The sequence below is a fragment of the Kitasatospora sp. GP30 genome, from assembly GCF_029892145.1.
In the GTDB taxonomy this organism is placed as follows: Bacteria; Actinomycetota; Actinomycetes; order Streptomycetales; family Streptomycetaceae; genus Kitasatospora; species Kitasatospora acidiphila.
Window position 1 is genome coordinate 1 of the sequence record NZ_JARZAH010000022.1, and the last position, 112826, is coordinate 112826.

Genomic DNA, 112826 nt, shown 5'->3' on the forward strand with positions numbered 1-112826 from the left:
TGTGCGCGAGGGGGGAGTTGAACCCCCACGCCCTTTCGGGCACTGGAACCTGAATCCAGCGCGTCTGCCTATTCCGCCACCCGCGCATCTGGGTGTTATCGAAGATGCTAGCCGATCGCCCGGGTGAGGTCGAATCGGTTTGGACCCGCTTCTTTCCCACTCGGCCGGTTTCGGCTCCCTCTCGGGCGCCCCTTCCGACGTGGAAAACATTAGCACGGCCCCGGCCGAACCTACGAATCCATCCCCCGGCCCCCTCTGCACAGCTCCGCGGACCCCGCCACCGGAGCGGCCGCGGAGCGCCGGAGAGGAGCGGGTGAGCCACGGATGACCACCCCCGGCCAGGGGTACCTGTCCCTGCGCGCCCCATGGCCGATGTGGGTCATCCCACGCCCCGCCACCACATGGCCGGGGAACCGTACAGATGGCCGCGGCGTGGATACGATCAGTACGGAAGTACCGCAATCGGGCCCCGGGCCCGACCGGAAGCCCGAGAGCCCTTGGAAGGGGGTGCCCCGTGGGAGTGATGAAGAAGTTCGAGCAGCGACTTGAGGGTCTCGTGAACGGCACCTTCGCCAAGGTGTTCAAATCCGAGGTCCAGCCCGTGGAGATCGCCGGTGCGCTGCAGCGCGAGTGCGACAACAACGCCACCATCTGGAACCGGGAACGCACGGTCGTCCCCAACGACTTCATCGTCGAGCTCAGCCCGCACGACCACGAGCGGCTCAGCCCGTACGCGGGGCAGCTCGGCCAGGAGCTCGCCGGGATGGTGCTGGAGTACGCCGAGGCGCAGCGCTACAGCTTCCTCGGCCCGCTGCAGGTGAACCTGGAGCGCGCCGATGACCTGGACACCGGTCTCTACCGGGTGCGCAGCCGCACCCTCGCCAGCGACGCCCCGGAGTCCCCGGCCCCCGCCTACCAGCCCCCCGCCCCGCAGCCCGGCTACGGCTCGCCGGAGCCGGCCGGCGCGGGCTGGGCGCAGAGCAGCCAGCCGACGTACGCGGGCTCGGCGCCGCTGACCCCGAGCGCTCCCCCCGCCGCGCCGTCCGCGCCCGCGGGTGGCAACGTCCGCCCCTTCCCCGGCTCGGGCACCGGCGTCGGCACCCGGCGCTGGATCGAGATCAACGGCACCCGGCACCAGATCACCGGCAACGCCTGCGTGCTCGGCCGCTCCACCGAGGCGGACGTGCGGATCGACGACCCCGGAGTCTCCCGCAAGCACGCCGAGATCCGCCCCGGAAACCCGCCCATGGTCCTCGACCTCGGGTCGACCAACGGCATCGTGGTGGACGGGCAGCACACCCAGCGCGCTACGCTCCGCGACGGCTCGCGGATCGTCGTGGGCTCCACGACGATCATCTACCGACAGGTCGAAGGGTAGGGCGAGCAGCGGTGTCCGAACTCACTCTGACAGTCATGCGGCTGGGTTTCCTGGCTGTGCTGTGGCTGTTCGTGATCGTCGCGGTGCAGGTGATCCGCAGCGATCTGTTCGGCGCCAAGGGCACCAGCCGGATCGGCCGGCGCACCGCCGGCGCGGCCGCACCCGCGGTCGCCGCGAGCAGCGCACCGGCCCGCCCGCAGCCCGGCCCCCGCGAGAGCGCCGGCCCGGCCGCCGGGCCGCAGTCCGGCGGCCGCCGGGCCGCCCGGGTCGCCCCCACCCAGCTGGTGGTGGTCGAGGGCGGGCTGACCGGAACCACCGTCGCGCTCCAGGGCCAGGTCATCACGCTCGGTCGCGCCCACGACTCCACCATCGTGCTCGATGACGACTACGCCTCCTCGCGTCATGCCAGGATCTACCCGGACCAGACTGGGCAGTGGACCGTGGAGGATCTAGGCTCCACCAACGGCACGTATCTGGACCGTCAGCGGCTGACACAGCCGATGCCGCTGCAGATCGGCGTGCCGATCCGTATCGGCAGGACCGTCATCGAACTGCGGAAGTAGTAGCGCATGAGGGACAGCACCCCGTCCATGAGCAGCCGGGAAGGCAGCGCGGCCGCTGCCGCTGCCCTGCGCGAGGAACAGAGGGGAGCGGGCGCCGCATGAGCGAGCGTAGCGAGCTCATCGTTGGAGGGCGCGCGTGGGCGAATGCCCCCACCGAGCTTTGCGAGGTGGGCGCATGAGCCTGGTGCTGCGGTTCGCCGCCGGGTCCCACAAGGGACTGATCCGGGAGGGGAACGAGGACTCCGGCTACGCCGGACCCCGACTGCTGGCAGTGGCGGACGGGATGGGCGGTGCGGCGGCCGGCGAAGTCGCCTCCTCCGAGGTGCTGAGCTCGATCATCACGCTGGACGAGGCCGACCCCCAGGCCGATCTGCTGACCCTGCTGAACGACGCGGTGCAGACCGCCAACGACCGGCTGCGCCTGATGGTCGAGCAGGATCCGCAGCTCGAAGGCATGGGCTGCACCCTGACCGCGCTGCTGTGGACCGGCGAGCGGATGGGCCTGGTGCACGTCGGCGACTCCCGCGCCTACCTGCTGCGGGACGGCTCACTGACCCAGATCACCCAGGACCACACCTGGGTGCAGCGGCTGGTGGACGAGGGCCGGATCACTGCCGAGGAGGCCGAGACGCATCCGCAGCGCTCGCTGCTGATGCGCGCGCTGGACGGCCGCGGCCAGGTCGAGCCCGACCTGGCGATCCGCGAGGTCCGGGCCGGCGACCGCTACCTGATCTGCTCCGACGGCCTGTCCGGCCCGGTCAGCCACCAGACCCTGGAAGAGACGCTGGGGAGCTTCTATGCCCCCGAGCCGACCATCCAGGAGCTGATCCAGCTGGCGCTGCGCGGCGGCGGCCCCGACAACATCACCTGCATCGTGGCCGACGTCCTCGACGTGGGCCCGAACGACACCCACAGCGGCCAGTTCACCACCACCCCCGTGGTGGTCGGCGCGGTCGCCGAGGGCCCGCACGGCACCGCCGTGGACAACCAGATCATCGACACCCCGGCCGGCCGCGCCGCCGGGCTGGGCCGCCAGCAGGCGCCGCAGGGCACCTTCGGCCCGGCCGACGGCTACGAGCAGGCGCAGGGCGGCTTCGGCCCCGCCGAGGGCTACGACGGCGAGGGCTACGGCCTGGCCGACCCCTCGGGTGCGCAGGGCGGCTACCCGGGCACCCCCGACGGCGGCTACGGCCAGGGCTACCCCCAGGAGCCGCAGCCCGCCGACGCCGAGCAGCCGCCGCGCAAGCGCCGCTGGTTCCGCCGCTCGGCGGTCACCGTGGTGGCGCTCGCCCTGATCGGCGGTGCCGCCTACGGCGGCTACTCCTGGAGCCAGGACAAGTACTACCTGGGCATCAGCGACGGCCACGTCACGGTCTACCAGGGCATCAACGAGAACATCGCCGGCATCAGCCTGTCCAAGGTCCACAACACCACGGACGTCCAGACCCGGCTGCTCCCGGTTCCGACGCAGGACGCGCTCAAGAAGACCGTCACGGCCAGCAGCCTCGACGACGCCAACGCCAGGGTGAGCGCCTACGCCCACCAGGCCGACGTCTGCTCCAAGGCGGCCCAGCACCCGCAGCAGCCCACCGGCAGCCAGGGCCAGCCGGTCACCGCGGCCTCCTACGGGACGGCGCCCAGGGTCGGTGCCTCCCCGGCCGCGCCCGACCCGAGCGCCGCGGCCGGCCAAGGGGGCAGCGGCGTCGGCCAGCCGTCCACCTCGCCGAGCACGACGGCCGCCCCGAGCAGCCCGGCACCCAGCGCCCCGGCCGGCGCCTCGAGCAGCCCGGGCGGCCAGCAGTCGCCGAGCACGGACGACGCGCAGTTGGCCGGCCAGTGCCCGCAGCCGTCCTGACCCACCGCTGACCGGCAGGCCCGGGCCTGCCGGTCAGCACCCGTGCGTCTGTGCGGTTGAATGGCATGCGCCGCCTGCCCAGGTGTCGTCGAAGGAGGGGACCCGTCTCATGAACAAGCCCATCCGACGGGTTGCCGTCTTCTGCATGGTGCTGGTCTTCGCGCTGCTGCTGCGCGCCAACTGGATCCAGGCCGTGGTCGCCGACAGCTACGCCACCAACCCCCACAACGAGCGCAACCTGTACGACCAGTACGCCCACCCGCGCGGCAACATCATCGTGGGCGGCCCCAACGGCCAGCCGATCACCACGTCCAACTTCGTCAACGGCTACCGGTACAAGTACCAGACCGGTTTCACCGACGGCCCGCTCTACGCGCCGATCACCGGCTACTCCGTGATCGGCGACTCCAGCGGCCTGGAGAACCTGGAGAACGGGATCCTCGGCGGCACCGACGACCGGCTGGCCCTCGGCAACGCGATGGACACGCTCACCGGCAAGCAGCAGCAGGGCGGCAACGTGATCACCACGATCAACCCGACCGTGCAGAAGGCCGCCTTCCAGGCGATGGGCGACAAGAAGGGCGCCGCCGTCGCGGTCGACCCGCGCACCGGCGCCATCCTGGCCATGGTCAGCACGCCGTCCTACGACCCCAACAGCCTCATCAGCGACACCACCAGCAACACCTGGAACTCGCTCAACAGCGACCCCAATCAGCCGATGCTCAACCGGGCGCTGAAGGAGACCTATCCGCCCGGCTCCACCTTCAAGCTGGTGACCGCCGCCACCGCCTTCGAGACCGGCAAGTACAACAGCCCGGATGACCAGACCGACACCCCGGACGTCTACACCCTGCCGGGCACCAACACGGTGCTGCGCAACGACAGCGACAGCGAAGCCTGCGGCCAGGCCACCCTCAAGTACGCCCTCGAGATCTCCTGCAACACCGTCTACGGCAAGCTCGGCGCCGACCTCGGTGAGGAGAAGCTGCTCGCCCAGGCGCAGAAGTTCGGCTTCAACGGCACCGTGGACACCCCGATCCGGTCCGTGGCCAGCAACTTCCCGACCGACTCCACCCCGGACGGCACCGCCCAGGACGCGATCGGCCAGCACAACACCACCGCCACCCCGCTGCAGATGGCCATGGTCGCCTCCGCGATCGCCGACAACGGCAAGCTGATGCAGCCCTACCTGGTCGACGAGGAGCGCTCGGCGAGCGGCACCACCATCTCCAAGCACACCGAGAAGGAGATGGACCAGGCGGTCAGCCCGGCCACCGCCCAGAAGCTGCAGCAGATGATGGTCGACGTGGTGCAGAACGGCACCGGCAAGAACGCCCAGATCCCCGGCGTCGAGGTCGGCGGCAAGACCGGCACCGCCCAGCACGGCGTGGACAACAAGGGCAAGCCCTTCGCCTGGTTCGTCTCCTACGCCAAGGTCGGCAACGACATCCCGGTCGCGGTCGCGGTGGTGGTCGAGGACGGCGCCGCGCAGAGCGACGAGATCAGCGGCGGCAGCCTGGCCGCCCCGATCGCCAAGCAGATCATGCAGGCGGCCATCGGCAAGCAGTGAGGGATCGGCCTCACCTCGGGGCGTTTCGTCTCCGACACCAGTAGGCTCCGATACCGGTCTGGTCTCAGCTGGCGGGCGTGTCGAGTTGTCACCACGGTGACCGGTAGCGTATCCGCCAGCAGCGGGTCTGCCCGCTGCTCGATCGCGGCCTCGCCGCGGCGGTTGGGACCGGCGTCACAGAACCACGTGTGACGAGGGCAGCGTCACTACAGAAACACGTGCGGGGACACCTACGTCATATCCTCACCGGACGGTGAGGGAGAGGGTCGGAACTATGGAAGAGCCTCGTCGCCTCGGCGGCAGGTACGAGCTCGGCGGCGTCCTCGGACGCGGCGGCATGGCCGAGGTCTACCTCGCCCATGACACCCGGCTCGGCCGCTCCGTCGCAGTGAAGACGCTCCGGGCCGACATGGCGCGGGACCCCTCGTTCCAGGCCCGCTTCCGCCGCGAGGCCCAGTCCGCCGCTTCCCTCAACCACCCCGCCATCGTCGCCGTCTACGACACCGGCGAGGACTACATCGACGGCATCTCCATCCCGTACATCGTGATGGAGTACGTCGAGGGCTCCACGCTGCGCGAACTGCTGCACTCCGGGCGCCGGTTGCTGCCGGAACGCGCGCTGGAGATGACCATCGGCATCCTGCAGGCGCTGGAGTACTCGCACCGCGCCGGCATCGTGCACCGGGACATCAAACCGGCCAACGTGATGCTCACCCGCCAGGGCAACGTCAAGGTGATGGACTTCGGTATCGCCCGTGCGATGGGTGACGCCGGCATGACCATGACCCAGACCTCGGCCGTGATCGGCACCGCCCAGTACCTCTCGCCCGAGCAGGCCAAGGGCGAGACCGTGGACGCCCGCTCCGACCTCTACTCCACCGGCTGCCTGCTCTACGAGCTGCTCACGCTGCGCCCGCCGTTCGTCGGCGACTCCCCGGTGGCGGTCGCCTACCAGCACGTCCGGGAGGAGGCCGCGCCGCCGTCCAGCTACGACCCCGAGGTCCGGCCGGAGATCGACGCGATCGTGCTCAAGGCGCTCGCCAAGGAACGCGACTACCGGTACCAGAGTGCCGACGAGATGCGCGACGACATCGAGCGCTTCCTCGACGGCCTCCCGGTCGCGGCCGCCCAGCAGGCCGCCGCGTACGGCATGGGCGGCTACGGCTACGACCAGAACGGCTACCCGGCGCAGCACGACCCCTACGGCCAGACCAGCATGATGCCGCAGGCCGGCGGCGGCGCCGCGCCCACCACCATGCTCCCGCCGGTCGGCCAGGGCGGCTACGACCAGAACGGCTACCCCGAAGAGGGCTACGGCGACGGCGGCGACGACGCTCCGCGCAGCCGGCGCCGCGACGACCAGCCGAAGAAGAGCAACACCTCGTGGATCATCCTGGCGGTCGCCGCCGTGCTGGTCCTGGTCGGCTCGTTCTTCGTCGCCTCGGCCATGTTCAAGGGCAACGGCGGCAACAAGCAGGTCAACGCGCCGACCCTGACCGGCAAGAGCTTCGATGCCGCCGTCACCGCCGCGCACAACGTCAGCGACAAGATCACCGTCACCAAGGGCGACCCGATGGCCTGCCCCGGCGGTGTGCCCAAGGACCAGATCTGCCAGCAGAACCCGGCGGCCGGCACCCAGATGCCCGAGAACGGGACCATCACCGTCCAGCTCTCCACCGGCCCCACTCAGACCGCGGTCCCCAACGAGGTGAACCAGCCCTCGACCGCCGCCACCCAGGCGCTGCAGGCCGCCGGCTTCCAGGTCGGCACGCCGGTCTACCAGAACAGCGACACCGTCCAGCAGGACACGGTGATCTCGCAGGACCCGCCGGCCGGCACCCAGGCGGCCCCGGGCGCCACGGTCACCCTGACCATCTCGCAGGGCACGGGTAAGGCCGCCGTGCCCAACGTGGTCGGCCAGCCGGTCGACCAGGCGACCGCCGCACTGGTGGCCGCGGGCTTCCAGGTGGACTCCAGCAAGACCACCCCGAGCACCAACGCCAGCCAGGTGGTCGGCACAGTGGCCTCGCAGAGCCCCGCCAAGGCGGCCAAGGGCGCGACCATCACGCTGACCCTCTACGGGGCTCCGGCCAAGGTCCAGGTGCCCGACATCAGCAACAAGACGGTCAAGGACGCCACGGCCCAACTCAAGGCGTCCGGTTTCGTCAACTGGACCTTCAACGGCCCGGGTGACGACAAGGCCGTGGTGGTCACCACCAGCCCCGGCCCCAACCTCCCGGTGGACCCGAGCACCAGCATCGTGATCACCACCCGTCCTCCGGACCCGACGCCGCCCGGCAAAGGGGGCGCCACCACCGGGATCCCCGGGCTCCCCGGCATCGGGGGCAACTAAGCGCCCGAGGTAGTGCGCCTGGCAACGTAAGTGGGGCTGTGGACAACTCGTCAGTTGTCCACAGCCCCACGGCTTTTCCCCAGCGACCCGCCCCTGTCGTGCTATCCACAGACGGACCGTCAGAACCGGCGCCGGCGACCGTGCCCCCGCGCACCGGACAGGGTGCAGAGCAGCTCCACCCGCCCGCCCAGCGTCCACATCGCCCCCGACACCTCGGACAGCCGCACACTCATCGCCGCCAGCAGCTCCGCATCCCGGCGCACCCGCAGGGAGAGCTCGGCATGGCGCTGCTCGAGAGCGGTGACCTGGTCGAGGAGGGTCTCCCGCACGGCCAGGAGCTCCTGGAGGCGCTGCTCAACCACCTTCGTGGTCCGCTCGGCGATGTCGGCGACCAGGGCCTCGACCCACTGCGGCTGAGGGGCCCTCTCTGAGTCGTAGCGGCCGGTGCGGCGGATCGCGGGGATAACCTCATGGGTGAGCCAGCGCTTGAATGCGCGGGCCTGCGGCTTGCGGGAGCGCAGGACCAACGAGTAGAGGCCGGGCTCGTTGATGATGGACACGCGCCTCATACCGACGCTGGTGTAGATAGTTTCTACACCAGTCTCGTCGTCATCGAGGTTCTTCCTCAGGGCGTCGCGCGAGTTCCGGATCTCCAGCACCGCACAGACATCGGCCGCGACCCACCAGGGCTCGCCCTCAATAGTCACCACCCGGACTTCCTGGCCCTCGAAGTCGAACGGGATCACCGGGTTTTCCATGTTCGTCATACCAAGCCAAACGATTCGCCCAAACGGCTGGTACCGCGCCGCCCAGGCGCACCACCCCGGCGCACGGACGCACGGGAGAGGGCGTCATTTCGACTGACACCCTCTGCGACTGGCCTGCCTCACCTGTGGATAACCCAACTGCCAAGGGTGTAACCAATAGTTACACCTTTGACCGCCCCTCACCGCAGCTCCCCCGGCAGCGTTCGCTTCGCGTCCACCGCATCCACCCGAACCAAGCTCCCCCACACCGCCATCCGGTACTCCGAGGTGTACACCGGGGTGCAGGTGGTCAGGGTGATGTACCGCCCGGGCGTGGTGTAGCCCGCCTTCGCCGGTACCGGGGCGACGATGTCGACGTCGTCCTTGGTGGTCCGGGCGAGCACCGCGTCCACCCGGTAGACGTACCAGTGGTCGCGGGTCTCCACCACGATCGGGTCGCCCTTGGAGACCGCGTCCAGGTCGTGGAACTCGGCGCCGTGGCCGTCGCGGTGGGCGGCCAGCGCGAAGTTGCCGGACGGGGCCCAGGGCATCGCTGCGGCGAAGGGCTGGGTGTAGACACCGGCGACGCCCCGGTTGAGCACCGAGGGGTCGGTGCCGAGCCTGATCAGCACCGAGTAGCCGTGGCCCATCGCGGGCACGTGCAGGAACCCGATGCCCCGGGGGTCAAGGGCGGGTGGCACCGCGTCACCCGGTGCCGCCCAGGACTTCCGCAACGTCTGGCCGGCCTGCTCGGCCTGACGGTCGGCCAGTACGTCGGTCCACCAGAGCGAGTAGGCGACGAACAGCGCCAGCACCAGCCCGAAGGTGGCCAGCAGCTCGCCGGCGGCTCCGAGGACCCGGGCGGGCTGGGGGGAGCGGCGGCGCGGCAGCCTCGTGCTTCCGTTCGGCTGCTGCGCCATGCGGCCTCCGCTCCCAGCGGGTGGGAAAGCCTCGGGTCAGGGGGTGGTGAGGGCCGGCGGCTCTCCCTGACTCCTCGGTCGGTCATCGACCATCTTGCCAAAGACGATCAGCCGACCCCTGGCACTGAACTCGGGTGTACAGGTGGTCATCGTGATGTACCGCCCCGATTGGGTGAACGGCGAGCCCTTGGGGATCGGCTGCAGCACCGAGACGTTGGTCGGCGAGGTCTCCGGGATGCCGCCCTGGACCTCGTAGGTGTAGTAGTCGGTGCCGGTCTCCACCACGATCTTGTCGCCGGGGGAGAGCTCGGCGAGCTTGCGGAACGGCTGGCCGTGCGTGGTGCGGTGGCCGGCCACGGCGAAGTTGCCGCTCTGGTCCCAGGGCATCGAGGTGCCGGTGTAGTGGCCGACCAGGCCGTGGTCGAGCACCTTGGTGGTGTCGGTGCCCTCGGCGATCGGATCGGTGAGGCCGATCTTGGGCACGTGGATGATCGCGAAACCCTTGCCGGGGGCGAAGGCCGGGGCCGGCGCGGCGGACTGGCCGGGGCTGGGCGGCGCGGTGGGGTGGTTGAACTGCTGTTCCAGCTGGTTGCGGGTGCCGTCGGCGATCGCGTTGGCCTGCACATTGGTCCACCACAGCTGGTAGGCGACGAAGAGCAGCATCACCAGCCCCGCGGTGATGAACAGCTCGCCGACCAGCCGGGCCGCGATCACCCGTTTGCGCTCCTTGGGCCGGGCCACCGGACCGCTCCGCCCGGTGGCCCGCCGGCGTCCGGTGCCCGAGCTCATCCCCACCCGGCCCTGGCCGCGCCGCCCCTCGTTCCGGGTGCCCTGCTGCGCCGCCCGGTCGGCCGGCCGGCCGGGCACGGTGATGGCCCGCAGTTGCAGCGTCTGGTCGGCCAGCCACGGGTACTCCGGCGCCGGGTAGTCCGGCTGCTCGACCGCCGGGTCGGCCGCCGGGTCGGCGGGCTGGTAGACCCCCCAGCCGTCGGACTCGCCCTGGTACGCCTCGGTCGGCGGGTCCTGCTGCCGACCGCCGTGCCACTCGTCTTGACGCCCCCCCGGACGCACGGCCGTCATCGCCTCAGCCCCGGCCGATCACCGGGGCGAGTCCGACCGAGCGGCCGACCGCGTCCGGGTCGCCGCATTCGGCCAGCCAGTTGGCCAGCATTCGATGTCCCCCCTCGGTGAGCACCGACTCGGGGTGGAACTGCACCCCCTCCACGAGCAGTTCCCGGTGCCTCAGCCCCATGATGACACCGCTCTCGGTCCGCGCGGTGACCACCAGCTCGGCCGGCACCGTGGCCGGCTCGACGGCCAGCGAGTGGTAGCGGGTGGCGGTCATCGGCGAGGGCAGGCCGGCGAAGACGCCGCCGTCCTCGTGCTCGACCAGCGAGGTCTTGCCGTGCAGCAGCTCGGGTGCCCGGTCGACCACCGCGCCGTAGGCCACCGCGATCGACTGCAGGCCCAGGCAGACGCCGAACAGCGGCAGCCCGATGGCCGCGCAGTGCCGCACCATCTCGATGCAGACCCCGGCCTCCTCGGGCGCGCCGGGGCCGGGGGAGAGCAGCACCCCGTCGTAGCCCTGCTCGCCGTCGCGGCGCACCGCCCGAGCCACCGTCAGTTCGTCGTTGCGCACCACCTCGCAGGTCGCGCCCAGCTGGTAGAGGTACTGGACCAGGTTGAAGACGAAGCTGTCGTAGTTGTCCACGACGAGGATGCGCGGGGCGGTGCCGGTCGAGGCCATGGCTGCTGACTCCGATGAGGTGCGGGCGGGAACTGCTGGCGGGGGGGCGGGGTACCCGGCCCGGGAGGCCGGGGGACGGTCAGCCTTGGCCACCGCCGTTGTTCACCGTGACGTCGTTGAAGGGGAGCAGCGGTTCCGCCCACGGGAAGACGTACTGGAAGAGCAGGTAGACCACGCCGAGGACGAGCAGCAGCGAGATGACCGCGCGGACCAGGGTGTTCCCCGGCAGGTGCCGCCAGATCCAGCCGTACATGGTGCTCCCTACAGTCGGGCCGTGGGGACCAGAGTAGACCGCGGGCCACGGCCGCCGGCCGGACACGGAGCTTTTCCCACGGCCTGCCCCGGCGCGTGCTACTGCCCGCTGGCGGCGTGCAGGTCGGTGCTGCCGGTGTAGCCGGGCAGGGTGAGGTCGCCGCCCTCCTGCACCTTCCAGCCCAGGCCGTAGGCCGCGACGTACTGCAGGTAGTTGCGGATCGAGGGGTCGGCGTCGACCGCGGCGCGCAGGTCGGCGGTCTTGCCGACGGCCCGGATGACGTACGGCGGCGAGTAGACCCGGCCCTGCAGCAGCAGGGTGTTGCCGACGCAGCGGACCGCGCTGGTGGCGATCAACCGCTGGTCCATCACCTGCACTCCTTCGGCGCCGCCCCGCCACAGCGCGTTGACCACGGCCTGGATGTCCTGCTGATGGATCACCAGGTCGTTGACGCCGGGCTCGGGGACGCCGGGGATCCGGGCGGTGGCGTTCGGCGGGGCGTCGTTCAGGGTGACGGTGAGGCCGGGGCCCTGCAACTGGTCGAGGCCGGCCAGCCGGCGCTGCTGGGCGAGCTGGTCGGCGTCGGCCGGGTTGGTGACCTGCTGCCTGGTCAGCGTGTCGGCGCGCTGCTGGAGCTCGGACAGGTCGGCCTGGGTCTGCCGGTTCTGGTCGCTGCGCTGCTGTATCAGATCGCCCAGGCGCAGCAGCGAGTTGTCCGAGCGCAGGTCGATGCCGTGGGCGGCGTGCGCGCTCACGTAGAACAGGACACCCGCGAGGGCGAAGACGCCGCAGGTCAGGGCACGACCGACAATTCGGGTGGAGTTTCGGCGGCCGAGGCCCTCCGTCGGGTCCTGCTCCCCGGAATTCTCGGAATTCGGCACCGTACCCTTATCTCCTTCTGACCCGGCGAGCCACTACGCTAACGGACGCCGGTGGCATCTGCGGAGTACCTCCCGGGCTCCTCTCGTACCGACCCGGCCCCCGCATTCGCCGCCCCGCCCCCCCGCTGCACCCTGCGCGGTCTCACAGCGCATCGACAGGAGAGCCCCTCGTGCCGAAGTCTCGACTCCGCAAGAAGTCCGACTACACCCCGCCGACCACGGCGACCGCCGTCAAGATCAGCTCGGGTCGCACCTGGGTGGCGCCGGTGATGCTGGCGCTGTTCCTCATCGGGCTGGCCTGGATCGTCACTTACTACGTGACCAGTGCGAGCTACCCGGTGCGGGCTTGGGGCAACTGGAACATCCTGGTGGGCTTCGGCTTCATCGCCGGGGGCTTCGGCGTCTCCACCCAGTGGAAGTAACGCCCGCGTTCTGAGCCCGCCCGCCCGCTGGTCATGGGGCCGTGGACCGCTTCGCCGCCGTCTGGTGGAGCGGTCCCTCGTGCTGTCCGCGTCCGGCGGCCCGTCGGTCATACCGTCCGCTTGTCCACACGGTTATCCACAGTGGGGAAAAGTCGACCGGTCCTGTGGATAACTCTGTGCGATTCCCGGGGCTCCCGACAATGCCGCAGCGGGACGCGCGTAGATCTGGTCGGCACACACCGTGTGCGAATCGCTGCGCACTGTGGACAACTGTGCGGGTCAGCCGTTCAGCCGGGCCGTCTCCACCAGGACCGCGGCGACGATCGCGGCCAGCATCAGCACCACGGTGGCGGCCTGCACCAGGTTGCGGTTGGCCCGCGGCGCGTGCATCAGGCCGATCCCGGTGATCAGGCCGGCGACCAGCCCGCCGATGTGCGCCCGCCAGTCGATGCCGGGCACCGAGAAGGTGATCACCAGGTTGAAGACGATCAGCGCCACCACCGGGCCGATCGGCTGGCGAGCCGCCCGGAACAGCACCGCGGTGGCGCCGAACAGCCCGAAGATCGCTCCGGAGGCGCCCAGCGAGGCGGCGTTGCCCCCGGCCACCAGGTAGACCAGGGCGCTGCCGGCCAGCCCGCTGACCAGGTAGAGCGCCAGGAACCGCAGCCGGCCCAGCACCCGCTCCAGATTGGGTCCGACCCACCACAGCGCCAGCATGTTGGAGCCCACGTGCAGCGGCTGCTGGTGCAGGAAGGTGGCGGTCAGCAGCCGGTACCACTCATGGGGCCCGGCGGCCACGCCGTACTTGGCACCGCCCGGCGCCACGAAGCTGACCAGGTCCCACTGGTTGACCAGCGACTTGTCGAGGTAGGCGGCGACCACGAAGACCGCCAGGTTGATCCCGATCAGGATCTTGGTGACCAGCCTGCCGTCCCCGGTGAGCTTGCCGCCGAACCGGGTGGTGGGCACCCCCTGGGGACGCTGCGCCTGCGCGTGGGACGAGGTGCCGTTCACGCACTCCGGACAGTGGAAGCCGACCGCGGCGTCGATCATGCACTGCGGGCAGATCGGCCGACCGCAGCGCGAGCAGCTGACCCCGGTCTCCTGCTCGGGGTGCCGGTAGCAGCGCGGCAGCTGGTGCCCGCCGGCTCCGGTGGGTGCGGCCGGACCGGTCGGGTCGCCCTGGGTCATCGCGTCTCTCTCTGCCTGGCATGACGAGTCCCGGCGCCCACCACCGCGTGGTGGACCACCGGGACCGTCAAGGCTACTGCCGCACCGGCGACGCCGACAGGCGTCAGCGGCGGGTGATCTCCACCGAGTTGATCACCACGTCCTGGGCCGGACGGTCGTTGCGGCCGGTCTTCACACCGGCGATCGCGGCGACGACCTTCTGGCTGGCCTCGTCCTCGACCTCGCCGAAGATGGTGTGCTTGCCGGTCAGCCAGGTGGTGGGGGCCACCGTGATGAAGAACTGCGAGCCGTTGGTGCCCGGGCCGGCGTTGGCCATGGCGAGCAGGAACGGCTTGGTGAAGGCCAGGTCGGGGTGGAACTCGTCACCGAACTTGTAGCCCGGGCCACCGATGCCCTGACCCAGCGGGTCGCCACCCTGGATCATGAAGCCTTCGATGATCCGGTGGAACACGGTGCCGTCGTAGAGCTTGGCGTTGGTCTTCTGGCCGGTGCGCGGGTCGGTCCACTCGCGCGTGCCCTCGGCCAGCTCGACGAAGTTCGCCACGGTCTTGGGTGCGTGGTTCGGGAAGAGCTTGACCACGATGTCGCCGTGGTTCGTCTTGAGGGTCGCGAACAGTTCCTCGGCCACGAGGATGCCTTCCTTCTCTTGGTCACTGACCTCTGCATCATGGCAGACGGCCCAGCCCACCATGCAAAGGGGCAAAAGGGGATGCATGATCTCGAATCAGGTGGATAAGTGCCTGGTACGACGCCCTAGGAGGTGGATCTTCCGTGACCCGAATGCCCGCCCTGCCCTACTTCGAAGGTGCACGTGAGACGGCTGGCCGGACCCTGGAGACGCTGGCGCCCTATGCGGCGACCGCCCGGGATACCGCGGCCCACTACACGGACGGAGCGCGGCAGCGGCTGGGCCCGGCCCTGGAGGCGCTGGGGCCACGACTGGAGGCGGCCGTCGGCCAGGCCAAGGCGGGTGGGCTGCAGGCGGCCCAGTCGGCCCGGGCCGGCCTGGCCCCGCGAGTCGAGCAGGCCTTCGCCGCGCTGCCCCCCAAGACCCAGGAGAACGCCGTCAAGGCCGTCCACCGGGCCCAGGAGGCCGCGCTGCACGCCCGGCACTCGGCCGAGCACGCCCGGGCCGCCGCGCTGCCGGTGGTGCAGGAGGCCCAGGCCCGCGGCGCGGCCGCGCTGACCGCCCTGCAGGGCAACGCCGTGCCGGCGCGGCGCTGCGGCCCGGGCGGCCGTCGAGCGGCCGCCAAGGCCCGCCAGGCCGCCGACCGGGCCGACCGCGGCCGCGGGGCGCTGGCCGCGATGGGGCTCCTGGCGATCGGCAGCGGCGTGCTGCTCTGGGTCTGGTACCGCCGGCGCAGCGAGCCGGAGTGGCTGATCGAGCCGCCCGAGGTGCAGCACCCGCTGAACCCGGTGCACCCGGCCTCGGGCGCCACCGCCAGCGGCCGGGGCGGCTCGGAGAGCCGCGACCGGCCCGACGAGGAGAACGAGGAGAACGAGGAGAACGACCAGCAGGACGGCAACGGACCGGTCTGACGGGCCGTCGGACGGCACCCGGCCCATGAACGCCGATGGCCGACCTGGTGGAACCAGGTCGGCCATCGGCGTGACTGTGGAGCTTAGGAGACTCGAACTCCTGACATCTGCCTTGCAAAGGCAGCGCTCTACCAACTGAGCTAAAGCCCCAGGACGGCGCCTGTGGCGCCATCGGAGAACAGCGTACCGGGTCAGCCGGACTGGAGGCACCTCCCAGCGCCGGGGCTGGAGCAGTGCACGGGTGTCCGGTGCCCGGTGGGCAGGGCAGCGGCGGGGAGGTCCTTGGCGGACCTCCCGCGTTCCGCCGCGGCGGCCTGAGGTCAGCGACCGGCCGGGATCGGGTCGGTGGCCTCGGTCCACAGGTCCTGCTCGGCACGGTCGGCCTGAACCTGACGGTAGACAAAGAAGCCGCCGAGGGCGACCAGGGCGACCAGGAGGAGCTTCTTCACCGCGGGACCTCGTCCTTCTCAGCAGTTGGGGGCTCGCCCGCCAAGGCCCCAGCCGAACGACTGGGGCGGCAAGCCTCTGATGTGCGGGTGTGGTTGGCGACCGAAATCGACCGAACCGCCCTGCGGCCGATGATACACACCCGTGTCCTGTTCGAGACCGGCTATCGGTCGCCCAACCTGGGGGCGGTGCGCATGGTTTGACGTCGCGGTGCTCAGGACGGCCGGTCGCCCGGTCCGGGCCGGCCGAAGACCACGGTGGCGTCGTCGTGCCGCTTGCCCGGGAACCGGCCCGGTGGGTCGGCCTGCTCGGCGGCCCGCACGGCCGCCAGCACCGCCTTCGGGCCCTGCTTGTCCAGGGTCTCCAGCAGCGTGTCCCAGCCCCAGCCGTACCGCTCCACCAGCCGCGACACGCCGTCGGTGAGCACCGCGAAGCGCCGCAGCCCGGCCAGCGGGCGGGAGCCGGTGAGCGCCTGGTCGGCGGCCTCGGGGCGAGTGCTCGCCACCCAGAAGCCGCCGGCCGCGTTGCGCAGCCGGGAGACGCAGGCCCGGTCGTAGGCGGGCAGCCGCTCCACCCGGTCGTCCAGCACCACCTGCGGCTCGCCGTCGATCGGCTGCAGCACGACCGGGGAGTCGGCCAGCACCAGATGGTCGAACCGCCCGCTCCCCCAGCGCACCATCGCCACGGTGGCCGACGGGCTGTCCGGGTTGCCCAGATCACAGGTGCCGGCGTGCAGGGCACAGACGGCCTCGATCCCGGCCCGCAGCACCTCGCGCAGCTCCGCACCCGGCTGCTCCACCAGGAGCCGGGCCAACTGGGCCCCCAGCCGCCCGGTCACCCACGCCACGTCATGCCGGCACCCGGTGGGCGCCCCGCTCGCGGTGGCCCCGTCCAGCACCACCACGAAATCGGATCCGACGAGTACGAAGTCTTCATTGGCCCGATCATCACCCGGCGCCGCCTCGCACAGGCTGCTGAGCTGCATTGCCACTCCCGTTCGCCGGGTAGCTGCGCCAAAAACGAAACGCCCGCTTACCGAGATCGGTAAGCGGGCGTTTCCGCAGGTGGGCCTAACAGGACTTGAACCTGTGGCCTCTTCCTTATCAGGGAAGCGCTCTAACCGTCTGAGCTATAGGCCCTTGCCGCACTGAAAGATTAGCGGACCGATGGCCGATCTCCCAAATCGATGCCCTGACCCTCCTTCGGCCCCCCGATCGCAGGCCCCGGCTCGCGGATGCCGGCCTCGGTCGGCCGCCGGCGCAGCCACTGCTCGCGGGTGGCCGGGAGGCCGCTGGCACCACTGACGGCGGTGCGCACGGCCAGGACCTGGTTGATCCCGATCCGGTTCTCCTCGAAGGCCAGCGCGGACGCCGCCATGTAGAGCCGCCAGACCCGGGCCCGGCCGCGGCCGGCCAGCCGGACCGCCTGCGCCCAGTCGGCCTCCAGGTTGGCCACCCACTCGCGCAGCGTCAGGGCGTAGTGCTCGCGCAGCGATTCGACGTCGCGCACCTCGAAGCCGGCCTCCTCCAGCGCGGAGACGGTGCTGCCGACCGGGGAGAGCTCGCCGTCCGGGAAGACGTAGCGGTTGATGAAGGGGCTGGTGCTGTGCGGCACCCCGGGGCGGTCGGGGCGGCGGCCGATCTGGTGGTTGAGCAGCCGGCCGCCGGGGACCAGCAGGTCGTACAGGCCCTCCGCGTAGACCCGGTACTGGGCGCTGCCGACGTGCTCGGCCATGCCGACCGAGGAGATCGCGTCATAGGGGCCGTCGGGGATCTCGCGGTAGTCCTGCAGCCGGATCTCCACCCGGTCCTCCAGCCCGGCCGCGGCCACCCGCTCCCGGGCCAGCGCCACCTGCTCGGCGGAGATGGAGACGCCGACCGCGCTGACCCCGTAGTGCTCGGCCGCGTGCAGCACCAGGGAGCCCCAGCCGCAGCCGACGTCGAGCAGCCGCATGCCGGGCCGCAGGCCGAGCTTGCGGCAGATCAGGTCGAGCTTGGCGAACTGGGCGTCCTCCAGGCTCTTGCCCTCCGGGGTCCAGTAGGCGCACGAGTAAACCATCGACGGGCCGAGCACCAGGCGGTAGAACTCGTTGCCCACGTCGTAGTGGTGGCTGATCGCGGCCCGGTCCCGGGTGCGGCTGTGCAGCCGGCCCTGCTGGCGGGCCTCCTCCGGGGGCAGCGCGGGATTCGGGCCGAGCGCGCCGGCCTTGGCCAGTACGGCCAGCGCCCGGCGCCCGGCCGGGCCGGTCAGGTCGCCCGCGCCCAGGTGCAGATCGCGCACCTCGGGCCGCTCGGTGAAGTGCGCCGCCTCGGCCAGCACCGCGTAGATGTCCTCGCCGGGGCCGAGCTCCAGGTCGCCGGAGACGTAGGCCCGGGCCAGGCCGAGCTCGCCGGGGGACCAGAGCAGCCGGCGCAGTGCCCGCCGGTTGCGCAGCACCAGCAGCGGGGCGTCGGCCGCCCCCGCGGTGCTGCCGTCCCAGGCCTGCAGTCGGAACGGCAGCCGGGACCCGAGCAGGCCCTCCACTGCCTCGACGAGCTGCGATGCGATCTGAGCCATCGTGTGGAACCTCCGCGCAACCGTGGGGACAGCTGAACGCCGAGCAGCCGCCCCCGAACCCGTACCGGTAGCCGTGCAGGCAGCCGCACCAGCCAATCCGGAACGACACCGAGGAGTCCCGGCGGCACGCCGGGACCCGGACGGCTGTCACCCGAATGGCGAAGCGGGCCCCCTCGATCAAACCGCCGAAGGGGCCCGCCTATGCCGGATTTCGCGAAACTGGTTCGTGAACCGGTGGGTACTGAGTGAGGTTGTGACGATATGTCAGGCTGACGTCAGGTCAGCCCGGTGCTGCCGGGGTCGGGTCACTCCTCCTCGGCCAGCGTCAGCTCGACGCCGCCGGTGAAGCCCGCCGCCGAGTTGTAGATGAACGCGGCGAGGGTGGAGAGCGCGGTCAGCAGCACCACGTCGATCACGGCGATCAGCACGGTCCAGGTGAGCACCTGGCCGAAGCCGACGTAGTCCATGATGTTGACGCCGCCGGTGCCGGTGCTGCCCGAGCCGGTGACCTCCTTGAGGGTCTTGCCGATCGAGTCGAAGACGCCCAGGGTGTCCAGCGTGGTCCAGAGCACGATGGCGGCCACGATCATGATGATGCCGAGCGCCAGCGACAGCAGGAAGCTGACCTTCATCACCGACCAGGGGTCGGCCTTGAGCACCCGCAGCCGCGCCTTGCGGACCCGGCCGGAGCCGGTCGACGACGGTGCCGCAGCGGCCGGACGGCGGGCCGCCTGGCCCGACTGGCCACCGCCTGAGCCGCCCGAGCCACCCGAGCCACCCGGGGCGCGGTTGCCGCGCGCCGAGGCCGGCTCCCCCTTGGTGTAGGTGGTCGGCTGGGAGTACCCGCCGGTGCCGGGAGCCGGCTGGGCCGGCGGTGCGGGCACCGTCGGCTTGCCGGAGGCACCACCGCTGTAGCCGCCGGTGGAGCCCACCGCGGACATCACAGAGGTGGACGGCGTCGGTTGCTCGGCCGACGGCTGCGGAACACCTCCGTACGGCGCACCGCCCGGCACGGCACCTCCCGCAGCACCCGTGGTCCCACTCACTCTGGTTCCTCCCGCAGTTCCTGCCCGGGACGCGGCCACGTCCCGGTCGACACTCCACTGTGCGGCATCAAGCTGAGAAGCCCGAAACCGGGGCAGCCGGTACCCCCGTCGAACGGCGGGGGTACCGGCTGCCCCACCACCGTCAGGCCTGGTCAGCCGCCTCGGACGAGCCGGCTGCGGCGTCCGCCACACTGTCGGTGTCCGCGCCGTCGACCGGCTCGGCCGTACCGTCGGCGACCTCGTCGTCCTCGGCCTCCGCGTTGCGGGCCATGCCCACCACCGCGTCGCGCTTTCCGAGGTTGATCAGTTGGACGCCCATGGTGTCACGTCCGGTTTCACGAACTCCCGAAACCCTGGTCCGGATCACACCGCCGGAGAGGGTGATCGCCATGATCTCGTCGGTCTCCTCAACCACCAGCGCGCCGACCAGCGAGCCGCGGCCCTCGACGATCTTCGCCGCCTTGGTGCCGAAGCCGCCGCGGCCCTGGATCCGGTACTCGTCCACCGAGGTCCGCTTGGCGTAGCCGCCGTCGGTCGCGGTGAACACGAAGGTGCCGGGGCGGACCACGTTCATCGACAGCAGCTCGTCGTCCTCGCGGAACGCCATGCCCTTGACGCCGGAGGTGGCCCGGCTCATCGGGCGCAGCGCCTCGTCGGTGGCGGTGAACCGGATCGACTGGGCCTTCTTGGAGACCAGCAGCAGGTCGTCCTCGGCGGAGACCAGCTCGGCGCCGATCAGCTCGTCGTCCCGGCCGTTCTCGTCGGTGCGCAGGTTGATCGCGATCAGACCGCCGGAGCGCGGCGAGTCGTAGTCCTTCAGCGGGGACTTCTTGACCAGGCCCTGTCGGGTGGCCAGCACCAGGTAGGGCTTGTCCTCGTAGGTGCGGATCGCCATCACCTGGGTGATGTGCTCCTCCGGCTGGAAGGCCAGCAGGTTGGCCACGTGCTGGCCGCGGGCGTCCCGGCCGGCGTCCGGCAGCTCGTAGCCCTTGGCCCGGTAGACCCGGCCCTTGTTGGTGAAGAAGAGGATCCAGTTGTGGGTCGTGGTCACGAAGAAGTGGTCCACGATGTCGTCCTGCTTGAGCTGGGCACCGCGCACGCCCTTGCCGCCGCGCTTCTGCGAGCGGTACAGGTCGGAGCGGGTCCGCTTGACGTAGCCGCCACGGGTGATCGTGACGACGATGTCCTCCTCCGCGATCAGGTCCTCGATCGACAGGTCGCCGTCCGAGGGGATCAGGGTGGAGCGCCGCTCGTCGCCGTACTTCTCGACGATCGCGGTGAGCTCATCGGAGATGATCTCCCGCTGCCGGGCCGGGGAGGCCAGGATCGCGTTGTACTCGTCGATCTTGCGCTGCAGCTCGTCGTGCTCGTCGGTGATCCGCTGCCGCTCCAGGGCGGCCAGGCGGCGCAGCTGCATCTCCAGGATCGCGTTGGCCTGCAGCTCGTCGATGGTGAGCAGGTTCATCAGGCCGCTGCGGGCCGCGTCCGCCGACTCCGAGGCGCGGATCAGCGCGATGACCTCGTCGATCATGTCCAGCGCCTTGAGCAGCGCGCGCAGGATGTGCGCCCGCTCCTCGGCCTTGCGCAGCCGGAACCGGGTGCGCCGGACGATCACGTCGACCTGGTGGTTGACCCAGTGCCGGATGAAGGCGTCCAGCGAGAGGGTGCGCGGCACCCCGTCGACCAGGGCCAGCATGTTGGCGCCGAAGTTGGTCTGCAGGTCGGTGTGCTTGTAGAGGTTGTTCAGCACGACCTTGGCGACGGCATCGCGCTTGAGCACGATCACCAGGCGCTGACCGGTCCGCGAGGAGGACTCGTCGCGGACGTCCGCGATGCCGGCGATCCGGCCGTCCTTCACCAGGTCGGCGATCTTCAGCGCCAGGTTGTCCGGGTTCACCTGGAACGGCAGCTCGGTGATCACCAGGCACTGCCGGCCCTGGATCTCCTCGACCTCGACCACCGCGCGCATGGTGATCGAGCCGCGACCGGTCCGGTACGCCTCCTCGATCCCGCGGCGGCCGACGATCAGCGCACCGGTCGGGAAGTCCGGCGCCTTGATCCGCTCGATCAGCGCCTCCAGCAGCTCCTCGTTGGAGGCCTCGGGGTGCTCCAGCGCCCAGAGCGCACCGGAGGCGACCTCGCGAAGGTTGTGCGGCGGGATGTTGGTGGCCATGCCGACCGCGATGCCGGTGGCACCGTTGACCAGCAGGTTGGGGAAGCGCGAGGGCAGGACGGTCGGCTCCTGCGAGCGGCCGTCGTAGTTGGCGGCGAAGTCGACGGTCTCCTCGTCGATGTCGCGCATCATCTCCATCGACAGCGGCGCCATCTTGCACTCGGTGTAGCGCATCGCCGCCGCCGGGTCGTTGCCCGGCGAGCCGAAGTTGCCGTTGCCGTCCACCAGCGGCATCCGCAGCGACCACGGCTGTGCCAGGCGCACCACGGTGTCGTAGATGGAGGTGTCGCCGTGCGGGTGGTAGTTGCCCATCACGTCGCCGACCACGCGGGCGCACTTGTAGTAGCCCTTCTCGGGCCGGTAGCCGCCGTCGTACATCGCGTACAGCACCCGGCGGTGCACCGGCTTGAGGCCGTCGCGGACCTCGGGCAGCGCGCGGGAGACGATCACGCTCATCGCGTAGTCGAGGTAGGAGCGCTGCATCTCGGTCTCGAGCTCGATCGGCTCGATCCGGCTGACGAAGGTGTCGGTGGAGCCGGTCTCCGGCTGCTCGCCGTCGGGACGGTTGTCGTCGACCACTGGTGGTCAGTTTCCTTTCACGCGTGACTGGGGTGTGCGGAGCAGACTGCTCGTCACACGTCCAGGAAGCGGACGTCCTTGGCGTTGCGCTGGATGAACGAGCGGCGGGCCTCGACGTCCTCGCCCATCAGGACCGAGAAGAGGTCGTCGGCGCGGGCCGCGTCCTCCAGAGTGACCTGCATCAGCAGCCGGTGCGCGGCGTCCATGGTGGTGACCCGCAGCTCCTCGGCGTTCATCTCGCCCAGACCCTTGAAGCGCTGGATCGCGTCGTCCTTGGGGAGCCGGCGCCCGGCCGCCACGCCCGCCTCGATCACGGCATCGCGCTCACGGTCGGAGTAGACGTACTCGAAGTCGTCCTTGCCCCACTTGATCTTGTACAGCGGCGGCATCGCCAGGTAGACGTAGCCGGCCTCGACCAGCGGCCGCATGAAGCGGAACAGCAGGGTGAGCAGCAGGGTCCGGATGTGCTGCCCGTCGACGTCGGCGTCGGCCATCAGGACGATCTTGTGATAGCGCAGCTTGGACTCGTCGTAGTCCTCCTGGATGCCGCAGCCGAAGGCCGAGATCAGCGCCTGGACCTCGGTGTTCTGCAGCACCTTGTCGATCCGGGCCTTCTCGACGTTCAGGATCTTGCCGCGGATCGGCAGGATGGCCTGCACCCGCGGGTCGCGGCCCTGCTTGGCCGAGCCGCCGGCCGAGTCACCCTCGACGATGAAGATCTCGCACTCGGCCGGGTCCTTGGACTGGCAGTCGCTCAGCTTGCCGGGCAGCGAGGCGCTCTCCAGCAGGCCCTTGCGGCGGGTCAGGTCGCGCGCCTTGCGGGCCGCCATCCGGGCCGTGGCCGCGGTGATCGACTTGCGGATGATGTCCGCGGCCTCGTTCGGGTTGCGGTCCAGCCAGTCGTTGAGCTGCTCGTGCACCACGCGCTGGACGAAGGTCTTCGCCTCGGTGTTGCCCAGCTTGTCCTTGGTCTGGCCCTCGAACTGCGGCTCGCCGAGCTTGACCGAGATGACCGCGGTCAGGCCCTCGCGGATGTCCTCGCCGGAGAGGTTCTCGTCCTTCTCGCGGAGCAGCTTCTTCTCCCGCGCGTAGCGGTTGACGAGGCCGGTCAGCGCCGCCCGGAAGCCCTCCTCGTGGGTACCGCCGCCGTGCGTGTGGATGGTGTTGACGAAGGAGTAGACGCCCTCGGTGTAGGAGGCGTTCCACTGCATGGCGACCTCGACCGAGATCGTCTTGTCCTTGTCCTCCGCCTCGAAGTCGATCACCGAGGGGTGCACGACGTCGCCCTTGCGGGAGTTGAGGTCCTTCACGAAGTCGGCGATGCCGCCCTCGTAGTGGTAGGTCACCGCGACCGGGTTGCCCTCGTCGTCGGTGTGCTCCGGGCGCTCGTCGGTCAGCCGGATGGTCAGGCCCTTGTTGAGGAAGGCCATCTCCTTGAACCGGCGCGACAGCGTCTCGAAGGAGTAGACGGTGGTCTCGAAGATGTCGCCGTCGGCCCAGAAGGTGACGCTGGTGCCGGTCCGGTCGGTGGCCTCGTGCTTGACCAGCGCCGCGGTCGGGGCGCCCATCTTGTACTCCTGGGTCCACCGGTGGCCGTCGGTGTGGATCTCCACCGCGAGGCGGGTGGAGAGCGCGTTGACCACCGAGACGCCGACGCCGTGCAGACCGCCGGAGACGGCGTAGCCGCCGCCGCCGAACTTGCCGCCGGCGTGCAGCACGGTGAGCACCACCTCGACGGCCGGCTTGTCCTGGCCGGGCACGATGCCGACCGGGATACCGCGGCCGTTGTCGATGACCCGGATGCCGCCGTCGGCCAGGATGGTCACGTCGATGGTGTCGGCGTGGCCGGCCATGGCCTCGTCGACGGCGTTGTCCACGACCTCCTGGACCAGGTGGTGGAGACCGCGCTCACCGGTCGAACCGATGTACATACCGGGCCGCTTGCGAACCGCGTCGAGGCCCTCCAGCACCTGGATCGCGCTGGCGTCGTACGACGACCCCTTTTCGGCAGGGGTGGTCGCCGGGTCGGTGGGGACGGGGGACTGGCTGGACTCGCCGGAATCGGCCACGAAGCGCCCTCTCTGGCACAGCGCGGGCCGCATCCCCGACCGGTTCGGGCGGGCGTGCGACCACGGCGTTTCGACTCAGTTACCGCAAGTTGCAGTGTTTGGGCTTCAGTCTACCGGTACGACTGACATAGATGGGCGTTTGGCAGGCCTTGAAGGCGGATTTGGCGCCCCGAATCCCCTCCGCACATGTCCCGATACTCGCCCGGGGGGCTGAGCGGCTTCACGCGGGCCGCCAGCGGTTCCGGAAGTGTGCGCTCCGTCAAGAGCCGCCCCCTCGGCACCGCGCCGAACGACTCAGCCCCAGGTGTCGCGCGGACCGGTGCTGCCCGGCGCGCGCAGCCGGCCGTACCGCCGCTGCGGCACCGACGGACCCAGCACCCGGATCACCCGGACCGTGCCGTGCCCCAGCTCGTGGTTCAGCCGCGCCACCAACTGCCGTGCCAGCAAACGCAACTGAGTGGCCCACGCGGTGGAGTCACAACGCACCGTCAGCACCGCGTCGGCCTCGTCGAAGTGTTCGGGGGCGCAGTGCGCGGCGATGTCCGGGCCGACGATCTGCGGCCAGCGGCCCATCACTCCGGCCACCGCGGCCGGCGCCTCCCAGCCACGCTCCGTGATCAAACGATTGAGCGCGGCCCCCAGCGGCACGGGGTCGCGGCCGTCCGCCCGGGCCCCGCTGCGCAGCCCGTGCCGCTTCGCCTCGCGCTTCTCGCGCACCTGCTCGCCACGCTGCCTGGCCTGCTCCTTGGCCGCCCGCAACGCGACCCGGGCCAGGTCGACACCGGAGAGCTCTGGTTCGTCGCTCATCGGCGGTGCGCTCCTTCTTCCCCAGGCTGTGGACAGACCAGGGTACGGCTTCGCGCCCCTCGTCGGTGGATCCGTCAGGGGTGGATCCGGCTGACCTCGCCGCCCGACACCGCGTACCGCGCGCCGGCCAGCGCCTTGGGCACGTCCTCCGGCACCGCCGCGGTGACCAGCACCTGCTCGCCGCCGGCCACCAGCTCGGCCAGCTGGTCGCGCCGTCTGGCGTCCAGCTCGGCGAAGACGTCGTCCAGGATCAGCACCGGCTCGCCGCCGTCGGCCCGCAGCAGCTCGTAGGAGGCCAGCCGCAGCGCCAGCGCGAACGACCAGGACTCGCCGTGGCTGGCGTAGCCCTTGGCCGGCAGGGTGCCGAGCAGCAGGCCCAGCTCGTCCCGGTGCGGCCCCACCAGGGTCAGTCCGCGCTCGGTCTCCTGCTTGCGCGCCGCCCGCAGCGCCTCCAGCAGCCGCTGCTCCGCCTCCTCGCGGCTGCCCGGCAGGGCGCCCTCGAAGGCCGAGGCCCGGTACTCCAGCGCGGTCGGCCCGCCGCCCGGCGCCAGCCGCTCGTAGGCCTGCGCCACCAGCGGTTGCAGGGCCGCCACCAGCTGCAGCCGAAAGGCCGTCAGCTCAGCTCCGGCGCGGGCCAGATGGCCGTCCCAGACCTCCAGGGTGGACAGGTCGGCGCCCTTGCCGCCGCCGGCCCGGCGGGCCATCGCGGCGGTCTTCAGCAGCGCGTTGCGCTGCTTGAGCACCCGCTCGTAGTCGGACCGCACGCCGGCCAGCCGGGGCGCCCGGGCGGTCAGCAGCTCGTCCAGGAACCGCCGCCGCTCCCCCGGGTCGCCCTTGACCAGGGTCAGGTCCTCGGGGGCGAACAGCACGGTGCGCAGCAGGCCCAGCACATCGCGCGGGCGCACGTTGTCGGAGCGGTTGATCCGGGCCCGGTTGGCCTTGCCCGGGGTGATCTCCAGTTCGATCAGGGTGGTCCGGCCGCGGTCCTCGACCGAGCCGCGCACCACCGCCCGCTCGGCGCCCTGGCGGACCAGCGGGGCGTCGGTGGCCACCCGGTGGCTGCCCAGCGTCGCCAGGTAGCCGATCGCCTCCACCAGGTTGGTCTTGCCCTGGCCGTTGGGCCCCACGAACGCGGTCACGCCCGGGTCGAGGGGCACCTCGACCCGGGCGTAGGAGCGGAAATCGGCGAGCGACAGATGCGCGACATGCATGGGGAGGTACTGCGCCCGCCTTCTGTCTACAGCCTGTGGATTACTTGCTCTCGACCGCGTGGCCGCCGAACTCGTTGCGCAGCGCGGCGATCATCTTCATCTGCGGGGAGTCGTCCTGGCGGGAGGCGAACCGGGCGAACAGCGAGGCGGTGATCGCCGGCAGCGGCACGGCGTGGTCGATCGCGGCCTCCACCGTCCAGCGGCCCTCGCCGGAGTCGGCCGCGTAGCCACGCAGCTTGCCCAGGTGCTCGTCCTTGTCCAGGGCGTCGACCGCCAGGTCCAGCAGCCAGGAGCGGATCACCGTGCCCTCCTTCCAGGAGCGGAAGATCTCCCGGACATCGGTCACGCTGTCCACGGCCTCCAGCAGCTCCCAGCCCTCGGCGTAGGCCTGCATCATGGCGTACTCGATGCCGTTGTGGACCATCTTGGCGAAGTGGCCGGCGCCCGCCTTGCCGGCGTGCACCGCGCCGTACTCGCCCTCGGGCTTGAGCGCGTCGAAGATCGGCTGCACCCGGGCGATGTCCTCGGCCTCGCCGCCGTACATCAGCGCGTAGCCGTTCTGCAGGCCCCAGACGCCGCCGGAAACGCCGCAGTCGACGAAGCCGATGCCCTTCTCGGCCAGCAGCGCGGCGTGCTTCTCGTCATCGGTCCAGCGCGAGTTGCCGCCGTCCACCACGATGTCGCCCGGCGAGAGCAGCTCCGAAAGCTCCTCGATGGTCTGCTGGGTCGGCACACCGGCCGGCACCATCACCCAGACCACACGCGGGCCCTGGAGCTTGGTGACCAGCTCCGGGAGGCTGGCGACATCGGCGAGGTCGGGGTTGCGGTCGTAGCCGATGACGGTGTGGCCGGCGCGGCGGATGCGCTCGCGCATGTTGCCGCCCATCTTGCCGAGACCGATGAGGCCGAGCTCCATGACTTGTCCTTACCTGAAGTTCGTGCAATCCGGCGGCGCCGTTGCCGCGTCTCAGAGCCTACGCCGCGCCGATGTCCACAGGAGTTCGGGCCGATTGTGGACATCGGCGCTTCGTCACATCGGACGGACGGATCAGCCCGACAGCCGGACCGGCATGATCAGGTACTGGTAGGCCTCATCGGCCTCCGCGTCCACCGCGGGCTTGCCGGAGAGCAGGGCCGGCTTGGTGGAGGTGGTGAAGGAGAGCTGGGCGTAGGCCGCATCGACCGCCTTGAGGCCCTCTTCCAGGTAGCCCGGGTTGAAGGCGATCGAGATGTCGTCGCCCTCCAGGTCCGCCTCGATCCGCTCGGTGGCCTGGGCGTCGTCACCGGAGCCGGCCTCCAGGGTCAGCACGCCCTGCTCGAAGTTGAGGCGCACCGGCGTGTTGCGCTCGGCGACCAGCGAGACACGCTTGAGCGCCTCCAGGAACGGCTGGGTCTGCACCGCGGCGATCGCGTTGAACTCGGTCGGGAAGAGGCTGCGGAACTTGGGGAACTCACCCTCCAGCAGCCGGGTGGTGGTCCGGCGCCCGGCGCCCTCGAAGCCGATCAGGCCCTCGCCGGCGCCGCCCGAGGAGAGCGCGATCGAGACACTGTCGCCGCTGCCCAGCGACTTGGCGATGTCCTGCAGGGTGCGGGCCGGCACCAGGGCCACCGCGGAGATGTCCGGCTGCTCGGGCTTCCACAGCAGCTCGCGGACGGCGAACCGGTAGCGGTCGGTGGCGGCCAAGGTGATCTTGTCGCCCTCGATCTCGACCCGGACACCGGTGAGCACCGGCAGGGTGTCGTCCCGGCCGGCGGCGACGGCGGCCTGGCTGACGGCGGTGGCGAACACGTCGCCGGAGACCGTGCCGGTCGCGGTGGGCATCTGGGGCAGCGCCGGGTACTCGTCGACCGGCAGGGTCGGCAGGGTGAAGCGCGAGCTGCCGCAGACCACGCTGACCCGCATGCCGTCGGTGGAGATCTCCACCGGCCGGTTGGGCAGGTTGCGGGAGATGTCGTTGAGCAGCCGGCCGGAGACCAGCACGGTGCCGGACTCCTCGACGTCGGCCTCCAGCTCGACCCGGGCCGAGACCTCGTAGTCGAAGCCCGACAGTGCCAGGGTGCCGTCCTGCGCGGTCAGCAGCAGGCCGGCCAGCACCGGCACCGGCGGCCGTGCCGGGAGGCTGCGGGCCGCCCAGGCCACTGCCTCCGCGAGGACGTCACGCTCCACCCGGAACTTCACCGGTAACCGCCTCCTGGATCCTGCTGTCGCTTGCTGATCTTGGTCCTGCTCTGTTGTTGCCGAAGACAGTCTGACGTACTCGGCGGACAGTCGATGCCGACCGGCGCAAGTCGGGCGAACACCCGTCCGGGCGGCTTGTCCACAGATTTCGGCCCACCCCGCTGTTTCGCGATTCTGGGGCTCTCTAGGTGTAGCCGTAGTAGTAGGGCCTGTGGATACCGTGGATAACCCCGTTTCCGCAGGTCAGCACCACTTTTTTGTCCACAGTGGCTGTGGAGGGCGCCGGTGGATAACCAGGCGCCGCTGTGGACGGCGGAGCGTTACCCACAGGGCACGCTGAGTATCCACAGCTTTTCCCCAGCTCCTTCCCCAGGTTTGGCCGGGGTTATCCACGGCCACCGGGTCAACATCGCGTGACGGCTTTCACACCGGCCGATGAACCGGGCCCAACAGCTGTCGAACAGTGGACATTGCTGTGGAGAAGCTGGGGATAACCGCCCTGGGCCTGTGGATTGACGGTGGACAACTTTCCGGCGCTCTGATGGGCCGCCAAGTGTCCACAGGCTGTGGATAACTGTTGTGCACAAGTCCACAGGCAGTTGACCTGCGGCGACGAGCGTAGCGGCGGGCGCCCTGTGGAGGAATTCTGGATAACTCCGGGTTCCCCACCCTGTGGACCGGGGAAAACCCCGGCTCCTGTGGAGAACGGCTCGACGGGCTGGCACTGTTCGAATTGGTGCTCAGTTGTGCGAAGCGGCCCGGAGCTTGGTGGAGCGTCAGCTCGATCCCTTCCCCAGGATGGGGGCGGATACACCCGGGTCTTCGGCGGACACCGAAAAGGGCCGGTGGACGGCCGAAAACGGCTGTCCACCGGCCCTGGAGACCGGCTGGCGGGGTCGCTAACTCTTGATGCGGTTGGTGAGTTCGGTGACCTGGTTGTAGAGCGAGCGGCGCTCGGCCATCAGCGAGCGGATCTTGCGGTCCGCGTGCATCACGGTGGTGTGGTCGCGGCCGCCGAACTGCGCGCCGATCTTCGGCAGCGACAGGTCGGTGAGCTCCCGACAGAGGTACATGGCGATCTGACGGGCCGTCGCCAGCACCCGGCTGCGCGAGGAGCCGCACAGGTCCTCCACGGTGAGCCCGAAGTAGGCCGCCGTCTGCTGCATGATCACCTGGGCGGTGATCTCCGGCCCGGCGTCCTCGTCGCCGCCCGGGATCAGGTCCTTGAGGACGATCCCGGCCAACTCCAGGTCGACCGGCGAGCGGTTCAGGTTGGCGAACGCGGTCACCCGGATCAGCGCGCCCTCCAACTCGCGGATGTTGCGGGTGATCCGGGAGGCGATGAACTCCAGCACGTCCGCAGGGGCGTTGAGCCGCTCCTGGATCGCCTTCTTGCGAAGGATCGCGATCCGGGTCTCCAGCTCCGGCGGGGTCACATCGGTGATCAGACCCCACTCGAAGCGGTTGCGCAGCCGGTCCTCCAGGGTGGTCAGCAGCTTGGGCGGCCGGTCCGAGGAGAGCACGATCTGCTTGTTGGCGTTGTGGAGCGTGTTGAAGGTGTGGAAGAACTCCTCCTGGGTCGACTCCTTCTGCGCGAGGAACTGGATGTCGTCGACCAGCAGGATGTCCATGTCCCGGTAGCGCTTGCGGAACGCGTCCGCCTTGCCGTCCCGGATGGAGTTGATGAACTCGTTGGTGAACTCCTCCGAGCTCACGTACCGCACCCGGGTGCCGGGGAAGAGGCTGCGTGAGTAGTGCCCGATCGCGTGCAGCAGATGGGTCTTGCCGAGGCCGGACTCGCCGTAGATGAACAGCGGGTTGTAGGCCTTGGCCGGAGCCTCGGCGACCGCCACCGCGGCCGCGTGCGCGAACCGGTTGCTGGCGCCGATCACGAAGGTGTCGAAGAGGTACTTGGGGTTCAGCCGGGCCGCCGGCTCGTCCTTGCGCCCGAGCTCGCCGGAGGAACCGCCGGGCGGCGCGGGGACGCCGCGGTCGCCGACCCGCTCGGGCAGGCCGGCGGGACCCGGTCGGTCGGCGGGCTCCGCCCGCTCCGGCTCTGGGCGCTCGGTGCCGCCGGCCGCGGTCGGCTCCTCGCCGGGCCGGCCAAGCGGCTGGCGCAGCGAGGCCGGCGGCAGGTCGCGGCGGATCGGCGGCAGCCCGCGGCCAGGGCCGCGGCCGCCGCGGCCCTGGTGCTCGGTGGAGTCGTAGGCACCGCCGAACAGGTCGCCCTGGGCCGGCCCTCCGGGCTGGGCGCCGGGAGCGCCATGGGGGTTCTCGGCCTCCCAGTCGCGGTACTGGTACGGCTGCTGCTCCTGGTAGCCGGGGGGCTGCTGGTAGGCCGGCCCGCCGTAGGGCTGCTCCTGGTACGGCGGGTAGTCGCCGTAGGGCTGCTGCTGGGGGTAGCCGGGAGTGCGGCGCTCCTCGTAGGAGTAGTCCTGGTACGGCTGCGGCTCGCGGTAGCCCGGCTCGGGCTCGGCCGGGCGCGGCGGCGCGGGGGCCGGCGTGGGCGGGGCGGCGTTGGCGTCGACCATCACGGCGATCCGCACCGGGCGCCCGAACAGCCGGCTGAGCTCCTCGGTCAGCTGCGGCAGCAGCCGGCCCTCGAGCACCTGCTTCGCCCACTCGTTGGGGGCGGCCAGCAGGGCGGTGTCGTGCATCATCCACATCGGCTGGGTGCGCTGCACCCAGACCTTGTCCTTGTCGCCCACCGAGGTGTCGTTGACCAGCCGCTCGACGACCTCCGCCCAGGCGGGGACGAGGTCGCTGTTGACATCAGCCACTGGTGCACGCTTTCTCGTTCCCCCATCGGGGGGATGAACAAAACCAGACAAGTCCTGCAACGGTAGTCAGCGGACAGAGCTGATTCAAGTTGTTGTCCACAGGCTGTGGGTGAGTGCGGGACGAGTGGCCGGTTTGACCCTCGGGCGTCCCGCCGCGTACCGTAACGAGGTCGAGTTGTCGATGGCCGCTGCCGCATGCCCGCGGGTCCACCCCGCTTCCAGAAGGCGCGCAGCACGGGCGCCGTGGATTGTCCGAAACCCAGCGGACCTGGGGATTAGGGCCGGATTTCCCAGAAGTGAGGGGAGATCGCGCGGACGCACGGTGACGGCCATACCGCAGTTCGTCACCCTACGATTCACCCCAGGAGCCCCCGAGTGAGCAAGCGCACCTTCCAGCCGAACAACCGTCGTCGCGCCAAGACCCACGGCTTCCGGCTGCGGATGCGTACCCGCGCCGGCCGCGCCATCCTGGCGTCCCGCCGTTCCAAGGGCCGCGCCAGCCTCTCCGCCTGATCCGCGCCCAGAGTCTTCAGTGCTGCCCTCCGAGAATCGGCTGCGGCGGCGCCAGGACTTCTCGACCGCGGTGAAACGCGGCCGCCGGGCCGGTCGGCCCCTGCTGGTGGTCCATCTCAGACGAGAGGACGGACCGGCGGGGGACGGGTACAGCGACTCCCACCCGCACGCCGCCGAGGGACATCCCTCGGTGCGTGCGGGTTTCGTCGTGAGCAAGGCGGTCGGTCCCGCGGTCGTGCGGAACCTGGTGAAGCGTCGTCTACGTCACCTGGTACGGGAACGTCTGGGTGCTCTGCCCGCAGGTAGCCTGATAGTGGTACGGGCGTTGCCTCCGGCGGGGTCAGCGTCCTACACGGATCTAGCACACGACCTGGATGCCGCTCTCAAGCGGTTGCTCCGGACGGATCCGGCCACAGCGACCGGATCAGGGCCGACAGGATCAGGGCGATGAAGTACCTGCTGATGGGGCTGATCAGGGTCTATCAGTGGACGATCAGTCCGCTGCTCGGTCAGGTCTGCCGCTACTACCCCTCGTGCTCGCACTACGGCTATGAGGCCGTGCGGGTGCACGGGGCGGTGAAGGGCAGTGTGCTCACCGCATGGCGCATTCTGCGCTGCAACCCATGGTCCCCGGGTGGAGTGGACCACGTACCGCCGCGCAAGCGTCCCGTCTGGCACCAGCGATTGCGAAACCTGGTGCACCCCAGGACGACCGGTAGCGCCGCGCTCCCGGAGCCGACGACCAAGCCCAATGCTCAAGGAGTCTGACCGGTGACCTGGTCCTTCCTGAATCCTCTCTACACCGCGGTGTCCTGGATCATCGTCCAGTTCCACTCGCTGTACAGCCACGTCTTCCCGGCCGACAGCGGTTGGGCCTGGGGGCTGGCGATCGCCTCGATGGTGGTCGTGATCCGGATCTGCCTGATCCCGCTCTTCGTGAAGCAGATCAAGTCGACCCGGGCCATGCAGGCGATCCAGCCGAAGATGAAGGCCATCCAGGAGCGCTACAAGAACGACCGGCAGCGCCAGTCGGAAGAAATGATGAAGCTCTACAAGGAGGCGGGTACCAACCCCTTCTCGAGCTGCCTTCCGATCCTGGTCCAGATGCCGTTCTTCACCGCTCTCTACGGAGTGCTGAGCTCGATCGCGCACCACAAGCCCATCGGCGTCATCAACGGCGCGCTGCTGGACAGCGCCGGACGGGCGCACATCTTCGGTGCCCCGCTGTCGGCGACCTTCGTGAGCAGCCACTCGACCAACGTCAAGATCGTCACCGCGATCATGATCGTGCTGATGTCGCTGTCGCAGTTCGTCACCCAGCGCCAGCTGATGACCAAGAACGTGGACCTCTCGGTCAAGACGCCGTTCATGCAGCAGCAGAAGATGCTGATGTACGTCTTCCCGGTGATGTTCGCCGTGATGGGCATCAACTTCCCGGTCGGTGTGCTCGTGTACTGGCTCACCACCAACGTCTGGTCGATGGCCCAGCAGCTGGTCGTCATCCGCAACAACCCGACGCCGGGCTCCAAGGCCTGGGACGAGCGGCAGGCGCGGCTGAAGGCGGCCGGCCGGCTGAACCCGGACGGCACCGTGATCAAGGGCAGCGGTCCGCTCGGCAAGCTGTTCGGCGGCAAGGGCGCCGCTCCGGCCCCGCAGGAGGCCGCCGCGCTGGTGCAGGAGTCGGTGCAGGTGCGCCGCCAGCAGCCGCGCAAGCAGACCAAGGCGCAGCGTCAGCACCACGGCGGTGCCGCCGGTGCTGCCAAGCCGGACGCGGCTGCTGCCAAGTCGGAGACGGCCACGGAGCCCGAGGAGTCGGCCGCGCCGGTCGAGGACGCGGTTCCCAGCGGCCAGGGCGCCGGCCGGACGCAGGGCGGCGGCGGCAAGCGCCCGGCCGCCAAGCAGGGTGGTGGGGCCAAGCGCGGTCCGCAGCAGGGCGGCGGCCAGCGGCCCAAGAAGAAGTCCTGAGCCGCACCGGTCGGCCCACGCTCGCATCCGAACGTCGTTCCCGGCCCGCTCCGGGCCCGTATCACTAAGGAGCCCATCCCGTGACGGAAGGCACCACCTCCGCTGCCCTCAACGGCTCGGACGCCGCGGCCGACGCGGACACCCTGGTCACTCGCCTGGAGCAGGAGGGTGAGATCGCGGCCGACTACCTCGAAGGCCTGCTGGATATCGCCGACCTGGACGGCGACATCGACATGGACGTCGAGGGCGACCGGGCCCTGGTCTCCATCGTGAGTGAGGGCAACGACCGCACCCTGCAGCGGCTGGTGGGCCAGGACGGCGAGGTGCTGGAGGCGCTCCAGGAGCTGACCCGGTTGGCCGTGCACCGGGAGACCGGCGAGCGCAGCCGCCTGATGCTGGACATCGCGGGCTTCCGGGCCCGCAAGCGGGCCGAGCTGGCGGAGCTGGGTGCCAAGGCGGCGGAGCAGGCCAAGCAGACCGGCGAGCCGGTGAAGCTGCGGCCGATGACGCCGTTCGAGCGCAAGGTGGTGCACGACGCGGTGGCGGCAGCCGGGCTGCGCAGCGAGTCGGAGGGCGAGGAGCCGCAGCGCTGCGTCGTGGTGCTGGCGAGCTGATCGCTCGGGACGACCGGCCAAGGACCCCGCTCGCACGTCGGTGCGGGCGGGGTCTTCGTACGTAGCGCGTGCGGGGGTCCGGAGAATGGCGTGGGATTGTTTCACGTGAAACGGCAGGGGCAGTGAGCGGAGAGACTGAGATGGCGACGGAAAGTGCGGCGGGCGAGGGCGGTGCCCCGGGCCTGCCCGAGGCACCGCCGGCGGCGCGGGAGATCTTCGGTGAGAACTTTCCGGCGGCGCAGCGCTACACGGAGCTGCTGGCTTCGTCAGGGGTGCAGCGCGGGCTGATCGGTCCTCGGGAGGTGCCGCGGCTGTGGGACCGGCATGTGCTCAACTGCGCGGTGCTGGCCGAGCTGCTGCCGAGCGGGGCGTCGCTGTGCGACGTGGGGTCGGGCGCCGGGCTGCCGGGGATCCCGGTGGCGCTGGCCCGGCCGGACCTTTCGGTGACGCTGCTGGAGCCGCTGCTGCGCCGCACCACCTTCCTGGAGGAGGTGGTGCGTGAGCTCGGCCTGCAGAACGTCACGGTGCTGCGCGGGCGGGCCGAGGAGATGGTCGGCAAGATCTCGGTGGAGATCGTCACGGCGCGGGCGGTGGCGCCGCTGGACCGGCTGGCCGGCTGGGGCATGCCACTGCTGCGGCCGTACGGTCAGATGCTGGCGCTCAAGGGGGACACCGCCGAGCAGGAGCTGGCGGACTCGCGGTCGGCGCTGGTCAGGCTGGGCGCGGTGGAGTGGGCGGTGCTGCCGGTCGGGGAGCGGGTGCTCGGCGCCTCGACCCGGGTGGTCCAGGTGAAGGCCGGCGAAAGCCCGGGCGGCGTGAAGGCGGCGACGCGGCGCGCCAAGGCGGCTCGGGCCGGGCGGGTGAGCGGTCGGCCGGCCGAGCCGCGTGGCGGTGGCCGCCGCCGGCGCTGACCGCCCTGCGGAGAAAGCCCCTGGTCGCCGAGGTGCGACCGGGGGCTCTTTGCTGCCCCTGGTGCGTCGCCCTTGCTGCTCCCGGAGTGTCGTGCTGTCAGAATTCCGACATAGCGGGCATGGTGTTTCACGTGAAACGTCGTTCTCTGCTCTTCGGCATCCTCGGGCGCGGCCGGGCGGCGACTGTCGCCGCTCCGGTTTCACGTGAAACACTGACCCCCATGCAGGAGTCGGAGACCATCGATCAGATCGATGACACCCCCATCGCGCGGGCGGCGCAGGCCGCCGTGCAGGCGTTGGGGCGCGCGGGCGAGGGCCTGCCGCGACCGCCGGCGACCCGGGTGATCGTGGTGGCCAACCAGAAGGGCGGGGTGGGGAAGACCACCAGCACCGTCAACATGGCCGCCGGGCTGGCCATGCACGGGCTTCGGGTACTGGTGATCGACCTGGACCCGCAGGGCAATGCCTCCACCGCGCTGGGCATCGACCACCACGCGGAGGTGCCGTCGATCTACGACGTGCTGGTGGAGGGCAAGCCGCTGGCCGATGTGGTGCAGCCGGTCCTTGAGGTGGAGGGGCTGTTCTGCGTGCCCGCCACCATCGACCTGGCGGGCGCGGAGATCGAGCTGGTGTCGCTGGTGGCTCGGGAGAGCCGGCTGGCCCGGGCGATCGCGGCCTATGAGCAGCCGCTGGACTACATCCTGATCGACTGTCCGCCCTCACTGGGGTTGCTGACGGTCAATGCCCTGGTGGCGGGTCAGGAAGTGATGATCCCGATCCAGTGCGAGTACTACGCGCTGGAGGGGCTGGGACAGCTGCTGCGCAACGTGGACCTGGTGCGCGCGCACCTCAACCCGGCGCTGCACGTTTCCACCATCCTGCTCACCATGTACGACGCGCGGACCAGGCTGGCCGCGCAGGTGGCGGAGGAAGTGCGCAACCACTTCGCCACCGAGGTGCTGCGCACCGCGATCCCCCGCTCGGTGCGGATCTCCGAGGCCCCGAGCTACGGGCAGACGGTGCTCACCTATGACCCGGGGTCCACCGGAGCGCTCTCCTACCTGGAGGCGGCGCGGGAGTTGGCGCTGCGGGCGGTGGCGCCGGAGACGGGAGCGCCGACGGCGGTGGAGCAGGCGGCGGCCGAGGCGCTCGGCGCGGTGGGGCGGCACACGATCGGGGCGCAGGCGGTGCCGATGACGGAGCAGAGCACGATGGAGGGTAATCGGTGAGTGGTCGCAGGGGTCTGGGTAAGGGGCTGGGCGCGCTGATTCCGGCGGCGGCCTCACCGGCGCCCGCGGGTGCGGCTGCCGCGCCGGCGCGTCCGGCGGTGGGTCGGCCGGCGGGGTCGGCCCCCGGGGCCGCTGCGGTCTCGCCGAGCGCGGTGCCGCTGCTGCCCCCGCCCGGGCGGGGCACGGTGGCGGAGAAGGCGGCCGAGCAGGCGCTGACCGAGCTGGCGCCGGTGGCCGGTGCGCGGTTCGCGGAGCTGCCGCTGGACGCGATCACCCCGAACCCGCGGCAGCCGCGTGAGGTCTTCGACGAGCAGAAGCTCGAGGAGCTGGTCACCTCCATCAAGGAGGTGGGGCTGCTGCAGCCGGTGGTGGTCCGTCAGACCGGGCCGGACCGCTATGAGTTGGTCATGGGTGAGCGGCGCTGGCGGGCCTCGCGGGAGGCCGGTCTGGAGCGGATCCCGGCGATCGTGCGGGCCACCGAGGACGACAAGCTGCTGTTGGACGCGCTGCTGGAGAACCTGCACCGGGCGGAGTTGAATCCGCTGGAGGAGGCGGCCGCCTATGACCAGTTGCTGAAGGACTTCGGCTGCACCCATGACGGGCTGGCCGACCGGATCGGCCGCTCCCGTTCGCATGTCTCCAACACCCTGCGACTGCTGAAGCTGCCGTCCGCGGTGCAGTTGCGGGTGGCGGCCGGGGTGCTGACGGCCGGGCATGCCCGTGCGCTGCTGGGGGTGCCGGATGGTGAGCGGCAGGAGGCGCTGGCCACCCGGATCATCGCGGAGGGCCTCTCGGTGCGCACCGTCGAGGAGATCGTCGCGCTGATGGACGGGGAGGCCGAGGAGCCCAAGCGGGCCGCCGGGCCGAAGGCGGGCAAGCTGCTGTCGCCGGCCTTCAATGATCTGGCGGGTCGGCTTTCGGACCGGTTCGACACCCGGGTCAAGGTCGAGGTGTCGCAGCGCAACGGGAAGCTGGGCAAGGGCAAGGTGGTGCTGGAGTTCGCCTCGGTGGAGGACCTCAACCGGATCCTGGACAGCTTGGCTCCGGGGGAGGACGGGCTGCGGCTCTCGGGGAGCTGAGCACGGCCGGCGGAACCACCTGTGGGTGCATGTTTCACGTGAAACATGCACCCACAGGCGTTGTAGGTGCTGGCGGCCCGATCGGGTTGACTGCTCGATTCGTGTTGGACGGGGTCGCCAGGGGGAGGAACCGAAAGAGGAGGTGTGCTGCATGGGTCGCAGGATCGTCCCGTTGACGTTGGACAATCTGGCGGACCTGCCCGGACCCTGCCGCTCCTGTGTCTTCTGGGAGCTCGATCCGGTGCGGGGGCGCGAGGCGGTGGAAGCGGGCAAGGCGGAGGCGGAGAAGGAGGGATGGATCTCCGCGGTGCTGCTGGAGTGGGGGTCCTGCGGGCGGATCGCCTATGTGGACCAGCGGCCGGCCGGCTTCGCCTTGTACGCCCCGCCGGCCTATGTGCCGGGCTCGCAGTCGTTTCCGACCAGTCCGGTGTCGCCGGATGCCGTTCAGCTGATGATCAGTCGGGTGCTGCCGCCGTTCCAGGGGCAGGGGCTCGGCCGGGCGCTGGTGCAGACGGTGGCCAAGGATCTGGTGCGGCGCAACATCAGGGCGATCGAGGCGATCGGGGTGATCGGCAAGGAGCGGCCCAGCTGCCTGCTGCCGGCCGACCATCTGCTGGCGGTGGGCTTCAAGACGGTGCGGCCGCACCACCGCTACCCGCGGCTGCGGCTGGAGGCCAGGACGACGCTCTCCTGGCGTCGGCCGGCCGCGCTGGAGCGGCTGCTCGGCGGCGCCGCCCCCAAGGAGCCGGCGCTGCGGCCGTTCTGACGGCTGATCCGACGAACGGCGAAGGGGCGGACCGTCTGGTCCGCCCCTTCGCCGCGCAGTCGCGGAGGATCAGATGATGCCCGCCAGGTCGCGCAGCAGCGCGGCCTTCGGCTTGGCGCCGACGATGCTCTTGACCAGCTCGCCCTTGACGTACACGTTCAGGGTCGGGATGGAGACCACGCCGTACCGGGCGGCGATGGCCGGGTTGTTGTCCACGTCGACCTTGGCGACAGTCAGCTTCTCGCCGTGCTCCTCGGCGATGGCCTCCAGCACCGGGGCCACCTGGCGGCACGGGCCGCACCAAGTCGCCCAGAAGTCCACCAGAACGGGCTTCTCGCTCTTGAGGACCTCGTCGTCGAAGGTCGCGTCAGTCACGTTGATGGTGGAGCCGGCCACGGGATCTCCTAGGGTCTGTTCGGGGTGTTCTGTGGGGGTCAACAATGGCGGGCGCCGATCTGTTTCGGCGCCCGCCCGGTGGGGCTCAGACGGCGACGGCGGCCGCGGCCTTCTCCTGCTCGGCGGCGTGCGCCAGGTGGGCGAGGTACCGCTCGGCGTCCAGTGCGGCGGAGCAGCCGGTGCCGGCGGCGGTGATCGCCTGGCGGTAGGTGTGGTCGACGACATCGCCCGCGGCGAAGACACCGGTCAGGTTGGTGAGCGTCGACGGGGCGGCGACCTTGAGGTAGCCCTCGGCATCCAGGTCCAGCTGGCCCTTGAAGAGCTCGGTGCGCGGGTCGTGGCCGATCGCGATGAACAGGCCGGTGACCGGCAGCTCGCGCAGCTCGCCGGTGGTGGTGTCGCGCAGGGTGAGGCCGGTGAGCTTGGGGTCGCCGTGGATCGCCTCGACGGCGCTGTCCCAGGCGAAGCTGATCTTCGGGTCCGCGAAGGCGCGCTCCTGCATCGCCTTGGAGGCGCGGAGCTCGTTGCGGCGGTGGATTACGGTGACGCTCTTGGCGAACCGGGAGAGGAAGGTGGCCTCCTCCAGGGCGGTGTCGCCGCCGCCGACCACGGCGATGTCCTGGTCCTTGAAGAAGAAGCCGTCGCAGGTGGCGCACCAGGAGACCCCGCGCCCGGAGAGCGCGTCCTCGCGGGGGAGGCCGAGCTTGCGGTGCTGCGAGCCGGTGGTGACGATCACGGCGCGGGCCTGGTGGACGGTGCCCTCGGAGTCGGTGACGGTCTTGATGTCACCGGTGAGGTCGACGGCCACGACGTCGTCCGGGATCAGCTCGGCGCCGAACCGCTCGGCCTGGGCCCGCATGTTGTCCATCAGCTCGGGGCCCATGATGCCGTCGCGGAAGCCGGGGAAGTTCTCCACCTCGGTGGTGTTCATCAGGGCACCGCCCGCCGTCACCGCACCCTCGAAGACGAGGGGCTTGAGGGACGCCCGAGCGGTGTAGAGAGCTGCCGTGTAGCCGGCGGGGCCGGAACCGATGATGATCACATTACGGACGTCGCTCACTGCATCTCCTGGTTGGCATCGCGACCCGCGCCAGCGGGGGGAGGACGGCGGTCGTGCTCCGCCGCCCCTGGTCAACGACTGACCAGTCTCCCGCATTCCCGGCGCCCGGCACACCAGGTGGCCCCGGTCAGCGTGCCGGGATCTGCTGTTCCAGCTGGACGGCGGCCGGGGCGGTGGTGCAGCCGGGGGTGAGCAGGAAGACGTCCAGCCGGCCGGGGTCGTCGGCGAGCCGGAACACGTAGACGTCCACCGGGGCGCCCCGGTAGCCGCCATGGGTGATCAGCAGCGGCGTCTCGCCCTGGTGGCCGGTGACGGACTGCTGCACGCAGTCGGGCAGGCCGCCGCCGCTCTGCTGGGCGCTGGCGTGCGGCTGGCCGCCGCTGCCGGACGGCAGCAGGCGGTCGATCTGCTCGGGCAGTCCGGCGGCGGTGAACTCCGGGCCGGCAACGGACAGTGGGTGCTGCTGCTCGGGGTTGGGGGCGATGGCGCTGGCGGCGGTGGGCTGTGAGCCGCCCTGCTGGCTCAGCACCAGCCCGGTGGCGCCCAGGCCGAGCGCGGCCAGGCAGCCGGCCACGGCCAGCACCAGTCGACGCCGCCGGGAGCGGGCCCCGCCGGGGCGGCTGCTGCGGTCGCTGCGGGCGGGCGGCCCGGCGGTGCCACGACCCGGTGCGGCCGCCGCCGGCGGGGCACTGGGGGTGCTCGGCGGCTGGGCGGCGGCCAGCGCGGCGTCGATCCGCAGGGCGACCTCGGCGGGCATCGGCTCCACCGGGTCGGCCGCCAGCAGCGCGGCGACCTCGGTCAGGGCGGCCAGGGTGTCCGCGCACTCCGGGCAGCCCGCCAGATGGGTGCGCAGCGCCGCGGCCTCGGCCGGCGCGAGCAGGTCCTCCGACAGGTCCGCCAGGGTCTCGACGTCGGGGTGGGAGGCGTCGGCGGCCGGCTCGACTGGGTCGGGAGTCTGGTTCGTCATCGGCTCGTCGCATCTCCTCTCAGCGTCGGCTCTTGGGCGGGGACGGCCGGGCCCGCAGATGGGACGGAGCCGCGGGGCATCGGGTTCCCCGGTGGCGACGTTTCACGTGAAACGGCCGGTGCTCTGCCGCGCGTCGCCGGTGTTTCACGTGAAACACCGTCCTCGGCGCCGATGCGCAGATGGCGGACCAGCGGCAGCAGCTTGGCCCGGCCGCGGGCGCAACGGCTCTTCACGGTGCCGACCGGCACCCTCAGCAGCTCGGCGGCCTCCGCCACCGGATAGCCCTGCATGTCGACCAGAACCAGCGCGGCCCGCTGATCGGCCGGCAGCTCGGCCAGCGCGGCGCCCAGTTCGCGGCGCAGCTCGTGACGGAGCACCAGGGACTCGGTGGCCTCGGCCGCCGGCACCAGCGAGTCCAGCGGCGGCCGGTCGTCGGGTGCCTCCAGGGCGTCCAGCGAGTTGGTGCGGCGGGCGGCGGCGCGGCGGGCCCGGTCCAGGCAGGCGTTCACCACGATCCGGTGCAGCCAGGTGGTGACGGCGGCACGGCCCTGGAAGGTGTGCGCCGAGCGGAGTGCGGAGACCAGGGCGTCCTGCAGGGCGTCGGCGGCCTCCTCGCGGTCGCCCAGGGTGCGCAGCGCGATCGCCCACAGCCGGTCCCGGTGCCGGGTCACCAGCACGCCGAAGGCCGCCTGGTCCCCCGCGACGTGCCGGGCCAGCAGCTCGGCGTCACCAAGCTCGGCGGACGGCGGGAGGTCAGCCTCCTCGCGCTCGGGTCGCGCCGGTCCTGCCATCCGCCCCACACCTTCCCGGGCCGATCCGGCCTGTCTCAGCCGGCCACCTTGATCTCGGCCACCTGGCCGCGGTAACTGCCGTCCCCATCCTTGGGGAGGCTGGTGAGCCAGATCAAGAGGTAGCGGGTGTGGACCGGGCCGGCGAGCGGAAACTTGGCGTCGGTGGCGGTGGTCGCCGCCAGCGGTGCGGCGAAATCCTCGTGCCGGGTAGGCGCGGTGCTCGGGGTGCCGGTCGGCACCTGCAGCTGGACACCAGTGGCACCGCCGAGGAACTGCACCTCGACCGAGCTGACCGACTTCACGGCGCCCAGGTCGACCAGCAGCCCGACGCCGTGGCGCAGGGTCGGCAGGTCGTCCAGGTAGCCCTCGGTCGTCCAGGCGGTGGTGGGGTCGCCGTCATGGGTCTCCGGCAGCTGGCTGGGGTGGATCTGGGTGGTCGGGTCGGTGCCGTCGGGGTTGAACGAGGTGACGTTGCTGATCGTCAGCGGGGCGACCGGCGGGGCGCTGGTGGGTCCGTTGCTGGGCGGCTGGCCGGTCACGGTGCTGCCGAGCGTGGTGGGGCCGCTGCCGGTCGCACCGAGGGTGCCGGCCAGCTGCCAGGAGCCGTAGCCGATCGCCCCCAGCGCCACCAGGGAGACGGCCCACTTGAGCACCCTCTTGCCGCGCCGGGCGGCCGGGCGGGGCGCCGGGTGGCTGGGGGCGGCGGTCGGCCCGGGGCGGGCCGGAGCACCGGGGGCGGGGCGCAGCTGCTGGGTGCGGGCCGCGCCGGCGGGCGCTGCCGGGGTCCGGCCGACGGTCTGGCCGGGCGGGTAGCGGTGCGCAGAGCGGTCGCCGGCGTTCGAGCCGCTCTCCGGCTGGTGGATCTTCGGCAGCGCGGTGATCGCCTTGGCCAGGGCGGCCGGTGTGGTGATCGGGGCCTGCGGACCCGTGCCGGGGGTGCAGAGGATCCGGGCGGCCAAGGCGCAGAGGGTGGGCGGCGCGTCGGGGCGCAGCACCTCGGGCGCGGGCACGCCCCCGGTCAGGCCGCGCAGCTGGTAGCGGTCCTCAGGGTGCGGCCAGCGGTGGGTGAGGGCCGCGTAGAGCAGGGTGCCGATGGCCTTGGTGTCGGCCAACTCGGCGGCGGCCTGGTCCTCGGGCGCGGGCAGGCCGCGCAGTGCGGCGTCCACCGCGACGCCGTTGATCCGGAACTGGCCGGTGTCGGTGCGCAGCACGGCACGCGGGGTGAGCCGCAGGTGCGAGCGGCCGCCGCGGTGGGCGGCGGCGATCGCGTCGGTGACCTGACGGGCCATCTGGTAGGCCTCGTGCGGCGCCAGCGGACCGGCGGCCAGCAGGGTGGCGAGGTCGGTGGCGCCCGGGAGCCACTCCCGGATCACGTAGACCAGTTCGCCTTCCTGGACCGCGTCGAGCACCTGGACGAAGCGCGGGTCGCCGAGCAGGGCGGCCGAGCGGGCAGCGGCCAGCACGGCGTCGGCCCGGCGGCTGCCGGCGGCGAGCAGGTGCACCCCGACGGCGCGGCGCAGCATCTCGTCGACGGCACGCCAACTGCTGAAGGACGCCGACTGGGTGATGCACTCCTCCAGCCGGTACCGCCCGGCGATCCGGTCGCCGCTCTGCCGGACCGGTGCCGGCAGTTGCTCGGGCAGGGCCTCGTCCGCGGCTGACGGCGTGTCCGAGGCGACCGGCGACTCGTCGGACGCTGACGGCTCGTCGGTGCCCTTGCGCGGCCCGGCCGCAGGCTCGGTGGGGCCGGGGGCCGCGGCGGGATTGGCGGGCTTGGGGGCGGTCTTGGGGGCGGGATTGGCGGGCTTGGTGGCCTTGGGGGCGGGTTTGGCGGGCTCGGCGGTCTTGGGGGCGGTCTTGGCGGCCGTCCGCTCGGCGACCGCGGGGTGGGCGAGCTCGGCGGCGATCTCGGTGGCCGAGAGCGGCGCGGTGATCTCACCGGTGGCCTCGACGGCCCGCTCGACCGACCGCTCCGCGGCCCGCTCGGCGGCGGACGTGGCAGCGGTGCGGTTCTGCGGCCGCGCCGGAGCCTTGGACGAGGCCCCGGCCGGCCCGGCCGCCCTGGGCTTGCTCGCCGCCTGGCCACCGGCCGCCGCTGTCTTCGCAGGTGCCTTGCCCGTGCCCCGGGCCGCCGCGGGGTGACCCGGCGTCCTGGCGGAGCCCCTGGCACCGGCCCTGGACCGCGCCTTGGCGGTGCCGACGCCGGGCAGCGGCATGGTGAGCTCCGCTGTGGCCTCCGCGGTCGGCAGCGGCATGGTGAGCTCCGCTGTGGCCTCCGCGGTCGGCAGCGGCATGGTGCGGTCGGTGGAGGAACCCGCGGTCGGCAGCGGCATGGTCAGTTCGGCCGTGCCTTCGGCGATCGGCAGTGGTGCCGTGATCTCACCGGTGGCCTCGGCAGCTGACATGTCGACGGCCGCCTCGGTGCGATCCGTGGTGCGATCAGCCACCGTCGTCCTGCCTCCCCTTGTAGCGCCCGGTACGGCGCCCTCGCCATGCGGCCTCGGGAGGAGGACAGGCGAGGACCCGGGGCCGCGGCGACCGCGGTCCCAGTCGTTCGAAGACAATTGTGCCCACTCTTCCCACCGGAGTACGACCGCTGGTGCGGCCATCCGGTTCCGTCCGCCCCCACATTGGTCGGTCGGTGGGCGAACTGAAGGACGGTCAGCGGCCCAGTCGGTTACGGACCATGCCGATCATCGCGTTCAGCTCCTCGATCCGCATCCGGCGGGCCAGTACGACGAAGAGCGCCAGCTGTGCGGCGCCGGCCACCAGCACCGCGACCACGTTGCCCAGCCATCCGGAGAGCACGCTACCGAGGGCCAGCGCGAGCAGGAAACCGGCCGCACCGGCCGGCAGGCAGGCGATCGCCAACCGGACGTAGGTCTTGGTGATCCGCGCGGTGTCCAGCCCGCCGATCCGCCGCTTCAGCTTGGGCGCCGCCACCGCCACGCCGACCACATAGGCGGTGCCGTAGCCGAGCGCCATCCCGGTGACCGCCCACTGGGCCGGCAGCACCAGGTAGCAGAGCAGCGCGGCGCCGGCCTGGGTGGCGGCCACCCAGACGGTGTTGGAGAACGGCGTGCGGGTGTCCTCGTAGGCGTAGAAGCCGCGCAGCAGCACGTACTGCACCGAGTACGGGATCAGACCGAGCGCGAACGCGGAGAGCATGTAGCCGACCGCCGTGGTGCCGTGCGCGGCGCTGCCGCCGTTGCCCAGGCCGTAGATGGCGCCGCCGATCTGCGGGCCGAGCGCCAGGAAGAGGAAGGCGGCCGGCACGATCGCCACCGCCGAGGTGCGCAGTCCGTGGGAGAGGTCGTCGCGGACCGCGCCGTCGTCGCCGTCGGCGGCCGCGCGGGAGAGCCGGGGCAGTACGGCGCTCATCACCGAGACGGTGATCACCGCCATCGGCAACTGCCAGATCAGCAGCGCGTTGGAGTAGGCGGCCAGGCCGACGCCGAGGTAGCCGTGGTCGGCCGCGCGGCTGCCGGCGGCGGTGGCCAGCTGAGTGACCACCAGGTAGCCGGCCTGGTTGGCGAGCACGAAGAAGAAGGTCCACTTGGCGAGCCTCGCCGCCTTGCCGAGGCCGTGCCCGCGCCAGTCGAACCGCGGCCGGAACCGGAAGCCGGCCGAGCGCAGGTACGGCACCATGGCCAGCGCCTGGACGGCCAGTCCGAGCAGGGTGCCGATGCCGAGCAGCCGCAGCCCCTCGGGGCTGACCGATTCGGGGGCGACCCGGCTGTTCTGGAAGGTGCCGAAGACCCACAGGTACATCGCGAAGGTGAAGATCACCACGACGTTGTTGAGTACCGGGGTCCACATCATGGCGCCGAACCGGCCGCGGGCGTTGAGGATCTGACCCATCACCACGTGGACGCCCATGAAGAAGATGGTCGGCAGGCAGTAGCGGGCCAGGGCGACCGTGCTGTCGGCGCCGGCCGTGCTGGACATCAGCGAGTGCGAGATCAGCTGCACCAGCAGCGGAGCGGCCAGCACGGCCACGAAGACCACCCCGGCCAGACCCGCCATCACCAGGGTGAGCAGGCGGTTGGCGTAGGCGGTGCCGCCGTCCTCGTCCTGCTTCATGCTGCGCACCAGCTGCGGCACGAAGACCGCGTTGAGGGCGCCGCCGCCGATCAGGATGTAGAGCAGGGTGGGCAGGGTGTTGGCGGCCGAGTAGGAGTCGCCCATGGTGCCGACGCCGATCGCGGCCGCGATCACCATGGTGCGCAGGAAGCCGGTGGCGCGGGAGGCCAGGGTGCCGGCCGCCATGATCGCGCTGGAGGCCCGCAAGGTGGCGACCCGGCCGGGGGACGCCGGGTGATCGGCTTCGACGGGCTCCTCGGGGAGCCCGTCGGACAGCTCATCGGGCAACTCGTCGGGCGCCGTCGGCATCGCCGGTGGCAGCGGCGGCTTCGGGGGCACGGCGGGCACGGCGGGTGCGGCGGGTGCGGCGGGTGCCGGAGTCTGGGGCGGCCGGTGGACGGCGGCCGCGGTCTCCGCCGGGCTGAGCGGCGGGTCGAACTCGATCACCGGGACGAACGGCTCACCGGACTCGGTGGCCACCGCCGCGGCGACCGGGTCGAGCAGGGCGTCCGCGCCGAGGAGCGCGTCCGTCCCGTCCGTCTCGTCCGGCTCTGCCGGTTCCGCGGCGGCTTCCGGTTCTTCCTCAAGATCGGCCGAAAGGTCGGCCGAAAGGTCGGCCGAAAGGTCGGCCGAGGCGGCCTCGGCCGCTGCCACCCGGGCCCGGGCGGCAGCGGCCAGCCGTGCCCAGCGGGAGACGGGCGCCGCCGGCTCGGGGCCGTCAGCCGGCCGGTCGGGTCCGGTGGCCGGTTCCCGTACCGGCGCGGCCCGCTCGACCGCCTCGGCGCCGTCCCCCGCCGGCACCAGCGCGGGTTCGCGCACCGGCGCCACGGCTGCCAGCGGGTCGCCCTCGGCGGCTTCCCCGGTAGCCTCCTCGGCCTCCTCGGCCGCTTCGGCTGCCGCCTCGGCCGGCTGCTGGTACGGGCCCGGCCCGGTGGCGGTCGCGTACGGGTCGGCGGCGAACGGGTCCTTCGCGTAGGTCTCGCTGAGGTACCAGTCCGGCTCCTCGGTCAGCCGATCGTTGCCGCCGCGCTCGCTCATGCCACCCTCATCGCTGTCCGGGATCCGGCCCTGAGCACCTACTGTCTCATCACCGCTGGTCCCAACCCGGATTTCGACGCAGTCGGCCGGGGGAACTCCCGTCGGCGGCGCTAGGGATGCGCGACCGCGGGGTCGGACGCCCGGTCCGGGTCGCCGTCGGCCGGGGCCTCAGGGGCCTGCTGGTCGGCCGCCGCGCCCTCCCCCAGCCTTCGGCCGGGGGTACCCCCATGGCCGTCGGGGTCGGCCAGCGGGGCGTCCGGGTCCTCCGGGGGCTCCTCGCCGCGCTTGCGGCGCTTCAGGAAGATCCGCAGCCCGGCGGCCAGCACCAGCACCGTGCCGGCGCCGACCACCCACCAGACGCCGCTGGTCACCTGGGTGACGTTGACGGTGAAGTACACCTTCGGGCCGTACGGCTGGGCATCTGGCCCGGTCGTAAACAGCTGCGCGGTCATCTGCACCGCGCCGTTGCCCAGGGCCTGCGCCTGGAACCGGGCCGAGGTGCTCTGCGCCGGGTCAAGCGTGATCGGGTGCAGGTTGGTCACCTTGAGCCGGTTGGGCTGGCCCGAGCTGAGCCGCAGCTCCAGGTTGGTCACGCCCTGCTGGAGCTCGTTGCGGACGCTCACCTGCAGCACCCCGGAGTCGCCCGCGAGCGTGATGGTCTTGCTCTTGACCGGGATCGACACCGCGTTATGCAGACGCTCCAGGTAGTTCTGGGCGTTGTCCAGGTAGTCCGACGCCGCCGATTGGTTGCCGCGCCACTGGGTGGAGGTCACGCTCTCCAGCGCCGCGGCGAACGGCGCGCTCACCCGCTCCCGATTGGTCAGGATCTGCAGCAGCTGCTGCTCCTGCTGCTGGGTCTGCCCGATCTGGCCGAACGTGTCGGCGGGCAGCTCGCCGCCCCGCAGATCGGCCGGGTAGGCGTCCGGGCCGGCCACGCTGGTGCCGGCGTCGGGGTCCGGCGCGGCGGTGGCCACCGTGGTGTACGGGACCTGGCTGATCCAGTGGCCGTCGGAGGCGGCCTTCAGCGAGGCCTTCAGCACGTCGGCCGCGCTGGCGGACAGGTCGCGCGGCGGCATCACCAGCAGGGTCCGCTGGGAAAGCCGCTGCTGCTGGATCGCCAGGGTCTCGGTCAGGAACCGCTGCTGGGCCTGGGCCTTGGCGTCGGGGGTCTTCAGGTCGTACCGGAACAGGGAGGCGATGGTGTCGTCGGCGACCACCGCGGTCTGGTTCTGGCCGATCGGCCGGGCCGCGTTCGGGCTGTAGTTGAGGTGGTCCGGCAGGCTGGCGCTGTTCACCAGCACCTGGGTGGCACCGAGTTGCTGGGTGGTCTGGACGATCTGCGGGTCCAGGTAGCCCTGGTCGGGCCAGGCCACGGTGTCCAGCGAGTCCACCGGCAGCGGGCCGTCGATCTTCAGCTTGCCGGCGGTGCGGGCGGTGCTCAGGAAGGTGCCCGCGTCGGGCAGCGAGCCGCCGTTGTGCGCGATCGAGGCCAGGTCCGGGTCGCCGTAGGGCAGCGCGATCACCTGATCGTTCGGCTTGACGACCGCGGCGCGCAGCTTGTTCAGCCAGTCGGTGGCCACGGCGGTGCCGGTGCCTGGCACGGTGTTGCTCTCGGTCGCCGACTCCCCGGAGTGCCCGGGCTGCTGCACCCGGTACGGCTTGGTCATCGCCTGCACCGCGTCCAGCAGGTCCGGGTCGATCACCCAGGTGAGGCTGGGGATGTCCTGCCCGTCGGCGAGCAGCTTGCCAAGCCGGCCGTTCGGGCCCAGGTCGGCGGCCAGGCTGTCGTCGCGCAGCACCGGCTGGTCGGTGTCCTGGACGGTCTGCGGGACCAGCTCGGGCGCGTGGGTGAGCGGCCACAGGGTGGCCACCTGCAGCGGCTTCTGGTCGCCCGGGTTCGGGTAGTACGCCAGCGTGGTGCGGCCGATGCCCACCTGGTGCGAGCTGCCGTCGTCGGCGGTGCCGGCCTCGACGTCCACCGCCAGCTCGTAGTAGCCGTTCCCGGCGAGCTTCAGATCGCCCAGCGTGGTGGGCAGGTGGAACGGCACGCTGCCGCCGGGGGCCAGGTCGGTCAGCTGCTGCACCGGGGCGGGCAGCAGGGTGCCGTCCTGGTAGACCGGGTCGGTCCGGGAGAGCATCGCGGCGATCTCGCTGCGGGTGCCCAGCTGCTGCTGGCCGCGCCCCAGGGTCAGGCCGACCTTGGGGGCCTTCAGCGCGGTCGGGCCGGGGTTGCTGACCGTGCCGTAGACGTCCAGCTTGCCGTCGGGGGTCTGCTGCACGTCGGTGATCGTCACGGCGGCCGGGAAGTCGGGGGAGACGGCGACGGCCGGCGGGGTGGCGGCGACGCCGACCAGCGTCAGCGCCCCGCCCAGCAGGGCGGCCGTCCGGCCGGCCCGCAGCCGGCGTCGGCGGCCCCGGCGCGCGCCGCGGGAACCCTCGGTGTGCCGTGCTGGCTCGCCCACGCGCTTCGTCCTCGCCGTTCTGGATCGCCGTCGTCTTCGTTGCTGATCGCCGTGCCGTCGTGCTGCTCGGTGTACGTACACCCGGAGCGACGCGTCGCGCCACTTCACGGGTTCCCCGGCATGGTAACGACGCTGCCCGGGTCCCAGTGTTGCGGGCCGGGCGAAGCGGGCGCCGCCCGGAACTCACGGGCGCCCGGAAAAGCCGCGAGCGACCGGTGGGCCCGGCCACGTACCCTTGTGTGCCGTGTCCAACGCTGATGAGCCCACCGAGATCCGAACCGCCCCGCCTGCCGTCACGGCCCTGCCAGGACTGAGCGAGGCCCAGACGCTGGGCCTGCAGGAACTGCTGCGGGTCTCCCCGGTGGCGGACGAGATCGCCCAGCGGTTCCAGGATGCCGGATACCGACTGGCCCTGGTCGGCGGCTCGGTGCGGGACGCGCTGCTCGGCCGGCTCGGCAACGACCTGGACTTCACCACCGACGCCCGCCCCAAGCAGGTGCTCAAGCTGGTGCGCGGCTGGGCGGACGCGGTCTGGGACGTCGGCATCGCCTTCGGCACCGTCGGCGCCCGCAAGGACACTGCCGACGGCAGCTTCCAGATCGAGATCACCACCTACCGCTCCGAGGCCTACGACCGCACCTCCCGCAAGCCCGAGGTGACCTACGGCGACACCATCGGGCAGGACCTGGTCCGCCGCGACTTCACGGTCAACGCGATGGCCGTGGACCTGCCCGGGCGCGGCTTCGTCGACCCGCACCACGGCCTGGATGACCTGGAGGCCCGGGTGCTGCGCACGCCGGCCACCCCCGAGGAGTCCTTCTCCGACGACCCGCTGCGGATGATGCGGGCCGCCCGGTTCGCCGCCCAGCTGGACTTCGACCCGGCGCCCGAGGTGGTGGCCGCGATGACCGCGATGGCCGAGCGGATCACCATCGTGTCGGCCGAGCGGATCCAGGCCGAGCTGAACAAGCTGCTGCTCGCCAAGCACCCGGTCAAGGGCCTGCGGCTGCTGGTGGACACCGGGCTGGCCGACTTCGTGGTGCCCGAGCTGCCGGCGCTGCGCCTGGAGAAGGACGAGCACCACCGGCACAAGGACGTCTACGAGCACTCGCTGACCGTGCTGGAGCAGGCGATCGCGCTGGAGTCGGACGGGCCGGACCTGACGCTGCGGCTGGCCGCACTGCTGCACGACATCGGCAAGCCGCGCACCCGCCGGTTCGAGTCGGACGGCCGGGTGTCGTTCCACCACCACGAGATCGTCGGCGCCAAGATGACCCGCAAGCGGATGCGGGAGCTGAAGTACTCCAAGGAGCTGATCGACGACGTCTCGCGGCTGGTCGAGCTGCACCTGCGGTTCCACGGCTACGGCGGCGGCGAGTGGACCGACTCAGCGGTGCGCCGCTACGTCACCGACGCGGGACCGCTGCTGGAGCGGCTGCACCGGCTGACCCGGTCGGACTGCACCACCCGCAACAAGAAGAAGGCCGCCACGCTGTCGCGCACCTATGACGGCCTGGAGGAGCGGATCGCCCAGCTGCGGGCCCAGGAGGAGCTGGACGCGATCCGGCCCGCCCTGAACGGCAACGAGATCATGGAGCTGCTCGGCCTGAAGCCCGGGCCGGCGGTCGGCCGGGCCTACAAGCACCTGCTGGAGATGCGCCTGGAGCACGGCCCGATGACGGAGGACGAGGCCGTGGCCGAGCTCAAGGCCTGGTGGGCGGCCCAGCCGCAGGACTGACGCGCCGACCGGTCGACGGTGCGTCAGTCCTGACGCACCGTCAGGTGGCTTCGGAGCCCGACCCGGAGCCGCTGCCCCCGGTGCTGCCGCTGCCGCTGCCCGAGGACTGCGGCGAGGCCAGGCAGAGCACGAAGCTCTGCGGGGGGTCACGGTGGACGAACCAGTGGGTGGCGTTGGAGTACGGCTGGCAGACCGAGGAGGGGTCGTCGCCCAGGCTGGCGACCCGGGCCACCACCTTGTAGTCGGCCAGCGAGCTGGAACAGGAGACCACCGTGACCGAGGCGTCGCTGTCGTCCGAACCGCCGCTGGTGTTGGCGTCGTGGATGCAGTCGCCGGCCCGCACGGTCGCCACGTCGGCAGTGGCGTCGGTGGACCCGCCGGTCGCGGAGGCCGCCAGCGCGATCGGCAGCACCACGGCCAGCAGCACCGCGACGACCGGCAGCAGCAGCATCCAGATCGCGGCCCGCTTGGTGAGCGGGCGGCCCGGGTCGAGCTGCGGACCGTGGCTGCCGGGCTGCGGCGCCGGCAGCCGGCGCAGTTGCTGGTAGGCGGACCGGTTGCGGAGCAGCGCGATCAGCGTGAAGAGGCTGGACACGTAGCTCCACCAGCCGCGCCACAGGGTCCGCTCGGACATGTCGCGGACCAGCGCGGTGCCGCAGACCTGGCAGAACGGGCCGCGGTTGCTCAGGAACCGCATCAGCACGATCAGGCCCTGGTGGCCGCGCACCGTGACGTCGGCCGCCGGTATGCCGCCGCAGATCCGGCAGGCCAGCACCTGCGGGTAGCCGTATCCCGGGGCGGCCGGCGGGTAGGCGCCGTAGCCGTAGCCGTAGTCGGGTTGCGGAGCCCCGAACTGCGGGGCGGCGGTGGGCTGGCCGGGGTACGCCTGCGGGACGGCGTCCTGCGGCGCTGCCGGATAGGGCGTGGCGGGTGCCGGCGCCGCCCAGGGGTTCGGCTGGGCGGGCACCGATGCGGGTACGGCCGGCGGCACCGTCGGTGGTGGCGGAATGTACGGGTTCGGCGGCTGTTGAGGCTGGGTCACCACGGGTCTCCGGTGGTCGGCTGACGGGGCGTCGGTGCGCCCAGGTACCTTAGCGCCGCCGGGTGCCGGCCCGGGAGTAAAGGGCGGCGCTGGCTGCGTATGCCAACGACACCGCGGCCAGGACCGGCACGGATCGTCCGCTGAGCGGCAGCACCAGGGCGGAGACGGCCGCCGCCGCGACGAAGGCGACGTTGAAGAGCACGTCGTAGATGGCGAAGACCCGGCCCCGGTAGTCGTCCGCCACCGAGTTCTGCACGATGGTGTCCGCGCAGATCTTGGTGCCCTGGGTGATGACCCCCAGCAGCAGCGCGGCCACCATCACCGGCCCGACGGCGAAGAACAGCCCGAGCGCGGGCACGAAGACCGCGGCGGAGGCCAGGCAGGCGGTCATCCAGCCGTCCAGCCCGAGCCGCCGGGAGAACCAGGGGCTGACCACGGCGGCCAGGAAGAAGCCGACCGCGGAGAAGGCCAGCGCGGTGCCGAGGGTGGCCAGCCCGCCACGGGAGTCGCCGGGGGTGTTGAAGGTGTACCGGGAGAGCATCAGCACGGTGACGATCAGCACCCCGTAGCAGAACCTGGCCGCGGTCACCGCGGCCAGCGCGCGCACCGCGGGCCGGCTCTCCCGCACCAGGTGGCGCAGGCCCTCGACCAGCGCCCGCCCGGCCTGGCCGAGCGCCTGGCGCAGATCGGGCCGGTCGGGGTGGTGCTCGGGGCCGAGCAGCTCCACGTCCATCCGGCGGGCCGCCAGCCCGGCCGCCAGATAGAGCACGGCGCCCACCGTGACCAGCGCGGCGTCGGCGTGGGGGCCGGGCGGCAGCACCTGGTGCACCACGAATCCGGTGCCGCCGCCGACCACCGCGGCGACCGTGCCGGCGGTCGGGCAGAGTGCGTTGGCGGTGACCAGGCGGTCGGCTTCGACCACCCGGGGGAGGGCGGCGGACAGGCCGGCCAGGATGAACCGGTTGACTGCGGTGACCATCAGGGCGGCCGCGAAGAAGAGCCACTCCGGGGCGCGGACCAGGAGCAGGGCGGCGGTGCCCAGACCCAGGCCGAACCGGACCAGGTTGCCCAGGTAGAGCACCTGGCGGCGGCGCCAGCGGTCGAGCAGCACGCCGGCGAACGGGCCGATCACCGAGAACGGCAGCAGGAGCACCGCCATCATCGAGGCGATGTCCGCCGGGGTGGACTGGCGCTCCGGGGAGAAGATCACATAGGAGGCGAGGGACGCCTGGAAGACGCCGTCGGAGAGCTGGGAGAGCAGCCGTACGCCCAGCAGTCGGCGGAAGTCCCGGGCCAGCAGCAGGGCGCGCAGGCTCGCGCGGCCGGTGTCCGAGGCGCGGGGGGCCTGCGCCGGTCGTCGAGTGATCGCCACCCGCCCAGAGTGACACGACGAGGGCCGATGTTTCACGTGAAACATCGGCCCTCGTGGGTGCTGACGAGCTATCAGCGGTACTCAGTGACGAGTACTCAGCGCTCGACCTCGCCGCGGATGAACTTCTCGACGTTCTCCTTGGCCTCGTCGTCGAAGTACTGAACCGGCGGCGACTTCATGAAGTAGGAGGACGCGGAGAGGATCGGGCCACCGATGCCGCGGTCCTTGGCGATCTTCGCGGCGCGCACGGCGTCGATGATCACACCGGCCGAGTTCGGGGAGTCCCAGACCTCGAGCTTGTACTCCAGGTTCAGCGGGACGTCGCCGAACGCGCGGCCCTCAAGGCGGACGTACGCCCACTTGCGGTCGTCCAGCCAGGCGACGTAGTCCGACGGACCGATGTGGACGTTCTTGGCGCCCAGGTCACGGTCGCGGATCTGCGAGGTGACGGCCTGGGTCTTGGAGATCTTCTTGGACTCCAGGCGCTCGCGCTCGAGCATGTTCTTGAAGTCCATGTTGCCGCCGACGTTCAGCTGCATGGTGCGCTCGAGGATGACACCGCGGTCCTCGAACAGCTTGGCCATCACGCGGTGCGTGATGGTGGCGCCGACCTGCGACTTGATGTCGTCACCGACGATCGGCACGCCGGCCTCGGTGAACTTGTCGGCCCACTCCTTGGTGCCGGCGATGAACACCGGGAGGGCGTTCACGAAGGCGACCTTGGCGTCGATGGCGCACTGGGCGTAGAACTTGGCGGCGGCCTCGGAGCCCACCGGCAGGTAGCAGACCAGGACGTCGACCTGGGCGTCCTTGAGGACCTGGGCGACGTCGACCGGAGCCTCGTCCGACTCCTCGATGGTCTCCAGGTAGTACTTGCCGAGACCGTCGAGGGTGTGACCGCGCTGCACGGTGATACCGGTCGGCGGCACCTCGCAGATCTTGATGGTGTTGTTCTCGCTGGCGGTGATGGCGTGCGCCAGGTCCTGGCCGACCTTCTTGGCGTCGACGTCGAACGCGGCGACGAACTCCACGTCACTGACGTGGTACTCGCCGAACTGCACGTGCATCAGGCCCGGGACCTTGCCGGCCGGGTCGGCGTCCTTGTAGTACTCGACACCCTGCACCAGCGACGCGGCGCAGTTGCCCACGCCCACGATGGCTACGCGAACCGAACCCATTCCGGTTGCTCCCTGTGTACTCGTGAGGCTTCGCCGCGGAACGACGATCCTCGTGCTGCATCTCATCTGACTATCTGACGGGCGCGCACGGCGCCCAGGTCCACCGCGCGACGCGCGTAGCGAGCACGCGGACGCGGTGGCGGCCCTCCTATACGGAGCGCCCCGGGCGGTCGTACGGTGACCGGAGCGGATCGGGGGATCCGTTCACGTGGTCACGGCCGTCCGAAGTCTGTGGTGTGGCGGAACCACCCGGTGGTGCGGCGGCCCGGCCGGTCCGATTGGCCCGCTCGGTCTCGATCAGCTCGTTGAGCCAGCGGACCTCGCGCTCCACCGACTCCAGACCGTGCCGCTGCAGTTCGAGGGTGTAGTCGTCGAACCGCTCGCGGGTGCGGGCGATCGAGGAGCGCATGCGCTCCAGGCGCTCCTCCAGCCGGCTGCGCCGGCCCTCCAGCACGCGCATCCGCACCGCTCGGTCGGTTTGACCGAAGAACGCGAAGTGCACACCGAAGTGCTCGTCCTCCCAGGCGTCCGGGCCGGAGTCGGCGAGCAGCTCCTCGAAGCGCTGCTTGCCCTCGGCGGAGAGCCGGTAGACGATCTTCGATCGCTTGCCGTTCAGCGCCGTGGCCGGGACGTACTGGGTGTCCGGGTTGTCCTCCACCAGGAATCCCTGGGCGACCAGGCTCTTCAGGCACGGGTAGAGCGTGCCGTAGGAGAAGGCACGGAACGAACCGAGCAGCACATTGAGGCGCTTGCGCAGCTCGTAGCCGTGCATCGGGGCGTCGTGCAACAGGCCGAGAACGGCGAACTCCAGCACTCCTGAGCGCCTGCTCACGCGGTCCGGCCTCCTTCCGACAGGTCCCGATTCGCCGCATCGCCGCGGTTATGCCGCCGCGATGTATCGACTCGATATATCGAGAACGATAGGCCGGGGTCACGATTGGGGCAAGGGGGGCACGGGTGAATGTGATCACAGGAGTTCACAGCGTCACCTCCGGGGTGCGTTTCCGCTGCTGAAGTGGGTCCCGGGCGCCCGGGTCAAGGGCGACTCGGGGTGACTGGGCAACGGGCTCGTAATGATCTGACGGTGATTCATGGCTCTTGTGTCGATATGCCCGATTTGCCTCTCATTCGGCATGCGTACGCTGTCGCGTGTGCACGAGGACCACCTCCGGGGAAGCGGGCCGGTACCAGGGCCTAGGGCGGTTGCGGGCATCGGAAGCAATCCTGCCGACGGGCGCTGGCGCCTGGCCTAGGAGTTACTGGACATGAGCGAACACCGGCGACGGACGCCCGGTCAGGGCGGCGGCGAGCAGCCGCCGAACGGACCGGGCGGCGCGCGACCGCATGGCTACGGCACCCCGCCGGAAGGGGCGCCGTCCTATGACATGCCCGGCCGCGCGGCCCCCAGGAACCGGGCAGCCGGCCCGCAAGGCATGCGGGAGACGGCCCAGCAGCCCCGGATGACCAGGGCCGAGATGCGCAAGGCCGCCCAGAAGGGCGGGCGCAGGGGCCCGGACGGCCCCGGCGGCCGCGGTCCGGGCGGCGGCGGCCGACGCGGCGGTGGCGGCGACAAGCCGCCGGGCAAGAAGAGATTCATCGACTACCCGCGCTGGGGCAAGCGCGGCGTCCGGCGCTGGCTGCCGTCCTGGAAGCTGGTGCTCTCGCTCTTCCTGATCTTCTTCGGCGGCGGGGTGGCGGCCGTCGGCACCGCCTACTCGATGACCACCGTGCCCCAGCTGAAGGACATCAACCCGCCCCAGAACAACATCTACTACTGGGCCGACGGTACGGAGATGACCCGGACCGGCCAGACCAACCGTCAGCTGGTGGACATCAGCGACATCAACAAGTCGATGCAGGACGCGGTGATCGCGGCCGAGAACGAGTCCTTCCGCACCGACAGCGGCATCGACCCCCAGGGCATCGCCCGAGCCATCTACAACATGGCTTCCGGCCAGTCCACCCAGGGCGGCTCGACGATCACCCAGCAGTACGTGAAGAACGCCTACCTGAGCCAGGAGCAGACGGTCACCCGAAAGCTCAAGGAGATCTTCATCACCCTGAAGCTCAGTCAGACCAAGTCCAAGGACGACATCCTGGACGGCTACCTCAACACGAGCTGGTTCGGCCGCAACTCCATCGGCATCCAGGCCGCCGCGCACTCCTACTACGGCGTCGAGGCCAAGGACCTGACCCCCTGCCAGAGCGCCATGCTGGCCGGCCTGCTGAAGGGCGCCGGCTACTACGACCCGTCGCTCAGCACGGCCAACCACGAGCGGATGTTCGGCACCACGGCCCACCCGGAGCAGGGCCGCTGGGAGTGGATCCTCGGCAAGATGGTGCAGACCAAGGCCATCACCCAGGCCCAGATGGACCAGTGCACCAAGGCCGGGCTGCCGGAGCCGATAAAGCAGGCGCCGTCCGCCAACCTGAACGGCCAGGTCGGCTACATCGTCGACACCGTCAACAACTACATCGAGGCCAAGGACCCGTCGATCACCGACGCCAAGCTCGGCCACGGCGGCTACAACATCTACACCACCCTGCAGAAGGACAAGGTGGACCTGCTCTCCAAGGCCGTCGACGACATGGCGAAGGCGAACCTGGACCCCGCCAAGCGCCCCTCGACCGACACCTTCGTGCAGGTCGGTGCCGCCTCGGTGGTCCCGGGTGACGGCGCGCTGGTCGCCATCTACGGCGGCCCGGGCCAGGAGAAGGGCCAGTACGCCAACAACGCCGAAAGCACCGGTGTGCCGGTCGGTTCGACCTTCAAACCGTTCGTGCTGGCCACCGCGATGCAGGACGGCGTGCAGACCCAGACCGGTCCGGACGGCAAGCCGATGCGGATCAACGAGGACAGCCGCTACAACGCCGACAACCTGAGCACCATCCGCAGGCCGGACGGCTCGCTGGTGACCAACCCGGACGGCTCGGTCTTCCACCAGCGCAACGACGAGGACGGCAAGCAGGGCTATGTGACGCTGCGCGATGCGATGATCAACTCGTTCAACGTCCCCTACGTCCAGCTCGGTGAGGACGTCGGCGGCCCGAACGTGGCAAAGCTGGCCGCCCAGATGGGCATCGACCCGAAGCTGATGCCGAACCAGGGCAGTGCCTCATTCGCGATCGGTACCTCCACACCGAGCGCGATGCAGATGGCCTCCGCCTACTCGGTCTTCGCGGCCAGCGGCCAGCAGACCGACATGTACGCGGTGACCAAGGTCCAGTTCCAGGGCAGCACGCTGCCGAACTTCACCAAGCCGCCCCGCAAGACGGTGCTCGACACGGCGGTGGCCGACAACATCACCAGCGTGCTGCAGGACGTGGTGCAGAAGGGCACCGGTACCAAGGCGCAGAACGTCGGCCGCCCGGTGGCCGGCAAGACCGGTACCACCGACAAGGGCACCTCGGCCTGGTTCGACGGCTACACCCCGCAGCTGGCCACCGCCGTCACCATGTACCGCGAGGACCCGAACCACCCCGGGCTGCAGTCACTGGACGGCACCGGCGGCAAGAGCTCCTTCTACGGTGGTGACCTGCCGACCGAGATCTGGGCCGACTACATGAAGTCCGCGCTGGCCAACACCCAGGTGATGGACTTCCCGACGCCGGGCCCGGTCAACACCGAGGTCGACTCCTCGGGCGCGCCGAGCACCGCCTCGCCGTCGCCGACGGCCTCGTCCTCCCCCACGGCCACGGCCAGCGCGTCGTCCTCCCCCACCCTCACGCCCAGCGCGTCGGCGACCTCCAAGGCGCCGACGCCGACCGGCTCGCCGGAGACCTGCCTGCCCGGCGTGGACTGTCCCGGCAGCTCGCCGACCGGCAAGAACCCGGGCGGCGGCAACGGTGGCGGCAACGGCGGCGGCTGCGTGTGGGGCCCGCTCTGCCCGACCACCGGTCCGACGGACACCACCTCGCCGGCCACGCCGCCTCACCACGGTGGCGGTTCCGGTGGCGGCACCGGGGGCCCGGGTGGCGGCACTGGCGGTACCGGTGGCACCAGCAGCCCGCCCACCGCGGGCGGCCAGCCAGCCGGCGGCTGATCGCACCACCCACTGCGGCCCCGCTCCTCGGAGCGGGGCCGCAGGCATTTTCGGGCACCGGCACCGACCGGTCCTCGTCGGATCGGCACGCGTGCGGCAGTATGTCGGCCATGACGTCCAGCACGCGCGACCAGACCGCCGCCGAGGCCGTCCCGGTCCAGCCGCAAGGCCCGCTGCCCAACACCGTGGTCGTCCCCGCGGACGAGGACCCGGTCTCGGCGGCCGGCAGCGAGCTGATCGGCGGCCCGCCCGGGCGCCGGGCGCTGCTCGGGGTCTCGTGGTGGGTCCCGGTCCGCTTCCTGGCACTGGCCACCGTGCTCACCTACTGCCTCGGCCTGGTCCAGAAGCTGCCCTGCTACACCAGCGGCTGGTTCTACGGCGTCACCAGTCAGTACACCCACGCCTGCTACAGCGACATCCCGCACCTCTACTCGGCCCGCGGCCTGGCCTACGGCCTGCACCCGTACCTCGACCAGATCCCGCTGCCCACTCCGGACATGAAGTTCCTGGAGTACCCCGTGCTGACCGGTCTGTTCATGCAGATCGCCGGCTGGCTGACCCCCACCACCGGGGCGATCCAGGGCCGCGAGCAGTGGTTCTGGATGGTCAACGCCGCCATGCTGCTGATCTGCGCGGTGGTCACGGTGGTCGCGCTCTCCCGCACCCACCGCCGTCGCCCCTGGGACGCGCTGCTGTTCGCGCTGGCCCCGGTGCTGGCGCTGAACGCCACCATCAACTGGGACCTGCTCGCGGTGGCGCTGACCGCCGTCGCGATGGCCTACTGGGCGCGCAGCCGCCCCATCTGGGCCGGCGTCTTCATCGGCCTGGCCACCGCCGCCAAGTTCTACCCGCTGCTGCTGCTCGGGCCGCTGCTGGTGCTCTGCCTGCGGGCCGGCCGCTGGCGGGCCTTCGGCCAGGCCGCCGGCGCCGCGGTCGGTGCCTGGCTGGTGGTCAACCTGCCGATCATGATCGCCAGCTGGGACGGCTGGAAGACCTTCTACACCTTCAGCCAGAGCCGCAAGGAGGACTTCGGCTCCTTCTGGATGATCCTGATGCAGGACCGCAACCAGGCGCTGGGCACCCTCAACGCCTGGATCGCGGGGCTGCTGATCGGGCTCTGCCTGGCGATCGGCTGGCTGGCGCTGACCGCTCCGCGGCGGCCCCGCTACGCCCAGCTGGTCTTCCTGGTGGTGGCCGCCTTCGTGCTCACCAACAAGGTCTACTCGCCGCAGTACGTGCTCTGGCTGCTGCCGCTGGCGGTGCTGGCCCGGCCGCGCTGGCGCGACTTCCTGATCTGGCAGGCCTGCGAGGTGCTCTACTACCTCGGCATCTGGTCCTACCTGGCCTACACCGGGGACGCCAAGCAGCACGGCATCGGCCAGGACTGGTACCACTTCGCGATCATCCTGCACCTGGCCGGCACGCTCTACCTGTGCTGCATGGTGGTCCGCGACGTCCTGCGCCCGGAGCGCGACCCGGTGCGCTGGGACGGCAGCGACGACCCGTCGGGCGGGGTGCTGGACTTCGCGCCGGACGCCTTCGTGCTGGGCGCCGCCCGCCGGCGGCGCGACGAGGCGCCCTTGGCCGAGTACCTGCCGCCGGCCCCGGCCGACGAGGTGGACTGGGCGGCGCCCCGGGACACCCCCGAGGACGTCCCCCGGGACGTGCTGGAGGCGTAGCCGGTGGCGGCCACCGAGGACGCGGGGCGCGCCGGGCCGGACGGCGCCGCTCAGACCTGACGGTCCAGGCAGCCGTGATGGTCAAGAACCTGGTCGAAGTGGGTGGTGGTGTGCCGCACCGTCACCGCCAGCTCGTCGCCCACCGCCGGGGGCTTGGCGCCGCCGGGCAGGAAGAGGATGCTCACCTGCATGTGCGGCGGCTCGGCGAACCAGAGCTGGCGGCCGCCCCACTGGTACGGCGACAGGGTCCGGTTGACGGTGGCCAGCCCGGCCCGGGCGATCCCCTTCACCCGGGGCAGCATCCCGTGCAGGTACTTGGGGGCCTCCATGCCGATGCCGTGCGCGGTGCCGCCGGAGACCACCAGCAGGTGGCCCTCGGACGGCGCCTTGTGCTGCCGGTAGCCGTACCGCTCGCCGCGGCGCACCGGGGTCACGTCCAGCACGGTGGCCCGCGCCTCCAGCGCCGCCACGTCGCCCAGCCAGAGCCGGGTGCCGATCCGGGAGCGGAACACCGTCTCCGGGTGGTGGCGGGCCAGCTCGGCCACCCCGGCGGCGCTCAGATGGCTGAGGTAGACGGTCCGGGCCGGCATCCCGGCCGCGGTGATCGCGGCCACCCAGCCGGCCACCTCGGCGATCGGGCTGCTGCGGTCCGGCCGGTCCAGCGGCAGGTGCAGCGCGAAGCCCTCGACCTGGCCTGCCCCGGCCTGCGCGCAGTGCGCCAGGTCGGCCCGGGTGATCCCGTGCCGGCGCATGCTGGTCATGCACTCCACCACCACCCGGGCCCCGGCCAGCGCCCGCAGCGCCTCCAGGCTGGCCACGGTGCGCAGCACCCGGGCCGGGGCGTCGGGCCCGGGCAGCGCCACGGCCGGCTCGCCGACCCGGTACGGGGTGAGCACCAGCACCTCGCCGGGGTGGCCGGCGGCGAGCACCTCGCCCGCCTCCGTCGCGGTGCCGACCGCCAGCAGGCCGGTGCCCAGCAGCTCCGCCTCCCGCGCCAGCCGCAGGTTGCCCAGCCCGTAGCCGTTGCCCTTCGCCACCGGCACCAGCCCGGGGAACTCGGCCAGTACGGCGTGTTGGTGGTCCCGCCAGCGGTCGGTGTCCACGTACAGCGAAAGGGTCATTGGTGCGCTCCGTGCTGGAGGGGGCGGTGCGGCGGTGCGGTCGGACGTGGTCAGCGGCGCGACATGTAGAGGTCCAGCGCCTTGTGGAGCAGCTTGTTGACCGGGAAGTCCCATTCGCCCAGGTACTCGGCGGCCTGACCACCCGTGCCCAGTTTGAACTGGATCAGGCCGTAGAGCGGGTCGTCCTCGTCCAGCGTGTCGCTGATCCCGCGCATGTCGTAGACGCCCGCGCCGAGCGCGTAGGCGTCCCGGATCATCCGCCACTGGACCGCGTTGGACGGCTTGACCTCGCGCTTGTGGTTGGCCGAGGCGCCGTAGGAGTACCAGACGTGCTGGCCGACCGTCAGCATGGTGGTCGCGGCCAGCGGTTCGCCCTGGTGGTAGGCCAGGTAGAGCCGCATCCGGTTGGGGTCTTCGGCGGTCAGCACCTGCCACTGGCGCTGGAAGTAGGCCAGTGGGCGCGGGGTGAACTTGTCCCGCTCGGCGGTCAGCGCATAGAGCTGGTGGAAGACCGGCAGGTCGTCGTAGCCGCCCTGGACCACCTCCACGCCGCTCTTCTCGGCCTTCTTGATGTTGCGCCGCCACAGCTGGTTGAAGTTGCGCTGGATGTCGTCCAGCGAGCGGTTGGCCAGCGGCACCTGGAAGACGTAGCGCGGCTGGACGTCACCGAAGCCGGCGCCGCCGTCCTCGCCCTGCCGCCAGCCGGCCTTGCGCAGCCGTTCGGCCACCGCGAAGGCCCGCGGCTCGTACCAGTCCGGATCCACGTCGCGCAGCCGCTTGGCCTGCCCGCCGGCCGCCGCCTCCTTGACGGTCGCGGCGCCCCAGCGGCGGATCACCACCGGCGGCCCGATCTTCACCGAGAAGGCGCCCTGCTCCTTCAGGTGGCCCAGCATCGGGCGGAGCCAGCGGTCCAGGTCCTGGTCGAACCAGTCGATCACCGGGCCCTCGGGCAGGTAGGCCAGGTAGCGCTTGAGCTTGGGCAGCTGCCGGTAGAGCACCAGGCCGGCACCGACCAGGGTGTTGGAGGCGTCGAACCAGCCGATCGACTCATGGCGCCACTCGGACTTGACCTCACCCCAGGAGGGCACCTGCATATGGCTGACGGAGGGCCGACTGCGCACGAAGGCGAGGTGCTCCTCACGGGTGATCGTCCTCAGACGCAGGCTCATGCTCCGGGTGCTCCCTTGGAAGATTTTGTTGACTCTTGACCCTAACGCCCGAAAGGTCCGCTTTGGGCGGGTCCGGCACGGCGCGTTCGATCGAACCCTAGAGCGGGGGCGGCGCCGGGGCCCGGGGTAGCGAGACGGCGCCCCCGCAGCGGGAGCGCCGTCTCATGCGCCGTGCTCGCGCCGGGGCTCGCACGGCCGTCGCAACCGGTCGGCGACTAGCCCGCGGCACCGCCGAACAGCCCGCCGTGGGCCAGGGCGATGCCGAGGCCGAAGGCGGACATCGCGATGCCGATCACCAGGACGAACCGCTCGGCGGTGGTGGCCGAGATGAACTGCCCCCACAGGCCGGTGATCACGCCGATCAGGCCGCTCCAGGAGCTCAACAGGTGCAGGTTGTGGAAGAACGACGAGGTGAACGCCAGCACACCGAGCACGGCGGTCAGCGCGACCAGGGTGTTCTCCCTGGGGTGCGAGTGGCCGTCGGTGTTGAGGGTGAACGCGGGGACTCGGCGGATGGTCTGTGCCATGGAAACCCACCTCCAGCGGGGGCCGGGCGATGCTGATGAACCCGTTCTGCCCAGATTGCGCCGCTTGAGACCGGGCGGCAATCGATGGGCGTTTTGTTCGGCCGGATGGGTGCGGGTAGGCTGTGCGATCTGCACTGGTGTATCTGTGCCCCCGCATGCCTTCAAGCAGGCCACCGGGGGCCGGTTGTCAGACCCGGCCGCTACGGTGGCTGTGGGTCGGTGCACCACCAGTGCCGACGCCGTACAACCCTCCTGCCACGGAGAGACCGTGGCCGTTGAGTCCAAAGGAGGTGGGTTTACCCATGCGTCACTACGAGGTGATGGTCATCCTCGACCCGTCGGTCGAGGAGCGCGCTGTCTCCCCCCTGATCGAGAGCTTCCTCAACGTCGTCCGCACTGGCGGCGGCACCGTTGAGAAGATCGACACCTGGGGGCGTCGTCGCCTGGCGTACGAGATCAAGAAGCAGCCCGAGGGCATCTACTCGGTCATCGACCTCAAGGCCACGCCTGAGGTCGTCAAGGAGCTTGACCGCCAGCTGTCGCTGAGCGAGCAGGTTCTGCGGACCAAGGTCCTGCGCCCGGACACCCACTGAGCCACCTGCGGGACCGTTGACGGTCCCGAGGGCTCGCGTCCGATGTTTCACGTGAAACATCGCTGAACGGAACTCCTCCTCCCGAGAGGTCAGCACACCATGGCAGGCGAGACCGTCATCACCCTCGTCGGCAATCTCGTCGACGACCCCGAGCTGCGTTTCACCCCCTCGGGTGCGGCGGTCGCGAAGTTCCGCATCGCGTCCACTCCCCGCACCTTCGACCGCCAGACCAACGAGTGGAAGGACGGCGAAAGCCTCTTCCTCACGTGCAACGTCTGGCGTCAGCCGGCGGAGAACGTGGCCGAGTCGCTGCAGCGCGGCATGCGCGTGATCGTGCAGGGCCGACTGCGCCAGCGGTCTTACGAGACCAAGGAAGGCGAGAAGCGGACGGTCTTCGAGGTCGAGGTCGACGAGGTCGGCCCGAGCCTGCGTTCGGCGACCGCCAAGGTGACGCGGGCCAACCGCGGTCCCGGCGGCGGTGGCGGTGGTGGCTTTGGCGGCGGCCCGCAGCAGGGCGGCGGCCAGGGCGGCTGGGGTGGCCAGGGCGGCAACCAGGGTGGCGGCAGCTGGGGTGGCAACTCCGGCGGCGGCCAGTCCGGCCCGTCCGACGACCCGTGGGCGTCCAGTGCGCCGTCCGGCGGCAACGCCGGTGGCGGTGGCTGGGGTGCGCCGTCGGGTGGCGGCTTCTCGGAAGAGCCTCCGTTCTAGAGCTGACAGATTTCGTGCGAACCGGGGCCCGTCCTTGCGACGGACCCGGATCGTGATCCTCATTTGGAGCACACCATGGCGAAGCCGCCTGCTCGCAAGCCGAAGAAGAAGGTTTGCGTCTTCTGCAAGGACAAGGTCAACTACGTTGACTACAAGGACACGAACCTGCTGCGGAAGTTCATCTCCGACCGCGGCAAGATCCGTGCCCGCCGGGTCACCGGCAACTGCACCCAGCACCAGCGTGACGTCGCCACGGCCGTGAAGAACAGCCGTGAGATGGCGCTGCTGCCCTACACCAGCACCGCGCGCTAAGAGAGGGTGACCGAAGAATGAAGATCATCCTCACCCACGAGGTCGCCGGCCTCGGCAGCGCCGGCGAGGTCGTCGAGGTCAAGGACGGCTACGCCCGCAACTTCCTGGTCCCGCGTGGCTTCGCCATCCGCTGGACCAAGGGCGGCCAGAAGGACGTCGACGCGATCCGTCGCGCTCGCAAGATCCACGAGATCCAGACCATCGAGGCGGCCAACGAGGTCAAGGCCACCCTCGAGGGCCTGCAGCTGAAGCTGAAGGTGCGCTCCGGTGACGCCGGCCGCCTGTTCGGCTCGGTCACCCAGGCCGACGTCGTCGAGGCCGTCAAGGCCGCCGGCGGCCCGGCGGTGGACAAGCGTGCCGTCACGATCGCCTCGCCGATCAAGACCGTGGGCACCCACAAGGTCGCCGTCAAGCTCCACGCTGACGTTCAGGCCAACCTCGACCTGGTCGTCGCCTGAGTCCAGGCGCACCACTGGTCGTGACCCCGAGGGCCGGAGCCTCCCGCATGGGAGGCCCCGGCCCTCGGGCGTTTCCGGGCCGTTCGAAGGCCCGCACCGCTCAGGCCCGCACCACTCAGGCGGCGCAGCTCAGGCCGGTCCTGCTGCTCAGGCCCGGACCGCCCCGGTGACCAGCCAGCGGCCGGTGCGCATCCGGCCGACCAGGAAGGCCGCGCGGACCAGCATCATCAGGTTCATCGCCCACCAGAGGCCGGCCAGTCCGCCGCCCAGGGCCGGCAGGGCCAGTGCCACCGGCGCGAAGACCGCCAGGGTGGCGAGCATCGCCCAGGCCAGGTACCGGCCGTCGCCGGCGCCCATCAGCACCCCGTCCAGCACGAAGGCCAGCCCGCAGGCCGGCTCGGTCAGCGCGAGCAGCAGCAGCACCCCGGTGAGCTGGTGGCGCACCCCGGGGTCGGCGGTGAACAGCGGCGTGTAGAGCGGTCCCGCGACGACCGTCAGCAGCCCGAGCACCACCCCTGAGCCGATCCCCCACTGGGTCATCCGCCGGGTCGCCGCCCGCGCGCCCACCGGGTCGCCGGCCCCCAGGCAGCGTCCGATGATCGCCTGCCCGGCGATCGCGATGGCGTCCAGCGCGAATGCCAGGAAGCTCCACAGCGTCATCGCGATCTGATGGGCCGCGACCTGCTGGTCTCCCAGCCGGGCGGCCACCGCGGTGGCGAGCACCAGGATCGCCCGCAGTGAGAGGGTGCGGACCAGCAGCGGCCCGCCGGCCCGGGCACAGGCCCGGATCCCGGCCGGGTGCGGCCGCAGCCCGGCCCGCTCCCGCCGGGCGCCGCGCACCACCACGGCCAGATAGACCGCCGCCATCCCGGTCTGCGCCAGCACCGTGCCCCAGGCCGAGCCGGCCACCCCGAGCCCCGCGCCGTAGACCAGCCCCACGTTGAGCAGCAGATTGGCGGAGAACGACCCGATGGCCACCAGCAGCGGGGTCCGGGTGTCCTGCAGGCCGCGCAGCACCCCGGTGGCCGCCAGCACCAGCAGCATCGCCGGGATCCCGAGCGCGCTGATCCGCAGGTAGGTCACCGCGTACGGTGCGGCGGTGCTCGACGCGCCCAGTGCGTCGGCCACGCCGGGCGCCAGCAGACAGCACAGCAGGGCCAGCGGCAGCCCCAGCAACAGGGCCAGCCAGAGGCCGTCCAGGCCCTGCTGGACGGCCGCCCGGCGGTCCCCGGCACCGATCCGCCGGGCGACCGCCGCGGTGGTGGCGTAGGCGAGGAAGACGAACACCCCGGTCAGCGTGGTGAGCGCGGTGCCCGCCACCCCGAGGCCGGCCAGCTGGGCGGTGCCCAGGTGCCCGACGATCGCCGAGTCGCCGATCAGGAAGAGCGGTTCCGCGACCAGGGCGCCGAAGGCCGGGATCGCCAGGGCGAGGATCTCCCGGTCGTACCGGCGGTGGGGGCCTCTCCCGGTCGAAGGCGGGGGGAGGTCGAATGTGCGAGCGGGCATGGTGGCACGGTAGCCATCCACAGGGGTCCGCAGGGGTGGTACGGGCGTGTGAAGTTTTTCTCATGCACAGCCGGTGGACAGAGTTCCTGCAGGTCAGCGAGTTGACACCGAAGAGATCGTCTGGTTATCCACAGGACTGTCCCCATGCTTGTGCACAGGTTTCGGGCTGTTGTCCACAGACTTGGGAGAACCATCCACACCCCCTGTGGATAACTCGGGTGATCCGGCTTGGCCCTGGCCCGGCCGTCCCCGTAGCGTGGTCGTTCACCCTTCGCACCACTCGCACGCTCGCTGAACGGGGATCACGCGTGACCGGCACCCAGTACGACGACAACGACGTGCCGCCGCCCCCGGAGGACGACTGGCTCGGCCCCGAGGACTTCCCCACCGACACCCCCAGCGACCGCCTCCCGGCGGCCCGCCGCCAGGGCAACGGCGAGTTCCGCAAGGGCGGCGAGTTCCGCAAGGGTGACTTCCGCAAGCGGGACGGTGACGGCGACCGGGAGCGCCAGGGCGGCGCCGAGGGCTTCGAGCGGGTCCCGCCGCAGGACATCCCCGCCGAGCAGTCCGTGCTCGGCGGCATGATGCTCTCCAAGGACGCCATCGCCGACGTGGTCGAGGTCCTCAAGCCGATCGACTACTACCGCCCGGCCCACGAGCTGATCCACAGCGCGATCCTCGACCTCTACGCCCGCGGCGAGCCGGCCGACCCGATCACCGTCGCCAGCGAACTCACCAAGCGCGGCGAGCTCAGCCGGGTCGGCGGCCCCACCTACCTGCACACCCTGGTCAACTCCGTCCCCACCGCCGCCAACGCCGAGTACTACGCGGAGATCGTCCACGAGCGCGCCGTGCTGCGCCGCCTGGTCGAGGCCGGCACCCGGATCGCCGGGATGGGCTACGCCGCCGAGGGCGACGTGGACGAGATCGTCAACGCCGCCCAGGCCGAGATCTACGCCGTCACCGAGCAGCGCACCAACGAGGACTACGCCCCGCTGGCCGACATCATGGAGGGCGCCCTCGACGAGATCGAGGCCATCGGCTCCCGACAGGGCCAGATGTCCGGCGTCCCCACCGGCTTCGCCGACCTGGACGCCCTGACCAACGGCCTGCACCCGGGTCAGATGATCGTCATCGCGGCCCGACCCGCGATGGGTAAGTCGACCCTCGCCCTGGACTTCGCGCGGGCCTGTTCGATCCACAACGCGCTGCCCAGCGTGATCTTCTCCCTCGAAATGGGGCGCAACGAGATCGCGATGCGTCTGCTGTCGGCCGAGGCGCGGGTCGCGCTGCACCACATGCGGTCGGGCAACATGACGGATGACGACTGGACCAGAGTGGCGCGGCGGATGCCGGACGTGACGGCGGCGCCGCTGTACATCGACGACTCGCCGAACCTGTCGATGATGGAGATCCGGGCCAAGTGCCGCCGCCTCAAGCAGCGCAACGACCTCAAGCTGGTGGTCATCGACTACCTGCAGCTGATGCAGTCCGGTGGTTCGCGCCGGGCCGAGAGCCGTCAGCAGGAGGTCTCGGACATGTCCCGTAACCTCAAGCTGCTGGCCAAGGAGCTGGAGGTCCCGGTGATCGCGCTCTCCCAGCTGAACCGTGGCCCTGAGCAGCGCACCGACAAGAAGCCGATGGTCTCGGACCTGCGTGAGTCGGGCTCCATCGAGCAGGACGCCGACATGGTCATCCTGCTGCACCGCGAGGACGCCTACGAGAAGGAGTCGCCGCGCGCCGGTGAGGCCGACCTGATCGTCGCCAAGCACCGTAACGGTCCGACGGCCACCATCACCGTGGCGTTCCAGGGCCACTACTCGCGCTTCGTGGACATGACCCGGGACTGACGGTGGCTCAGCTCGGCGCGGGATGATCACCGCATGACCGAGATCATCTTGATGGCCGACCCGAGGGTCGCGGCGATACCCGTTCGGGAGTGCGGCGAACGGCTGGTGGACGTGCGGCAGGACGGCCGGCTGCTGGTGGACCAGCGCAAGTGGCATGACTCCGCAGGGGCGTTCGGCTGGCTGCGGGACGGGGTGCTCGCCCGGCTGGGCGAGGCCCAGGCCCAACTGCCGGACGGGATGCGGCTGCTGTTCGTCGAGGGGTACCGCCCGCCGGCCCTGCAGCGGCGCTACTTCGACGAGTACGCGGCGCGGTTGCGGGCCGAGCGGCCGGGGTGGTCCGCCGAGCGGGTGCGGGAGGCGGCCAGCCGGTACGTGTCGCCGCCCGAGATCGCACCGCACAGCGCCGGTGCGGCCGTCGACCTGACACTGGCGGACGCCGATGGCCGTGAACTCGACCTGGGCACCCGGATGAACGCCACTCCCGAGGAGAGCGCCGGCGCCTGCTACACGGCGGCGGAGAACATCGGCGAGGAGGCTCGCGCCCTTCGGGAGACTCTGGGGAGCGCGCTCACCGCCGCCGGTCTGGTCAACTACCCGACGGAGTGGTGGCACTGGTCGTACGGGGACCGCTACTGGGCCCTGCAGACCGGCGCGGCGGCCGCCCTCTACGGGCCCAAGGAGCTTGATCCGGCTACGAGTTGAGCAGCGGCAGGAGCCCCGCCACCAGGTCGGCGGCGGCGCCGGCCGGGAAGTCGCCGTCCTGGTGGAAGTAGCGCAGGAAGCCCTGCTGGAAGCAGGCGCCCAACAGCAGGGCCGCGGCGGCCTCGGCGTCGGCGGCGGCGCGGACCCGGCCGAGCCGCTGTTCGGCCCGCAGGTAGTCGGCGAGTTGGGCGATCGGGAGCTGCGGGCCCGCGCCGTACTTGGCCAGCGATTCGCGGGCGGCGGTCATCAGGGTGGGCTGCGCCAACAGGGAGGCGAACATCGGGAAGGCGTCCCGGTAGAAGCGCAGTGCCTGGTGGGCGGTGGCGGTCAGGTTCTCCGTCACGGTGCCCTCGCCCGGGACGGCGGTGGTCGGGAAGGCCGGCATCCGCTCCCGCAGCACATGCAGGAGGATCTCCTCCTTGTCGTGGAAGTGCTTGTAGAGCAGCGCCTCGGAGCAGCCGGCGACGCGCGCGATCTGCTTGGTCGTCGTCTGGGCGACGCCCTGTGCGCGCAGGACCTCGGCGGCGGCGTCCAGGATCCGCTCTCGGGTGCTCAAGCGCCCTCCTCCTGACGGGTGAGTGAATGCTTGCCACTATAGGGAGGCGGTGGAAAAGCACTCGCTGCCGCGGCGGCCCGCTCCGTATCGTCGCCGACATGGTGAACGGAACGAGGAGTGCGCTGCGCGAGCGGCTGCGGGCCGGGCTGACCGAGGCGATGCGCGGGCGGGACCGGGCGACGGTCGGCGTACTGCGGGTGGCCCTGGGCCTGTTGGAGAACGCCGAGGCGGTGGAGCGGGACGCGGACGCCGATCGCAACCTGGCGATCGGCCAGATCCCGATCGGCGCCGGCGCGGCGGAGGCGGAGCGCCGTGAGCTGACCGAAGCCCAGGAGGTCGAGCTGCTGGCCGCCGAGGTGGCCGAGCGGGAGGCCGCCGCCGAGCAGTACGAACAGGCCGGGCAGCCTACCCGGGCCGAGCAACTGCGCGCCGAGGCCCGGGTGTTGGCTGCCTACCTGGCCTGAGGGGGTCGGGTCAGACCCAGTCCAGCTCCGGGGTGGCCGCGCGCAGCAGGTCGGCGGCCCCGCTGGTGAACGGGGTGCCGTGCGGCGGGCAGAGGACCTTCGGGGTGAGCGCTGCCAGCCGGTGGAACGAGGCGATGGCCTGCGCCCGGTCGACGTTGAACGGTCCGAGGTGGGCCGCATCGGGGCCGGTGCCGATGAGATCGCCGGGGAACAGCACGCCGCTCTCGGGCAGGTGCAGGGCGATGGCGCCGAAGGTGTGCCCCGGTACGTGGAGCACCTGGACCGGCTCGCCCCAGCCGGCCAGCTCCTCGCCGTCCGCCAGCGTGCGGTCCACCGGCAGGTGGCGCAGCGAGGCCTCGGTGTAGCCCGCCGTGACCTTCTTGTAGAGCTCGGCCTCGGTGGGGGTGAGCTGCGCCGCCGGCTCGGGCTCGGTGCCGCTGATCACGGGGGCGTCGACGGCGCCGGCCAGCACCTCGGCGCCGGTGGCCGCCACCAGGTCGGCGGCGGAGCCCATGTGGTCGAAGTGCGAGTGGGTGAGGACGATCTGGCGCAGCTCCGCGGGCCGGGCACCGAGTTCGTGCAGGGCGGCCAGGATGGCGGGGGCGGTACCGGGGACGCCGGTGTCGACGACCGCGAAGCCGTCCTCCCGGCGCACCAGGTGGACGTGGCCGATCGGGAGCGGGAGCTGCCAGACGGTGGGCGTGAGCTCGATGAGGTCCATGGGATGGACGGTAGAGGTGAACTGACGTGCGGTCAGTACGTTTGGGCCGACAGCTGACCGTCGTTCCCGCTGGGCGAACGGGGAGTCGGGCGGCCAGCGGTCAGTGCTTCAACGAGTCGGCGCCCCGGTAGCCCTCCGGCATGCCGCCGACCAGCAGGGTGTCGCTGACCGAGTTCTCGGTGCGCAGCGGCAGGATCTCCTGGTACTGCGGGGAGTCGTACCAGGCCCGGGCCCGCTCCAGGTCGGGGAACTCGATGATGATCAGGTTGCCGTCCCAGCTGCCTTCGACCAGCTCGATCGGGTTGCCGTGGACGATGAACCGGCCGCCGAAGTCGTCCAGGGTGGCGTCGATCCTCTCCAGGTACTCGATGATCTGCGGACCGAAGTCGACCGAGTGCATGTGGGCGAGGGCGTAGGCGGCCATGGTGTCCTCCGTGTGATGTTCGCGGTTCGCTGTGGTGATGACAGTAGGCAGTTGGGGCCGGACCCGAATCAGTCGTGCATAGGTAGCTGGCTAGCCTGGCCCGATGACGGATATCGAGTTGGTGGTCTTCGACTGCGACGGCGTGCTGGTGGACACCGAGCCGATCGCGGTGCGTGCCACCGTGGCGGTGGGGGCGGAGCTGGGGTGGCCGCTGAGTGCGGACGAGGTGGTGGAGCGGTTCGTCGGCCGGTCGACCGCGTCGATCGGCGAGCAGGTCGCCGAGCGGCTGGGCGCGCAGGCGGTGGTGCCGTTCCAGCGCCGCTTCGAGGAGCTGCACCGCGAGGCGGTGGAACGGGAGTTGACCGTGGTGCCCGGGATCCGGGAGGCGCTGGAAGAGCTGCGGCTGCCGAGCTGCGTCGCCTCCAGTGGCAGCCACGACAAGATGCGGCACACCCTGGGCCGGACCGGGTTGTACGACTGGTTCGACGGCCGGATCTTCAGCGCGACCGAGGTGCGGCACGGCAAGCCGGCTCCGGACCTTTTCCTGCACACGGCGCAGCGGATGGGCGTGCGGCCCGAGGCCTGCGTGGTGGTGGAGGACAGCCAGTACGGGGTGCGGGGGGCGCGCGCGGCCGGGATGCGGGTGCTGGGGTACGCGGGCGGGGTGACGCCCGCCGAGTGGCTGGAGGCGGAGGGCGCGCTGGTCTTCACGGACATGCGGGAGCTGCCGGCGCTGTTGGAGAAGCTGGGCGGCGCGGGCCAGGCGGGGACGGCGGGCACCGCGGGCTACGCGGCGCAGGCCGAGGCGCTGCTGGAGCAGTACGAGGGCGTCGGCTTCGAGGAGGTGCACCAGCGGGTGCTGCCGCTGCTGCCGCCGGCCCCGGCGCAGGTGCTCGACCTGGGCGCCGGGACCGGGCGGGACGCCGCCGCGCTGGCCGGGCGCGGCTACCGGGTGACCGCCGCGGAGCCGGTGGCCGAGCTGCGGGAGCTGGGACGGCGGCGGCACGCGGGCGTCGACATCGAGTGGGTGGCCGGGGCGCTGCCGCAGCTGCCGGGGATCACCGGCCCGTTCGACCTGATCATGGGGACCGCGGTGTGGATGCACCTGTCCCCGGCGGAGCGGGCCCGGGCGTTCGAGCGGGTGCTGGAGCTCCTGGCGCCCGGCGGCACGCTGGTGCTGACGGTGCGGCACGGTCCGGTGCCGGCCGGGCGGCGGATGTTCGAGGTGCCGGACGCCGAGCTGCTCGGCCAGGCCCGGGCTGCCGGGCTGCGCCTGGTGCACCGGGACGAGCGCAGCGACCTGCACGGGCGGGCGGATGTGCGGTGGAGCGAGCTCGGGTTCGTCCGGGACTGACGGGCGATCAAGCGGCTGGCGCGTGGTCGGCCCGGGGGGCTGGTGGTGGGGGATCTCACACCGCGTCGGCTCACCCGGCCGGGCGCGTCTGCCGGGCGTGGGCGGGGCGGGCCTTCCATGCTGGGGGCGACCTGCCCGCCGCCGATCAGGGAGCGCCCGTGCCGCCGACGCCATCGTCCGAGCCGTCGTCCGAGCCGTCGTCCGGGCCGTCGTCCGGGCCCGCCTCGGCGCCGCAGCCGTCGGCCGAACCGGAGCCGGAGCCATCGTCCGGGGCGGGGCCCGAGCCATCGTCCGGGGCGGGGCCTGCTGCCGCCGAGGCGGCCGAGGCGTCGTTCGAGCTCGCGCGCAGGCCGGCGTCCGAGCCGGCGTCCGCGCGGAACCTGGGGCCGGTCCCGGCGCACGGCCGAGCGGGCGGACCGAACGGCTCGACCGCCGCCCAGCCGCCGGCACCGCCGCTGGAGATCGCCGTCTTCAGCGGCCCCGAGTCGGCCTTCTTCACCACCTCCACCCTGATCATGGGCGCCCGCGACGCCGTCCTGGTGGACGCGCAGCCCACCCGGAGCGCCGGGCGCGAGCTCGCCGAGTGGATCGCCGGCAAGGGCCGCAACCTGGTGGCCGTGCTGATCACCCACCCGCACCCCGACCACTACTTCGGCGTCGAGGAGGTGCTGCGGCTCTTCCCGCAGGCCCATGTGCTCGCCGCTCCGCCGGTGGTCGGGGAGATCGCCAGCAACGGCGTACGCCACCGCGCCGAGCTGCGGCCGATCTTCGGCGACGGCGTTCCGGAGCACCCGCTGGTGCCGCGTCCGCTGCGCCCGTTGCCGCTGATGATCGACCACCAGCTGATCCGGGTGCTGCTGCTGGGGCAGGCCGACTGCGCGCACTCCACCGTGGTGCACGTGCCGGGCTCGCGCACCGTGATCGCCGGCGACTTCGCCTTCAACGGCACCCACCTGCGGACCGCCGAGACCACCACCGAGCAGCGGGCCGCCTGGCAGGCCAACCTGGACCGGATCGCCGGCCTCGGCGCCGAGTGGGTGGTGGCCGGCCACCGGGCCCCGGAGCAGGACGACGACGCGGACCGGGTGCTCGACTTCACCCGCGGCTACCTGCGGGACTTCGACCGGCTGCTGGCCCACCACCCCGACGACCCGGAGGCGCTGATCACCGCGATGGGCGAGCGCTACGGGCGGCTCACCCTGCCGCTGTTCCTGACGGAGGGGGCGCAGGCCAACACCGTGACGCCCGGCTGAGCGCCACCGGGCCGCCGTCCGTGGGGGCGGGATGGCCTGCGGCTCTCACCGTGCGCGGACCCGCCGCGTGAGCGAAACGACCCATGCCGCTCACACCCGGAGCATCGCGCCGTCGTCCGGATCGGGCAGCATGGTGCCCCATGGGACGCACGCTGGACGACTGGATGGCCGAGGCCGCCGCTGAGCTGGGCATTGAGCTGACGGCCGACATCAGGGAACTGCTCGACATGACCCGGGTGGTCGCGCACGGGGTGGAGCGCCCCGCCGCCCCGCTCACCGCCTTCCTGGTCGGCTACGCCGCGGCGGCGCGCGGGGGCGGCGCCGAAGCCGTCAGCGCGGCGGCGCGGCGGATGACCGCACTCGCCGAGCGGTGGGCGCAGGACGCCGCCTCCGACGGGTCCGCGGAGCAGCCGTGACCGCGACGGCGGCCCGCGGGCTCGCCATCGTCCCCTGGCCGCAGGCCCGCGACACCGCCCGGCAGGCCGGTGCCCGCCGGCTGCTGCCCGGTGCCGACACCGAGCCGGCCGATGCCCTCGGCCAGGTGCTGGCCGAGCCGCTGACCGCGCTCACCGATCTGCCGGCCTTCGACACCTCCGCGATGGACGGCTGGGCGGTGGCCGGGCCGGGGCCGTGGCGGCTGGCCGGGCAGGTGCTGGCCGGCCGGACCCCGCCGCCGCTGGCCGACGGCTGGGCGACCGAGATCGCCACCGGCGCCCAGCTGCCGCCGGGCGCCACCGCGGTGCTGCGGCGTGAGGACGGCCGGGTGTCGGGCGGCCCCGCCCCGGTGGCCCGCACGCTGCGGGCCACCGGCGAGCCCGGTCCCGGCAAGGACGTCCGGCCGCGCGGCCAGGAGTGCCGCTTGGACGAGCAGCTGCTGCCGGCGGGCACCCTGGTGACCGCGGCGGTCCTCGGCCTGGCGGCCGCCTGCGGCCACGACCGGCTGATGGTCCGCCGGCGCCCCACGGTCGAGCTGCTGGTGCTCGGCGACGAGCTGTTGACGGCGGGGCTGCCCGGGCCCGGCCTGGTCCGCGACGCACTGGGCCCGATGCTCCAGCCCTGGCTGGCCGCCGCCGGCGCCGAACTGCTCGGCCGCCGCGCGGTGCGGGACGACTTCGGCCTGCTGCGGGACGCGCTGCGCCACTCGGCCGCCGAGGTGGTGATCACCACCGGCGGGACGGCCGCCGGGCCGGTGGACTTCCTGCACGCCGCGCTGGCCGAGTGCGGCGCCCGGCTGCTGGTGGACGGGGTCGCGGTCCGCCCCGGCCATCCGATGCTGCTCGCGGAGCTGCCGCCGGTCCGGCCCGGCGGCCCGGTCCGCCACCTGGTCGGGCTGCCCGGCAATCCGCTGGCCGCGGTGGCCGGCACGGTCACCCTGGCGCTGCCGCTGCTGCACGCGCTGGTCGGCCGGTCTGCCGGTGGCCGGTTCACCCGGACGTCCCAGGGGCTGCGCGGGCTGCCGGCCGACACCCGGCTGCTCCCCGTGCGGCTGACCGAGGACGGCCCGGTGCCGCTCGCCTTCGACGGCCCCGCGATGCTGCGCGGGCTGGCGCTGGCGGACGCGCTGGCCGTGCTGCCGCCCGGCGGGGTGCCGGCCAGGGGCAGGGTGGAGCTGCTGCCGGTGCCGAACTGACGGGCGCCTAGGCCCTGACTACCGGTCAGCTCGGGCGGCCGCGCGGTTCGCCCACCGGACCCGCGCGCTGCTGGGGTGGGCGCACGATCCGCCCACCGGCCCCGCATGCTGGAGGCCTGACCAAGGTGGAGCCGGACCCGGGGGTCGTGCTGCCGGCTCGCGGGAGTCGGCCACCGCTGCGCCAGGTTGGCCTGTGGGTGGCGGTGGCGCTGTCGGTGCTGGTGGTCACCCGGGCCGTGTCCGGCGGTAGCCCGCGCAAGTGCGACGACCTGGTGGTCGCGGTGGTGCGGGGCCGGCGGATCCTGGACTTCGCCGACCCAGAGGCCGCGGTGCTGCAAGCCACCGACCGGGTGATCACCATTCAGCGCGTCGCGGCGGCCGAGTGACGGCCGGTCGGTTCCCGGGCTCGCTCACTTCGCCAGCTCGGCGCGGACCGCGGCCGTGACCTGCTCGGCCCGGGCGGCGATCTCGTCCACCCGGGCCGTGTCCGCGAGCAGCGCGCCGCGGGTCCGCTCGTCCCGGATCCCGGTGAGATTGACCTCGACGTTCACCCGCGCGGTGGTCGCGGCGGCGCGGGCCGCCTCCGCGGCGGCGGCCACATCGGTGATCACATTGGGGTTGCCGATCGGCAGCAGCGCCTCGGCCAGCTCCACCGCGTCCAGCGCCACCGTGATCACCTCGGCCGGCGGCCGGGCGGCCCCGACCAGCGCCCGGGCGATCGCCGCCGACCGGGCCGTCCTGGCCTGCTCGGAGTCCTTGGGCAGCCGGTAGGCGTCGGCCACCGCGGTGAACGCGGCGGCGTCCTGCTCGGCCAGCGTCAGCGCCCGCCCGCGCAGCGCGTCGGCCTCCCGGGTGATCCGGTCCACCACGACCTGGTGGGCGGCGTACTTCTCCCCGGTGCTGTAGCGGGCCACCATGGCGAGCAGCGCCCCGGCCTGGGCGGCGTGCAGGGCGGCCGACGCGCCGCCGCCGGGGGCGGGCACCCGGGCGGCCAGTCGGTCCAGGAAGTCACTGATCGTCTCGTCGCGCACGGCGGCTCTTCCGGTCGAAAGGATCGGTAGTCGCATCCTGCCACAGCTGACACATCGTCAGTTCACTGACCGGGGGCGAGCGTCCGGCGTCCCTCTGCCGTCTGTCCGGCGTTCGTTCGACGTCGGTCCGGTATCGCTTCGACGTCCGTCCGGCATCGCTTAGGCGTCGTCCGGCGTCGGTTCGGCGATCGCGGGACCGGTGTCGCGACACGTGTGCGGTCGTGTGTGGTCGACCACAGGGTGGCGCAGGCCCGATCGGCTGCACCGGCGAGTAACTTCGAGCCATGTATGCAATCACGATTCCTGAGCCCGGTGGTCCCGACGCCCTCGTCTGGGCCGAGGTCGAGGACCCGGTCCCCGGTGAGGGCGAAGTCCTGGTCGAGGTCGCCGCCACCGCCGTCAACCGCGCCGACCTGATGCAGCGCCAGGGCTTCTACCCCCCGCCGCCCGGTGCCGCCGAGTACCCCGGCCTGGAGTGCTCGGGTCGGATCGCGGCGCTGGGCCCCGGTGTCTCGGGCTGGGCGGTCGGCGACGAGGTCTGCGCACTGCTGGCCGGCGGCGGTTACGCGCAGCAGGTCGTCGTCCCGGTCGGGCAACTGCTGCCGATCCCGCGCGGCCTGGGCCTGGTCGCCGCCGCCGCCCTGCCGGAGGTCGCCGCCACGGTGTGGTCGAACCTGTTCATGGTGGCGCACCTGCGTCCGAGCGAGACGGTGCTGCTGCATGGTGGTGCGAGTGGCATCGGGACGATGGCGACGCAGTTGGCGAAGGCGGTGGGCGCCAAGGTGATCGTGACGGCGGGGAGTGCGAAGAAGCTGGCGCGCTGCAAGGAGTTGGGCGCGGATGTGCTGGTGAACTACCGGGAGCAGGACTTCGTGGCGGCGGTGGGGGAGGCCACCGGTGGGCACGGGGTGGACGTGATCCTGGACATCATGGGGGCCAAGTACCTGCAGCGGAACGTGGATGCGCTGGCGATGGCGGGCCGGTTGGTGATCATCGGTCTGCAGGGCGGGCGGACCGGGGAGTTGGACCTGGGGAAGCTGCTGGCGAAGCGGGCGGCGGTGGTGGCGACGTCGCTGCGGCCGCGTCCGCTGGTGGAGAAGGCGGCGATCGTGGCGGCGGTGCGGGAGCACGTGTGGCCGCTGGTGGAGTCGGGTGTGGTGAAGCCGGTCATCGACCGGGTGCTGCCGTTGCAGGATGCGGCCGAGGCGCACCGGGCGCTGGAGGCGGGGGAGCAGGTGGGGAAGATCGTGCTCCAGGCCTGAGGAGACGAAGTTGACGGCAGCTCAGTGCGTGATCGTCGCTGAGCTGCCGCTGCCCGCTCGTCTTCCCCGCGGTGACGTCACTGGTCAGAGCTTGTTGAGGTGTGGCGGGCGAGTGAGAGAAGTACAGTTATCACAACTGTGCTTCTCGGGAATGGTGCCCACCGGATGATGCTCAAGCCGACGGACATGTTCGACCGGGACCGGGAGTGGTCCCAGCTGGCCGATTTCGTGGAGAACGAGCGGGCCGGCGCCACCTTGGGTGTGGTCTCTGGGCGGCGACGGCAGGGGAAGAGCTTTCTGCTGGAGGCGGTATGCCAGCAGGCGGGAGGCTTCTATTTCTCCGCACAGGAGGCGACGGAGGCGGAGTCGCTGGCCCTGGTGGGGACAGCGCTGACGCGGCATCTGGACCCGGTCGCCCCCATCGCTCCGACGGACTGGCCTACAGTGATCGACATCCTCTTGCGGCTCGGGCGGGAGCGCCCTGTGCCTGTGGTGATCGACGAGTTCCCCTATCTGGCACGTGTCTCCCCGGCACTGCCCTCGATGATCCAGGCCGCCTACGCCCCCCGCCGAGCCGAGCGGACCGAATCGCGTACGCGGCTGCTCCTGTGCGGCTCGGCGATGTCGTTCATGGGCAAGCTGCTGTCTGGCAACGCACCACTGCGTGGCCGCGCTTCGCTCGACCTGACCGTTCACACCCTTGACTACCGTGCTGCTGCGCGGTTCTGGGGCTTCGAGGACCCTCGGCTGGCAGCGCGCGTGCACGCTGTGGTCGGTGGTACGCCTGCATACCGCACGGACATGATCAGGCATGACGTGCCGAGGAGTCTGGACGACTTCGACGACTGGGTTGTTCGAGCCGTCCTCTCTCCGGGTAGCCCGATGTTCCTGGAGGCGCGCTACTTGCTGGCCGAGGAGCCGGACCTGCGTGACGGAGCGCTGTATCACTCCGTGCTGGCCGCCATCGCCGAGGGCAACACCGGACGGGGTGGCATCGCCGAACATGTTGGGCGGAAGACCAATGAACTCTCCCACCCGCTCACTGTGTTGGAGGACGCAGGGCTTGTCGTCCGCGAGAACGACGCGTTCCGCGCGAATCGCACCGATTTCCGAATCAACGAGCCCTTGCTCGCTTTCTACCACGCCATCATGCGGCCGTTCTGGTCCCAACTCCTGCATGGCTCCGGCACGGCCCGGATCTGGGAGCGCAGCCGAGGACGCTTCGCAGCCAACATCCTCGGTACCCATTTCGAGCGACTCTGCCGGGAGTGGGCACTCCACTTCGCGGGTGACCGCTTCGGCGACTGGCCCACGCAGGTGACTGCCGGAACGATCAACGACCCTGCGAACCGGACCACATGTGAGGTCGACGTGGCGGTGATCGGGCATGCCAACGGCGCACGACCGCCACTGCTGGCCATCGGCGAAGCCAAGTGGAACGAAGTGATGGGCCTGGGTCACCTGGAGCGCCTGCGCCGTATCCGTGAACTGATCAGGAACAACGACAAGTTCGATTCCACACACACCCGGCTGGTCTGCTTCTCCGGCGGCGGGTTCACCTCGGACTTGCGAGAGCGTGCCGCGGAAGGCGAGGTCGACCTCGTCGGGCTTGCCGACCTGTATGCCGGCTCACAGTAGCCCGCCGCAATCGCCAGGTCCTCGTGGGGGTTTCTTGACACGGTCGAACCTGTTCATGGTGGCGCACTTGCGTCCGAGCGAGACGGTGCTGCTGCACGGTGGTGCGAGTGGGATCGGGACGATGGCGACGCAGTTGGCGAAGGCCGTCGGCGCCAAGGTGATCGTGACGGCGGGGAGTGCGAAGAAGCTGGCGCGCTGCAAGGAGTTGGGCGCGGATGTGCTGGTGAACTACCGGGAGCAGGACTTCGTGGCGGCGGTGGGGGAGGCCACCGGTGGGCACGGGGTGGACGTGATCCTGGACATCATGGGGGCCAAGTACCTGCAGCGGAACGTGGATGCGCTGGCGATGGCGGGCCGGTTGGTGATCATCGGTCTGCAGGGCGGGCCGGTGCTCAGAGGCTGCCGACGACCTTGCGGGGAGTGATGCGGACGACCACCCGCTGGGGGTCGTCGGCCGAGGCCGGGTTGAACTCGGCGTAGTCCTTGCCGGTGTACTTGCGGGAGAGCTCATCGATCAGCCCTGGACCGCCCTCGGTGGTCATGGTGGCCTCGCCACGGATCTCGGCGTAGGTGTAGGGCGCGTTTGGGGGGTTGATCATGACGGTCACGCGCGGATCGCGACTCAGGTTCCGCTCCTTGCGCCGCCCGACGACCGTGGAGAACAGCAGGTCGTCGCCGTCGCGCTTGATCCATACGACCGACAGCTGGGGGCTGCCGTCGGGTTGGATGGTGGCCAGGGTCGCGAAGACCGGGTTGTCGTCGAGGTAGTGCTTGAGGTCGTCTGACAGCACGGTGTGCCCCTTCCATCGGTCCCAACTGTCGGATCCGGCCTGCTCACCCTAGGTGCTGCCGTTGGAGAGGCGGCGAAGGCGCACTGGGCGCTGCGGGCGGGGGGAGCAGATGGGGAAGATCGTGCGCCAGGTCCTGGATGCCTGTGCGAATTGAGAACAGTTGTGCGGTGGAGTGATGGACACCGAATTCGCCATTCCGCCACGATCTTGCTTAATTCCCCTTTAAGCTCGCCGTACGGCGGTTCTCCGCCATCGCTGTGAACTCCCCCCATGAGGTTGGGCAATTGGCCCTCCTGAGCGATGAGAGCAGGGGATGACATCTACACATGACCAATCGGACGGCGGCGCGCGCGAGCCGCGTCGGCGGGCCGGGACAGTCGGACGCCGCACGGTGGGCGGCGTCGCGGCGATCCTGGTAGGGATCGGCAGTTGCTCGTTGGCGGGGGCGCCGACGGCGTACTCGCAGGCGGGGGACGGCTCGGTGACGGTCCGGGTGATCCGGGCCGTGGACACCAGCGGCGTCTGGACGCCCGCGCTGGAACCGGGCATCGGGGGCGTCACGGTGACCCTCACCGATGACGCCGGGACCAGCATCAACGCAGTCACGGCTGCCGACGGCACGGTGACGCTGGCGCCGGCCGCGAGCAAGGCCACCGGCGGCAAGTACCGGGTGCAGGTGGTGAATCCGCAGCCCGGTGTGCTGTTCCCGGCCTTCGCCTCGCGGCAGGGGCTGGACGGCGCGCCCACCCAGCTGAGCAGCAACGAGGAGTTCGTCGACCTCTCCGGCGGGAAGAAGGTGGCGTACACCACCGGGCTGTGGAGCCCGGGTGACTACTGCCAGAAGAACGCCACGCTGGTGACCACCTGTCAGCCCACCACGAACGACGGCGGATCCCAGCGCACGCTGGTCTCCTTCCCGTACAACGCGCGCGGCCAGGACGGCGTCGACGTCAACGTCACCGACATCGCCACCAAGGCCCAGACCGGGACCCTGTTCGGCATCGCGTGGAACAAGGCCGACAAGCGGATCTTCTCCTCGGCGATGGCCAAGCGCGGCACCGACTACGGTCCGGGCGGCGCCGGCGGGATCTACGTGACCGACCCCGCGCGGAACACGACCACGCTGTTCACCACCGTTCCGGACGCGGGGACGACGGTGCACGGACCGGGGACGGATGACGCCTTCCTCGATGTGCCGGGCAAGGAGAGCCTGGGCGGCATCAAGATCACCGACGACGGCACGAGCCTGTTCGTCGTCAACCTCAACAATCGCAAGCTCTACCGCTACGACGCCACCGCGGCGACAGCGACCGCGCCGAAGGCCGCCTACCCGATCCCGGATCCGGGCTGCCCGGCCGACGGGGACTGGCGACCGTTCGGCCTGGGCATGCAGGACAACGTCGGTTACGTCGGCGGTGTGTGCTCCGGCCAGTCCACCGGCAAGGCCTCCGACCTGCGCGCGGTGGTCATGCCCTTCGACCTCGCCACCGGGGCGTTCGGCAAACCGGTGCTGGACCAGCCGCTGGACTACCCGCGGCAGTCGACCGTCGGTTCGGGCCCGTGCGGCGGCGCGGGCTGGTTCCCGTGGACCAGCACCTACCCGACCACGCAGAACGGGAAGGCCTGCGGCAACTACACCATCGCCAACCCCGAACCGGAGTTGGGTGAGGTCGGTTTCGAGACCGACGGCTCGATGCTGCTGGCCTTCCGCGACCGCTTCGCCGACCGCGGGCCGGGCGCCCCCGCGCCGGGCTCGGTCTCCAACGTCATGTCCGGCGGCGACCTGGACAAGGCCTGCCTGTCGAACGGCACGTACGTGATGGACACCAACAACGGCTGCGGGCTGTCCCCCCGGGGCACCCGCTTCTTCGACACCGCCTGGGCCGAGGTGGGCCACCACAACACGGCGTTCGCCGGGATGGCGCTCTCCAAGGTCGAGAACACCATCGCGGTCTCCGGCTTCGACCCCGACCACACGCCGGTCGGCTACGGCACGTCGTTCCTCCAGCGGGCGGACGGCCGGCACGACCCGAAGTTCGGTCTGCGGCTGACCCCGAAGGGGACGGTCGCGCCGTTCGGCAAGGGCGCCTCGATGGGCGACCTGGAGGTGCTGTGCGACCAGGCCCCGCTGCAGATCGGCAACCGGGTCTGGTACGACCCCGAGCGCAAGGGCATCCAGAACCCGGGCCAGCGTCCGGTGGTGGGCGCGACCGTCCACCTGTACGACGGGTCGGGCAAGCTGGTCGGAACGACCAAGACGACGGCGCGCGGTGAGTACTACTTCGACGACTCCGACGTCACCGGCGGGCTGAAGCCGAAGACCAACTACACCATCCGCCTCGACAATCCGGCCGACTACGCCAAGGGCGGCCCGCTCTACGAGTGGGTGCCGACCGACGCGGACGTCGGGACCAACCACTTCATCGACTCCAAGGGCATCGTTCCGCCCGGTGCGACCTACCCGGAACGGGCGCTGACCACCGGCGGGCCCGGCGAGAACAACCACACCTACGACTTCGGCTTCCGGCAGCAGGAGGGCGTGCTGCGGCTGGTCAAGCACGACCAGGACGGCAAGCCGCTGGCCGGGGCCGAGTTCCAGCTGTGGAAGGAGACGAACGGCACCGACGGTCTGCAGACCAGCGGGTCCAAACCCGACACCCGGGTCGGTGGCCCGTGCACGACCGGGGCCGACGGCGTCTGCCAGGGCAGCGGGACGGTGGGGACGTACTACTGGCAGGAGGTCAGCCCGCCTGCCGGGTACGCCGCACCGGCTGTGACGGTGTTCGGGCCGCTGGTGCTGGATGCCGACAACCTCGGCACCGGAGTCTCGGTGACGGCGGTCAACCAGAAGCTCGTCACCCCCTCTCCCAGCCCGACCCCCACGCCGACGCCGACGCCAAGTCCGTCCCCGACACCGACACCGACGCCGGCCGCGCCGGGCCCGACGCCGCCCGCGCCTGGCCCCGGCTCCCCGCCCGGCTCGCACCTCGCGTTCACCGGCATGGGCGAGGTGGTTCCGCTGGCCCTGGTCGGCGGCGCCGCGTTCACCGCCGGCGGCGCGGCGCTGCTGGTGCTGATGCGCAGGCGCAGGGCACAGCACAACTAGCCCCCGAAAGGGGTGGCCGGCACCGGTGACCGGGGCCGGATCGGGCGGGTTCGCCGACCTGTGGTCGGCGGACCCGCCCGACTGCGTGACCGCCCGACTGCGTGACCGCCCGACTGCGTGACCGCCCGACTGCGTGACCGACAAGGCAGACCGAGGAGAGAAGGCGCCCGCATGGCTCGGAAGACCAAGACCGATGGCCGCACGCCTCGCCGGACCCGCTGGCTCAGAGCCCTGGTCGCGCTCGCGGTGTGCGGCGCCGCGGTGGGCGGCGTGGCCGCCTACCGGAGCCTGACCGGCAGTGGCGGCGAGCGGCCGGTGACGATGGACGAGGCGTCGAGGCTGGCGCTGACCCGGCTGAACCTGTATCAAGCCAGTCCCGTGGCGGTGACCTTGACGGCCACCGAGGGTGGTGGAGTGGTGCTGCGGGTCAGCGGCGTGGTGGACTACCGGACCCACCACGGTGTGGGGAGCTACCAGACCACCGGGACGGCCGGATCGTCCGGGACGGCCGGATCGTCCGCGTCGCCCGCCGCACAGCTGGACCACGGCCTGATCGTCTGGGACAGCGACGGCCTCGGCCTGGCCCCCGCACTGGACGGCAGCCCGCCCTGGCAGCAGGCCGAGCACATCCCGCGCTCGGGCTGGTCCCCGCGCGCGTACACGACCGATCCCCTGGACGCCGGGCTCCAGTTGCTGATGGAGCTCGGCGCGGACCGGCCCGACAACCCGCTGCTGCTCGCCCAGTCCGGAGCCCGCTGGCTGGGCCGCGACCGGATCGACGGCCGCGACTACGACCGGATGGCCGGGCCGCGCGCCGAGGGCACCACGCCCGGCACGGGAGCCGATGGCGGGCGGTCGCCGCTGACCTACTGGGTCGACGGCAGCGGCGGACTGCGGCGGGTGACGATGCGGATGCCGGGCCTGGGAACGCCGACCACCCTGGAGTTCGCCGGGCACGACGGCAACGCAAAGCTCCCCGATGCGCCGTGGGCCACCGACTGACCGCCACCCGCCGGTTGATCAGTGCGGCTGCGGCAGCGGCACGGTGTCGGCGTTCGTCGGGAGCGGGTACGCGTTCGGGTCGACGGCCCCCGGCAGGCCGGTCGCCGGGCCGGCCGGGGCCGTCGGGTCCGGCATGGACGGCTGGGCGGGCGGGGCCGGCACCTGGCTGAACGGGACACCGGGCGGCGCCTGCACTGACGAGGTCTGGCCGGCGGGCAGGGTGCCCCGGCCACCTGTGCTGCAGCCCGCGAGCCCTTCCAGGTTGTCGGGGCTCTGGGTGGTGGGCTGGTTGCCGCCGAAGCAGTTGCCGGGGTCGGCCGCGGCCAGCACCAGGTCGACGCCGTTGCCGGTGACCCGGTTGCCCTCGACGCGGTTGTCGCTCGCCGGGTGCCCCGGCGGGTCGGTGACGACCACCCCGGCCGCCTGGTTGCCCCGGACCAGGTTGCGCTGGACGCGGTTGCCGGTGCCGCCGCCGATCCCGATGCCGATCCCGAAGCCCCCGTCCGCCTGCTCGGGCGTGTCGGCGGCGTTGTTGTCGGCGACCACGTTGCCCGCGATCACCGCGCCGTGCTGCGGGGCGAGGGCTTCCTGGTCGTTGGAGTTGACCGTGACGCCGACCCGGTTGGCCGCGACGCGGTTGCCCAGCACGGACAACCCGTCCGAGGCGTTGGTCAGTTCGATGCCGACCGCGTTGTGCTCCATGGTGTTGCCGCGCACGACGGTGTCGCAGGGCTTGCACTGGCCGACGTAGATGCCCGAGTCGGCCTGCCCGGAGGCGTAGGAGTCCTCGATCACGCCGCCGCGCGCGTCGAAGGCGTAGATGCCGTACAGGCCGTTGTCGTACGCCGTCACCCGGGTCGCCCGGAAGCCCTGGACGGCCGGGAAGCGGGCGGTGTCCAGCGGGTTGTAGGCGGAGCCGCCGGCGCCGCGCTGCTGCAGCCGCTCGTCGGTGACGCCGGTGAACAGCACGCCGTTGGCGAGGTAGCCGTGCACGGTGAGGTTCTCGACCACCGAGCCGGCGCCGGTCACGGTGATGCCGTTGACCATGCGCACGCCGCCGTCGAAGACCACCGCGTTGCGGTCGGTGCCGCGGAGCACCACGCGGGGCTTGGCGAGGTGCACGCTCTCCCGGTAGGTGCCCGGGCCGATCAGCACCGTGTCGCCCTCGCGAGCGGTGTCCACCGCCTGCTGCACCGTGCGGAAGTCCTGCGGTACGCGCAGCACGGTCCCGGCCGGATGCCGCGCGTCGGCGGACGTCGAACCCGACGAGGAGCATCCGCAGGCTGCCATCGCCACCGAGGCGGCCAGCACCGCGAGGCGCGCCGCCGTCCCCCGGAACGCCGTCGGTCGAACTGCTGATCGGCTCAACTGGCGATAAGGAGACAGCATTTGCATGACAGGAGTTCTATCGTCTCCAATGGCAGCATGCCCACCGAACCGGGAAATCCGCAGGATCCGGCCCGACCCGCCGCCACCCGCTTCGGTCGGCGAGGAGCCCTGTTCGCCGCCGGAGCGGTGCTCGCCGCGGGGGTCGGCGCGGCGGCCGACGAGTTGGCGAGGGGCGGCCGGACCCCCGGCCGCGCCGCCGCCACCGGCGCCCCGCCGCCCGAGGCAGCGATCCCCTTCCACGGCTCCCGGCAGGCCGGTGTGACGACGCCTCAGCAGCCGGCCACGCACCTGCTCGCCTTCGACCTCCCGCAGACCTCCGCGGCGGCCGACCGGCAGACCCTGCGCGGCGTCCTCGGCGCGCTGACCCGCACCCTCGCCACCGCGGCCTCCGACGGTCCGCCGGACCCGCGGCTGCAGGGCGGCGGCACGACCCGGCTCAGCTCGCTGGTCGGCGTCGGCCCCGCCCTCGCCACCCGGCTCGGTCTCGACGTCCCCGCCGAACTGGCCGAGTTGCCGCCCTTCCCCGGCGACCGCCTCGACCCGGCGCGCGGTGGCGGCGACCTCCTGGTCCAGTTGTGCGCGGCCGACCGCTGGACCCTCACCGTCGTCGCCGAACTCGCCGGCACGGCCGCGCACGCCGCCGGCGCCGCAGCCCGCTGGAGTCAGTCCGGCTTCCTGCCCCGCACCGCCCCTGGCACCACCCCGCGCAACCTGTTCGGCTTCAAGGACGGCACCGCCAACCCGGACGACGCGGCGGCCGAGCAGTGGGTCTGGGGCCCGCCCGGGGCCCACCAGAACGGTACGGTCCTGGTCTACCGCAGGATCCGGATGGACGTCGCCGGCTTCGCGGCCCTCCCCGAGGACCAGCGCGACCGGGTGATCGGCCGCCGCGCCGGCGACGGTGTCCCGCTCACCGGCACTGCCGAGCACGACGACCCGGACATCTACGCCAAGAACCCCGATGGCTCCTACGTCATCCCCGCCACCGCCCACGTCCGTCTCACCAGCCCCCGCCTCGACGGCGGTGCCCGCATGCTCCGCCGCAGCTACAGCTACGACGACGGCCCGACCGACCGCGGCCTGCTCTTCTGCGCCTTCATGCGCGACCCGGCCCAGTTCACCCGCGTCCAGAACCGCCTGGCCGGCCGGGACGCCCTCATGCCGTACCTCGGACACCAGGCCTCGGCCGTGGCCTACGTCCTGCCGGGCGCCGCACCCGGCGGGACGCTCGGCGACCGGCTCTGGACGTGACGGCGGCCCAACTCGGTTCAGCCCGGCTCAGTCGCGCATCAGGTGGTTGAGCTCGTCGTAGCCGAGGGCGCCGGCCATGCTCGTGTAGGTGCCGGTGGTGGCCAGTTCGGTCGCCGCTCGGCGCACGACCGCGTAGGCCGCCTCGGCGACCCAGGAGCCGAGGCTGACCCTGGCCACGCCCAGCTTCGACAACTCGGCCACGGACGGCGCACCGGGGCCGACCAGGATGTTCACCGGGGCGGGGATGCCCTCGGTCAGGTCGGCGATCACGGCCGCGTCGACGGCGCCGGGCACGAAGATTCCGGTGGCCCCGGCGTCGAGGTAGGCGCGGGCGCGGTCCAGGGTCTCCTGGAGGCGGGTCTCCTCGGAGCCGACGGCGCGCAGGTAGGTGTCCACCCGGGCGTTGATGTAGAGCGGGACGCCCGCCTGGTCGGCCGCCGAGCGCGCGGCGGCGATGCGCTCGCACTGCTCGGCGACGGGACGCAGCGGGGAGCTGCCGCCCGTGTGGGCGTCCTCGATGTTGATCCCGACGGCACCGGCCGCGATGACCTGGGCGACGGTTTCCGCGACCTCGCTCGCGGTGGCGCCGAAGCCGCTTTCGATGTCGGCGGTGACCGGAACGGAGACGGCGTTCACCACCCGGCGGATCAGCGCGATCGCCTCGTCGCGGTCGAGCCGGTTGCCGTCTGCGGCCCCCAGGCCCCAGGCGACCCCCGCGCTGGTGGTGGCGATGGCCCGCGCGCCGGTGGCTTCGACGAGGCGGGCGCTGGCGGCGTCCCAGGCATTCGCCAACGCGAGCGGGGCGGCGGGGTCGTGGAGGGCGTGGAACAGCTGGGCGCTGTCGTGCTGTGCGGTCATGATCGCCATTAGAGCAGCGCGAATCGGCCGGGCGCTGGCAGTTTTGCGACACGGACGGCGAGTGCCACCGCTCCAGAACCGAGGTCGGACGCAACCAGGCCGCCAGGGTGAGCAGTTGCGGCCAGGGCCGCGTCGGCGACGCCCAGGCCCTGCTGGACCTCGCGGTCGAGGTCGGGGTCGGCCACGACGGCGGGCTGGACGCTGAAGACGCCGTGCGCGCCCTGGGCCGCCGCGCGCAGCGACCCCGGGTCGTCGAGGTTGCCGGTGACCAACTCGGCGCCGAGTGCCCCGAGTTCCCTGGCCCGCGGGCTGTCCGGGTCGCGGACCGGGGCGCGCACCGCCCAGCTGGTGTCCAGCAGCCGGCGGGCGCCGGCGCCGCCCTGGCCGCCGGTGGCGCCGGTGACCAGGACGACCGGCTTCTTGTCCGACATTGCGAGGTCCTTTCAGCGACGGTTGAACAGCTTTGCGGGTGCGGGGAGTTGGCCCGCGACGATGGCGGCGAGCGAGATCACGAACCCCACCAGCTGGATCGCGCCGAGGGTCTGGCCGAGCACCACGGCGCCCAGGATCGCGGCGACCAGCGGCGAGATCAGCACCAGCACGGCCACCGAGCTGACCGGCAGGGTGGTGATGCCGCGGAACCACAGCACATAGGCGAGCAGGCCGCCGCCCAGGCTCAGCCAGAGGAAGCCCAGGGCGGCCCGCAGGGTGATCCCCGGCATCGCCCCCTCCACCAGGAAGGTGAGCGGCAGCAGGAACAGGCCACCGGCGGTGAGCTGCCAGCCGGCGAAGGCGGTGGGGCCGGCCCCGGCAGGGCGCCCCCAGCGCTTGGTGAGCGTCACCCCGAGGGCCATCGAGGCCGCGTTGCCCAGGCCCGCCGCGATCCCCACGGGGTCGAGCGCCGCCTTCGGCCCGATCACCACCAGGCCGACGCCCAGCACGCCCGCCAGCCCCCAGGCGACCCGCCAGCCGGACAGCCGCTCGCGCAGGGCCGGCACCGCGAGGAGGGCGACGACGAGCGGCTGGACCGCCCCCAGCGTGGCGGCCACCCCGCCCGGCAGGCGCTCGGCGGCGACGAAGAGCAGCGGGAACGCCAGGCCGATGTTGAGCATGCCCAGCACCGCGGCCTTCCCCCACCAGGCGCCGCGCGGCAGCGTCCGGGTGACCAGCAGCGCGATCAGGCCGGCCGGCAGCGCCCGCATGAGTCCCGCGAGGAGTGGGTGCCCAGCCGGGAGGAGCTCGGTGGTGACGATGTAGGTGGTACCGAAGATCACGGGGGTGATGGCGGTCAGGGCGGTGCGCCGCAGATTGCTGCGGGGAGCGTCGGGAACGCCGGCGCCGCCAAGGGCTCGCTGTGCGGTTGGACTGGTCACGCCTTCCATCTGACGCGAGATCAATCCATGAGTCCAAGACAGGCTTTTCACTTCATCGATCTCGGATCACGATGGATCCATGGAGCTCCAGCAGATGCGCTATGTGATCGCCGTGGCCGAGACCAACAGCTTCACCCGGGCCGCCGAGCGGTGCCTGGTCGTCCAGTCCGCGCTCAGCCATCAAATCGCCCGACTGGAACGGGAGTTGGGTGCCAGGCTATTCGAGCGCACCAGTCGCCGGGTGCGGCTGACGCCGGCCGGCGCGGCGTTCCTCCCCGCCGCCCGCCAGTGCCTGGACGCCGCCGAGCGGGCGGCTGCCGAGGTCGCGGCGGCGGTGGGCGAGGTGCGCGGCCGGCTCGCGGTGGGCCTGATCCCCACCGTCGCCGCCGTCGACATCCCGGGCGCGCTGCGGGACTTCCGCCGACGGTACCCGCAGGTGCGGGTCGGGCTGCGGGTGGGCGCCAGCGACGACCTGGTCGAGCAGGTCAAGGAGGGTGCCCTCGATGTGGCGTTCCTCGGGCTGCCCACCACGGCGCGGCTGACGGGCGTCGCCGCTCGTGAACTCGCCCGGGACCGGCTGGTCGCCGTGGTCGCCCCGGACCATCCGCTGGCCGGGGAGCCCTCGGTCAGCCTCGGCCGGCTCGCCACCGAGGACTTCGTCGACCTGCCGGCCGGGACCGCCGGACGGATCCAGACCGACCAGGCCTTCGCGGCCGCCGGCCTGACCCGCGAGGTCGCCTTCGAGGTGACCACCGCGGACTTCATGGACCGGCTGGTCGGTCAGGGGCTCGGCATCGCCATGTTCCCCTCCGCCTCCGTGCACCGGCTCACCGGCGTCGCCGCCGTCGAGGTCACGGACGCACCGGCCCGGGTCGAGTACGTCATCTGGAGCCCCGTCGGCCGCACCCCCGCGGCGGCCGCCTTCCTGGACCTCCTCGACCTCCCCGGGCCGGGTGGCAGCGCCGCTCACGCGGCCCGAGCGGCGCTCGGCAGGCGGTAGTCGGGGAGGGCGATGTTGCCGGCCTTGGCGAACTGGGCGGCCAGGATGGTGCGCATCGGCCAGCGGGTCATGGAGCGCATCGAGGCGGCGCGCAGCCGGATGGCCAGGGCGCTGGACGGGGCGTAGCCCTTGGCGCCGCCGGGCGGGAGCTCCTGGGCCTGGTCGACGTAGGGGCGCATGATGCGGTCGTAGGCGCGGAAGGCGGCGTGGTGGTCGCCGGCGGCCGCGGCCAGCTCGCCGGCCAGCACATAGGCGCCGACCAGGGCCAGGCTGGTGCCCAGCCCGGTGAGCGGGGTGGCGCAGTAGCCTGCGTCGCCGAGCAGCACGGTGCGGCCGCGCGACCAGGAGTCCAGGTGCACCTGGCCCATCGGGTCGAAGGTGAAGTCGGGCGCGGTGCGCATGGCGCGCAGCAGCGCCGGGACCTCCCAGCCGCCGACCCCGGCGAAGCGCCGGGCGAGCAGCTCGCGCTGGGCGGCGGTGTCCCTGCGGTCGTACCCGAGCGGCTCGGCGGTGCGGAAGCTGAGCGAGGCCTTGACCTCGCCCGGGAGCCGCCCGGGGCGGGCGGCGGCGACCAGGCCGCCGGGGGCGTTGAACATCTTGTACCAGCCGTCGAGTTGGAGCGGCTCGGTGGTGGTGAACCAGGCGTTGTAGAGACCCAGCGGGCGGACCAGCTGCTGCTCCGGGCCGAAGGCCAGGCGGCGGACCACCGAGTGCAGGCCGTCGGCGCCGACCACCAGGGCGAAGCGGCGCGGGGCGGCCTTCTCGAAGGCGACGGTGACGCCGTGCTCGTCCTGCCGGAGGTCGGTGACGCTGTCGTCGAAGAGGTACTCCACGTCGTGGCGGGTGGCCTGGTGCAGCACGTCGGCCAGGTCGCCGCGCAGGATCTCGATCTCGGAGATGATGCCCTCGCCGCCGAAGGCGTCCTCCGGCACGGTGGCGGTGGTCCGGCCGGCGGTGTTGACCAGGGCGAGGCCGCGCTGCTCGACGGTCCGGGCCCTGACCTGCTCCATCAGGCCCATGCGGGTGACCACGGTGCGCCCCGCACCGCGCAGGTCCACGGTCTGCCCGCCGGGGCGCGGGGCCGGTGCGCGCTCGACCAGGGTCACGCTGAACCCGGCGCGGTGTAGCCAGTACGCAAGGGCGGGGCCGGCGATGCCGCCGCCGGAGATGAGGATCTCGGTGTTCGTCATGGCAGTGAATGTACGCCGTATGCCAGGGGTAGTGCAATCCGTAGAATCCCGGTGAATAAGCGAAGTTGACGTCTGGTGCACTAGGGCGGAAGGGGTGCGGCAGAGGGCTTGCGCACTCCTTCGGCCTGGTGGATTAGGGTGGCAGTGCACTGCTGGGTGCACTAGTGCGGAGGAGAGAGCATGGACGAGCCGGAGGAGCCGCGCTACCGCCGGATCGCGGCCGAGCTGCGAGGGCGCATCGAGTCGGGCGAGCTGGCGGTGGGCGACCGGGTGCCGTCGACCCGGGAGATCACCCGGCAGTGGGGGGTGGCGATGGCGACCGCCACCCGGGTGCTGACCGAGCTGCGGCAGACCGGCCTGGTGCGCGCGGTGCCGGGGGTGGGCACGGTGGTCGCGGCCGCCGCCCCAGAGCAGCCGGCCCCGCAGGCACCCGCGGCGCCGCTGGCCCGCCCCGCGCGGCGGGCCGCCCCGGAGGGGCCCCTGACCCCCGAGCGGATCGTCGTCGCCGCGATCGCGATCGCGGACCAGGAGGGGCTCACCGCGGTCTCGATGCGCCGGGTGGCGGCCGAGCTGGGGGTGGCGACCATGTCGCTATACCGTCATGTCGCGGACAAGGACGGCCTGTTGGCGCAGATGATGGACCAGGTCTTCAGAGAGCGGCCGCTGCCCGCCGACCCGCCGCCGGGCTGGCGGGAGCGGCTCGAACTCCTCGCCCGGATGATGTGGGCGATGTTCCACCGCCACCCCTGGCTGGCGTCGGCCTTGTCGGTGACCCGGCCGCAGCCGGTCGCCGGTGCGATCCCCTACAGCGAGTGGGCGCTGGCCGCCCTGGCCGACCAGGGGCTCGACCTGGGCACGGCCTTCAGCGCCCACCTGATGCTCTTCAACCACATCCGGGGGACGGCGGTCAACGTCGAGGCGGAGCTGGAGGCACAGGCGCACAGCGGCATCGACAACGAGGAGTGGATGGACAGCCACGAGCCCGCGTTGCACGCGATCCTGGCCGGCGGGGACTTCCCGCTGATGACCCGACTCACCACCGAGGGCTATGACTTCCACCTGGACGCCCTCTTCGAGTTCGGCCTGCAGCGGCTCCTCGACGGCATCGCCGTGTTGATCGAAGGCTGACCGCCCGGAGCGCCGACCACCCGAAGTGCCGACCACCCGGAGCGCCGACCGCCCGGAGCGCCGACCACCCGGAGCGCCGACCGCCCGGAGCGCCGACCACCCGAAAAGCAGGTGCGCCCCCGGCGCCGCGGACGCGAGACTCTCCCCCCAGCCTTCGGCCGGGGGACCCCATGGGCTTGGAGAGGGAGGCGGGCCGATGCACGTGGTGCTGGCGGGTGTGGTCGGGTCGACGGCGTACGGGCTGGCGCGGCCGGGCTCGGACGTGGACCGGCTCGGGCTGTTCGCGGTGCCCACCGAAGAACTGCACGGGCTGCGACGGCCGGTGGAGTCGGTGGTGAGCTCGGCGCCGGAGCCGGACCGGACCATGCACGAGGCGGCCAAGTGGTGCCGGCTGGCGCTGTCCGCCAACCCGACGGCCAGCGAACTGGTGTGGCTGCCGGACGAGTTGTACGAGGTGCGGACCCCGCTCGGGGCGGAGCTGATCGCCCTGCGCGGGGCACTGCTGAGCGAGCGGGCGGTGCGCGGCTCGTATCTCGGCTACGCCGGGCAGCAGTTCCGCAAGCTGCTCACCCGGGGACCGGACGAACGGCCGCGGGCCGCCAAGCACGCCCGGCACCTGGTGCGGCTGCTGGAGCAGGGCGTCCGGCTGCACGAGACCGGGGAGTTGGTGGTGCGCCTCGCTGAGCCCGAGAAGGTTCGGGAGTCGGGCGAGCGGATCGCCGCCCGCCCGGAGCTGGCCGAGCCGCTGCTGGCCGAGGCCGAGCGGCGCCTCGACCGCCCCGGGGTGCTGCCGTCGGCGCCCGACGAGGCGCGGGTGGAGGCGTGGCTGCGCCGGGTGCGCCGGGCGTACTGGACGGCGTGACCGGCCGGCCGCGAGCCTGAGCACCGCCTGCACCCCGCCGGGACTGACTTTGCGCGCGGGCCGGCGGCCGTTCGGCATGCCCGGATCGCCCTCCCGTGTGACTCTGGAGCGGAGCTGTTCCGCCGCCGGGATCCCCGCGGATGCCGGCCGTTGGAAGGGACCGTCGTCCGTGGCCGCTTCGCCCCCGCCGTTCCACCGCTCCGCTCGCACCCCCCACCGCACCCCCCACCGCTCTCCCCGTCTCCGCCGGCTCGCCGCCGGGGTGACCCTCGCCGTCCCGCTGCTGCTCACCGCCGTGCTGCCGGTCGCCGCCCAGGCCGATCCCAGCGATGGCAGCCGGCCCACCGAAGCCGCGTCCGCGCCGTCGCACCCCCAGCTGCGGCCGATACCCAGACCCGGCGAGACGCCCACCGGCTCCGGTAGCACGGGGTCGGACGGCGGCTCGACCGGGACTCCCGCCGCACCGTCGAGCGGCGAGGCCGGGGCCGGCGGCCAGGTGGGTCCGTCCGGCTCCCCCGCGGCGGTGCCGTCCCGGACCCCCGCCGCCACCCCCGGCCACACCTCGGCCCAGCAGAGCGGCCGACCCGGCAGCGCGCCGAGCGGCGCGGCGGCCGTCCCGTCCGGCGTCGGGTCGAGCTCCCCGTCGGACCTGCCCACCGCAACGGCCGGCCACCCGATGTCCCCAGCACCGCCGGAGGCCGCCTCGCTCGACCCGGCCGATGAACAGACCGACTCGGCCGACTCGGTCGATGCGGTCGCCCCGGCCGATGACCAGACCCCAGGCCAGGGCGCCGACGCCCTGGCGCTCGGCGACCAGTCGGTGGCGCGGACGCCGCCCGGCCCCGCCCAGGACCAGGGCACCGGCGACACGCCGACGCCCGCCGGCGCCGCCACCGCCCCGCCGACCGCCGTCGGGCAGGCCGCCGCGGTGGCCCCGGCGGCCGCGGTCCGGTTCACCGGCCCGATGGTGCTGGTACTACCGATGGGCGCGGGGCTGGTGCTGATCGGTCTGGGGCTCGCCCTGGTGGGGCTGCGACTGCGCCGCGGCTGAGCCCCTGAGCTGCGTCCGAGCGGGTCGGTCGGTTGACCCTGCTCAGCGCGGAAGCATATGAAGGAGGTATGACGAAGCCGCTGAACGAACGGCCGGAGCACGAGCCGTATCAGGGATCGACCGGATCGAACGGGCGGTCCGAGGAGAACCCGCAGGTGCTGATCGTCGGACCGGACGGCATGGCGATCGGTGGTGCCACCGGTCGGCTGCACGACCGCTCCGGCGGTGAGGACGGCGAGCAGCGGGAGCTGCCGGTGACCGAGATGGTCGAGCAGCCGGCCAAGGTGATGCGGATCGGCAGCATGATCAAGCAGCTGCTCGAAGAGGTCCGGATGGCGCCGCTGGACGAGGCCAGCCGGGCCCGGCTGAAGGACATCCACGCCAGCTCGATCAAGGAGCTGGAGAAGGGCCTGGCCCCGGAGCTGGTCGAGGAGTTGGAGCGGCTGTCGCTGCCGTTCACCGAGGACAGCATCCCCACCGAGGCCGAGCTGCGGATCGCCCAGGCCCAGCTGGTCGGCTGGCTGGAGGGCCTGTTCCACGGCATCCAGACCGCGCTGTTCGCCCAGCAGATGGCGGCCCGCGCGCAGCTGGAGCAGATGCGCCGGGCGCTGCCGCCCGGTGTGCTGGGCGAGTCGGACGGCGACGACCAGGGTGAGGGGCGCGGCATTCGTTCGGGTCCGTACCTGTAGCACCGTCGGGCTGACCGGCCCTCAGCGCCGCGCCCCTGCGGGGTTCGCCGGGGCGCGGGGCCGATACCCTGGCGCCGGGTGTTCCCACACCCACGTCTCCAAGACCACCATTCACGGCGGTGGGCGACCGGTCGCGCCGCGGGGGAAGCAGAGGACCATGAGCGAGGACGGCATCGCCGGAGTGGACCAGCCGCAGCCGCAGCTTCACTCACTGGGCAACGGCCGGTACGTGCTGCAGCACCTGCTGGGGCAGGGCGGCATGGCCTCGGTCCATCTGGCCCACGACACCGTGCTCGGCCGTCCGGTGGCGATAAAGACGCTGCACACCGAGCTGGGCCGGGAGTCGTCGTTCCGCGAGCGGTTCCGCCGCGAGGCGCAGGCGGTGGCCCGGCTGCAGCACACCAACATCGTCACGGTCTACGACAGCGGCGAGGAGGTCACCCCGGACGGGGGGACCGTGCCGTACATCGTGATGGAGTACGTCGAGGGCCTGTCGCTGCGCGACGGGCTGAACCAGGCGATCGCCGAGCACGGCGCGATGCCCACCGAGCAGGCGCTGAAGATCACCGCCGCGGTGCTCGCCGCGCTGGACGTCTCGCACGACCAGGGGCTGGTGCACCGCGACATCAAGCCGGGCAACGTCATGGTGAACACCAAGGGCGTCGTCAAGGTGATGGACTTCGGCATCGCCCGGGCGATGCAGTCGGGCGTCACCTCGATGACCCAGACCGGCATGGTGGTCGGCACCCCGCAGTACCTGTCGCCCGAGCAGGCGCTGGGCAAGAGCGTGGACGCCCGCTCCGACCTGTACTCGGTGGGCTGCATGCTCTTCGAGCTGCTCACCGGCCAGCTGCCGTTCGACGGTGACTCGCCGTTCTCGATCGCCTACAAGCACGTGCAGGAGGAGCCGCCGGCGCCGTCCAGCCTGAACCGCGCGGTCACCCCGGCGGTGGACGCGCTGGTGGCCCGGGCGCTGCGCAAGGACCCGGCGCACCGGTTCCCGACCGCCGAGGCGATGCGCGAGGAGGTCGAGCGGGTCGCGGCCGGCGAGAAGGCGGGCGGCACCCCGCTGATGGCCACGCCGCTGGTGATCGGTGAGGGCCCGCGGGCCGCGCACTCTTCGGGGCTGAAGAACTTCGCGCCGGTGCCCGGGGACATCAACACCCCGACCCCGCAGGTGCAGCAGCCCTACCAGCCGCCGCAGGCCGGACCGTACGGGCCGCAGACCCCGCCGCCGGCGTTCCCTCCCCAGCAGCAGTTCCAGACCCCGCCCCCCGCCTTCGCTCCGCAGCCGTACCAGACGCCGCCGCCGGCCTTCTCGCAGCCGATGCCGCAGCCGATGCCGCAGCCGATGCCGGTGCCGGTGCAGGGCGGCGGCTTCGCGCCGGTGAAGGAGAACAGCGGCAACGGCTGCTCGACGGCGCTGGTGGTGGTCGGTGTGATCATCGGTGTGATCGTCCTGTTCATCATCATCATCGCCATCGTGGTCACCAAGACCGACAGTTCCAGCAGCAGCCTGCCGAGTCTGACCACGCACGTGGCGCAGTTGCTGCCGGACCGGGCGCAGCGGTAGTCGTCGCACGCCTCCGGCCGTCGCGCGCATTCGGGGTGCGGGGGCCGGAGGCGGTAGCGTTCTGGGAAGCGAATCGAAAGGGCGACCGCGACCAGAGCGTTCGACCCGGGGCGAGGAGTAATGGCACAGACGCAGCAGCCGGGCGACGGCGAAGGAGAGCCCGAGTCCTTCGCGGGTACCGGACCCGGCCGAGGCGATGACGCCGACGAGGCGGTCACCCGCGAGACTCCGATGCCAGGTGCCGCGGCGGAGGAGACCACAGCCGCCCGAGCAGCCGACCAGCCGGCCGGCGCGCCCTTCGGCGGCCCGGCCACCCCGGGGCGCGGCATGCCGACCATGGGCACGCTGGGTGACGGCCGCTACCGGCTGACCCACCGCCTGGGCCGCGGCGGCATGGCCGAGGTGCTGGCCGCCCAGGACATCCGGCTCGGCCGCACGGTGGCGGTCAAGCTGCTCCGCGCCGAGCTGGCCCAGGACGAGGTGGCCCGGCTGCGGTTCACCCGTGAGGCGCACTCGGTCGCTTCGCTCAACCACCACTCGATCGTCGCGGTTTACGACACCGGCGAGGAGCTGGTGGACGGCGAGTCGACGCCGTACATCGTGATGGAGCTCGTCGAGGGCCGCACGGTGCGCGAGCTGCTGGTGGCCGAGGAGGCGCCGCCGGTCGACCAGGCGCTGATCATCATCGCCGGGGTGCTGGAGGCGCTGGACTACAGCCACCGGCACGGCATCGTGCACCGTGACATCAAGCCGGCCAACGTGATCATCACGACCACCGGCGCCGTCAAGGTGATGGACTTCGGCATCGCCCGGGCGCTGGCCGGTGAGGCCACCACCATGACCCAGACCGGCATGGTGATGGGCACCCCGCAGTACCTGTCGCCGGAGCAGGCGCTCGGCAAGCAGGTGGACCACCGCTCCGACCTGTACGCGGCCGGCTGCATGCTCTACGAGCTGCTGGCGCTGCGCCCGCCGTTCACCGGCGACACCCCGCTCTCCGTGGTCTACCAGCACGTCCAGGACGCGCCGGTGCCGCCCTCCCAGACCAACTCCCGGGTCCCGTGGCAGCTGGACGAGCTGGTGCTGCGCTCGCTCGCCAAGAACCCGGACGACCGGTTCCAGAGCGCGGGCGAGTTCCGCGCCCACCTGCAGCACGCGCTGCGCGAGATGCACGCCGCGTCGGGCGGCTACCCGACCACCGTGATGGGTGCCGGCACCCCCGCCGACGGCACCGCGGTCACCCAGCTGCTCGGCGGCGTCGGCGACCGCACCACGATGCTGCCCTACGGCTCGGCGGCCGGCGGCTACCAGACCGGCCCCTACCAGGGCGGCGGTGGCCCGGGCGGCGGCGGGCAGGGCGGCGGCTACGGCGGTGGCGGCGAGGACGACGGCTACGGCGACGCCAGGCCGGGCGGCAACCGGCGCCGGCTGCTGGCCATCGCGGCCGGCGTGGTGCTGGTGCTGGCGGCCGCGATCGGCATCGTGGCGGCCTCCCAGAGCGGCGGCCCCAGCGGCGGCACGACCGGTGGGACGTCGTCGGTGTCGCCGAGCGCCTCGCCCTCGGATTCCCAGTCGCCGAGCGACGAGCCGACCAGCGACAGCCCGAGCCTGGCGCCCACCACGTCCGCGCCCACCCGCGGCCACACCCCGAGCACCCCGGCCACCGGCGGCGACGGGTACACCAACCAGCCGACCTCCCGGTCGAGCCACCCGAGCCAGTCGGCCTCGACGCCCACCGACACGGCCTCGGCCTCCGACTCGTCGAGCCCGACCGGCGGCGCCACGTCGAGCCCGACCGGCGGCTCCCCGTCGAGCCCGTCCTCGGGCGGTGGCACCAGCGCGCCGCCGAGCATTCCGGTGTCGCCGCCCCACACCGTCACCCCGCCCACCGGGCAGTCCTCGCCGCAGTGAGCTGAAGCGTGACCGTGGGCGCCGACCGGTATCAGCCGGTCGGCGCCCACTGCTTTGAGACGGCGTGTCAGTTCACGAACGCGTCCAGAACCTGCTCGTACTCCTGGGACCACCAGACGGTCTGGGCGGCGGCGGCGGGGAACAGCGGGTCGGCCCGTCGGTCGGCCCGCTGGTAGCGCCAGCGCAGCATCCAGAAGTCGTTGAGCCGCTCCCACCAGACCCGGTGCACCGCCGGCGCCAGCTCCGCGGCGTCCGCGCCGGCCGCCGCCCGGTAGCCGCGGGCGTAGCGGCGCACCCGGGCCAGGTCCAGCACACCGGTCACCGGGTGGTTGAAGATCAGGGTGGCCGCCCGGACCGCCTCCTCGGCCCGCGGCCGCACCCGCAACCGGTCCCAGTCCAGCACGGCGGTCACCCGGTCGCCCAGGTGCAGCAGGTTGAGCCCGTGGAAGTCCCCGTGCACCCAGCCGGACCGGCCGATCGCGGTGGGCGAGGGGCGCCGGTGCCGGTGGCCGACCAGCAGGTCGAGCCGCTCGGCGAGGCGGCGCTCGGCGAGCCGGTCGAAGGCGCCGTACGGCCGGTGCCGGGCGGCCAGGCCGCGCAGTTCGGCGATCAGCGCGGTGGTGGCGTCGGGGTCGGCGCTGGGCAGGGCGGCGGGTTGGGTGACCGGGGCGCAGACCTCGGCAAGTGCGCCGTGCAGCCGGCCGAGGAGCGCGCCGAGCGCGGTGCACCGCTCGGGATCGAGCTCGGCGCCGGTGCGGTGCCGGCCTGCCACCCAGGGGTAGAGGGCGAACCGGCGGCCGAGCACGGTGGTGATGGTGCGGCCGGTCCGGTCCGGCAGCGGGGGCGGCACCGGCAGGCCCAGGGCGGCCAGCCGGATGCTGGCGTGGTGCTGGGCGGTGATCGCGGCCTGGGTCGCGGTGGTCTGGTCGACGTAGCACTTGAGGAAGTAGCGGCCGGTACTGGTGGTGATCCGGTAGCAGCGGTTGAGCAGGCCCTCGGCGACCGGATCGACGGCCAGCATCCGGCCGGTCCGGTAGTGGCGTAGGACCCGTTCGATGGCCCAGCCCGGGATCGGCGGGCTGAGCGTGCCGACCGGTGGAGCGTCCGCGTCCGGCCCGTCGATCTCGGCGAAACCGGCTGCAAACGCCACAATCTGACTCTCTGTCACGCCAGGTGATCGTAGTGAAACGGGCTGATCACCGTCCGCTTGGCCGGATGTGCCCAAGCGGTGATCGAAAGCTGCCTCAGTGCTGCTGGTCCGTGCCCAGTCGTGCGACATAGGCGGCCGCCTGGGTGCGCCGCTCCATGCCGAGCTTGGCCAGCAGGCTGGAGACGTAGTTCTTCACCGTCTTCTCGGCGAGGTGCAGTTCGTTGCCGATCTGACGGTTCGTCATGCCTTCGCCGATCAGCTCCAGGATCCGCCGCTCCTGCTTGGTGAGTTGGGCCAGCTTCTCGTCCTCCGGCTCGCCGCCGGTGCGCAGCCGCTCCAGCACCCGCGCGGTGGCCGCCGGGTCGAGCAGCGACTTGCCGGCCGCCACGTCGCGCACCGCGGAGAGCAGGTCGGTGCCGCGGATCGCCTTGAGCACGTAACCGGAGGCGCCGGCCATGATCGAGTCGAAGAGCGCCTCGTCGTCGGAGAACGAGGTGAGCATCAGGCAGCGGACGTCGGGGTGGCGCGAGCGGACCTCGCGGCAGACCTCAACTCCGTTACCGTCCGGTAGCCTCACGTCCAGTACCGCGACGTCGGGCAGCACCGCGGGAATCCGGCTGAGCGCCTCGGCGGCGGTGCCGGCCTCGCCGACCACCTCGATGTCCGCTTCACCGGACAGGAGCTCACGCACTCCGCGTCGGACGACCTCATGATCATCCAGTAGGAAAACCCTGATTTGCCCGTTTTCGCTCATTGGCAAATGCTCCCATACCCCCACAGGGATGATCTATCGCCCGCACCGCCCGTCCGCACAATCTGTCCGATCAACCCCCTTACGCGAAACGCCGCGCCCGGATAGCGTGCGCAGGTGTCCTGACGTGCACCCCCGGGAGGCTGCCCGCTACCCGGTTCCAGCCCCACCTGGTCGGAAAAAGTAGGACGTCCTAGCGCAGGAGCGCCCAACGCGCTCGCTGGGTAACGTTCTCGTGGGAAAGCCGTCGGCAAAGGATCACCGCCTGCCACGTCATCGGCCGCTCACCCAGTGCGCCGAGCGCGGAGGTGACCGGACCGGCACCGGCGACCCCGGGCGGCCGGACAGACCGAGGAGTGAACGTGACCGTCAAAAGCACGTCGAGGGCGCGCAAGAAGGCCGCCCCCGGCGTCCCCGACAGTGCCCGTACCGGGCAGGACGCCCCCGCTGAGCTCGTCCAGCTGCTGACGCCCGAGGGCGACCGGGTGGAGAACCCCGAGTTCCCGCTCAGCGTCAGCCCGGAGGAGCTGCGCGGCCTGTACCGGGACCTGGTCCTGGTGCGCCGGTTCGACGGCGAGGCCACCGCGCTGCAGCGCCAGGGCGAACTGGGCCTGTGGGCCTCACTGCTCGGCCAGGAGGCGGCCCAGGTCGGCAGCGGCCGCGCGATGCGCGAGGGCGACTACGCCTTCCCCACCTACCGTGAGCACGGCGTCGCCTGGTGCCGCGGGGTGGACCCGCTCAACCTGCTCGGGATGTTCCGCGGCGTGAACCACGGTGGTTGGGACCCGAACGAGAAGAACTTCCACCTCTACACCATCGTGATCGGCTCCCAGACGCTGCACGCGACGGGCTACGCGATGGGCATCACCAAGGACGGCGCCGAGGACGCGGTGATCGCCTACTTCGGCGACGGCGCCTCCAGCCAGGGCGACGTCAACGAGGCCTTCACCTTCGCCTCGGTGTACAACGCGCCGGTGGTGTTCTTCTGCCAGAACAACCAGTGGGCGATCTCCGAGCCGACCATCAACCAGACCAAGATCCCGCTGTACCGCCGGGCCTCCGGCTTCGGCTTCCCGGGCGTGCGGGTGGACGGCAACGACGTGCTGGCCTGCCTCGCGGTCACCCGCTGGGCGCTGGACCGGGCCCGCAACGGCGGCGGCCCGGTGCTGATCGAGGCGTTCACCTACCGGATGGGCGCGCACACCACCTCGGACGACCCGACCCGCTACCGCTCCAGCGAGGAGACCGAGGCCTGGAAGGCCAAGGACCCGATCGCGCGCCTGCGGGCCCACCTGGAGAAGGAGGGCCTGGCGGACGAGGAGTTCTTCGCGGCGGTCGACGCCGAGAGCGAGGCGCTGGGCCTGCGGGTCCGCGAGGGCGTCCGCTCGATGCCGGACCCGGACCCGACCCTGATCTTCGACCACGTGTACGCCGAGCCGCACGCGCTGGTCGCCGAGGAACGGGCCGAATACGTGGCCTACGCGCAGTCTTTCGAGGGTGGGGAGTAAGTCCGAACATGTCCAAGCTCACCATGTCGAAGGCCATCAACGAGGGCCTGCGCAAGTGCCTGGAGACCGACCCCAAGACCGTGATCATGGGTGAGGACGTCGGCAAGCTGGGCGGTGTCTTCCGCGTCACCGACGGCCTGCAGAAGGACTTCGGCGAGGACCGGGTGATCGACACCCCGCTCGCCGAGTCCGGGATCATGGGCACCGCGATCGGTCTGGCCCTGCGCGGCTACCGGCCGATCGTGGAGATCCAGTTCGACGGCTTCGTCTACCCGGCCTTCGACCAGATCGTCACCCAGCTGGCCAAGATGCACGCCCGCGCGCTCGGGCACGTCAAGATGCCGGTCACCGTCCGGATCCCGTACGCGGGCGGCATCGGCGCCGTCGAGCACCACAGCGAGTCGCACGAGGCCTACTTCGCGCACACCGCCGGTCTGCGGGTGGTCACCCCGTCCAACCCGGACGACGCGTACTGGATGCTGCGGCAGTCGGTGGAGTCCGACGACCCGGTCATCTTCCTGGAGCCCAAGGCCCGCTACTGGGACAAGGCGGAGATCAGCGCGGCCCCCGCGCTCGACCTGCACGCCGCCAAGGTGGTCCGCCCCGGCACCGACCTGACGCTGCTGGCCTACGGCCCGATGGTGAAGACCTGCCTGGAGGTCGCCGCGGTCGCCGAGCAGGACGGGCACCGCATCGAGGTGGTCGACCTGCGCTCGCTCTCCCCGGTGGACTTCGCCACCCTGGCGGAGTCGGTCAAGCGCACCGGCCGGGCCGTGGTGGTGCACGAGGCACCGGTCTTCATGGGCATGGGCGCCGAGCTGGCCGCCCGGCTCACCGAGCAGTGCTTCTACCACCTGGAGGCGCCGATCCTGCGGGTCGGCGGCTACTTCGCGCCGTACCCGCCGTCCCGGGTCGAGGAGCAGTTCCTGCCCGACCTGGACCGGGTGCTGGACGCCGTCGACCGCGCGCTGGCGTTCTGAGAAGGGAGTGGGTTCATGACCACCGAAGTTCGCTCACTCCGTGAGTTCAAGATGCCCGACGTCGGCGAGGGGCTGACCGAGGCCGAGATCCTCAAGTGGTACGTCCAGCCGGGTGACACCGTGACGGACGGGCAGATCGTCTGCGAGGTGGAGACCGCCAAGGCCGCCGTCGAGCTGCCCATCCCGTTCAACGGGACGGTCGAGGCGCTGCACTTCCCCGAGGGCACCACGGTCGACGTGGGCACCGCGATCATCGCGGTCGCGGTGGCCGGCGGCGCGCCTGCCAAGGCTCCGGTCGCCGCGGCCCCGGCCGCCGCGCCGGCCGAGGCCGAGGAGGCCGAACCGGAGCGCCGCGAGGTGCTGGTCGGCTACGGTCCGCGCACCGGTGCCGTGCAGCGCCGGGCCCGGCGCACCACCGCGGCGGCGCCCGCCGCTGCCGCTCCGGTCGCCGCCGCCCCGGCTCCCGTTGCCGCCCCGGCCCCGGCCGCCGCACCCGCTCCGGCCGCGGCCCAGGTCACCGAGCGCCCGCTGGCCAAGCCGCCGGTGCGCAAGCTGGCCAAGGACCTCGGCGTCGACCTGCACACTGTGGTGCCGACCGGCAAGGACGGCATCATCACCCGCGAGGACGTGCACGCGGCCGCCGCCCCGGCACCGCAGCCGGCCGCGCCGGTGGTCGAGGCGCCCGTTGCCGAGGCCGCGCCGGTCGAGGCGCCCGCTGCTCCGCCGGCCACCGGCCTGGACGTGCGGGTCCCGATCAAGGGCGTGCGCAAGGCCACCGCGCAGGCGATGGTCTCCTCCGCCTTCACCGCGCCGCACGTCACCGAGTTCGTGCAGGTCGACGTGACCCGCACGATGAAGCTGGTGCGCGAGCTCAAGGAGAGCGGCGAGCTGGGCGCCGGCGTGCGGGTCTCCCCGCTGCTGCTGGTCGCCCGGGCGCTGATCACCGCGGTGAAGCGCTACCCGGAGATCAACGCCGCCTGGGACGAGGCCAACCAGGAGATCGTGGTCAAGGGCCAGGTGAACCTGGGCATCGCGGCGGCCACCCCGCGCGGCCTGATCGTGCCGAACATCAAGAACGCCGGTGCGCTCACGCTGCCCGCCCTGGGCGCCGAGCTGGGCGCGCTCATCGAGACCGCCCGGCAGGGCAAGACCTCGCCGGCCGCGATGACCGGCGGCACCATCACCATCACCAACGTCGGCGTCTTCGGCGTCGACACCGGTACCCCGATCCTCAACCCGGGCGAGGCCGCCATCCTCGCCTTCGGCGCGGTGCGGGAGCTGCCCTGGGTGCACAAGGGCCGAGTGGTGCCCCGCCAGGTGACCACGCTGGCGCTCTCCTTCGACCACCGGCTGGTCGACGGCGAGTTGGGCTCCAAGGTGCTGGCCGACGTGGCCGCCATCCTGGAGAAGCCCAAGCGGCTGATCACCTGGGGCTGACGGACCGTCAGAACCAGTCGAGGGCCCCGCATCCGGTGAGACGAACCGGATGCGGGGCCCTCGGGCGTTCTCGGCAGTCGGCTGAGGCCGGCCGACTGGGCGCCGGCGTTCTCTGCGCTGGCCGACTGAGGCCGGCCGGGTCAGCGGCGGGCGGTGCGGCGGCGGGCGAAGGCCAGCGCGGCGGCGCCGGAGGCCAGCAGGGCGCTGCCGGCGGCGACCAGGGTCCAGGAGGAGTCCCCGCCGCCCGTGTAGGCCAGCCGCTGGTCGGGGGCGGCGGTGCCGCTCGGCTCGGCGGTGGGCGCGGAGTTCGGGGCCGGCGGGGTGGCGGCCACGGGTGCCGCCGCCGGGGTGGCGGACTCGGTGGGCTCGGCGGTCGGCGTGCCGCTGGGCTTGGTGGTCGGCTTGCCGGTGCCGGTGCCGGTGCCGGTGCCGGTGCCGCTGCCGGGCGCCGGGCTCGGCTCGGTCGCGTCCGGGTGCTCGACCTGGAGGGTGGCCAGGTCGCTGCTGCCCCCGGTGGTCGTGTGGTCGGCCGACCCGTCGGTCACCACCACCAGCTGGGACAGCGACGCGGAGGTGTTCGGCGAGAGCTTGACCAGGAAGTTGAAGAGCCCGTCCCCGTGGTTGTCCAGGTGCTGCCCCAGGGACGAGGTGTCGATGTTCACCTCGTCCAGCGACGAGCACTCGGGGAACTGCGACAGGTTCTGCAGGCTCCCGTCGTTCCGCCGCGCCCCTTCAAGATCCTGGTGGCGCTGGTGAGTTGGGTGAAGACGCCCGGCGCTGGTCCCCCCCGGTCTCGCCGGTCCCGCTCTCCGTGCCTTCACTCTCATGGACGCACATCACTGGCGGAGGTTGCGGGTGGCTCGAAGAGATTTTTCGGGCCCCTCGGCCGTGGGCCAGGTGAGTGAGATATGTACCGAAAAATCTGATTATCAGTACTGGCCGGGTACTCCTGAGCAATCCCCCACCCGAGCGCCCGCCGGGTGACCGGAGCACCGAGGACGATCCGATGACGTCTGGGAGTCCTGGCCGCCTCGTCCGGAGCCTGGCCGCGCTGGTCCTGCTCGCCACCGCCGTGGCGCCCGCCCTGGCCGGGCTCGCCGATCCGGCGTCACTCGACTCCCTCGGCCTGCTCCCCGGCCGCGCCGTCCCGCCGCCCGGTAGCGCCGCGCAGTCGGCCCGGCTGCGCGGACTGGGCGCGGCCCCGACGGTGGACATCCGGCGCACCGGCGACCCGGCCAACCGGATCACCCTGGTGCTGCTCGGCGACGGCTACACCGAGGCCCAGCAGGGGTTGTTCCAGCAGCAGGCGGACCAGACCTGGCACGCCGTGATGGCGATCGAGCCGTTCCACAGCTACCAGGGCTTCTTCAACATACGGCGGGTCGACCTGGTCTCCGACACCCCCGGCATCGCCGAGTCGGACACCCGCGGACAGCGCCCGGGCACCCCGCTGGGGATGCACTTCTGGTGTGACGGCACCGCCCGGCTGCTGTGCGCCGACGAGTCCGCCACCGCCCGCTACGCCGGCTCCGGCGGCGGCCCGCAGTACCTGATCGCGCTGGCCAACTCCACCGAGTACGGCGGGGCCGGCGGCACCGGGGTGACCACGCTGGCCGGCGGCAGCCCCGACGCTGGCCGGATCATCCAGCACGAGATCGGCCACACCGTCGGCGAACTCGGCGACGAGTACGACAGCGCGCCGGGCGACAGCGACTACCCCAACCTCTCCGACCGCGGCGCCGACGCGATGCGCCACGACCACACCAAGTGGTGGCGCTGGCTGGGCGCCGAATCCCCGGACGGCGGCGGCGTGGTGGACACCTACCGCAGCGCCAACGGCACCTACCGGCCGACCTCCGACTCGGTGATGCGCACCCTGGGCGGCAGCTACAACCTGCCCTCCCGGGAGGCGATCATCGAGCAGATCTACCGCCGGGTCTCCCCGCTGGACGGCGTCGATCCGGTGCCCGGGCAGCTCAGCGGCCACCCGCGGTTGACGGTCCATCCGCTCGAACTGGCCGGCGGCCGCCACCTGGAGGTGGAGTGGCGGGTGGACGGGCACACCGTCTCCTCCCCGGCGCCGGACCACACCTGGTTCGAGCCCGCCGTGCTGGGCCTGCAGCCCGGTCAGCGGTCCACCGTGACCGCGACCGTGCGGGACACCACGGACTGGGTGCGCGACGAGGCGTTCCGCGCCCGGCACATGACCCGGACGGTGACCTGGGTGCTGACCGGCTGAGCCGGTGGGAATGGCGTGTACCCGACGTAAGCATCGAATGATGGGATGACTAGTCTGGGCGCACTATGCCCGTGGACCCCGTCGCCCGCACCGCCGCTCGCACCGTCCCCACCGCCGAACTGCCCGCGCCGGACGGTCCACCGGGAGGCCGAGCCGCCTGGCTCGCCTGGTCCGTCGCGGTCAGCGTCTACGTCCTGGCGGTGATCCACCGCACCAGCCTGGGCGTCGCGGGGCTGGACGCGGCCCACCGGTTCGGCATCGGCGCCTCGGCGCTCTCCGCCTTCTCCATCCTCCAGGTGCTGGTCTACGCGGCGATGCAGATCCCGGTCGGGCTGCTGGTCGACCGGTTCGGGCCGCGCCGGGTGCTGCTCGCCGGGGTGGTGCTGCTCAGCGCCGGACAGCTGGCCTTCGCGCTCAGCAGCGCCTTCGGGCCCGCGCTGGCCTCCCGCGCGGTGATCGGCTGCGGCGACGCGATGACCTTCATCAGCGTGCTCCGGGTCGCCGCGCGCTGGTTCCCGGCGGCGCAGAACCCGCTGGTCGCCCAGCTGACCGGGCTGGCCGGGATGGGCGGCAACCTGGTCTCCACGGCGGTGCTGGCGCAGGCCCTGCACAGCCAGGGCTGGACCGCCACCTTCGGCGCCGTCGCGGTGCTCGGCGCCGGTGTGTTCGCCCTGGTCGTGCTGCTGCTCCGGGAGGCGCCGGCGGTCCCCCAGCCTCCGGCCGGGGGTGCCCCCATGGCTGTGCCCGGCGCCGGGCACAGCCCCGCGCCCGCGGCAGCCGCCGACCGGCCCCCGCTGCTGACCCAGATCCGGCACTGCTGGCGCGAGCCGGGCACCCGGCTGGGCCTGTGGGTGCACTTCACCACCCAGTTCCCGGGCAATGCCTTCTCGCTGCTCTGGGGCCTGCCCTACCTGGTGGAGGGGCAGGGCATGAGCCGCGGCTCGGCGGCCGGGCTGCTCACCGTGCTGGTGGTCAGCACCATGGCCTTCGGCCTGCTCTTCGGCCGGCTGCTCTCCAGGTCGGCGGCGGCCCGGATGCCGATCACGCTCACCGTGATCGCCGCCACCGGGGTGTGCTGGGGCGCGGCGCTGGCCTGGCCCGGCGGGCACCCGCCGCTCTGGCTGATCGTGCTGCTCATCCTGGTGATGGGCAGCAACGGCCCGGCCTCGCTGGTCGGCCTCGACTACGCCCGCGCGCACAACCCGGGGCACCGGCTGGGCACCGCCTCCGGGATCGCCAACATGGGCGGGTTCCTGGCCACCATGGTGACCCTGCTCGGCGTCGGGGTGCTGCTCGACGCGGCGTCCGGGGGCGCCGGGACCTACTCGGCGGGCGCGTTCCGGCTGGCCTTCTGCTGGCTCTACGCGCCGCTGCTGCTGGGCACGGTGATGATCCTGCGGCTGCGCCGGACGGTCGCCTCCTGACCGCCCGGCGCACCGGTCACGGGGTCAGCGAGAAGCTCGCCAGGATCCGGTCGGCCAGCTCCCGGTCGCCGTCCACCGTGAGCGCGCCGGCCGGCAGGCCGTCGGCCCGCACCCGGCCGGTGGCCAGCCGCAGGTAGTCCTCCCAGCCCACCGTGAGCTGCACGTCGGGTCCCAGGCTGACCTGGGCGTCGATCGAGCCGCGGCCGTCGGCGTCGACCCGGACGGTGCGCAGGAACTCCAGCGGGCCGGTGACGTCGACCACCACGGTGCTGCCGGCCGGCGCGCCCGCCGCCTTGGCGACCACCTTGGGCAGCCCCGCCAGCAGCAGGTCCCGGGTGACCTGGGCGGCCGGGGAGTCCAGGTTGCCGGGCAGCTGCAGGGCGCGGCGCAGGTCCTGCTCGTGCACCCAGACGTCCAGCACCCGGCGGCGCAGCAGCTCCTGGTAGGGCACGTCGTAGCTGAACGGCCCGGCCGGGAAGCTGACGGTGTCGTCCGGCCCGGTGGTGGCATTGCGCAGCGCCCGGGACCGGCGGATGATCACGTACTCCAGTTCCGCCGTCATCTCCGGTGCGGTGTGGCAGCGGCGCTTGTCGACCGGGAGCTCCAGGTAGCGCTGCACGTCGTTCTTGACGTGGAACAGGTCGCGGGGGAGGGAGTGGATCGGCCGGGGATCGCCGAGCAGCTCGGACTCGACGGCGATCACGTGCGAGACGACGTCGCGCACCGACCAGCCCGGGCACTCGGTGCGCCGGTTCCAGGAGTCGGCGGGCAGCAGGGCCAGTAGTTCCGATATGGATTCGATGGAATGCGTCCAGGCATCCGTGTAGGTCTGGACGACCTGATTGTCGGTCACAGTGTCCTTGTCTCTCCGGCTCCGGCCATCCCTCGACTGCACCGCCCGCGCGCCCGGGCCCGCGCCGGGCGGGTTTCGAAGCTTCCGGGCGCACGCGCTAACCGCACGTTACGCTGCCTGAGAGAGCAGGGCAGCGCTTTCGGGTGACGATCGTAGGTCTCATGACGTGGACGGTGGTAGTGTGCGCGCCTCATTGATCCAACTCGCGGTTGCCGACGACGAGCCGGCGGCCGAGCGGCGGGCCCGCGCGGCCGCCCTGGTGCGCGCCCAGCAGGGCGCCGATCTGGTGGTGCTGCCCGAGCTCTGGGCGCTCGGCGGGTTCGCCACTGACACCTGGTCAGCCGGTGCCGAGCCGCTCGACGGGCCGACCTCTGACGCGATGTCGGCGGCGGCCGCGGCAGCGGGCGTCTGGCTGCACGCCGGATCGATCGTGGAGCGCGATCCGGACGGCCCGATCTACAACACCTCGCTGGTCTTCTCGCCCAGCGGCGAGCTGGTGCACACCTACCGCAAGATCCACCGCTTCGGCTTCGACAGCGGCGAGGCGGTGGCGATGGGCGCCGGGCAGGAGATCGTCACCGCCGCCACCGACTTCGGCACCCTGGGGCTCGCCACCTGCTACGACCTGCGGTTCCCCGAGCTGTTCCGGGCGCTGCTGGACGCCGGGGCCGAGCTGCTGGTGGTCCCCGCCGCCTGGCCGGCCCGGCGCCGCGACCACTGGAGCCTGCTGGCCAGGGCCCGCGCGGTGGAGGAGCAGGCGTACGTGCTGGCCTGCAACACCGCGGGCACCCACGCCGGCGTCGAGCAGGCCGGCTACAGCGTGGTGGTGGACCCGTGGGGCCGGGTGCTGGCCGAGGCGGGGGCCGGCGAGGAGGTGCTGACCGTCGAGTTCGATCCGGCGGAGGTGGCCAGGACGCGCCAGGAGTTCCCGGTCCACCGCGACCGGCTGCTCGGCATCCCCGCGCCGGTGCAGCGGACTCCCTGACGGTCGGGTTTGAGAGGATGGCTCCTCGATCCTGGCCCTGGAACGTCGGAGGAGGTGTGCTGTGGTCGTCATCCGGGCGGGCCGTCTGCCGATCCAGCGCAACAGCCTGCGCGAGCAGATCGCCGGGGCGCTCCGCGAGGAGCTGATGGCCGGCCGGCTGGCGGCGGGCAGCAACTTCACCGTCAAGGAGATCGCCGAGCTCTACGGGGTCTCCGCCACCCCGGCGCGGGAGGCCCTGGTCGACCTGGCCGCCCAGGGCCTGCTGCGGGCCGAGCACCACCGCGGCTTCACCGTGCCGGAGTTCGGCTGGGCCGACTTCCTGGAGATCTTCGAGGCCCGCGCCATGCTCACCGACAGCGCCTTCCGGCAGCTGGCGCTGCGGCCGCCCGGCTACGACTGGTCGCGGCTCGGCTCGCTGCGCCGCCGCGCCGAGGCGGCCACCCGGGCCGCCCGGGCCGGGCAGCTGGACGTGATGGTCGGCTGCGACCGCCGGTTCTGGCAGGAGATGACGGTCTTCCTGGAGAACCGCCGGATCGCCGACTACCTGGACTGGCTGCGGGTGCAGTCCTGGATGTTCGCCGCCCCCTACCTGCGGTCCCAGGGCGAGCTGTCCGGGGTCTGCTGGACCAGGCACACCGAGCTGGTCGAGCGGATCGCGGACCAGGACCTCTCCGGCGCGCACCGGATGATGAACGACTACAACCTGTTCACCGTGCGGCTGCTGGCCGAGCTGGCCGGGGAGTCGCTGGATTCGGTCGCCGTGCTGGGGCTGCTCACCGCCGAGCCGACCGGCGCTCTGCCCGGTCCGCTGCCCACTCCGGATCCGACGCCGGGCCGGTAGGGTGGTCCGAGCGTCGAGCAGCCGGCCGGCGTTGCCCGCTGCTAGTTGACCGGAGAGGATGAAGCGGCCCGTGGCCTGCGACCTCTGGCTCGTACCGCTGGTGGACGTACTGAGCCACAGCCCCGAGAACCCGTTCCGTGAGGAGCTGGCGGTCTACAACGCGGCGCTCGCCGCGCGCGGCCTGCCGCCGGTGCCGGTGTACGAGTTCGCGCCGGGGGTCACCGGCGAGGTGGAGCCGATCGCCGCCTTCGACTACGACTCGCTGCACTTCCTGCGCCGTGCCTACCTGCTCCAGCTGACCGGTTTCCAGCTGACCCCGGTGGACGCGCTGGGCGGCGACTACGAGCAGCTGCTGGAGATGTTCGAGTCCAGCGCCGAGCAGTCGCACCTGGTCTGGCACTTCGACCACGCCGGGGCCTATGTGCCGATCGACTTCGCGGTGCCGCTGGTGGACCAGACGCTGCTGGCCTCCGGTGGGCCGCTGGGCTCCTCCTACGGGCTGCTGCGCGAACTGCAGGCGATCGCCCCGGCGCTGGGCATCGACCCGCTGAACCCGCCGGGGCCGACCCGGCCGCTCGGCCCGACCGGTCTCGAGCAGCCGTTCGCCCCGCCGCTGGACGACCTGCACGCCTACGCGCGGGAGCGGCACGCCTGGGCGGGGCTGTACGCGGCGGCGACCCGGAGCCTGACCCAGGGGTCGATGGTGGTGTTCGCCTGAGCCAGCCGCTCGGGCAGCCGAGCAGCGCCCGCTCAGCGCAGCCCGCCCTCCGGCGGCCGCTGCCGCGGCATGGTCGGCCTGGTTCCGGGCGGCGGCAGCACCCGCACCTGGGCCGGCACCCCGCCCTCCGGGCGGCTCCCCCAGCTGCCGGGCGCCTGGGTGGGCAGCTGGGTCATCCGGGCCCGGAACTCCAGCATCCACTCCGAGGTCTCGCCGCGGACCAGCTCCGAGACGTCCTCGCAGAACCGCCGCAGCACCCCGAGGCAGCGCTCGGCCGCCTCGCCCGCGGTGCCCTCGGTCGGCCCGAGCACCTCCCGCACGCACTCCGAGGCCCAGTCGAACTGGAAGGCCTCCAACCGCCGTTGCAGCGCCTGCGCGGTGCTGACGTCCCGCATCCAGCCGGAGCTGCACCCGAACACCCGGTCGGCGGCCAGGCAGCCGACCGCCAGCGCCAGCGCCACGTAGCCCCAGGCGGCCGCGTGCCCGAACCGCCCGGTCAGCTGGACCAGCGGCAGCGTCACCCCGGCCACCCCGAACACGGCCGTGCCGAACCGCAGCACCCGAGCCCAGCGGCGCTTCCAGACCCGGTCGCGGCGGTACCACTCGATCGCCTCGACGGCCCGCTCCTCGGACCAGCGGTACAGCTCCTCCAGGCGCTCGGCGGGCTCGCCCCAGTCCCCCAGCGGGAACTGGCGGGCGCTCAGATCCGCACGACGACGGGTGGCCGCCCGGTCCCGGCCGCTGCCGGTGGTCGTGGTGGGCTGGTCCTCCTCGCCGATGTCCTTGCCCCAGGGACTTTCCTCGGGCTGCATTTCGGGCTGGCTCACCTGTGGGGCTCCCTTGACGGGCCTGGTTGTCGGGCTCTGCTGGGTATCCAACAGCACTTCTTACCGCCAAATGGCTGACCGCGTCGGACTTCCAGACTGATCGTTACCCGAAAAGGCGTCAGAACACCGTGGTGGGCCGGTTCCGGAAGTCGAGCCGGTTTCACTCATCCGAGCGAGGGCCCGAGCCGCCGCGAACCTGACCCGATTTACCGACTGGTCGAACGCACAACCGCACACCGGACCGCACGCATGATCGCTGGAGCTTCGCACAGCCCGGTCGACCAGCGGGATCGGGCCACCGGCTACCCTTGCCAAGCGTGAAGGTCCTCGTCATCGGCGGCGGCGCCCGCGAACACGCCCTGTGCCGCTCCCTGTCCCAAGATCCCGCCGTCAGTGAGCTGCACTGCGCCCCGGGCAACGCCGGGATCGCCCGGCTGGCCACGGTCCACCCGGTCGACCAGCTGGACGG

Annotated in this window: 102 protein-coding genes, 3 tRNA genes and 2 pseudogenes (1 of these 107 running past the window's edge); 54 read left to right on the forward strand and 53 right to left on the reverse strand. The window is 72.0% G+C overall.

Features of this window, described 5'->3' with window-relative positions:
* Positions 1-2 precede the first annotated feature (2 nt).
* Positions 3-86, reverse strand: a tRNA-Leu gene (locus P3T35_RS25725).
* Between the two features lie 428 nt (positions 87-514).
* On the opposite strand from P3T35_RS25725, the gene P3T35_RS25730 reads away from it, so the two are divergent.
* The 5 genes from P3T35_RS25730 to pknB all read left to right on the forward strand — a co-directional run bounded on the left by P3T35_RS25730 (position 515) and on the right by pknB (position 7719).
* The gene (locus P3T35_RS25730; protein ID WP_101380654.1) at positions 515-1378 is read left to right on the forward strand and encodes a DUF3662 and FHA domain-containing protein; all 864 of its coding nucleotides are present in this window, start codon (positions 515-517) and stop codon (positions 1376-1378) included.
* Positions 1379-1389: 11 nt separating this feature from the next.
* Positions 1390-1941 (forward strand): FHA domain-containing protein, encoded by a 552-nt coding sequence (locus tag P3T35_RS25735; RefSeq protein WP_101380655.1) that lies wholly within the window; start codon positions 1390-1392, stop codon positions 1939-1941.
* Positions 1942-2116: 175 nt separating this feature from the next.
* The gene (locus P3T35_RS25740) at positions 2117-3796 is read left to right on the forward strand and encodes a protein phosphatase 2C domain-containing protein (protein ID WP_101380656.1); all 1680 of its coding nucleotides are present in this window, start codon (positions 2117-2119) and stop codon (positions 3794-3796) included.
* Positions 3797-3905: 109 nt separating this feature from the next.
* A complete protein-coding gene (locus P3T35_RS25745; protein WP_101380657.1) occupies positions 3906-5366 on the forward strand; it encodes a penicillin-binding transpeptidase domain-containing protein in 1461 nt (486 codons plus the stop codon).
* A gap of 274 nt (positions 5367-5640) precedes the next feature.
* Positions 5641-7719 (forward strand): Stk1 family PASTA domain-containing Ser/Thr kinase, encoded by a 2079-nt coding sequence (pknB, locus tag P3T35_RS25750; protein ID WP_101380658.1) that lies wholly within the window; start codon positions 5641-5643, stop codon positions 7717-7719.
* A 119-nt stretch (positions 7720-7838) separates the two neighbouring features.
* Here the strand turns inward: pknB and P3T35_RS25755 are convergent, their stop codons facing one another.
* The 6 genes from P3T35_RS25755 to P3T35_RS25780 all read right to left on the reverse strand — a co-directional run bounded on the left by P3T35_RS25755 (position 7839) and on the right by P3T35_RS25780 (position 12197).
* On the reverse strand, positions 7839-8486 hold the full coding sequence (locus tag P3T35_RS25755) for a Bro-N domain-containing protein (protein ID WP_218976681.1): 648 nt from the start codon (positions 8484-8486) through the stop codon (positions 7839-7841).
* 179 nt (positions 8487-8665) lie between these two features.
* The gene (locus tag P3T35_RS25760) at positions 8666-9385 is read right to left on the reverse strand and encodes a class E sortase (RefSeq protein ID WP_101380660.1); all 720 of its coding nucleotides are present in this window, start codon (positions 9383-9385) and stop codon (positions 8666-8668) included.
* A gap of 36 nt (positions 9386-9421) precedes the next feature.
* On the reverse strand, positions 9422-10465 hold the full coding sequence (locus P3T35_RS25765) for a class E sortase (RefSeq protein ID WP_101380661.1): 1044 nt from the start codon (positions 10463-10465) through the stop codon (positions 9422-9424).
* Between the two features lie 4 nt (positions 10466-10469).
* Complete coding sequence (locus P3T35_RS25770; protein WP_101380662.1) at positions 10470-11132, reverse strand: aminodeoxychorismate/anthranilate synthase component II; 663 nt, start codon at positions 11130-11132, stop codon at positions 10470-10472.
* A 79-nt stretch (positions 11133-11211) separates the two neighbouring features.
* Positions 11212-11385, reverse strand: a complete 174-nt coding sequence (locus tag P3T35_RS25775) for a hypothetical protein (protein WP_180356475.1) — start codon at positions 11383-11385, stop codon at positions 11212-11214.
* 98 nt (positions 11386-11483) lie between these two features.
* Positions 11484-12197: a DUF881 domain-containing protein gene (locus P3T35_RS25780; protein ID WP_280707986.1), complete on the reverse strand. Its 714-nt coding sequence runs from the start codon at positions 12195-12197 to the stop codon at positions 11484-11486.
* Between the two features lie 239 nt (positions 12198-12436).
* On the opposite strand from P3T35_RS25780, the gene crgA reads away from it, so the two are divergent.
* The gene (crgA, locus tag P3T35_RS25785; protein WP_101380663.1) at positions 12437-12688 is read left to right on the forward strand and encodes a cell division protein CrgA; all 252 of its coding nucleotides are present in this window, start codon (positions 12437-12439) and stop codon (positions 12686-12688) included.
* A gap of 279 nt (positions 12689-12967) precedes the next feature.
* Here crgA and P3T35_RS25790 read toward each other — a convergent pair whose 3' ends face one another.
* Together P3T35_RS25790 and P3T35_RS25795 are read right to left on the reverse strand one after the other, a co-directional pair.
* Entirely contained in the window at positions 12968-13879 is a 912-nt protein-coding gene (locus P3T35_RS25790) for a rhomboid family intramembrane serine protease (protein WP_101380664.1), read from the reverse strand.
* 103 nt (positions 13880-13982) lie between these two features.
* Positions 13983-14507 carry a peptidylprolyl isomerase gene (locus tag P3T35_RS25795; protein WP_101385048.1) on the reverse strand — a complete coding sequence of 175 codons (525 nt, stop codon included), beginning with the start codon at positions 14505-14507 and terminating at the stop codon, positions 13983-13985.
* Between the two features lie 152 nt (positions 14508-14659).
* Here P3T35_RS25795 and P3T35_RS25800 point away from each other — a divergent pair, with 152 nt between their 5' ends.
* Entirely contained in the window at positions 14660-15418 is a 759-nt protein-coding gene (locus tag P3T35_RS25800; RefSeq protein ID WP_101380665.1) for a DUF5324 family protein, read from the forward strand.
* A gap of 77 nt (positions 15419-15495) precedes the next feature.
* Here the strand turns inward: P3T35_RS25800 and P3T35_RS25805 are convergent.
* From P3T35_RS25805 to dnaA, 13 genes are all read right to left on the reverse strand, one after another.
* A tRNA-Ala gene (locus P3T35_RS25805) sits at positions 15496-15568 on the reverse strand.
* A gap of 170 nt (positions 15569-15738) precedes the next feature.
* The gene (locus P3T35_RS25810; RefSeq protein WP_211786189.1) at positions 15739-15867 is read right to left on the reverse strand and encodes a DLW-39 family protein; all 129 of its coding nucleotides are present in this window, start codon (positions 15865-15867) and stop codon (positions 15739-15741) included.
* A gap of 212 nt (positions 15868-16079) precedes the next feature.
* Positions 16080-16850, reverse strand: coding sequence for a protein phosphatase 2C domain-containing protein (locus tag P3T35_RS25815; protein ID WP_101380666.1), 771 nt, complete (start codon positions 16848-16850; stop codon positions 16080-16082).
* Between the two features lie 80 nt (positions 16851-16930).
* Positions 16931-17004, reverse strand: a tRNA-Ile gene (locus P3T35_RS25820).
* Between the two features lie 16 nt (positions 17005-17020).
* Entirely contained in the window at positions 17021-18421 is a 1401-nt protein-coding gene (locus P3T35_RS25825; RefSeq protein WP_101380667.1) for a cyclopropane-fatty-acyl-phospholipid synthase family protein, read from the reverse strand.
* A gap of 305 nt (positions 18422-18726) precedes the next feature.
* Positions 18727-19362 (reverse strand): DUF3566 domain-containing protein, encoded by a 636-nt coding sequence (locus P3T35_RS25830; RefSeq protein WP_101380668.1) that lies wholly within the window; start codon positions 19360-19362, stop codon positions 18727-18729.
* A gap of 247 nt (positions 19363-19609) precedes the next feature.
* On the reverse strand, positions 19610-22150 hold the full coding sequence (gene gyrA / locus P3T35_RS25835; protein ID WP_101385049.1) for a DNA gyrase subunit A: 2541 nt from the start codon (positions 22148-22150) through the stop codon (positions 19610-19612).
* A gap of 122 nt (positions 22151-22272) precedes the next feature.
* Positions 22273-24321: a DNA topoisomerase (ATP-hydrolyzing) subunit B gene (gyrB, locus tag P3T35_RS25840; RefSeq protein ID WP_101380669.1), complete on the reverse strand. Its 2049-nt coding sequence runs from the start codon at positions 24319-24321 to the stop codon at positions 22273-22275.
* Between the two features lie 261 nt (positions 24322-24582).
* Positions 24583-25095: a DciA family protein gene (locus P3T35_RS25845; RefSeq protein WP_101380670.1), complete on the reverse strand. Its 513-nt coding sequence runs from the start codon at positions 25093-25095 to the stop codon at positions 24583-24585.
* 74 nt (positions 25096-25169) lie between these two features.
* Positions 25170-26306: a DNA replication/repair protein RecF gene (recF, locus tag P3T35_RS25850; RefSeq protein ID WP_101380671.1), complete on the reverse strand. Its 1137-nt coding sequence runs from the start codon at positions 26304-26306 to the stop codon at positions 25170-25172.
* A gap of 40 nt (positions 26307-26346) precedes the next feature.
* Entirely contained in the window at positions 26347-27222 is an 876-nt protein-coding gene (gene gnd, locus P3T35_RS25855; protein WP_101380672.1) for a phosphogluconate dehydrogenase (NAD(+)-dependent, decarboxylating), read from the reverse strand.
* Positions 27223-27354: 132 nt separating this feature from the next.
* On the reverse strand, positions 27355-28485 hold the full coding sequence (dnaN, locus tag P3T35_RS25860; protein ID WP_101380673.1) for a DNA polymerase III subunit beta: 1131 nt from the start codon (positions 28483-28485) through the stop codon (positions 27355-27357).
* 899 nt (positions 28486-29384) lie between these two features.
* Positions 29385-31265, reverse strand: coding sequence for a chromosomal replication initiator protein DnaA (gene dnaA / locus P3T35_RS25865; protein WP_101380674.1), 1881 nt, complete (start codon positions 31263-31265; stop codon positions 29385-29387).
* Between the two features lie 375 nt (positions 31266-31640).
* Here dnaA and rpmH point away from each other — a divergent pair, with 375 nt between their 5' ends.
* The 9 genes from rpmH to P3T35_RS25910 all read left to right on the forward strand — a co-directional run bounded on the left by rpmH (position 31641) and on the right by P3T35_RS25910 (position 38342).
* On the forward strand, positions 31641-31778 hold the full coding sequence (gene rpmH, locus P3T35_RS25870) for a 50S ribosomal protein L34 (RefSeq protein ID WP_006348049.1): 138 nt from the start codon (positions 31641-31643) through the stop codon (positions 31776-31778).
* Positions 31779-31797: 19 nt separating this feature from the next.
* Positions 31798-32229 carry a ribonuclease P protein component gene (gene rnpA, locus P3T35_RS25875; RefSeq protein WP_101380675.1) on the forward strand — a complete coding sequence of 144 codons (432 nt, stop codon included), beginning with the start codon at positions 31798-31800 and terminating at the stop codon, positions 32227-32229.
* On the forward strand, positions 32226-32546 hold the full coding sequence (gene yidD / locus P3T35_RS25880; protein ID WP_101380676.1) for a membrane protein insertion efficiency factor YidD: 321 nt from the start codon (positions 32226-32228) through the stop codon (positions 32544-32546). Before rnpA ends, yidD begins: the two co-directional genes overlap by 4 nt.
* Positions 32547-32549: 3 nt before the next feature.
* A complete protein-coding gene (gene yidC, locus P3T35_RS25885; RefSeq protein WP_101380677.1) occupies positions 32550-33743 on the forward strand; it encodes a membrane protein insertase YidC in 1194 nt (397 codons plus the stop codon).
* Between the two features lie 80 nt (positions 33744-33823).
* A complete protein-coding gene (locus P3T35_RS25890) occupies positions 33824-34357 on the forward strand; it encodes a R3H domain-containing nucleic acid-binding protein (protein ID WP_101380678.1) in 534 nt (177 codons plus the stop codon).
* Between the two features lie 140 nt (positions 34358-34497).
* Positions 34498-35268 (forward strand): 16S rRNA (guanine(527)-N(7))-methyltransferase RsmG, encoded by a 771-nt coding sequence (gene rsmG, locus P3T35_RS25895; RefSeq protein WP_101380679.1) that lies wholly within the window; start codon positions 34498-34500, stop codon positions 35266-35268.
* Between the two features lie 221 nt (positions 35269-35489).
* Entirely contained in the window at positions 35490-36497 is a 1008-nt protein-coding gene (locus P3T35_RS25900; protein WP_280707909.1) for a ParA family protein, read from the forward strand.
* Positions 36494-37576 carry a ParB/RepB/Spo0J family partition protein gene (locus tag P3T35_RS25905; RefSeq protein ID WP_101380680.1) on the forward strand — a complete coding sequence of 361 codons (1083 nt, stop codon included), beginning with the start codon at positions 36494-36496 and terminating at the stop codon, positions 37574-37576. Before P3T35_RS25900 ends, P3T35_RS25905 begins: the two co-directional genes overlap by 4 nt.
* Positions 37577-37727: 151 nt before the next feature.
* Positions 37728-38342: a GNAT family N-acetyltransferase gene (locus P3T35_RS25910; protein ID WP_101380681.1), complete on the forward strand. Its 615-nt coding sequence runs from the start codon at positions 37728-37730 to the stop codon at positions 38340-38342.
* Between the two features lie 69 nt (positions 38343-38411).
* Here P3T35_RS25910 and trxA read toward each other — a convergent pair whose 3' ends face one another.
* The 7 genes from trxA to P3T35_RS25945 form a co-directional block, all read right to left on the reverse strand.
* Positions 38412-38738: a thioredoxin gene (gene trxA, locus P3T35_RS25915; protein ID WP_101380682.1), complete on the reverse strand. Its 327-nt coding sequence runs from the start codon at positions 38736-38738 to the stop codon at positions 38412-38414.
* Between the two features lie 85 nt (positions 38739-38823).
* Positions 38824-39798, reverse strand: coding sequence for a thioredoxin-disulfide reductase (gene trxB / locus P3T35_RS25920; RefSeq protein WP_101380683.1), 975 nt, complete (start codon positions 39796-39798; stop codon positions 38824-38826).
* A gap of 127 nt (positions 39799-39925) precedes the next feature.
* Positions 39926-40765, reverse strand: coding sequence for a zf-HC2 domain-containing protein (locus P3T35_RS25925; protein ID WP_101380684.1), 840 nt, complete (start codon positions 40763-40765; stop codon positions 39926-39928).
* Entirely contained in the window at positions 40762-41556 is a 795-nt protein-coding gene (gene sigM / locus P3T35_RS25930; RefSeq protein WP_101380685.1) for an RNA polymerase sigma factor SigM, read from the reverse strand. The genes P3T35_RS25925 and sigM overlap by 4 nt, the downstream gene beginning before the upstream one ends.
* 35 nt (positions 41557-41591) lie before the next feature.
* The gene (locus P3T35_RS25935) at positions 41592-44003 is read right to left on the reverse strand and encodes a hypothetical protein (protein ID WP_280707913.1); all 2412 of its coding nucleotides are present in this window, start codon (positions 44001-44003) and stop codon (positions 41592-41594) included.
* Positions 44004-44217: 214 nt separating this feature from the next.
* On the reverse strand, positions 44218-46677 hold the full coding sequence (murJ, locus tag P3T35_RS25940; RefSeq protein WP_101380688.1) for a murein biosynthesis integral membrane protein MurJ: 2460 nt from the start codon (positions 46675-46677) through the stop codon (positions 44218-44220).
* Between the two features lie 110 nt (positions 46678-46787).
* Positions 46788-49139: a hypothetical protein gene (locus tag P3T35_RS25945; RefSeq protein WP_101380689.1), complete on the reverse strand. Its 2352-nt coding sequence runs from the start codon at positions 49137-49139 to the stop codon at positions 46788-46790.
* 310 nt (positions 49140-49449) lie between these two features.
* On the opposite strand from P3T35_RS25945, the gene P3T35_RS25950 reads away from it, so the two are divergent.
* Positions 49450-50877, forward strand: coding sequence for a CCA tRNA nucleotidyltransferase (locus P3T35_RS25950; protein ID WP_180356873.1), 1428 nt, complete (start codon positions 49450-49452; stop codon positions 50875-50877).
* Positions 50878-50917: 40 nt separating this feature from the next.
* On the opposite strand, the gene P3T35_RS25955 is transcribed toward P3T35_RS25950, so the two are convergent.
* The 4 genes from P3T35_RS25955 to P3T35_RS25970 form a co-directional block, all read right to left on the reverse strand.
* The gene (locus P3T35_RS25955) at positions 50918-51919 is read right to left on the reverse strand and encodes a hypothetical protein (RefSeq protein WP_143676825.1); all 1002 of its coding nucleotides are present in this window, start codon (positions 51917-51919) and stop codon (positions 50918-50920) included.
* A 49-nt stretch (positions 51920-51968) separates the two neighbouring features.
* Entirely contained in the window at positions 51969-53291 is a 1323-nt protein-coding gene (locus tag P3T35_RS25960; RefSeq protein ID WP_280707916.1) for an MFS transporter, read from the reverse strand.
* A gap of 95 nt (positions 53292-53386) precedes the next feature.
* Positions 53387-54469, reverse strand: a complete 1083-nt coding sequence (locus P3T35_RS25965) for an inositol-3-phosphate synthase (RefSeq protein WP_101380692.1) — start codon at positions 54467-54469, stop codon at positions 53387-53389.
* A gap of 148 nt (positions 54470-54617) precedes the next feature.
* On the reverse strand, positions 54618-55301 hold the full coding sequence (locus P3T35_RS25970; protein WP_101380693.1) for a PadR family transcriptional regulator: 684 nt from the start codon (positions 55299-55301) through the stop codon (positions 54618-54620).
* 433 nt (positions 55302-55734) lie between these two features.
* Here P3T35_RS25970 and P3T35_RS25975 point away from each other — a divergent pair, with 433 nt between their 5' ends.
* Together P3T35_RS25975 and P3T35_RS25980 are read left to right on the forward strand one after the other, a co-directional pair.
* On the forward strand, positions 55735-58512 hold the full coding sequence (locus P3T35_RS25975; protein ID WP_101380694.1) for a transglycosylase domain-containing protein: 2778 nt from the start codon (positions 55735-55737) through the stop codon (positions 58510-58512).
* A gap of 110 nt (positions 58513-58622) precedes the next feature.
* Entirely contained in the window at positions 58623-60191 is a 1569-nt protein-coding gene (locus tag P3T35_RS25980; RefSeq protein WP_101380695.1) for a glycosyltransferase 87 family protein, read from the forward strand.
* Between the two features lie 50 nt (positions 60192-60241).
* Here P3T35_RS25980 and P3T35_RS25985 read toward each other — a convergent pair whose 3' ends face one another.
* The 3 genes from P3T35_RS25985 to P3T35_RS25995 all read right to left on the reverse strand — a co-directional run bounded on the left by P3T35_RS25985 (position 60242) and on the right by P3T35_RS25995 (position 63008).
* Positions 60242-61312: an alanine racemase gene (locus tag P3T35_RS25985; RefSeq protein ID WP_101380696.1), complete on the reverse strand. Its 1071-nt coding sequence runs from the start codon at positions 61310-61312 to the stop codon at positions 60242-60244.
* 50 nt (positions 61313-61362) lie between these two features.
* Positions 61363-62481, reverse strand: coding sequence for a peptidoglycan bridge formation glycyltransferase FemA/FemB family protein (locus tag P3T35_RS25990; protein WP_101380697.1), 1119 nt, complete (start codon positions 62479-62481; stop codon positions 61363-61365).
* A 215-nt stretch (positions 62482-62696) separates the two neighbouring features.
* On the reverse strand, positions 62697-63008 hold the full coding sequence (locus P3T35_RS25995; RefSeq protein WP_101380698.1) for a hypothetical protein: 312 nt from the start codon (positions 63006-63008) through the stop codon (positions 62697-62699).
* Positions 63009-63310: 302 nt separating this feature from the next.
* Here P3T35_RS25995 and rpsF point away from each other — a divergent pair, with 302 nt between their 5' ends.
* From rpsF to rplI, 4 genes are all read left to right on the forward strand, one after another.
* Entirely contained in the window at positions 63311-63601 is a 291-nt protein-coding gene (rpsF, locus tag P3T35_RS26000; protein WP_101380699.1) for a 30S ribosomal protein S6, read from the forward strand.
* Between the two features lie 99 nt (positions 63602-63700).
* On the forward strand, positions 63701-64309 hold the full coding sequence (locus P3T35_RS26005; RefSeq protein WP_101380700.1) for a single-stranded DNA-binding protein: 609 nt from the start codon (positions 63701-63703) through the stop codon (positions 64307-64309).
* A gap of 75 nt (positions 64310-64384) precedes the next feature.
* Positions 64385-64621, forward strand: a complete 237-nt coding sequence (gene rpsR, locus P3T35_RS26010; RefSeq protein WP_030304537.1) for a 30S ribosomal protein S18 — start codon at positions 64385-64387, stop codon at positions 64619-64621.
* Positions 64622-64638: 17 nt separating this feature from the next.
* Positions 64639-65079, forward strand: a complete 441-nt coding sequence (gene rplI, locus P3T35_RS26015; protein ID WP_101380701.1) for a 50S ribosomal protein L9 — start codon at positions 64639-64641, stop codon at positions 65077-65079.
* Between the two features lie 147 nt (positions 65080-65226).
* Here rplI and P3T35_RS26020 read toward each other — a convergent pair whose 3' ends face one another.
* The gene (locus P3T35_RS26020) at positions 65227-66585 is read right to left on the reverse strand and encodes an MATE family efflux transporter (RefSeq protein ID WP_101380702.1); all 1359 of its coding nucleotides are present in this window, start codon (positions 66583-66585) and stop codon (positions 65227-65229) included.
* 338 nt (positions 66586-66923) lie between these two features.
* Between P3T35_RS26020 and dnaB the strand changes: the two genes are divergently transcribed.
* Together dnaB and P3T35_RS26030 are read left to right on the forward strand one after the other, a co-directional pair.
* A complete protein-coding gene (gene dnaB / locus P3T35_RS26025) occupies positions 66924-68435 on the forward strand; it encodes a replicative DNA helicase (RefSeq protein ID WP_101385051.1) in 1512 nt (503 codons plus the stop codon).
* Positions 68436-68468: 33 nt separating this feature from the next.
* The gene (locus P3T35_RS26030) at positions 68469-69137 is read left to right on the forward strand and encodes a M15 family metallopeptidase (RefSeq protein WP_101380703.1); all 669 of its coding nucleotides are present in this window, start codon (positions 68469-68471) and stop codon (positions 69135-69137) included.
* On the opposite strand, the gene P3T35_RS26035 is transcribed toward P3T35_RS26030, so the two are convergent.
* Positions 69127-69693: a TetR/AcrR family transcriptional regulator gene (locus tag P3T35_RS26035; RefSeq protein ID WP_101380704.1), complete on the reverse strand. Its 567-nt coding sequence runs from the start codon at positions 69691-69693 to the stop codon at positions 69127-69129. The two genes, P3T35_RS26030 and P3T35_RS26035, sit on opposite strands and share 11 nt — an antisense overlap.
* Positions 69694-69791: 98 nt before the next feature.
* On the opposite strand from P3T35_RS26035, the gene P3T35_RS26040 reads away from it, so the two are divergent.
* The gene (locus tag P3T35_RS26040; RefSeq protein ID WP_101380705.1) at positions 69792-70157 is read left to right on the forward strand and encodes a GatB/YqeY domain-containing protein; all 366 of its coding nucleotides are present in this window, start codon (positions 69792-69794) and stop codon (positions 70155-70157) included.
* 10 nt (positions 70158-70167) lie between these two features.
* On the opposite strand, the gene P3T35_RS26045 is transcribed toward P3T35_RS26040, so the two are convergent.
* Positions 70168-70878, reverse strand: coding sequence for an MBL fold metallo-hydrolase (locus P3T35_RS26045; RefSeq protein ID WP_101380706.1), 711 nt, complete (start codon positions 70876-70878; stop codon positions 70168-70170).
* 100 nt (positions 70879-70978) lie between these two features.
* A complete protein-coding gene (locus tag P3T35_RS26050) occupies positions 70979-71302 on the reverse strand; it encodes a DUF1330 domain-containing protein (protein ID WP_101380707.1) in 324 nt (107 codons plus the stop codon).
* 103 nt (positions 71303-71405) lie between these two features.
* Between P3T35_RS26050 and P3T35_RS26055 the strand changes: the two are divergent.
* Positions 71406-72041: pseudogene (locus P3T35_RS26055) on the forward strand (HAD family hydrolase); the annotation flags it as partial.
* Positions 72018-72656, forward strand: a complete 639-nt coding sequence (locus P3T35_RS26060; protein WP_218976797.1) for a class I SAM-dependent methyltransferase — start codon at positions 72018-72020, stop codon at positions 72654-72656. The pseudogene P3T35_RS26055 and the gene P3T35_RS26060, both read left to right, overlap by 24 nt.
* Positions 72657-72801: 145 nt before the next feature.
* Here the strand turns inward: P3T35_RS26060 and P3T35_RS26065 are convergent, their stop codons facing one another.
* The gene (locus P3T35_RS26065; RefSeq protein WP_101380709.1) at positions 72802-73173 is read right to left on the reverse strand and encodes a hypothetical protein; all 372 of its coding nucleotides are present in this window, start codon (positions 73171-73173) and stop codon (positions 72802-72804) included.
* Here P3T35_RS26065 and P3T35_RS26070 point away from each other — a divergent pair.
* From P3T35_RS26070 to P3T35_RS26085, 4 genes are all read left to right on the forward strand, one after another.
* A complete protein-coding gene (locus P3T35_RS26070; protein WP_101380710.1) occupies positions 73172-73909 on the forward strand; it encodes an MBL fold metallo-hydrolase in 738 nt (245 codons plus the stop codon). The two genes, P3T35_RS26065 and P3T35_RS26070, sit on opposite strands and share 2 nt — an antisense overlap.
* Positions 73910-74049: 140 nt before the next feature.
* Positions 74050-74325, forward strand: a complete 276-nt coding sequence (locus P3T35_RS26075; protein WP_101380711.1) for a DUF6457 domain-containing protein — start codon at positions 74050-74052, stop codon at positions 74323-74325.
* On the forward strand, positions 74322-75539 hold the full coding sequence (locus P3T35_RS26080) for a molybdopterin molybdotransferase MoeA (RefSeq protein ID WP_101380712.1): 1218 nt from the start codon (positions 74322-74324) through the stop codon (positions 75537-75539). The genes P3T35_RS26075 and P3T35_RS26080 overlap by 4 nt, the downstream gene beginning before the upstream one ends.
* 125 nt (positions 75540-75664) lie before the next feature.
* On the forward strand, positions 75665-75925 hold the full coding sequence (locus P3T35_RS26085) for a hypothetical protein (protein ID WP_101380713.1): 261 nt from the start codon (positions 75665-75667) through the stop codon (positions 75923-75925).
* A gap of 24 nt (positions 75926-75949) precedes the next feature.
* Here P3T35_RS26085 and P3T35_RS26090 read toward each other — a convergent pair whose 3' ends face one another.
* A complete protein-coding gene (locus P3T35_RS26090) occupies positions 75950-76570 on the reverse strand; it encodes a cyclodeaminase/cyclohydrolase family protein (protein ID WP_101380714.1) in 621 nt (206 codons plus the stop codon).
* Between the two features lie 284 nt (positions 76571-76854).
* Between P3T35_RS26090 and P3T35_RS26095 the strand changes: the two genes are divergently transcribed.
* From P3T35_RS26095 to P3T35_RS26105, 3 genes and pseudogenes are all read left to right on the forward strand, one after another.
* The gene (locus P3T35_RS26095; RefSeq protein WP_101380715.1) at positions 76855-77832 is read left to right on the forward strand and encodes an NAD(P)H-quinone oxidoreductase; all 978 of its coding nucleotides are present in this window, start codon (positions 76855-76857) and stop codon (positions 77830-77832) included.
* 165 nt (positions 77833-77997) lie between these two features.
* The gene (locus P3T35_RS26100) at positions 77998-79470 is read left to right on the forward strand and encodes an ATP-binding protein (protein ID WP_348533438.1); all 1473 of its coding nucleotides are present in this window, start codon (positions 77998-78000) and stop codon (positions 79468-79470) included.
* Positions 79471-79513: 43 nt separating this feature from the next.
* Positions 79514-79855 (forward strand): annotated as a pseudogene (locus P3T35_RS26105) (zinc-binding dehydrogenase); the annotation flags it as partial.
* A gap of 7 nt (positions 79856-79862) precedes the next feature.
* Here the strand turns inward: P3T35_RS26105 and P3T35_RS26110 are convergent.
* Positions 79863-80261: a PPOX class F420-dependent oxidoreductase gene (locus tag P3T35_RS26110; protein ID WP_101380717.1), complete on the reverse strand. Its 399-nt coding sequence runs from the start codon at positions 80259-80261 to the stop codon at positions 79863-79865.
* Between the two features lie 313 nt (positions 80262-80574).
* Here P3T35_RS26110 and P3T35_RS26115 point away from each other — a divergent pair, with 313 nt between their 5' ends.
* Together P3T35_RS26115 and P3T35_RS26120 are read left to right on the forward strand one after the other, a co-directional pair.
* Positions 80575-83367 carry an SdrD B-like domain-containing protein gene (locus P3T35_RS26115; protein WP_101380718.1) on the forward strand — a complete coding sequence of 931 codons (2793 nt, stop codon included), beginning with the start codon at positions 80575-80577 and terminating at the stop codon, positions 83365-83367.
* 171 nt (positions 83368-83538) lie between these two features.
* Positions 83539-84369 (forward strand): hypothetical protein, encoded by an 831-nt coding sequence (locus P3T35_RS26120; protein ID WP_101380719.1) that lies wholly within the window; start codon positions 83539-83541, stop codon positions 84367-84369.
* Positions 84370-84387: 18 nt separating this feature from the next.
* Here P3T35_RS26120 and P3T35_RS26125 read toward each other — a convergent pair whose 3' ends face one another.
* Positions 84388-85737 (reverse strand): right-handed parallel beta-helix repeat-containing protein, encoded by a 1350-nt coding sequence (locus P3T35_RS26125; protein ID WP_280707932.1) that lies wholly within the window; start codon positions 85735-85737, stop codon positions 84388-84390.
* A gap of 57 nt (positions 85738-85794) precedes the next feature.
* Here P3T35_RS26125 and P3T35_RS26130 point away from each other — a divergent pair, with 57 nt between their 5' ends.
* Positions 85795-87009 (forward strand): Dyp-type peroxidase, encoded by a 1215-nt coding sequence (locus P3T35_RS26130; RefSeq protein WP_101380720.1) that lies wholly within the window; start codon positions 85795-85797, stop codon positions 87007-87009.
* Positions 87010-87036: 27 nt separating this feature from the next.
* Here P3T35_RS26130 and P3T35_RS26135 read toward each other — a convergent pair whose 3' ends face one another.
* From P3T35_RS26135 to P3T35_RS26145, 3 genes are read right to left on the reverse strand one after another with little or no spacing between them, the layout of a single operon-like run.
* On the reverse strand, positions 87037-87867 hold the full coding sequence (locus P3T35_RS26135; protein ID WP_101385054.1) for an isocitrate lyase/phosphoenolpyruvate mutase family protein: 831 nt from the start codon (positions 87865-87867) through the stop codon (positions 87037-87039).
* 8 nt (positions 87868-87875) lie between these two features.
* Positions 87876-88298, reverse strand: a complete 423-nt coding sequence (locus tag P3T35_RS26140; RefSeq protein ID WP_101380721.1) for an NmrA family NAD(P)-binding protein — start codon at positions 88296-88298, stop codon at positions 87876-87878.
* 12 nt (positions 88299-88310) lie between these two features.
* Entirely contained in the window at positions 88311-89240 is a 930-nt protein-coding gene (locus tag P3T35_RS26145; RefSeq protein ID WP_280707935.1) for an EamA family transporter, read from the reverse strand.
* A gap of 79 nt (positions 89241-89319) precedes the next feature.
* On the opposite strand from P3T35_RS26145, the gene P3T35_RS26150 reads away from it, so the two are divergent.
* Positions 89320-90240, forward strand: coding sequence for a LysR family transcriptional regulator (locus P3T35_RS26150; RefSeq protein WP_101380723.1), 921 nt, complete (start codon positions 89320-89322; stop codon positions 90238-90240).
* On the opposite strand, the gene P3T35_RS26155 is transcribed toward P3T35_RS26150, so the two are convergent.
* Positions 90207-91430 (reverse strand): FAD-dependent monooxygenase, encoded by a 1224-nt coding sequence (locus P3T35_RS26155; RefSeq protein ID WP_101380724.1) that lies wholly within the window; start codon positions 91428-91430, stop codon positions 90207-90209. The genes P3T35_RS26150 and P3T35_RS26155 overlap by 34 nt on opposite strands.
* Before the next feature lie 180 nt (positions 91431-91610).
* Here P3T35_RS26155 and P3T35_RS26160 point away from each other — a divergent pair, with 180 nt between their 5' ends.
* From P3T35_RS26160 to P3T35_RS26185, 6 genes are all read left to right on the forward strand, one after another.
* Positions 91611-92558: a TetR/AcrR family transcriptional regulator C-terminal domain-containing protein gene (locus P3T35_RS26160; protein ID WP_101380725.1), complete on the forward strand. Its 948-nt coding sequence runs from the start codon at positions 91611-91613 to the stop codon at positions 92556-92558.
* Between the two features lie 196 nt (positions 92559-92754).
* On the forward strand, positions 92755-93420 hold the full coding sequence (locus P3T35_RS26165) for a nucleotidyltransferase domain-containing protein (protein WP_101380726.1): 666 nt from the start codon (positions 92755-92757) through the stop codon (positions 93418-93420).
* 169 nt (positions 93421-93589) lie between these two features.
* Positions 93590-94471, forward strand: coding sequence for a hypothetical protein (locus P3T35_RS26170; RefSeq protein ID WP_101380727.1), 882 nt, complete (start codon positions 93590-93592; stop codon positions 94469-94471).
* Positions 94472-94539: 68 nt separating this feature from the next.
* Positions 94540-95160: a bacterial proteasome activator family protein gene (locus tag P3T35_RS26175; RefSeq protein WP_101380728.1), complete on the forward strand. Its 621-nt coding sequence runs from the start codon at positions 94540-94542 to the stop codon at positions 95158-95160.
* 157 nt (positions 95161-95317) lie between these two features.
* Positions 95318-96733, forward strand: a complete 1416-nt coding sequence (locus P3T35_RS26180; protein WP_101380729.1) for a protein kinase — start codon at positions 95318-95320, stop codon at positions 96731-96733.
* 327 nt (positions 96734-97060) lie between these two features.
* On the forward strand, positions 97061-98644 hold the full coding sequence (locus tag P3T35_RS26185) for a protein kinase (protein ID WP_101385055.1): 1584 nt from the start codon (positions 97061-97063) through the stop codon (positions 98642-98644).
* Between the two features lie 67 nt (positions 98645-98711).
* Here P3T35_RS26185 and P3T35_RS26190 read toward each other — a convergent pair whose 3' ends face one another.
* Positions 98712-99812: a phosphotransferase gene (locus P3T35_RS26190; RefSeq protein WP_280707939.1), complete on the reverse strand. Its 1101-nt coding sequence runs from the start codon at positions 99810-99812 to the stop codon at positions 98712-98714.
* Positions 99813-99888: 76 nt separating this feature from the next.
* Complete coding sequence (locus tag P3T35_RS26195; protein ID WP_101380731.1) at positions 99889-100548, reverse strand: response regulator transcription factor; 660 nt, start codon at positions 100546-100548, stop codon at positions 99889-99891.
* Between the two features lie 359 nt (positions 100549-100907).
* On the opposite strand from P3T35_RS26195, the gene pdhA reads away from it, so the two are divergent.
* From pdhA to P3T35_RS26210, 3 genes are read left to right on the forward strand one after another with little or no spacing between them, the layout of a single operon-like run.
* Entirely contained in the window at positions 100908-102053 is a 1146-nt protein-coding gene (gene pdhA / locus P3T35_RS26200) for a pyruvate dehydrogenase (acetyl-transferring) E1 component subunit alpha (protein WP_218976682.1), read from the forward strand.
* Between the two features lie 8 nt (positions 102054-102061).
* Positions 102062-103033: an alpha-ketoacid dehydrogenase subunit beta gene (locus P3T35_RS26205; RefSeq protein ID WP_101380733.1), complete on the forward strand. Its 972-nt coding sequence runs from the start codon at positions 102062-102064 to the stop codon at positions 103031-103033.
* 15 nt (positions 103034-103048) lie between these two features.
* Positions 103049-104470 (forward strand): dihydrolipoamide acetyltransferase family protein, encoded by a 1422-nt coding sequence (locus P3T35_RS26210; protein WP_101380734.1) that lies wholly within the window; start codon positions 103049-103051, stop codon positions 104468-104470.
* Between the two features lie 140 nt (positions 104471-104610).
* Here P3T35_RS26210 and P3T35_RS26215 read toward each other — a convergent pair whose 3' ends face one another.
* Complete coding sequence (locus P3T35_RS26215) at positions 104611-105132, reverse strand: LPXTG cell wall anchor domain-containing protein (protein WP_180356479.1); 522 nt, start codon at positions 105130-105132, stop codon at positions 104611-104613.
* A 344-nt stretch (positions 105133-105476) separates the two neighbouring features.
* On the opposite strand from P3T35_RS26215, the gene P3T35_RS26220 reads away from it, so the two are divergent.
* Entirely contained in the window at positions 105477-106709 is a 1233-nt protein-coding gene (locus P3T35_RS26220) for a M64 family metallopeptidase (RefSeq protein WP_101380737.1), read from the forward strand.
* A 65-nt stretch (positions 106710-106774) separates the two neighbouring features.
* The gene (locus P3T35_RS26225) at positions 106775-108133 is read left to right on the forward strand and encodes an MFS transporter (protein ID WP_101380738.1); all 1359 of its coding nucleotides are present in this window, start codon (positions 106775-106777) and stop codon (positions 108131-108133) included.
* A 16-nt stretch (positions 108134-108149) separates the two neighbouring features.
* On the opposite strand, the gene P3T35_RS26230 is transcribed toward P3T35_RS26225, so the two are convergent.
* The gene (locus tag P3T35_RS26230) at positions 108150-108986 is read right to left on the reverse strand and encodes a maleylpyruvate isomerase family mycothiol-dependent enzyme (protein WP_101380739.1); all 837 of its coding nucleotides are present in this window, start codon (positions 108984-108986) and stop codon (positions 108150-108152) included.
* Positions 108987-109167: 181 nt separating this feature from the next.
* Between P3T35_RS26230 and P3T35_RS26235 the strand changes: the two genes are divergently transcribed.
* The 3 genes from P3T35_RS26235 to P3T35_RS26245 all read left to right on the forward strand — a co-directional run bounded on the left by P3T35_RS26235 (position 109168) and on the right by P3T35_RS26245 (position 111530).
* The gene (locus P3T35_RS26235; RefSeq protein ID WP_101380740.1) at positions 109168-109971 is read left to right on the forward strand and encodes a carbon-nitrogen family hydrolase; all 804 of its coding nucleotides are present in this window, start codon (positions 109168-109170) and stop codon (positions 109969-109971) included.
* A gap of 61 nt (positions 109972-110032) precedes the next feature.
* Positions 110033-110812 (forward strand): GntR family transcriptional regulator, encoded by a 780-nt coding sequence (locus P3T35_RS26240; protein WP_280707971.1) that lies wholly within the window; start codon positions 110033-110035, stop codon positions 110810-110812.
* Positions 110813-110882: 70 nt separating this feature from the next.
* Positions 110883-111530, forward strand: coding sequence for a hypothetical protein (locus P3T35_RS26245; protein ID WP_101380741.1), 648 nt, complete (start codon positions 110883-110885; stop codon positions 111528-111530).
* Positions 111531-111562: 32 nt separating this feature from the next.
* Here the strand turns inward: P3T35_RS26245 and P3T35_RS26250 are convergent, their stop codons facing one another.
* Positions 111563-112342 (reverse strand): SLATT domain-containing protein, encoded by a 780-nt coding sequence (locus P3T35_RS26250; RefSeq protein ID WP_101380742.1) that lies wholly within the window; start codon positions 112340-112342, stop codon positions 111563-111565.
* A 332-nt stretch (positions 112343-112674) separates the two neighbouring features.
* Between P3T35_RS26250 and purD the strand changes: the two genes are divergently transcribed.
* Positions 112675-112826: the start of a phosphoribosylamine--glycine ligase gene (gene purD / locus P3T35_RS26255; RefSeq protein WP_101380743.1), read on the forward strand. It continues 1099 nt past the right edge of the window; 152 of the gene's 1251 nt are visible here — the first part of the coding sequence; the start codon lies at positions 112675-112677; its stop codon lies off the right edge, out of view.

Excerpts from the sequence above, each read along its gene's own strand:
- P3T35_RS26040 (WP_101380705.1), top strand. The coding sequence starts at position 69,792 with ATGGTGAACGGAACGAGGAGTGCGCTGCGCGAGCGGCTGCGGGCCGGG.
- P3T35_RS25790 (WP_101380664.1), bottom strand. The coding sequence starts at position 13,879 with ATGACCCAGGGCGACCCGACCGGTCCGGCCGCACCCACCGGAGCCGGC.
- P3T35_RS26220 (WP_101380737.1), top strand. The coding sequence starts at position 105,477 with ATGACGTCTGGGAGTCCTGGCCGCCTCGTCCGGAGCCTGGCCGCGCTG.
- P3T35_RS25815 (WP_101380666.1), bottom strand. The coding sequence starts at position 16,850 with ATGCAGCTCAGCAGCCTGTGCGAGGCGGCGCCGGGTGATGATCGGGCC.
- rplI (WP_101380701.1), top strand. The coding sequence starts at position 64,639 with ATGAAGATCATCCTCACCCACGAGGTCGCCGGCCTCGGCAGCGCCGGC.
- P3T35_RS25985 (WP_101380696.1), bottom strand. The coding sequence starts at position 61,312 with ATGACCCTTTCGCTGTACGTGGACACCGACCGCTGGCGGGACCACCAA.
- P3T35_RS26065 (WP_101380709.1), bottom strand. The coding sequence starts at position 73,173 with ATGATCAGGGTGGAGGTGGTGAAGAAGGCCGACTCGGGGCCGCTGAAG.
- P3T35_RS26195 (WP_101380731.1), bottom strand. The coding sequence starts at position 100,548 with ATGAGCGAAAACGGGCAAATCAGGGTTTTCCTACTGGATGATCATGAG.
- P3T35_RS26060 (WP_218976797.1), top strand. The coding sequence starts at position 72,018 with ATGCGGGAGCTGCCGGCGCTGTTGGAGAAGCTGGGCGGCGCGGGCCAG.
- P3T35_RS25755 (WP_218976681.1), bottom strand. The coding sequence starts at position 8,486 with ATGACGAACATGGAAAACCCGGTGATCCCGTTCGACTTCGAGGGCCAG.
- gyrB (WP_101380669.1), bottom strand. The coding sequence starts at position 24,321 with ATGCGGCCCGCGCTGTGCCAGAGAGGGCGCTTCGTGGCCGATTCCGGC.
- P3T35_RS25975 (WP_101380694.1), top strand. The coding sequence starts at position 55,735 with ATGAGCGAACACCGGCGACGGACGCCCGGTCAGGGCGGCGGCGAGCAG.
- P3T35_RS26075 (WP_101380711.1), top strand. The coding sequence starts at position 74,050 with ATGGGACGCACGCTGGACGACTGGATGGCCGAGGCCGCCGCTGAGCTG.
- rpsF (WP_101380699.1), top strand. The coding sequence starts at position 63,311 with ATGCGTCACTACGAGGTGATGGTCATCCTCGACCCGTCGGTCGAGGAG.
- murJ (WP_101380688.1), bottom strand. The coding sequence starts at position 46,677 with ATGAGCGAGCGCGGCGGCAACGATCGGCTGACCGAGGAGCCGGACTGG.
- P3T35_RS26020 (WP_101380702.1), bottom strand. The coding sequence starts at position 66,585 with ATGCCCGCTCGCACATTCGACCTCCCCCCGCCTTCGACCGGGAGAGGC.
- P3T35_RS25830 (WP_101380668.1), bottom strand. The coding sequence starts at position 19,362 with ATGTCCGCGGTGGGCTCCACCGGCGGCTACAGCGGTGGTGCCTCCGGC.
- P3T35_RS26225 (WP_101380738.1), top strand. The coding sequence starts at position 106,775 with ATGCCCGTGGACCCCGTCGCCCGCACCGCCGCTCGCACCGTCCCCACC.
- P3T35_RS25980 (WP_101380695.1), top strand. The coding sequence starts at position 58,623 with ATGACGTCCAGCACGCGCGACCAGACCGCCGCCGAGGCCGTCCCGGTC.
- sigM (WP_101380685.1), bottom strand. The coding sequence starts at position 41,556 with ATGGCAGGACCGGCGCGACCCGAGCGCGAGGAGGCTGACCTCCCGCCG.
- P3T35_RS25845 (WP_101380670.1), bottom strand. The coding sequence starts at position 25,095 with ATGAGCGACGAACCAGAGCTCTCCGGTGTCGACCTGGCCCGGGTCGCG.
- P3T35_RS26165 (WP_101380726.1), top strand. The coding sequence starts at position 92,755 with ATGCACGTGGTGCTGGCGGGTGTGGTCGGGTCGACGGCGTACGGGCTG.
- yidD (WP_101380676.1), top strand. The coding sequence starts at position 32,226 with ATGAAGTACCTGCTGATGGGGCTGATCAGGGTCTATCAGTGGACGATC.
- P3T35_RS25910 (WP_101380681.1), top strand. The coding sequence starts at position 37,728 with ATGGGTCGCAGGATCGTCCCGTTGACGTTGGACAATCTGGCGGACCTG.
- P3T35_RS26180 (WP_101380729.1), top strand. The coding sequence starts at position 95,318 with ATGAGCGAGGACGGCATCGCCGGAGTGGACCAGCCGCAGCCGCAGCTT.
- P3T35_RS26150 (WP_101380723.1), top strand. The coding sequence starts at position 89,320 with ATGGAGCTCCAGCAGATGCGCTATGTGATCGCCGTGGCCGAGACCAAC.
- P3T35_RS26115 (WP_101380718.1), top strand. The coding sequence starts at position 80,575 with ATGACATCTACACATGACCAATCGGACGGCGGCGCGCGCGAGCCGCGT.
- P3T35_RS26045 (WP_101380706.1), bottom strand. The coding sequence starts at position 70,878 with ATGGACCTCATCGAGCTCACGCCCACCGTCTGGCAGCTCCCGCTCCCG.
- P3T35_RS26070 (WP_101380710.1), top strand. The coding sequence starts at position 73,172 with ATGGGCGCCCGCGACGCCGTCCTGGTGGACGCGCAGCCCACCCGGAGC.
- P3T35_RS25745 (WP_101380657.1), top strand. The coding sequence starts at position 3,906 with ATGAACAAGCCCATCCGACGGGTTGCCGTCTTCTGCATGGTGCTGGTC.
- P3T35_RS26185 (WP_101385055.1), top strand. The coding sequence starts at position 97,061 with ATGCCGACCATGGGCACGCTGGGTGACGGCCGCTACCGGCTGACCCAC.
- P3T35_RS25900 (WP_280707909.1), top strand. The coding sequence starts at position 35,490 with ATGCAGGAGTCGGAGACCATCGATCAGATCGATGACACCCCCATCGCG.
- P3T35_RS25760 (WP_101380660.1), bottom strand. The coding sequence starts at position 9,385 with ATGGCGCAGCAGCCGAACGGAAGCACGAGGCTGCCGCGCCGCCGCTCC.
- P3T35_RS25995 (WP_101380698.1), bottom strand. The coding sequence starts at position 63,008 with ATGGCACAGACCATCCGCCGAGTCCCCGCGTTCACCCTCAACACCGAC.
- P3T35_RS25775 (WP_180356475.1), bottom strand. The coding sequence starts at position 11,385 with ATGTACGGCTGGATCTGGCGGCACCTGCCGGGGAACACCCTGGTCCGC.
- rsmG (WP_101380679.1), top strand. The coding sequence starts at position 34,498 with ATGGCGACGGAAAGTGCGGCGGGCGAGGGCGGTGCCCCGGGCCTGCCC.
- P3T35_RS25990 (WP_101380697.1), bottom strand. The coding sequence starts at position 62,481 with ATGAGCCTGCGTCTGAGGACGATCACCCGTGAGGAGCACCTCGCCTTC.
- P3T35_RS26210 (WP_101380734.1), top strand. The coding sequence starts at position 103,049 with ATGACCACCGAAGTTCGCTCACTCCGTGAGTTCAAGATGCCCGACGTC.
- P3T35_RS26135 (WP_101385054.1), bottom strand. The coding sequence starts at position 87,867 with ATGACCGCACAGCACGACAGCGCCCAGCTGTTCCACGCCCTCCACGAC.
- P3T35_RS26095 (WP_101380715.1), top strand. The coding sequence starts at position 76,855 with ATGTATGCAATCACGATTCCTGAGCCCGGTGGTCCCGACGCCCTCGTC.
- P3T35_RS26160 (WP_101380725.1), top strand. The coding sequence starts at position 91,611 with ATGGACGAGCCGGAGGAGCCGCGCTACCGCCGGATCGCGGCCGAGCTG.
- P3T35_RS25800 (WP_101380665.1), top strand. The coding sequence starts at position 14,660 with ATGCCCGCCCTGCCCTACTTCGAAGGTGCACGTGAGACGGCTGGCCGG.
- gnd (WP_101380672.1), bottom strand. The coding sequence starts at position 27,222 with ATGGAGCTCGGCCTCATCGGTCTCGGCAAGATGGGCGGCAACATGCGC.
- P3T35_RS26050 (WP_101380707.1), bottom strand. The coding sequence starts at position 71,302 with ATGGCCGCCTACGCCCTCGCCCACATGCACTCGGTCGACTTCGGTCCG.
- P3T35_RS26130 (WP_101380720.1), top strand. The coding sequence starts at position 85,795 with ATGCCCACCGAACCGGGAAATCCGCAGGATCCGGCCCGACCCGCCGCC.
- P3T35_RS26030 (WP_101380703.1), top strand. The coding sequence starts at position 68,469 with ATGACCGAGATCATCTTGATGGCCGACCCGAGGGTCGCGGCGATACCC.
- P3T35_RS26100 (WP_348533438.1), top strand. The coding sequence starts at position 77,998 with ATGATGCTCAAGCCGACGGACATGTTCGACCGGGACCGGGAGTGGTCC.
- recF (WP_101380671.1), bottom strand. The coding sequence starts at position 26,306 with ATGCATGTCGCGCATCTGTCGCTCGCCGATTTCCGCTCCTACGCCCGG.
- P3T35_RS25925 (WP_101380684.1), bottom strand. The coding sequence starts at position 40,765 with ATGACGAACCAGACTCCCGACCCAGTCGAGCCGGCCGCCGACGCCTCC.
- P3T35_RS26155 (WP_101380724.1), bottom strand. The coding sequence starts at position 91,430 with ATGACGAACACCGAGATCCTCATCTCCGGCGGCGGCATCGCCGGCCCC.
- P3T35_RS25965 (WP_101380692.1), bottom strand. The coding sequence starts at position 54,469 with ATGGGTTCGGTTCGCGTAGCCATCGTGGGCGTGGGCAACTGCGCCGCG.
- P3T35_RS26005 (WP_101380700.1), top strand. The coding sequence starts at position 63,701 with ATGGCAGGCGAGACCGTCATCACCCTCGTCGGCAATCTCGTCGACGAC.
- P3T35_RS26140 (WP_101380721.1), bottom strand. The coding sequence starts at position 88,298 with ATGTCGGACAAGAAGCCGGTCGTCCTGGTCACCGGCGCCACCGGCGGC.
- P3T35_RS26205 (WP_101380733.1), top strand. The coding sequence starts at position 102,062 with ATGTCCAAGCTCACCATGTCGAAGGCCATCAACGAGGGCCTGCGCAAG.
- rpsR (WP_030304537.1), top strand. The coding sequence starts at position 64,385 with ATGGCGAAGCCGCCTGCTCGCAAGCCGAAGAAGAAGGTTTGCGTCTTC.
- P3T35_RS25740 (WP_101380656.1), top strand. The coding sequence starts at position 2,117 with ATGAGCCTGGTGCTGCGGTTCGCCGCCGGGTCCCACAAGGGACTGATC.
- P3T35_RS25765 (WP_101380661.1), bottom strand. The coding sequence starts at position 10,465 with ATGACGGCCGTGCGTCCGGGGGGGCGTCAAGACGAGTGGCACGGCGGT.
- P3T35_RS25825 (WP_101380667.1), bottom strand. The coding sequence starts at position 18,421 with ATGGCTCAGATCGCATCGCAGCTCGTCGAGGCAGTGGAGGGCCTGCTC.
- P3T35_RS26250 (WP_101380742.1), bottom strand. The coding sequence starts at position 112,342 with ATGCAGCCCGAGGAAAGTCCCTGGGGCAAGGACATCGGCGAGGAGGAC.
- pknB (WP_101380658.1), top strand. The coding sequence starts at position 5,641 with ATGGAAGAGCCTCGTCGCCTCGGCGGCAGGTACGAGCTCGGCGGCGTC.
- P3T35_RS26120 (WP_101380719.1), top strand. The coding sequence starts at position 83,539 with ATGGCTCGGAAGACCAAGACCGATGGCCGCACGCCTCGCCGGACCCGC.
- P3T35_RS25770 (WP_101380662.1), bottom strand. The coding sequence starts at position 11,132 with ATGGCCTCGACCGGCACCGCCCCGCGCATCCTCGTCGTGGACAACTAC.
- P3T35_RS26175 (WP_101380728.1), top strand. The coding sequence starts at position 94,540 with ATGACGAAGCCGCTGAACGAACGGCCGGAGCACGAGCCGTATCAGGGA.